This window comes from Streptomyces sp. NBC_00984 (assembly GCF_045162475.1).
Taxonomy (GTDB): Bacteria; Actinomycetota; Actinomycetes; order Streptomycetales; family Streptomycetaceae; genus Streptomyces.
In genome coordinates, this window is record NZ_CP108734.1 from 1,146,548 (window position 1) to 1,261,890 (window position 115,343).

At 71.9% G+C, this 115,343-nt stretch carries 91 protein-coding genes, 2 tRNA genes and 2 pseudogenes (2 of these 95 running past the window's edge); 39 read left to right on the top strand and 56 right to left on the bottom strand.

Annotation, left to right across the window (positions count from 1 at the left end; all coding sequences use genetic code 11):
- From OG520_RS04865 to OG520_RS04875, 3 genes are all read right to left on the bottom strand, one after another.
- On the bottom strand, positions 1–9,248 hold the 5' portion of the coding sequence (locus OG520_RS04865) for a hypothetical protein (RefSeq protein ID WP_406012307.1). Its footprint begins 8,068 nt before the window's first position; the window shows 9,248 of its 17,316 coding nt (coding positions 1–9,248); the start codon lies at positions 9,246–9,248; its stop codon lies off the left edge, out of view.
- An 86-nt stretch (positions 9,249–9,334) separates the two neighbouring features.
- Complete coding sequence (gene eccCa, locus OG520_RS04870) at positions 9,335–13,483, bottom strand: type VII secretion protein EccCa (protein WP_406012308.1); 4,149 nt, start codon at positions 13,481–13,483, stop codon at positions 9,335–9,337.
- Between the two features lie 131 nt (positions 13,484–13,614).
- On the bottom strand, positions 13,615–14,067 hold the full coding sequence (locus OG520_RS04875; RefSeq protein ID WP_406012309.1) for a WXG100 family type VII secretion target: 453 nt from the start codon (positions 14,065–14,067) through the stop codon (positions 13,615–13,617).
- Positions 14,068–14,238: 171 nt separating this feature from the next.
- On the opposite strand from OG520_RS04875, the gene OG520_RS04880 reads away from it, so the two are divergent.
- Positions 14,239–14,868 carry a hypothetical protein gene (locus OG520_RS04880; protein WP_093545724.1) on the top strand — a complete coding sequence of 210 codons (630 nt, stop codon included), beginning with the start codon at positions 14,239–14,241 and terminating at the stop codon, positions 14,866–14,868.
- Between the two features lie 151 nt (positions 14,869–15,019).
- Here the strand turns inward: OG520_RS04880 and OG520_RS04885 are convergent, their stop codons facing one another.
- The 6 genes from OG520_RS04885 to OG520_RS04910 form a co-directional block, all read right to left on the bottom strand.
- The gene (locus OG520_RS04885) at positions 15,020–15,343 is read right to left on the bottom strand and encodes a WXG100 family type VII secretion target (protein WP_406012310.1); all 324 of its coding nucleotides are present in this window, start codon (positions 15,341–15,343) and stop codon (positions 15,020–15,022) included.
- A 90-nt stretch (positions 15,344–15,433) separates the two neighbouring features.
- Entirely contained in the window at positions 15,434–18,151 is a 2,718-nt protein-coding gene (locus OG520_RS04890) for a right-handed parallel beta-helix repeat-containing protein (RefSeq protein ID WP_406012311.1), read from the bottom strand.
- Between the two features lie 91 nt (positions 18,152–18,242).
- Positions 18,243–19,589, bottom strand: a complete 1,347-nt coding sequence (locus OG520_RS04895) for an EsaB/YukD family protein (protein ID WP_406012312.1) — start codon at positions 19,587–19,589, stop codon at positions 18,243–18,245.
- An 81-nt stretch (positions 19,590–19,670) separates the two neighbouring features.
- On the bottom strand, positions 19,671–19,985 hold the full coding sequence (locus tag OG520_RS04900) for a WXG100 family type VII secretion target (protein ID WP_093545736.1): 315 nt from the start codon (positions 19,983–19,985) through the stop codon (positions 19,671–19,673).
- 82 nt (positions 19,986–20,067) lie between these two features.
- Entirely contained in the window at positions 20,068–20,433 is a 366-nt protein-coding gene (locus tag OG520_RS04905; protein WP_399336293.1) for a WXG100 family type VII secretion target, read from the bottom strand.
- Positions 20,434–20,640: 207 nt separating this feature from the next.
- Positions 20,641–20,883 (bottom strand): hypothetical protein, encoded by a 243-nt coding sequence (locus OG520_RS04910; RefSeq protein WP_406012313.1) that lies wholly within the window; start codon positions 20,881–20,883, stop codon positions 20,641–20,643.
- Positions 20,884–21,724: 841 nt separating this feature from the next.
- On the opposite strand from OG520_RS04910, the gene OG520_RS04915 reads away from it, so the two are divergent.
- A complete protein-coding gene (locus OG520_RS04915) occupies positions 21,725–22,228 on the top strand; it encodes a TIGR03618 family F420-dependent PPOX class oxidoreductase (RefSeq protein ID WP_406012314.1) in 504 nt (167 codons plus the stop codon).
- A gap of 85 nt (positions 22,229–22,313) precedes the next feature.
- On the opposite strand, the gene OG520_RS04920 is transcribed toward OG520_RS04915, so the two are convergent.
- Both OG520_RS04920 and OG520_RS04925 read right to left on the bottom strand, forming a co-directional pair.
- Complete coding sequence (locus OG520_RS04920) at positions 22,314–23,168, bottom strand: hypothetical protein (protein WP_406012315.1); 855 nt, start codon at positions 23,166–23,168, stop codon at positions 22,314–22,316.
- A 153-nt stretch (positions 23,169–23,321) separates the two neighbouring features.
- Positions 23,322–24,002, bottom strand: coding sequence for a Crp/Fnr family transcriptional regulator (locus OG520_RS04925; RefSeq protein WP_406012316.1), 681 nt, complete (start codon positions 24,000–24,002; stop codon positions 23,322–23,324).
- Between the two features lie 300 nt (positions 24,003–24,302).
- On the opposite strand from OG520_RS04925, the gene OG520_RS04930 reads away from it, so the two are divergent.
- The 5 genes from OG520_RS04930 (at position 24,303) to OG520_RS04950 (ending at position 28,887) form a co-directional block, all read left to right on the top strand.
- Positions 24,303–24,686 (top strand): hypothetical protein, encoded by a 384-nt coding sequence (locus OG520_RS04930; RefSeq protein WP_399333243.1) that lies wholly within the window; start codon positions 24,303–24,305, stop codon positions 24,684–24,686.
- Positions 24,676–26,715, top strand: coding sequence for a hypothetical protein (locus OG520_RS04935; protein WP_406012317.1), 2,040 nt, complete (start codon positions 24,676–24,678; stop codon positions 26,713–26,715). The genes OG520_RS04930 and OG520_RS04935 overlap by 11 nt, the downstream gene beginning before the upstream one ends.
- Positions 26,716–26,729: 14 nt before the next feature.
- Entirely contained in the window at positions 26,730–27,452 is a 723-nt protein-coding gene (locus tag OG520_RS04940) for a hypothetical protein (RefSeq protein WP_399333247.1), read from the top strand.
- Positions 27,449–27,721, top strand: a complete 273-nt coding sequence (locus tag OG520_RS04945) for a DNA-binding protein (protein WP_266429997.1) — start codon at positions 27,449–27,451, stop codon at positions 27,719–27,721. The genes OG520_RS04940 and OG520_RS04945 overlap by 4 nt, the downstream gene beginning before the upstream one ends.
- Positions 27,722–27,789: 68 nt before the next feature.
- Positions 27,790–28,887, top strand: a complete 1,098-nt coding sequence (locus OG520_RS04950) for a hypothetical protein (protein ID WP_406012318.1) — start codon at positions 27,790–27,792, stop codon at positions 28,885–28,887.
- 102 nt (positions 28,888–28,989) lie between these two features.
- Here OG520_RS04950 and OG520_RS04955 read toward each other — a convergent pair whose 3' ends face one another.
- Together OG520_RS04955 and OG520_RS04960 are read right to left on the bottom strand one after the other, a co-directional pair.
- Positions 28,990–29,583 carry a dienelactone hydrolase family protein gene (locus OG520_RS04955; protein WP_406012319.1) on the bottom strand — a complete coding sequence of 198 codons (594 nt, stop codon included), beginning with the start codon at positions 29,581–29,583 and terminating at the stop codon, positions 28,990–28,992.
- Between the two features lie 163 nt (positions 29,584–29,746).
- A complete protein-coding gene (locus OG520_RS04960; protein ID WP_406012320.1) occupies positions 29,747–30,190 on the bottom strand; it encodes a hypothetical protein in 444 nt (147 codons plus the stop codon).
- Between the two features lie 326 nt (positions 30,191–30,516).
- Between OG520_RS04960 and OG520_RS04965 the strand changes: the two are divergent.
- Positions 30,517–31,146 (top strand): annotated as a pseudogene (locus OG520_RS04965) (ferredoxin-NADP reductase); the annotation flags it as partial.
- A 184-nt stretch (positions 31,147–31,330) separates the two neighbouring features.
- Positions 31,331–31,579: pseudogene (locus OG520_RS04970) on the top strand (chitobiase/beta-hexosaminidase C-terminal domain-containing protein); the annotation flags it as partial.
- 116 nt (positions 31,580–31,695) lie between these two features.
- On the opposite strand, the gene OG520_RS04975 reads toward OG520_RS04970, so the two are convergent.
- A complete protein-coding gene (locus OG520_RS04975; RefSeq protein WP_399333257.1) occupies positions 31,696–32,223 on the bottom strand; it encodes a DoxX family protein in 528 nt (175 codons plus the stop codon).
- A gap of 239 nt (positions 32,224–32,462) precedes the next feature.
- On the opposite strand from OG520_RS04975, the gene OG520_RS04980 reads away from it, so the two are divergent.
- Together OG520_RS04980 and OG520_RS04985 are read left to right on the top strand one after the other, a co-directional pair.
- Positions 32,463–34,478: an FAD-dependent oxidoreductase gene (locus OG520_RS04980; RefSeq protein ID WP_406012321.1), complete on the top strand. Its 2,016-nt coding sequence runs from the start codon at positions 32,463–32,465 to the stop codon at positions 34,476–34,478.
- A gap of 77 nt (positions 34,479–34,555) precedes the next feature.
- Entirely contained in the window at positions 34,556–35,095 is a 540-nt protein-coding gene (locus OG520_RS04985) for a PadR family transcriptional regulator (protein ID WP_389980525.1), read from the top strand.
- 87 nt (positions 35,096–35,182) lie between these two features.
- On the opposite strand, the gene OG520_RS04990 is transcribed toward OG520_RS04985, so the two are convergent.
- Positions 35,183–36,163: a hypothetical protein gene (locus OG520_RS04990; RefSeq protein ID WP_406012322.1), complete on the bottom strand. Its 981-nt coding sequence runs from the start codon at positions 36,161–36,163 to the stop codon at positions 35,183–35,185.
- The gene (locus OG520_RS04995; RefSeq protein ID WP_406012323.1) at positions 36,160–37,041 is read right to left on the bottom strand and encodes a phosphatase PAP2 family protein; all 882 of its coding nucleotides are present in this window, start codon (positions 37,039–37,041) and stop codon (positions 36,160–36,162) included. The genes OG520_RS04990 and OG520_RS04995 overlap by 4 nt, the downstream gene beginning before the upstream one ends.
- 162 nt (positions 37,042–37,203) lie before the next feature.
- On the opposite strand from OG520_RS04995, the gene OG520_RS05000 reads away from it, so the two are divergent.
- The 6 genes from OG520_RS05000 (at position 37,204) to OG520_RS05025 (ending at position 42,245) form a co-directional block, all read left to right on the top strand.
- Positions 37,204–37,827, top strand: coding sequence for a TetR/AcrR family transcriptional regulator (locus OG520_RS05000; protein ID WP_399333265.1), 624 nt, complete (start codon positions 37,204–37,206; stop codon positions 37,825–37,827).
- Positions 37,828–38,252: 425 nt separating this feature from the next.
- A complete protein-coding gene (locus OG520_RS05005; protein WP_406012324.1) occupies positions 38,253–39,062 on the top strand; it encodes an SDR family oxidoreductase in 810 nt (269 codons plus the stop codon).
- A gap of 90 nt (positions 39,063–39,152) precedes the next feature.
- Entirely contained in the window at positions 39,153–40,166 is a 1,014-nt protein-coding gene (locus OG520_RS05010) for an SPFH domain-containing protein (RefSeq protein WP_406012325.1), read from the top strand.
- On the top strand, positions 40,163–41,062 hold the full coding sequence (locus OG520_RS05015; protein ID WP_399333271.1) for a hypothetical protein: 900 nt from the start codon (positions 40,163–40,165) through the stop codon (positions 41,060–41,062). The genes OG520_RS05010 and OG520_RS05015 overlap by 4 nt, the downstream gene beginning before the upstream one ends.
- 132 nt (positions 41,063–41,194) lie before the next feature.
- Positions 41,195–41,695, top strand: coding sequence for an NUDIX hydrolase (locus OG520_RS05020; protein ID WP_406012326.1), 501 nt, complete (start codon positions 41,195–41,197; stop codon positions 41,693–41,695).
- Between the two features lie 55 nt (positions 41,696–41,750).
- On the top strand, positions 41,751–42,245 hold the full coding sequence (locus tag OG520_RS05025) for an FBP domain-containing protein (RefSeq protein ID WP_406012327.1): 495 nt from the start codon (positions 41,751–41,753) through the stop codon (positions 42,243–42,245).
- A gap of 26 nt (positions 42,246–42,271) precedes the next feature.
- On the opposite strand, the gene OG520_RS05030 is transcribed toward OG520_RS05025, so the two are convergent.
- From OG520_RS05030 to OG520_RS05040, 3 genes are all read right to left on the bottom strand, one after another.
- Positions 42,272–43,498 carry a cytochrome P450 gene (locus OG520_RS05030; protein WP_406012328.1) on the bottom strand — a complete coding sequence of 409 codons (1,227 nt, stop codon included), beginning with the start codon at positions 43,496–43,498 and terminating at the stop codon, positions 42,272–42,274.
- Between the two features lie 123 nt (positions 43,499–43,621).
- On the bottom strand, positions 43,622–43,924 hold the full coding sequence (locus OG520_RS05035; protein ID WP_406012329.1) for a GNAT family N-acetyltransferase: 303 nt from the start codon (positions 43,922–43,924) through the stop codon (positions 43,622–43,624).
- A gap of 514 nt (positions 43,925–44,438) precedes the next feature.
- On the bottom strand, positions 44,439–45,836 hold the full coding sequence (locus tag OG520_RS05040) for an IS1380 family transposase (protein ID WP_406012330.1): 1,398 nt from the start codon (positions 45,834–45,836) through the stop codon (positions 44,439–44,441).
- 855 nt (positions 45,837–46,691) lie between these two features.
- Between OG520_RS05040 and OG520_RS05045 the strand changes: the two genes are divergently transcribed.
- A complete protein-coding gene (locus OG520_RS05045) occupies positions 46,692–46,931 on the top strand; it encodes a ferredoxin (protein WP_266921430.1) in 240 nt (79 codons plus the stop codon).
- Between the two features lie 54 nt (positions 46,932–46,985).
- Positions 46,986–48,197 carry a cytochrome P450 gene (locus tag OG520_RS05050; protein WP_406012331.1) on the top strand — a complete coding sequence of 404 codons (1,212 nt, stop codon included), beginning with the start codon at positions 46,986–46,988 and terminating at the stop codon, positions 48,195–48,197.
- Positions 48,198–48,381: 184 nt separating this feature from the next.
- Here OG520_RS05050 and OG520_RS05055 read toward each other — a convergent pair whose 3' ends face one another.
- The 9 genes from OG520_RS05055 to OG520_RS05095 all read right to left on the bottom strand — a co-directional run bounded on the left by OG520_RS05055 (position 48,382) and on the right by OG520_RS05095 (position 57,969).
- Positions 48,382–49,416, bottom strand: coding sequence for an alpha-ketoacid dehydrogenase subunit beta (locus OG520_RS05055; RefSeq protein ID WP_406012332.1), 1,035 nt, complete (start codon positions 49,414–49,416; stop codon positions 48,382–48,384).
- A 4-nt stretch (positions 49,417–49,420) separates the two neighbouring features.
- Complete coding sequence (locus tag OG520_RS05060) at positions 49,421–50,422, bottom strand: thiamine pyrophosphate-dependent dehydrogenase E1 component subunit alpha (protein ID WP_266921426.1); 1,002 nt, start codon at positions 50,420–50,422, stop codon at positions 49,421–49,423.
- 17 nt (positions 50,423–50,439) lie between these two features.
- A complete protein-coding gene (locus OG520_RS05065) occupies positions 50,440–50,661 on the bottom strand; it encodes an acyl-CoA carboxylase epsilon subunit (protein WP_406012333.1) in 222 nt (73 codons plus the stop codon).
- Positions 50,658–52,319, bottom strand: a complete 1,662-nt coding sequence (locus OG520_RS05070) for an acyl-CoA carboxylase subunit beta (RefSeq protein WP_406012334.1) — start codon at positions 52,317–52,319, stop codon at positions 50,658–50,660. Before OG520_RS05070 ends, OG520_RS05065 begins: the two co-directional genes overlap by 4 nt.
- Entirely contained in the window at positions 52,316–53,428 is a 1,113-nt protein-coding gene (locus OG520_RS05075) for a Gfo/Idh/MocA family protein (protein ID WP_406012335.1), read from the bottom strand. The genes OG520_RS05070 and OG520_RS05075 overlap by 4 nt, the downstream gene beginning before the upstream one ends.
- Positions 53,421–54,338, bottom strand: a complete 918-nt coding sequence (locus OG520_RS05080; protein ID WP_406016421.1) for an NDP-hexose 2,3-dehydratase family protein — start codon at positions 54,336–54,338, stop codon at positions 53,421–53,423. The genes OG520_RS05075 and OG520_RS05080 overlap by 8 nt, the downstream gene beginning before the upstream one ends.
- 52 nt (positions 54,339–54,390) lie before the next feature.
- Complete coding sequence (locus OG520_RS05085; RefSeq protein ID WP_406012336.1) at positions 54,391–55,368, bottom strand: zinc-binding alcohol dehydrogenase family protein; 978 nt, start codon at positions 55,366–55,368, stop codon at positions 54,391–54,393.
- A 207-nt stretch (positions 55,369–55,575) separates the two neighbouring features.
- Positions 55,576–56,460 (bottom strand): mycothiol conjugate amidase Mca, encoded by an 885-nt coding sequence (gene mca, locus OG520_RS05090; RefSeq protein ID WP_406012337.1) that lies wholly within the window; start codon positions 56,458–56,460, stop codon positions 55,576–55,578.
- A 69-nt stretch (positions 56,461–56,529) separates the two neighbouring features.
- Positions 56,530–57,969: an MDR family MFS transporter gene (locus OG520_RS05095; RefSeq protein WP_406012338.1), complete on the bottom strand. Its 1,440-nt coding sequence runs from the start codon at positions 57,967–57,969 to the stop codon at positions 56,530–56,532.
- 113 nt (positions 57,970–58,082) lie between these two features.
- Between OG520_RS05095 and OG520_RS05100 the strand changes: the two genes are divergently transcribed.
- The 3 genes from OG520_RS05100 (at position 58,083) to OG520_RS05110 (ending at position 60,639) form a co-directional block, all read left to right on the top strand.
- On the top strand, positions 58,083–58,748 hold the full coding sequence (locus OG520_RS05100; protein WP_266921400.1) for a TetR/AcrR family transcriptional regulator: 666 nt from the start codon (positions 58,083–58,085) through the stop codon (positions 58,746–58,748).
- An 87-nt stretch (positions 58,749–58,835) separates the two neighbouring features.
- Positions 58,836–59,564 carry a hemerythrin domain-containing protein gene (locus OG520_RS05105; RefSeq protein ID WP_406012339.1) on the top strand — a complete coding sequence of 243 codons (729 nt, stop codon included), beginning with the start codon at positions 58,836–58,838 and terminating at the stop codon, positions 59,562–59,564.
- Between the two features lie 52 nt (positions 59,565–59,616).
- Positions 59,617–60,639, top strand: coding sequence for an NAD-dependent epimerase/dehydratase family protein (locus OG520_RS05110; RefSeq protein WP_406012340.1), 1,023 nt, complete (start codon positions 59,617–59,619; stop codon positions 60,637–60,639).
- A 126-nt stretch (positions 60,640–60,765) separates the two neighbouring features.
- Here the strand turns inward: OG520_RS05110 and OG520_RS05115 are convergent, their stop codons facing one another.
- From OG520_RS05115 to OG520_RS05130, 4 genes are all read right to left on the bottom strand, one after another.
- Positions 60,766–61,380 (bottom strand): 4'-phosphopantetheinyl transferase family protein, encoded by a 615-nt coding sequence (locus tag OG520_RS05115; RefSeq protein WP_406012341.1) that lies wholly within the window; start codon positions 61,378–61,380, stop codon positions 60,766–60,768.
- Between the two features lie 238 nt (positions 61,381–61,618).
- On the bottom strand, positions 61,619–63,355 hold the full coding sequence (locus OG520_RS05120; RefSeq protein WP_406012342.1) for an acyl-CoA dehydrogenase: 1,737 nt from the start codon (positions 63,353–63,355) through the stop codon (positions 61,619–61,621).
- A gap of 148 nt (positions 63,356–63,503) precedes the next feature.
- Positions 63,504–64,901, bottom strand: coding sequence for an IS1380 family transposase (locus OG520_RS05125; protein ID WP_406012343.1), 1,398 nt, complete (start codon positions 64,899–64,901; stop codon positions 63,504–63,506).
- A gap of 187 nt (positions 64,902–65,088) precedes the next feature.
- Positions 65,089–65,322 (bottom strand): DUF6059 family protein, encoded by a 234-nt coding sequence (locus tag OG520_RS05130; protein WP_266921361.1) that lies wholly within the window; start codon positions 65,320–65,322, stop codon positions 65,089–65,091.
- 1,454 nt (positions 65,323–66,776) lie between these two features.
- On the opposite strand from OG520_RS05130, the gene OG520_RS05135 reads away from it, so the two are divergent.
- On the top strand, positions 66,777–67,994 hold the full coding sequence (locus OG520_RS05135; RefSeq protein WP_406012344.1) for a tyrosine-type recombinase/integrase: 1,218 nt from the start codon (positions 66,777–66,779) through the stop codon (positions 67,992–67,994).
- Between the two features lie 110 nt (positions 67,995–68,104).
- Here OG520_RS05135 and OG520_RS05140 read toward each other — a convergent pair.
- Both OG520_RS05140 and OG520_RS05145 read right to left on the bottom strand, forming a co-directional pair.
- Positions 68,105–68,178: transfer RNA gene (locus tag OG520_RS05140), tRNA-Pro, on the bottom strand.
- Positions 68,179–68,227: 49 nt separating this feature from the next.
- Positions 68,228–70,861 carry an ATP-binding protein gene (locus tag OG520_RS05145; RefSeq protein ID WP_399333281.1) on the bottom strand — a complete coding sequence of 878 codons (2,634 nt, stop codon included), beginning with the start codon at positions 70,859–70,861 and terminating at the stop codon, positions 68,228–68,230.
- Between the two features lie 108 nt (positions 70,862–70,969).
- Between OG520_RS05145 and OG520_RS05150 the strand changes: the two genes are divergently transcribed.
- Positions 70,970–71,506: a DUF309 domain-containing protein gene (locus OG520_RS05150; protein WP_266429937.1), complete on the top strand. Its 537-nt coding sequence runs from the start codon at positions 70,970–70,972 to the stop codon at positions 71,504–71,506.
- Between the two features lie 133 nt (positions 71,507–71,639).
- Positions 71,640–72,008: a hypothetical protein gene (locus OG520_RS05155; RefSeq protein ID WP_406012345.1), complete on the top strand. Its 369-nt coding sequence runs from the start codon at positions 71,640–71,642 to the stop codon at positions 72,006–72,008.
- A gap of 7 nt (positions 72,009–72,015) precedes the next feature.
- Here the strand turns inward: OG520_RS05155 and OG520_RS05160 are convergent, their stop codons facing one another.
- From OG520_RS05160 to OG520_RS05170, 3 genes are read right to left on the bottom strand one after another with little or no spacing between them, the layout of a single operon-like run.
- Positions 72,016–73,248 carry an FAD-dependent oxidoreductase gene (locus tag OG520_RS05160; protein WP_406012346.1) on the bottom strand — a complete coding sequence of 411 codons (1,233 nt, stop codon included), beginning with the start codon at positions 73,246–73,248 and terminating at the stop codon, positions 72,016–72,018.
- On the bottom strand, positions 73,245–74,693 hold the full coding sequence (locus OG520_RS05165; RefSeq protein ID WP_406012347.1) for an NAD(P)/FAD-dependent oxidoreductase: 1,449 nt from the start codon (positions 74,691–74,693) through the stop codon (positions 73,245–73,247). Before OG520_RS05165 ends, OG520_RS05160 begins: the two co-directional genes overlap by 4 nt.
- A gap of 19 nt (positions 74,694–74,712) precedes the next feature.
- Positions 74,713–76,146 (bottom strand): FGGY family carbohydrate kinase, encoded by a 1,434-nt coding sequence (locus OG520_RS05170; RefSeq protein ID WP_406012348.1) that lies wholly within the window; start codon positions 76,144–76,146, stop codon positions 74,713–74,715.
- A 445-nt stretch (positions 76,147–76,591) separates the two neighbouring features.
- On the opposite strand from OG520_RS05170, the gene OG520_RS05175 reads away from it, so the two are divergent.
- Both OG520_RS05175 and OG520_RS05180 read left to right on the top strand, forming a co-directional pair.
- On the top strand, positions 76,592–77,599 hold the full coding sequence (locus OG520_RS05175; RefSeq protein WP_406012349.1) for a hypothetical protein: 1,008 nt from the start codon (positions 76,592–76,594) through the stop codon (positions 77,597–77,599).
- Positions 77,600–77,685: 86 nt separating this feature from the next.
- Entirely contained in the window at positions 77,686–79,215 is a 1,530-nt protein-coding gene (locus OG520_RS05180) for an amino acid permease (RefSeq protein ID WP_399333289.1), read from the top strand.
- A 90-nt stretch (positions 79,216–79,305) separates the two neighbouring features.
- On the opposite strand, the gene OG520_RS05185 is transcribed toward OG520_RS05180, so the two are convergent.
- From OG520_RS05185 to OG520_RS05195, 3 genes are read right to left on the bottom strand one after another with little or no spacing between them, the layout of a single operon-like run.
- Complete coding sequence (locus OG520_RS05185; protein WP_406012350.1) at positions 79,306–80,571, bottom strand: MFS transporter; 1,266 nt, start codon at positions 80,569–80,571, stop codon at positions 79,306–79,308.
- 5 nt (positions 80,572–80,576) lie between these two features.
- On the bottom strand, positions 80,577–81,182 hold the full coding sequence (locus tag OG520_RS05190; RefSeq protein ID WP_406012351.1) for a DUF5825 family protein: 606 nt from the start codon (positions 81,180–81,182) through the stop codon (positions 80,577–80,579).
- Positions 81,179–83,104: a RiPP maturation radical SAM C-methyltransferase gene (locus OG520_RS05195; RefSeq protein ID WP_406012352.1), complete on the bottom strand. Its 1,926-nt coding sequence runs from the start codon at positions 83,102–83,104 to the stop codon at positions 81,179–81,181. Before OG520_RS05195 ends, OG520_RS05190 begins: the two co-directional genes overlap by 4 nt.
- 425 nt (positions 83,105–83,529) lie before the next feature.
- Between OG520_RS05195 and OG520_RS05200 the strand changes: the two genes are divergently transcribed.
- The 3 genes from OG520_RS05200 to OG520_RS05210 all read left to right on the top strand — a co-directional run bounded on the left by OG520_RS05200 (position 83,530) and on the right by OG520_RS05210 (position 87,997).
- A complete protein-coding gene (locus tag OG520_RS05200; protein WP_406012353.1) occupies positions 83,530–84,666 on the top strand; it encodes a substrate-binding domain-containing protein in 1,137 nt (378 codons plus the stop codon).
- Between the two features lie 392 nt (positions 84,667–85,058).
- Complete coding sequence (locus OG520_RS05205; RefSeq protein ID WP_406012354.1) at positions 85,059–86,099, top strand: hydroxyacid dehydrogenase; 1,041 nt, start codon at positions 85,059–85,061, stop codon at positions 86,097–86,099.
- Positions 86,096–87,997 (top strand): DUF2264 domain-containing protein, encoded by a 1,902-nt coding sequence (locus tag OG520_RS05210; protein ID WP_406012355.1) that lies wholly within the window; start codon positions 86,096–86,098, stop codon positions 87,995–87,997. Before OG520_RS05205 ends, OG520_RS05210 begins: the two co-directional genes overlap by 4 nt.
- 51 nt (positions 87,998–88,048) lie before the next feature.
- Here OG520_RS05210 and OG520_RS05215 read toward each other — a convergent pair whose 3' ends face one another.
- The 6 genes from OG520_RS05215 to OG520_RS05240 all read right to left on the bottom strand — a co-directional run bounded on the left by OG520_RS05215 (position 88,049) and on the right by OG520_RS05240 (position 93,937).
- On the bottom strand, positions 88,049–88,681 hold the full coding sequence (locus OG520_RS05215) for a lactate utilization protein C (protein WP_399333303.1): 633 nt from the start codon (positions 88,679–88,681) through the stop codon (positions 88,049–88,051).
- Entirely contained in the window at positions 88,678–90,225 is a 1,548-nt protein-coding gene (locus OG520_RS05220) for a lactate utilization protein B (RefSeq protein ID WP_406012356.1), read from the bottom strand. The genes OG520_RS05215 and OG520_RS05220 overlap by 4 nt, the downstream gene beginning before the upstream one ends.
- Positions 90,222–90,989 carry a (Fe-S)-binding protein gene (locus OG520_RS05225; RefSeq protein WP_399333307.1) on the bottom strand — a complete coding sequence of 256 codons (768 nt, stop codon included), beginning with the start codon at positions 90,987–90,989 and terminating at the stop codon, positions 90,222–90,224. Before OG520_RS05225 ends, OG520_RS05220 begins: the two co-directional genes overlap by 4 nt.
- A gap of 171 nt (positions 90,990–91,160) precedes the next feature.
- The gene (locus tag OG520_RS05230) at positions 91,161–91,907 is read right to left on the bottom strand and encodes a FadR/GntR family transcriptional regulator (protein ID WP_406012357.1); all 747 of its coding nucleotides are present in this window, start codon (positions 91,905–91,907) and stop codon (positions 91,161–91,163) included.
- Between the two features lie 119 nt (positions 91,908–92,026).
- Positions 92,027–93,073, bottom strand: a complete 1,047-nt coding sequence (locus OG520_RS05235) for a S66 peptidase family protein (protein WP_406012358.1) — start codon at positions 93,071–93,073, stop codon at positions 92,027–92,029.
- An 84-nt stretch (positions 93,074–93,157) separates the two neighbouring features.
- Positions 93,158–93,937 carry a crotonase/enoyl-CoA hydratase family protein gene (locus OG520_RS05240; RefSeq protein ID WP_399333313.1) on the bottom strand — a complete coding sequence of 260 codons (780 nt, stop codon included), beginning with the start codon at positions 93,935–93,937 and terminating at the stop codon, positions 93,158–93,160.
- Between the two features lie 108 nt (positions 93,938–94,045).
- Between OG520_RS05240 and OG520_RS05245 the strand changes: the two genes are divergently transcribed.
- Positions 94,046–94,927, top strand: coding sequence for a DUF2510 domain-containing protein (locus tag OG520_RS05245; protein ID WP_406016422.1), 882 nt, complete (start codon positions 94,046–94,048; stop codon positions 94,925–94,927).
- 121 nt (positions 94,928–95,048) lie between these two features.
- Positions 95,049–95,375, top strand: coding sequence for a hypothetical protein (locus tag OG520_RS05250; RefSeq protein ID WP_385338096.1), 327 nt, complete (start codon positions 95,049–95,051; stop codon positions 95,373–95,375).
- A gap of 19 nt (positions 95,376–95,394) precedes the next feature.
- Here OG520_RS05250 and OG520_RS05255 read toward each other — a convergent pair whose 3' ends face one another.
- Positions 95,395–96,027 (bottom strand): class I SAM-dependent methyltransferase, encoded by a 633-nt coding sequence (locus tag OG520_RS05255; protein ID WP_406012359.1) that lies wholly within the window; start codon positions 96,025–96,027, stop codon positions 95,395–95,397.
- A 532-nt stretch (positions 96,028–96,559) separates the two neighbouring features.
- Here OG520_RS05255 and fusA point away from each other — a divergent pair.
- The gene (gene fusA, locus OG520_RS05260) at positions 96,560–98,665 is read left to right on the top strand and encodes an elongation factor G (protein ID WP_406012360.1); all 2,106 of its coding nucleotides are present in this window, start codon (positions 96,560–96,562) and stop codon (positions 98,663–98,665) included.
- A 356-nt stretch (positions 98,666–99,021) separates the two neighbouring features.
- Here the strand turns inward: fusA and OG520_RS05265 are convergent, their stop codons facing one another.
- The 4 genes from OG520_RS05265 to OG520_RS05280 form a co-directional block, all read right to left on the bottom strand.
- Positions 99,022–99,258 carry a hypothetical protein gene (locus OG520_RS05265; protein ID WP_406012361.1) on the bottom strand — a complete coding sequence of 79 codons (237 nt, stop codon included), beginning with the start codon at positions 99,256–99,258 and terminating at the stop codon, positions 99,022–99,024.
- Complete coding sequence (locus OG520_RS05270; protein WP_406012362.1) at positions 99,255–99,677, bottom strand: ATP-binding protein; 423 nt, start codon at positions 99,675–99,677, stop codon at positions 99,255–99,257. Before OG520_RS05270 ends, OG520_RS05265 begins: the two co-directional genes overlap by 4 nt.
- Before the next feature lie 125 nt (positions 99,678–99,802).
- Entirely contained in the window at positions 99,803–101,017 is a 1,215-nt protein-coding gene (locus tag OG520_RS05275; RefSeq protein ID WP_406016423.1) for a helix-turn-helix domain-containing protein, read from the bottom strand.
- Between the two features lie 450 nt (positions 101,018–101,467).
- Positions 101,468–101,544, bottom strand: a tRNA-Pro gene (locus OG520_RS05280).
- 126 nt (positions 101,545–101,670) lie between these two features.
- Between OG520_RS05280 and OG520_RS05285 the strand changes: the two genes are divergently transcribed.
- Both OG520_RS05285 and OG520_RS05290 read left to right on the top strand, forming a co-directional pair.
- Positions 101,671–102,372 (top strand): transketolase, encoded by a 702-nt coding sequence (locus OG520_RS05285; protein WP_406012363.1) that lies wholly within the window; start codon positions 101,671–101,673, stop codon positions 102,370–102,372.
- Positions 102,373–102,438: 66 nt separating this feature from the next.
- Positions 102,439–103,341 carry a transketolase family protein gene (locus OG520_RS05290; protein WP_406012364.1) on the top strand — a complete coding sequence of 301 codons (903 nt, stop codon included), beginning with the start codon at positions 102,439–102,441 and terminating at the stop codon, positions 103,339–103,341.
- Between the two features lie 105 nt (positions 103,342–103,446).
- On the opposite strand, the gene OG520_RS05295 is transcribed toward OG520_RS05290, so the two are convergent.
- The 5 genes from OG520_RS05295 to OG520_RS05315 all read right to left on the bottom strand — a co-directional run bounded on the left by OG520_RS05295 (position 103,447) and on the right by OG520_RS05315 (position 110,805).
- Positions 103,447–105,663 carry a right-handed parallel beta-helix repeat-containing protein gene (locus OG520_RS05295; RefSeq protein ID WP_406012365.1) on the bottom strand — a complete coding sequence of 739 codons (2,217 nt, stop codon included), beginning with the start codon at positions 105,661–105,663 and terminating at the stop codon, positions 103,447–103,449.
- Entirely contained in the window at positions 105,660–107,126 is a 1,467-nt protein-coding gene (locus OG520_RS05300) for a M1 family metallopeptidase (protein WP_406012366.1), read from the bottom strand. The genes OG520_RS05295 and OG520_RS05300 overlap by 4 nt, the downstream gene beginning before the upstream one ends.
- On the bottom strand, positions 107,123–108,796 hold the full coding sequence (locus OG520_RS05305) for an extracellular solute-binding protein (protein ID WP_406012367.1): 1,674 nt from the start codon (positions 108,794–108,796) through the stop codon (positions 107,123–107,125). The genes OG520_RS05300 and OG520_RS05305 overlap by 4 nt, the downstream gene beginning before the upstream one ends.
- Before the next feature lie 52 nt (positions 108,797–108,848).
- Positions 108,849–109,709, bottom strand: coding sequence for a carbohydrate ABC transporter permease (locus OG520_RS05310; RefSeq protein ID WP_266431402.1), 861 nt, complete (start codon positions 109,707–109,709; stop codon positions 108,849–108,851).
- Between the two features lie 82 nt (positions 109,710–109,791).
- Complete coding sequence (locus tag OG520_RS05315) at positions 109,792–110,805, bottom strand: ABC transporter permease (RefSeq protein ID WP_406012368.1); 1,014 nt, start codon at positions 110,803–110,805, stop codon at positions 109,792–109,794.
- A 339-nt stretch (positions 110,806–111,144) separates the two neighbouring features.
- Between OG520_RS05315 and OG520_RS05320 the strand changes: the two genes are divergently transcribed.
- The 4 genes from OG520_RS05320 to OG520_RS05335 form a co-directional block, all read left to right on the top strand.
- Positions 111,145–112,131 carry a hydroxyacid dehydrogenase gene (locus OG520_RS05320; RefSeq protein WP_406012369.1) on the top strand — a complete coding sequence of 329 codons (987 nt, stop codon included), beginning with the start codon at positions 111,145–111,147 and terminating at the stop codon, positions 112,129–112,131.
- A gap of 247 nt (positions 112,132–112,378) precedes the next feature.
- Positions 112,379–113,473 carry a LacI family DNA-binding transcriptional regulator gene (locus tag OG520_RS05325; protein WP_406012370.1) on the top strand — a complete coding sequence of 365 codons (1,095 nt, stop codon included), beginning with the start codon at positions 112,379–112,381 and terminating at the stop codon, positions 113,471–113,473.
- A gap of 153 nt (positions 113,474–113,626) precedes the next feature.
- Positions 113,627–115,027, top strand: coding sequence for a M60 family metallopeptidase (locus OG520_RS05330; protein ID WP_406012371.1), 1,401 nt, complete (start codon positions 113,627–113,629; stop codon positions 115,025–115,027).
- Between the two features lie 23 nt (positions 115,028–115,050).
- Positions 115,051–115,343, top strand: partial view of a polysaccharide lyase 8 family protein gene (locus tag OG520_RS05335; RefSeq protein WP_406012372.1) — the 5' portion only. It continues 2,140 nt past the right edge of the window; the window shows 293 of its 2,433 coding nt (coding positions 1–293); its start codon is at positions 115,051–115,053; its stop codon lies off the right edge, out of view.

Sequence of the window (115,343 nt, forward strand, 5' to 3'; positions counted from 1 at the left end):
GGCAGCCCGGCGTGGTCGGCGAGCGCGATGAGGCGGTCCACGAGGGGTTCCGGCAGGAACTGGTGCCAGTCGTACCGGGGCCGGTCGGGGTCGTCGGTCTTGATGAGCCCCGGGGGGTGCTGCTCGTCGCCCTCGTCGAGCGCGACCAGCGCGTCGGAGGCCACTACGTGGCGCCGGGTCTGGTTGGAGACCTCCTGCGCCGCCGCCGGGCGGACGAGCGGGTCCGAGCCGGGCCGCACCATGGCGATCTCGCACCACAGGAGCCACAGCGGCACGTCCGGGCGCAGCCGCTGCACGCTGGGGCGGCGGCGGAGCTCGCGGCCCAGTTCCGTGGGCGCGACCTGGTGGTTGCGCCCGGTGCTGTGCATCGGCAGGACGACCCGGCCGCCCTCGCCGTGCCCGAGGGAGACGTACGCGTCCGCGAGTCCGCGCGGCAGCAGCATCAACGGGCCCCGCCGGGCGGTGGAGAGGCCGGGAATCGCCTCGCTCTCGTTGTAGTAGTGCATCATCTCGGAGACCATCCGCAGCGCCTCCTCTCGGCGGGCGATGTCGGCCTCGTCGAGAAAGGCCCGGCCGGTGAGCTCCTGGCCGTCCGAGGTCACGATGGGGTACGAGCGCACGTCCGAGTCGGGGTACGTGGAGCCGTCGCTCGCCGTCACCCGTCCCTCGGGCCCGGCCGGTACGAGGCCCGGGTCGCTCGGGAACCACGAGCCGACCGGTACGGGCTGCTCGTCCGGCTCGGGCGGCGGGAAGGCGAAGGCGCGGGCCCCGTCGGGCACCGGCTGGAGCCGGAAGGGGCGGGTGACGCCCCAGGCGCGGGTGGCCGTGCCGTCCGCGATCAGCCGGGACAGACTCTCCGACGTGCCGCCCTGACGGGGCCCGACACCCACGGCGACGGGTGCCTCGGGGGAACGGTCGGGGTCCTCGGCGACGAGCGCGGCGAACTCCTCCTCGTCGAGCGGGACCGTCCCGCCCCCGTTGACGGCCACCAGGACGCGGCCCGTCTCCTCCTCGCGCTCGGCGACGACGACGTGCGGGTGCTCCCCGGACCAAGGCGCTGGGGCGGAACGCAGGTTGCCGTCCGCGCCGGGGCTCAGGACCTGGCCGACGTCGAGCGTCAGCCCGGCGTGGCCGGTGAGGTTGCGGCCGAGGAAGTTGCCGGAGGCGTCGGTGAGGACCGAGGCGGGGCCCAGCGCGCCCATCCGCCGCACGCGGTAGGCGACGAGCCCGGGGAGCCCGCCCGCCCAACCGCCCCGGGCGGCGCTGGAGATCGTCTGGAACAGCTCCATGCGCCGCTGCGGGGTGATGTTCTCGGCCGGGTCCGTCCGCAGGACGTGACGGGTCACGGTGTCCAGGTCGAACGGGACGCCGCTGAAGCGCGAGGTGGCCCCGTACGCCCCGACGAGCGTGTGCAGGGCGCCGTACAGCCCGGAAAACTGCCCGGTCTGCTCGATGCCGGGACCGAAGGCACGTCGCAGCACACCCACGAGCCGGGGGTCGAAGGCGGGGCGCGTCGCGGTGCCCTCCCCGGCGGGCGGGGCTAGCCGCTGCCCGGGGGTGCCGGGCGCGGTCCGCCGCCCGGGGGTGTTCTGCCCGGCGCCTCCCGGCGCCCCGTCCCGGCGTACGTCCGCCGCGCCGTCCTCGCGCGACGCGGCGGCGGGCTGCCCGGCGAGGGGCGTGGAGGAGGTGTCCGCGGTGCCTTCCACGCGGCCCCAGAAGGCCCGGAAGTTGTTGAGCACGACGGGGTTGTCGAGCCCGTCGCCCGCGGCCGGGCGCCCCGGCCCGTAGACCCGCTGGAGCAGCGGCAGCAGCGCCGGGTCGTGCTGTTCCACCCAGTCCGCGCCGTTGTTGCGCCGGGAGCCGGACAGCTCGTCCACCCCGGCGTTCGCGGCGTGGTAGGCCGTCGTGAGCTGCGCGAAGTACTCGTGCGCGTCGGAGGAGGAGTAGTTGGGGAAGCGGCCGTCGGGCCAGTGCACGGTCTCGCCGGCCGCCTCGGCGGCCCGCTTCGCCTCGTAGACGTCCTTGATCCACTGTTGGTCCGCCGGGTCGAGCACGGACTCGACGGCGTGCGCCCACTCGTGGCGGGCGCTGGAGTAGCCGTCCGCGTAGGTGCCCGCGCCGTGGACGGCGGCGGGCTCGCCGAGCAGGTTCTCCTCGGGCACGCCCGCGTAGCCCCTGGCGAAGCCGCCGCGCGCGGTGCCGAGGGAACGGCCGGGGGCGCCCTGAAGGCCGTGGAAGGCCTCAAGGCCGGTGAACGGGACGTCACGGGGCACCACGAGGAGCTGCCGGCCCCCGGTGAGGAGCGCCTCGGCGACGTCGGGGTCGGCGGTCATCTCCCCGACGAGGCGCTCGGCCTCGGCCCGCGAGTCGGCGGGCTCGTGGACGCCCTCGGGCACGACGACGAGCCACTCGGCCGCCAGCTCCCGGAACTCCTCGCCGGTCAGCGCCTCGCGCATCTCCCGTACGAGACCGGGGTCGGCGACGAGCGCGGCGCGCTCGCCCGGCGAGAGCGCGGCCACCCGCGCGGAGCGTTCCGCGGCGGGGAGGCGGGGCAGCTCCGCCGAGAGCGTGGCGAGCTCGGGCGGCAGCCCGGCGCCCGGCGCGGGCACGGCGGGCCGGGGCCGGGCGGGCGCGTGGCGCGGCGCGGTGACCGGGGCGGTACCGGCGGGCGTGGCGGCGGCCGGGGCGGGCCGGTCGAGGACCGGGGCGGGCGGCGCGGGGCGGACGGCGGGGCCGACGGGTGGCAGGCCACGCCGGACGCGCGCCTCGTTGTACGTGGTCAGGGAGACCTCGGCGAGCGCGTCTGACTGGGTGAGGACATCGACGTCCCGCGAATCGACCGGCGCGTAGGACCGCACCTCGACGCGGACCACTGACGGCACGATGCGCGGCCGTCCGTCCTCGTCCGGGTTGCTGTCCAGCGCGTCGAAGTTGGAACGGACGACGAGTGCCTCGTACTGGTCCACGACGCGGTCGGGGTGCTCAAGGAGCAGGTTGTCGAGGTACTCCCCGACCGTGGCGCTCTGTCCCCTGCCGACGTCCCGCAGCCGCTGCTCCAGCGGGTTGCCGTCGAAGGGGACGGCCGCGACGAAGTCCTGCGCGAGGACGTCCGCCTGGTCCTCCAGGAAGGCGCGGGGCACGGGGCCGAGCCCGGCGCGGACGGCGGCGAGGGAGTCGCGCGAGGTGGCGGCCGTCCAGTCCTTCGGGTAGTTCGCGCCAGGGGCGCGGCCCCGCAGCGCCGCTACGACCTGGGCGAAGCCGAGGGTGAGCACGCCGACGAGGTCCGGCGCGTCGAAGGCGGTGACCTGCGCGCGCTGTGCGGGGTGCGCGTCGATCCAGCGCGCGAATCGCTCGCCGCCCCTCTCCCCGTACGCGATCGCCCGGTCGCTGTCCGCGTGCGCGGCGCCGAGCGTCTCACCGGCGGCGGGGCGCATCCGGCCCCGCACGTGGCGGAGGAGGGGCACGAAGCCGGAGAGCGGGACGGCCACCGTGTGGTGCACGAGGATCTGCGCGGACGGGGACGGGTTCTCCTGGAGCCACAGCTCCGCCGCGTCGTCGTCGACGACGTACCCGTGGGACGCGGGGAAGACGCCCGGGAGGCGTGTGCTGCCGACGGCGTGCGTGATGCGGTGGAGCGAGTCGAGAAAGGCGTTGGCCACCGCCTCGGGCTCGGCCCGCCCGTCGGGCGCGCCGTGGACCAGGGAGCGGGTGGGGGCCGAGACGATCTCCAGGACCGGCCGGCCGCCCGCACTGTCGAGGGTGATGTCGAGCAGGCCGGGGACGTTCACGATCTGTTCGTACGTCTGGTGGCTTTCCCCCCGGGGCAGTCGCACCCGCATGAGGTGGACCTCCACCTCGAACCCCCGGGCGGGGCCGTAGCCCTCGGCCTCCTGCTGGTGCGGCGGTACCGGCACCAGCGGCCGGGGGCTTTGCCGGCCCATGTCCCGAATCGAGCGCCGGGTCGCGGGGGCGGCGGCGGTCAGCGCCGTGCCCCGGTCCACGACCGCCTGGCCGAGGCGCGCGATCGCCTCGTCCCGCGCGCTCCTGCCGCTCTTGGAGTCCTTCCACGCCGTGATCGCCTGGAGCACCCGCGTGCGGTGCGTGGCCTCCTGCTCGCCGCCCCAGCCGTTGACGAGGGCCCGTACGGCCAGATCCACCGCCTGGAGCGGTTCGGAGCGGCGGGAGCTGCCGGACTGCCGCACCCAGCCGGTGATGATCTCGGGCGGCGTCTGCCCGGCGGCCACCGCCGGTCGCGCGTTGATCACCGGGCCGAACGGGCCGGCGTCGCCCAAGGACGCCTGCCCGGGAGCGAGCGGCGCGAACCGCACCTCCTCCGAAGCCGGCGGCACGGAACGCGTCCCACGGGACGACTGTGCGGGGGTGTCGGGGGCGGGGGTGGTCATGGTGGGGGGCTGCTCCACCGGGTCGGGGGTCTGCTCCACCGGGGCAGGGATCTGCCCGGAATCGCCGGGAATCGGCTTCAGGGCGCCCGGAACGGGCCTTCCCGTCCCGGGCGTCGGCTCCACCACATCGCCCACCGGCTTGCCCACCTCAGACGTCGGCTCCACACCACCCGCAACCGGCCTGCCCGTCACAGGCGTCGGCTCCACCGTGTCCGGGGTGGTCCTGCCCTCCTCGGGTGCCGGTTTCGGGGACACCTGTCCCCCGGTGCCCGGTTCGTCGCGTACGGGGCCGCTGTTCGTGGCGTGGTCCGACGGCGCGGCCCGCTTGGCCGCCTGGATCTCCTCAAGACGCTCCTGGAACTTCCCGTGGAACGCGCCACGGTCGCCACCCGGACTCCAGGCGGCCTCCGCCCGCTTGCCCCAGTCGGCGGCCTCCTCCGGGGACATCCCGGAATCCCGGCCGATGTCCCGCACGCCCTGCCCCCACTGCTCCGGGGTCCGTTGTGCCACGCGCTGGTCGATCTCACGGTCCAGGAGACGGCTCGCCACCCCGTCCTCGACGCGGCTCCATCCGTTCTCGTCCCCGTGCATACGCGCCTCGCGGTACGCCTGGCCCCACTGGGCCGCCTCGCGCGGGCTCAAGCCCTGACCCCGGGCGAAGCGCTCCATCGCCTCGCCCCACTCGTCCGGCGTCACCTGCGCGACGCGGTCGCGCTGCGGGCTCGTGGTCTCGGAGCGGAGGTTCCCCTCGGGGGAGAACTCGTGGACCCCGTGGCGGTTCCAGCGGGGCACGCCCTGGCTCTCGCCGAGAAGGCCCTGCCCCTGCAACAGCCCCTCGTAGACCTGGTGTCCGGACGGGGCCTGCGGCGTCTCCGTCCCCTTCCCGGGCTGGGGAGCGGGCGCCGGGGCGTCCTCCGCCACGGCCGGTGCGGGCCTGCCGCCCTCGGTACGGTCACCACCCGCCTCGCGCTCCGGGACGGGAGGCGCGGCGGCGGTGTCGCCGTCCTTCCTCACCGGGACCGGGGCGGTGTCGTCGCCGTCCTTCGTTCCCGGGACCGGGGCCGCGTCGTCGCCCGTACGGGCGGGCGGTGCCGTGTCCGCCGGGCCGGTCTCCCGGGCCGGGGCGGGGCCGCCGTCCGCGTCAACGCCCTTGTGCTCGTTGATCGCGTCCCACAGGTCGCCGCGCCCCTTGTCGTTGATGGCGCTCCACAGGTCCGGACGGCGCGACGGCTCGGGGTACGCGGTCGCGACCTGTACGTTCTTCGGCTGCTCGGGGACGAGACCGTCGTCCCCGCCCAGGAAGCGCCAGGAGCCGTCCCCCAGCTCGTCCTGGTCCGAGTCGCGCCCCGCGCGCCTGTCGCGGAAGTCGTCCTCGCCACCCCCACTCCCCGCGCGCCTGTCCCGGAAGTCGTCCTCGCCACCCCCACTCCCCGCGCGCCTGTCCCGCGAGCCGTCCTCGCCGCCGCCACGCCCCGTACGCGTGTCCCGCGAACCGTCACCGCCGCCCCGCGTGCCGCCGGGGCGGTCCCCCGGGGTCGTCGCCACGCCGTCCGACACCTCGCCGCCGGTTTTCGGGCCGCTCGTGACGTCCGGGCCCGCCGAGGCGGAGGTGTCGAGGTCATGCGGCACGTACGCCGAGTGGTCCAGTTCGTCGAGGCGCGCGTCGAGGTCGTGCTCGACGCGGGCCAGGGCGTCCTTGTCGCCCGAGGACTCCGCCTCCTCGAAGCGGTCGAACCAGTTCTTCCGTTCGCCGGGCGTCATGCGGACGCGGTCGCCGCTGCCGACCCCGGTCTTGGCCCGGTCCTTGTTCCAGGCGTCGATCCACTGGTCGCGGCGCGCGTCCGTGACGGCCTCGTTCCAGTCCGAGCCCGCCTTCGCGCGCGCCCCCGGGTCGCCGGAGGCCGCGGCCTTCGCCCACTGGTCGGAGAGCTGCTTCGCGTCCTCGCCCGGTACGCCCTGGTCCCGCGCGTACTTCTCCATGGCGTCCGCGCGCCTGTCGATCCACTCGGGGCTGTCCGGGACCGGTCCGCGCGCCGCCTCGTCCAGTTCGTCGAGGCGCTTGCCGTAGTCGTGCTCCGCCTGGGTCACGGCGTCCTTGTCGCCGGAGTCCTCCGCACCGGCGAAGCGCTTCTGCCAGTCCTTCAGCTCCTCGCGCGGCATCTTCCCGCGGCCTCCGTCGGCGCCCTTCCCGCGCCCGGCCCGGTCCCCGATCCACTCCTTGAACTGCTGGTCGCGGCGGGCGTCCCCCACGGCCTCGTTGTACTTGTCGACCGCCTTCTGGCGGGCCCCCGGGTCGCCCGACAGGCTGTCCTTCGCGTACTGGTCGGAGAGCTGCTTCGCCTCGGGCGCGGGTACGCCGTGGTCGCGGGCGTACTTCTCCATCGCGTCCGCGGTCTTCGCGATGCCCTCGGGGCTGTTCGGGGACGGCTTGCTCTTGACGCCCTCCAGTTCGTCCATACGCGCGTCGTACGCGTCCTCGACGCGACGCTGTGCCTGCTCGTCGCCCGAGGCATCCGCGTCCGCGAAACGCTTCTGCCAGTCCTTCAGCTCCTCGCGCGGCACCGGGGTGCGGCCACCGCCGCCCTTCCCGGCCGTCTTGGAACCGTCGGCGCCGTCCGCGCCGGAGCCGTCCTGGCGCCGCCCGCCGCCCGCCGGGGGCGGGGCCGAGTGCGTCTCGTGCCCGCCGCCGGGGCGGGGGGTGGTGGACCCGGGCTCCTCACCCGGCGGGGTCGTCCGCGGGTGCTCGTCCGTCCCGGGGCGCTGCCCGGGGGCGGGCGTCTCCGCCGGATCGTGCGATCCGGGCCGCTGTCCGGGTACGGGCGCCTCCGCGTGATCGCCCTGCCCGGGACGGGCACCGGGGCGCGCCCCGTCCCGCGTGCCGGGTCCGTCCGTGGCGCGCCCGCCGCCGCCCGGCGGTACCGCGCCCTGCTGCTCGCCGCCGCGCGGGGTACCGCCGGGCGCGGCGGGCTGCCGCGCCGGGTCGCCCGTGGTGGCGTGGTCGCCACCGGAACGCCCGGCGGGGGGCGGCGCGACGTGATCCGTGCCGGACCCGGGCCGTACGCCACCGGTCACGCCCTCGGCCGGATTCCCGCTCGCGGGCGGCCGTCCCGTCCCCTGGATCCCGTCGCCGCCACGGCTCCCCGTGTCGGTGACACGCGAACCGGGCCCCTCGGACCGTTCCCCCACGGGGGGCGGCACGGAACCGCCCGTCTCCGTACGCCTTCCGCCGTCGCCGTGCGGAACGGGACCGCCCGCGTCCGTCCCCTCGGACCGCCCGGGCCCCGGCCGCGCGGGCGTGCCGGCGTGCGGTGTCTGGTCGGGAGCCTCGCCACGGGGAACCGGCGTGGACCGCGAACCCTGGTCCCGCACAGGCGGATTCGGCGCCGCCGATTCGCCACGCGGCCCCTGCGACTCCGCACGATCCCCGCCAGGACCCCCCGGAACCGGCCGACCCGGCGTCTCCGAACCACCCACCACATGCGGCTTCCCCGACTCCGGGGCGGGCGGCGGCACCGACCGCGAACCCTGGTCCCGCACAGGCGGGTTCGGCGCGGCCTCCGTACGCGGGCCCTCGCCCCGTACCGGCGGGTTGGGTGTCGCTGAGCCGGTGCGGGAGCCCTCCCCGCGCGGGGGTGCGTCCGAACCGGCGCGATCGCCGCCGCCCTGCGCGCCCGGGACGGGCTTGCCGGGGGTCTCGCCCGCCGTGACGGTGTGAGGCTTTCCCGGCTGCGGGGCCGGGGTGGGCGGCGGGGCCGTACGAGAACCCTCGCCACCGGCGGGTCGGTCGGACGGCGTGGGGTGCGAGCCGCCCTGCGGGTTCGGCCTGCCGCTGAGCGGGACCGGGGCCCCGGTGGGGGTGTGGGTGCTGGAGCCCTCGCCGCGCGCGGGCGGCGGCGGCATACCGACGTCGCCCGGACGGCCGCCCGCCGGGCCACTGCTCGTGGGGTGGTTCTCCTTGGCGGAGACGCCGCCCGTGACGGGGGGCGCGCCCTCGCCCTTCCCCGGGCCGCCGGGGACGGGCACGGTGTGGTCGCCGCCGTGGCGGGTCTGGGCGGGCGGCGGCGTGAAGGTGTTCTTGCCGCCGCTCCCACCGATGGGCGCGAACCCGTCCGAGCCGCCCGGCTTCGTCACCGGCGGCGAGTGCGGCGGCGGGCTGCCCGCCTTCGGTACCCCGTCGGGCGTGATGCCCTTCGGGACGCCGTGGTAACCGCCGAGCCCTCCGGCGATGCCGCCGAAACCGCCGCCGATGCCGAGGGTCAGCGCCTCGGCGCCCCAGTCGATGTCGTAGTCCGTGTGCGCGATGGCCGCGCCCGCCGCGCCGATGCCGAGGTCGAAGGCGAGGCCCGAGGCGGAGCCGATGACGGCCCCGCCGATCGAGCCGACCACCGCGCTGCCGATGGGGCCGAGCCGCCCCACCATCGAGGCGATCACCGGGATGAGCCGGGCGATGAGCTGCCCGATCATGGCGAGCAGACCTTCGAGGAGCGGCCCGAGGTAGAAGAAGACGGCGCTGAAGATCGCGCCGAGGATGTCCGCCCACATCATGGCGTTGAGCTTCTTCGCGTACTCCTCCGCCGCCTCGTGGAGCTTGTCCGCGTACCGGTTGATCGACTGGCCGATGGTCCAGGCGGTCTCGATCGCGTCGTCGAGGTTCTTGGCGGCCGCGTCGGACCAGGCGAGACGGGCCGCGTTGCCCGCCGCGCCCTTCCACTCGATGCCCTCCACGTGCCCGTTGACGGCGACCCGGCGCTCGTGGAGCTCGTCTCCGAGCTGAATCCAGGCGTTGCCCAGGGCGTAGATGTCCTCAAGCTTGATGGTGTTGAGTACGGATTCCGCGGAAGCCATGGGAGCGCCCTCCTCGGGCGTACTGCTGGGGATCGGACGTCGGGGCGAGGACGGTCGCGGGGCCGGCGGCCCCGCGACCGGCGCGGTCAGCTGCGGGCGGCGACGGGTTCGTGGTGCGGCGGGCCGTCCTCCCGGGGGGCGGCGGCCGGGTCCCCGGCGGCCTCCTCCGGCAGGTCGCGCTCGTCGAGGGCTATCTGGACGACGGTGGGGCCCTGGTCCCGGCGGACGAGGAGACCGCGTCCCGGCTCGCCGCGCCGGGCGCGCTGCTCACCGATGAGGACGCCCTCGCGGTGGTCGCCGGAAAGCAGCAGCCCGCTCGTGCCGTTCTCCTTGAGCTTGCTCAGCAGCGGGTCGGAGAGGAGGGCACGCCCCGCGCCGCCGACCCTGCGGGCCAGGACGAGGTGGAAGCCAAGCTCCTCGGCCTGCGGGATGAACGGGGCGAGCGGGGCCAGCGGGCCCTGTCCCATGCCGCCGGCTGCGAGGTCGTAGTCGTCGGCGACGACGTACAGTTCGGGCCCCTGCCACCAGGTGCGCCCGGCCAGTTCGGCGGCCGTGACGTCCGGCGGGGGCATCCGGTTGCGCAGGGTCTCCGCGAGGGCCTGGGCCTGCCCGGCGACGAGGTCGGCGTTGCCGCCGCGCGCGCCGATGTACTCGGGCGGGACGACGTCGAGGAGGCTGTGCCGGTAGTCGACCACCATGAAGCGGGCGTCGCGCGCGGAGTGGCGGGCGGCGAGGCCGCGCATCCAGGCGCGCAGGAAGGCGGTCTTGCCGGAGCCGGAGTCACCGAGGACCACGAAGTGCGGCTCGCCGGAGGTGAGATCGAGGCCGACGGGGGTGAGGTCGGACTCGCGCAGCCCGATGGGCACCTCGCGGCCGGTGAGGGCCGGGCCATGGCCCTCCCAGTGGTCGGCGGGCACGGGCACGGCGGCGGCCAGTTCACGGACGGTGACCCGCTGCGGCAGGACGCGCAGCGCCGGGGCCGAGGGCCGCTTCCAGCTCGCGGCGATCCGGGCGACGAGCGCGCGTTCCGCCTCCGCGAGTCCGTCCACGGAGTCGACGCCGTCGAGACGGGGCAGCGCGACGTGGTGGGTGAGGCCGGGCGGCAGGATGCCCCGGCCCGGGACGCTCTGGCCGAGCGCGCGGGCGGCCTGGCGGTTGATCTCGGACTCGGCGGGGTCGTTGAGGCGCAGTTCGAGGCGGCCGGGGATGCTGTCGCGCAGCCCGACACGGATCTCGGCCCAGCGGTTCGCGGTGAGCCACAGATGGACGCCGACGCCGAGACCGCGCGCGGCGATGTCGGTGAGCGTGGCGGCGGCCTCATCCTCCGCGGCGTGCAGCGCGGCCCAGTTGTCGACCACGAGGACGACGTCGGCGGCCCGTACGCCCTCGGGCAGTTCGCCGCTCACGCGGCGGGCGCGCAGGTCGGCGGCGGACTGGATGCGCAGGTCGCGGAACATCGTCTCGCGGGCGGTGACGATCCGGCCGACCTCGGCGAGCACCCGGCGTACGCGTTCCTCGTCGCGGCGTCCGGCGATGCCCGCGACGTGCGGGGCGTCGGCGAGCCCGTGAAGAGTGCCGCCGCCCATGTCGATTGCGTAGAACTGGAGTTCGTCGGGGGTGTGGGTGAGCATCGCGCTCAGCATCGCGGTGCGCAGGAAGGTGGACTTCCCGCTCTGCGGGGCGCCGACGAGGGCGAGGTGCCCCTGGCGGCCCGTGAGGTCGATGCCGATGGGGCGCTGTTCCTGGCGTGCCGGTACGTCGATGACACCGGCCGGGAACTTGAGGCTCCCCGGGAGCGGCCACAGCGGGCCGACGAGCCCGCGCTCCGGGTCCTCCTCGGGCTCACCGAGCAGCGGCAGCAGACCGAAGTGCGCGGGGAGCGGGGGCAGCCACACCTGGTGGCCGGGGGTGTCCTTGGTGAGCACGCGCTCGACGGCGAGGGCGAGTTCGGTCGTACCGCCCGTCCCGGTCCACTCCCAGGCGGGCTTCTCCTCCTCCTCGGGCGCGAGCGGCGCGAGTTCGCCGTGCACGGCGAAGGGCACCGGGGCGAGGGCCGCGGGGGACGCGTCGGGGTCGAAGCCCCGGTAGGGCGCGGAGACGTGGGCGACGCGGAAACGCTCGTACACCGTCTCGTCCACCTTGAGGTAGGCCGAGCCGGGGATGGCGGGCAGGCTGTAGGCGTCCGGGGTGCCGAGGACGGCCCGGGACTCGGCGGCGCTGAAGGTGCGCAGTCCGATCCGGTACGAGAGGTGGGACTCAAGGCCCCGCAGGCGCCCCTCCTCCAGGCGCTGGGTGGCGAGCAGCAGGTGCATACCGAGCGAGCGGCCCACGCGCCCGATCTGGACGAACAGGTCGATGAAGTCGGGTCGCTGGGAGAGGAGTTCACCGAACTCGTCGACGACGATCAGCAGGTGCGGCAGCGGTTCGAGCGGCCTGCCCTCGGAGTCGGTGCCGCCCGCCGCCTGGCGCAGCTGGTACTCGCGCACCGAGTCGGCGTTCCCGGCCTCGCGCAGCATCCGCTGGCGGCGCTGCTGTTCGCCCTGGAGCGCCTGGCGCATCCGGTCCACGAGGGCGAGGTCGTCGGCGAGGTTGGTGATGAGACCGGAGACGTGCGGGAGTTCGGTGACCCCGGCGAAGGTCGCGCCGCCCTTGAAATCGACCAGGACGAAGGCGAGGTGTTCCGGGGAGTGCACCAGCGCGAGCCCCGTGACGAGGGTGCGCAGCAGTTCGCTCTTGCCGGAGCCGGTGGCGCCGACGACGAGGCCGTGCGGCCCGACACCGCCCTGCGCGGACTCCTTGACGTCCAGGACGAGGGGTTCGCCGGTGCCGGTGACGCCGATGGGGACGCTGAGCAGGTCCCGGTCGTCGGGGGCCCGGCGCCGGTCGGCCGGGTCGAAGGAGGCGATGTCGGGGATGCCGAGCATTCCGGAGAGGGAGACGTGCGCGGAGAGGACCTGCTCGCGCTCGCCGGAGAGCTGGAGGGGTGCGAGGGCGCGGGCGGCGGCCTCCAGGACGCCGGGGGCGATCTCGTCGGCGCTCGCCTTCTCGACGCTCGCGTGCAGGGCCGGGTCCCGGCCCTGCAGGACGAGTCCGCCCCGCGCGTTCGTACGGGCGCGGACGTCGACGCGGCCCGGCTCCGAGCCTTCCTCGTCCACGAGGCACACGAGGTGCAGGCCGATCTCGGGTCCGGCCTCGGTGAGGAGTTCGTTGAGGAGCACGGAGCGGGCCCAGACGGCCTCGGGCTCGTAGTCGTCGATGAAGACGACGAGGTGCCGTCGCGCGGCGGCACCGCGCTGGGTGAGCAGCCGGTTGCCGCGCTCGGCGCGGGCCGTGACGGCCTGGTCGAGGACGGCGCGGAGGTGGTCGTTGAGTCCGGTGAGGTCGTCGGCGAGCATCGGCACGACCTCCTGCTCGCGCGCCCCGCCCTCCTGCTCGGCCGGTTGCGCGTGCGGCAGCCACTTCGCCCAGTCCCAGGCGGAGTGCCCGCCGGTGACGACGGCGACGCGTACGTCGTCGGGGGCGTGCAGCACGGAGAGTTGGAGCAGGAGTGCCTGGGCGAGTTCCCGGCCCCGGGCGCGGGGGCCGAGGAGGCTGACGACGCCGGAGTTGCCGAGGTCGAGCCAGGCGGCCTGGTCGTCGACGGCGGCGTGCTGGCCGACGAGTTCGACGGCGGCGTGGCGGCAGGCGGTGTCGAGCTCGACGGTCGGGTCGCTCTGCTCGGGCAGGCGCAGCGGCGCGGCGGGCGGCACGGTGCCGGTGCCGAGGCGCAGGCGGAGGAAGTCGTCGTCGCCGGGGCGGCGTTCCCACACCCGGCGGCGGCGCGTTGCCAGCGCCCACAGCCGGTCGGGGTGCGGGTGCCGCCAGGCGTCGGCGGCGCGCTGCTCGGCGCGCGAGTGCAGCGCCTGCTTGCGCATCCCCGACAGGTACTCCATGTACCGCTCGCGCTGGCGGAACTGGTTGCGGCGGCGGCTGCCGCGCAACTGCATCCGGACGCCGATGGTGATGCCGATGGAGACCACGACGAAGGCCATGCCGAGCAGGATCATCCAGGCCCGCCCGTAGGCGACCATGTAGGCCGCCATGCTGACGCTGGAGAGCAGCGGCAGCAGGAGCATGAGCCAGCCCGCCGCGCCCTGCGGCTGGGGTCGCTGGGGCGGGGCGGCGAGGGTCGTCCCGCCCTCCGGCACGGGGGGCGGCGTCATACGGACGGGGCGGTGGAAGGGGATTCGACTCACGGTGGCTGCCTAGCGGGCTGTCGGCGGACGGAGCGGGGCGCGGGCACGGGTGCGGCCCTGGCGGGGGCACGGGTGCGCGCGGGGGCGGACGCGGGGCGCCCGCGCGGTCGTGGGGGCGCGGGGGCCGCGGCTCAGTGGGGGAAGGTCATGGTGATCGCCGTCTTGTTGGTGTCGGTCTCCGCGCCGGGCGGGGTGTCCTTGGGGTCCTCCCCGTCCCCGCCGCCGGTCAGCGCGTCGTGGAACTTGCCGAAGGCGCCGGTGATGCCGTCCTCGGCGAGGCTGTAGTTGTGCTCGGCGCTCCCGACACCGTCGGCGAGGGTGGGCAGGACGGCGGGCGTCGGGTCGTCCTTGAAGCCGAACAGCTCGCGCATCACGCGGTTCCACTCGTCCACGACGGCCTGGGCGTCGGCGGCTGCCTTGCCCTCCCAGCGCAGGCGCAGCCCGAAGATCCGGTCGCCGATGGCCTGGGTGGTCTGCGAGACCTCCTTGCTCAGGTCGAGGAGCCGCTTGGCCGAGGACGCCATCCCCTGGGGGGAGACGTCCAGGAGGGAGGTGTCGTAGTCGGTCTTGCCGTTATCGGCCATGACGCACCTTTCCGGCGAAACCCGGTGCCCGGTACGGGACTTGTTCCCGTACTCGCCACCGCGTCCGCACTGACAATTCCGCACACAAGTGATAAACCTGGCAGAGTTCCCGGGGATCGGTCCCCGGCCGGCGTGCCACCGGGACGGTGCCGGACAGACGAGGGAGAGACCGTGAGCGGCCCGATAGATTCCAAGTACGACACGACGCCCCTGCCCGAGCCGGAGGAACCGGCCGACGGCAAGGACCCGGAGCCGAGTGCCGACAACGGCAAGGACCTCAGCGGCCTGGTCCCGGAGGACAAGGTCGCCTGGGACACCCCGCCCTCCTTCAATCTCGACCCGAAGGACGTCAACAGCAGCGGCTCCAATCCCCCCGAGCCGAAGCCGGGACCGCCCTCCGGAAACCTGCGCGTGGACCTCGCCTCGCTGCGCACGGCGGAGAAGTCCATGCTCGTCGAGGCGCGCGAGGCGGTCGCGAAGTACGAGGAGGTGCGCGCGCACGTCGCCTCGGTCAAGGACACCGTCTTCGGCCAGACCGCGAAGGACAAGGCCGACACCGGTGAGGGGCACACGAGCCTGGCCAGCGGCTACAAGCCGCCGCAAGAGGACTCGGACAACCCCTTCGCCCCGGCCGCCCGGGAGTTCGCCGCCGAGATGAACCCGGCGATGGAGCGCGCGCTGCTTCAGGTGGGCTCGGCGCTGGAGAAGTTCGGCGAGTACATCGCCCTGCTCAACCACTCCGGGCAGGTGTACGCGCACACCGACCGCGAGTCGCGCTTCCCGCCGCCGCCCGCCGGTTGAGCGGGGCGCGTGCCCGGCCCCGCCCCGCCCCGCGTGCCGCGCGGGGCGGCGGCGCGGCACGGCGCCCGCTCGCGGCCGTACGGGCAGCGGCGCCCCGGGCGCGGCGAGCGCCCCGCGCGGCACGGCCGTACCGGCGGCGCGGTGCGAGCGCTCAGCCATGGGAGCCCCCGCCGTGCAGGTTCTTCTCGTTCTGTTCCTCGGCGGCGTGGTAGTTGTCGTAGCTCGTCTGCATCTTGACGACGATGTCGGCGAGGACCCGCTCCAGGTCGTGCTGGCACTTGTGGAACCAGGACTCGATCTCGTCGAAGGTCCCGTAGGCCGGGGTGTTCCAGTGCTCGCCGACGCCCTTCATGGCGTGGTCGATCTCCTGCATGAGTCCGGTGACCAGCCCGGACGCCTTGCGCACGTAGCCGAGCGTGTCCCTCAGTTCGGCGAGGTCCGCCTTGAACTCCTCGAACGTGATCTCCTCAGCCATCCGTGGCACACCTGCCTCTCCCCCGGTCCTCCGGGGTCTGCGGTCGCGGCGCGGCGTACGGGACGCGCGCGGGGGGAAGCGGCGCGCCGGTCACAGCGCGCCCTCGGGCGGGAGGTCGGCCGTCCGCAGCGTCGTGAGCAGGTCGGGCTCGGCGGCGGCCAGTCCGGCGGGGCTGAGATCGAGTTCCGCGACGCGCGCGGCGTGCCGCTCGGTCATCCGCTGGAAGACCTGCCGAGCGCTGCGCCCGTTGCCGAAGCGCTCGCCGCGCGGCAGGGTCTCGAAGTAGTCGTGCAACGCTTCCACGGTCTCGGGCGCGCAGGTGTACTCGTGCCGCGCGGCCTGGTACTGCACGATGCGCACCAGTTCGGGCGGGGAGTAGTCGTCGAAGTGGAGGGTGCGGGTGAAGCGCGAGGCGAGGCCCGCGTTGGAACCGAGGAGCCGGTCCATCTCGCTCGGGTAGCCCGCGACGATGACGACGACCTCGTCCCTGTGGTCCTCCATGAGCTTGACGAGCGTCGCGACGGCCTCGGAGCCGAAGTCCGTCATCTGCCCCTGCGGGACGAGGGAGTACGCCTCGTCGATGAAGAGGACCCCGCCGAGGGCGCGCTTGAAGACGGCGGTCGTACGGGGCGCCGTGTGGCCCACGTACTCGCCGACGAGGTCGCCGCGGTCGGTCTCCACGAGGTGACCGCGGCTGAGCAGGCCGAGGGCGGCGAGGAAGCCGCCGTAGAGCCGGGCGACGGTGGTCTTGCCGGTACCGGCGTTCCCCGCGAAGACGAGGTGGCGGCTGAGCGGCGGCGGGGCGAGCCCGGCGTCCTGGCGCACCTTGACCATCTGCATGAGCCTGGTCAGCGTCAGCACCTCGCGCTTGACGCCGTCGAGCCCGACCAGGCGGTCGAGTTCGGCGTGGAGTCCGGCGAGTTTGGCCGCGGCCTCCTCGGGGTCGCGAGCGCCCTCCTCGTCCTCGCCCGGCCCGGTCCTCGCGGGGGCGCGGTGCGCGGGCACGGCCGTGAGGACGGCGCGCGCCTCGCCCGGCGACGCGAGCGAGGGCAGCAGCGGCTCCGCGACGTCCTCGACGTGGCAGTCCTCGGCGCGCACCTCGGCGTCCTCGGCGCGCAGCAGGTCGGTCTCGGTGCCGGTGACGGTGCAGCGGCGCAGCAGGACGCGGGAGCGGGCGGCGGCGTAGACGGCGGGGAAGCGGCTGCCGGTGAGCCGGCAGTCCTCGTAGCGGCCCGCGCCGCCCTCGTCGACGTAGAGCGCGTTCTTCGCCGCCCCCTCGACGGTGAGGCCGCGCACCTCGGCCTTGGCACCGGCGCGGACGACGACGCCGCTGCCGCCGGGGGCGTCCACGGTGCCGTCCTCGATCACGGCCGTGCTGTCCTCCTCGACGAGCAGGCCCGCGCCGCCGCTGCCGGTGACGGTCACGTTCTCCAGCCGGGCACCGGTCCCCGGGCCGACCCTGACGCCCGTCTCGGCGCTGCCCTCGATCGCGCACCGCGCGAGCAGCGGGCGGTGGCTGGTGCGCAGCCGGACACCGTCCCGGCCGCCGGAGACTCGGCAGTCGCGCAGGGCGGCGTCGCCGTCCTCGACCACCACCCCGGCGAGTTCGGCGCCGCTCACCTCGCAGCCCGTCGCGAGGAGTTCGGCGCGCGCGGTGACCCGCAGACCGTACTCGGGGGTGCCGGTGACGGTGCAGTCGCCGGCGCTCAGGCGTGCCGAGCCGCCCAGGTGGACGGCCGTGTAGGCAGTGTCGCGCACGGTGCAGCCGGTCAGTGCGAGGTCCGGCTCGCCCACCGCGTAGACGCCGTTGGCGCCGGTACGGGCGAAGGTGCAGTCCCGCGCGGTAACCTGCCCGGCGGCGCTCACGACGAGGGCGCTGTCGGCGCAGTCGACGGCCCGTACGGAGACGAGTTCGCCACCGGCCTCGCCCGTGACGAGCACGGCGGCGCCCTCGGTGTGGTGCACGTGGCAGCCGTGGAGGCGGACCGCGCTGCCGTCCTCCGCGAGGACCCCGGCACCGGCGGTGCGGAAGATCTCGCAGTCCCGCAGCCGCACCCCGTGGCCCGGGTCCCCGGCCTCGTGCGCGGCGCCCTCTGCCGCGGGGGCGCGACGGCCCGCCGTGCCGCGCGTCCACAGGCCCTGGCCGCCCGCCCCGTGGAGGCGGCACTCGTCGAGGCTCGCGGTGGCGTGGCCGCCGACGAGGACGGCCGACTCGCCGCTGGCGCGCACCTCGCAGCGGCTCAGGCGTACGTGCGCCCCGCCGCTCACCAGGACACCGTGCCCGGTGACTCCGTCGATCAGGGAGTCGGAGACCTCGGCCCGTGCCTCGTCCTCCACGCGCAGGCCCTCACCGGTGCACCCGGCGAGCGTCACGTCCTCCAGGACGGCGTGGCCGGTGCCGGTCAGGCGGACCGCCGCCGCCCCGGCGCGCCGCACGGTGCAGCCGCCGAGCCGGGCGGTCGTCGTCCCGGCGATCTCGACGCGCCCGCCGGTGATCTCGCAGTCGCGCAGCACCGGCTCGCCGCCGCGCAGCAGGACGACGGGGTCCCGGGGAACGTCGGATTCGAGGGCGAAGCCCCGCACCTCGGCGCGGCCCGCGTGCACGGTGAGGGCGGGCCCCCGGGCGGCGACGAGCCGCACGGTGCCCTTGGCGACGAGGCTGACGTCCTTGTCGAGCACCAGGCTCTCGGTGTAGGTACCGGCCTGGACGGTGATCACGGCGCCGGGCTTCGCCGCCCGTACCGCCGCCCCGATCGTGCGGTGGCCGCCCCAGCTCCCGGGCGCCACGCGCTCCGCGGCGAGCCTCACCGCGCCTGCCTCCGCCGGGCCCCCGTCCGGTGGCCGCCGGACGGGGCGGCTGACGGGGAAGGTACGGGAAAGCCGTGCCCCTGACGGCCCGTCACAGGCCGCTCCCGAGGTTGGCCAGCTTGTCGAAGAGGCCGAAGACCCCGGCGGCGAGCGGCACGCAGACGACCGCGAGGAAGGTCGCGAGGCCGCCCGGCCAGCTCGGGCGCTCCTGCTCGACGGGGCGCAGGGCCGCGCCGAAGGCGAGGAAGAGACCGCAGGCGAGCAGGACGAGCCCGGCGAGGAAGGCGGCCAGCGGCCCGGCCGTCCGCGAGTCGAGGGCGTACTCGGGGACGCGCACGGCGAGCGCCAGCAGTCCCACGACACCGGCCGCGAGCTGGGGGGCGACGGCGCTGAGCACCCGGACGGTCCCAGCGTGGAGAAGCAGGCCGAGGCTCACACAAGCGGCGAGCGCGAGGCCGTAGACGTCGTCGTGTGCGGCGAGGACGAGCAGCGCGGCGGCCAGACCGGCGGCGGACACGGCGCTGAGCGTGGTCAGCAGCCGGTTGCCGCGGCGGACGATGTCCGCGACGTCGGTGGAGTCGATCACGGCGGCGCCGGTGTCCCGCCCCGAGGGGACGAGCACCGCGATCTGGCTGGTGACCCGGGGCAGGAGCCCGGCGAGCAGGAACAGCACCGTCGCGACCACGGCGGCGGAACCGGCGAGACCGGCGTGCAGGACGGTCAGCGGGACCACGAACGCCGCGGCGACGAGCGTGAACAGCTGGAGCAGCACGGTGGCGGCCGAGGGCAGCGCGAGGAGCCCGGCGAGCGCGCCGATCACGGCCGTACCCGCGACGAGCACGGGTGTCGCGACGGGCCCGTGCACCGGGGCGCCGAGCCCCGCGCAGGCCATCAACGGGCAGGCGGCGAGCGCGACGAGCCGCCGCACGGCGAGCGGCAGCGGCCAGTTCTTGCGGGTGGCGTACCAGGCGAGGAGCGCGCTGCCCAGCGCCGCGACCGCGACGAGGGCGGCGGAGGCGCCGGAGAGCCGGTACGCGCCGAGCCACACCGCCGAGGCGAACATGACGAACAGCCCGGCGAGCACGACGCTCTGGGCACGGCGGCGGGCGCTCCACAGCGAGCCGTCCCCCCGGGCCTCCGCGACCTGCTCGTCGAGGTCGGTGACGCTCAACTCCTCGCGTTCGGAGGCGCGCTGGTCGCGCAGGTAGAGCACGGCGCCGTCGAGGATGCCCGCCGCCGCCAGCGAGACGCCAGGGGCGAGGGGCAGGCCGCCCGACTCGGCGAGCGACCAGACCGGAGCCAGGTCCTCGGGCTCGGGCTGGCCGCACAGGGTGGCGAGCCGGGGGGTGTACTCGGCGATGGGGGCCTGCGCGGGAAGCGCGAGGTCGACGCGCCTGCGCTCGCCGACCACGGTAACCCGGCAGCGTTCATCGGGCACGGACGTTTCCTTCGGTGTGGGGCGTACGAGGCCGCCTCGGTGTGGGCGTACGAGGCCACCGGCCCGCGGGCCGCGGTGGGTTCAGTGCCGCCAGGTCGACATGTTCGACCACTCGGCGTCACTGTAGTTGTTCCAGTTGACATGCATGGCCTGCGCGATGCGGCCGAGCACGCCGTCGGGCCCGAAGAGGCCGTCGGCGGCCAGGTCCCACTCGTTCTGGAGATCCTGGTAGTACGTCGCGGCCTGGCTCTCGCGCCAGGCGTCGGCGAGCGGCGCGAGCTGCGACTTGAGCGCCTGGAGTTCACCGGAGATCTCCCCGGCCCTGGCGTTGAGCGTGCCGCCCGCGGCGGCGAGTCCCTCACCGACGTAGATCGGTGTGCCGTCGATATCGGCCATGGCTCCTCCTCGGATGCGCCCGGCCCGGTGGCCGCGCGCGGACCGCCGGGGGCGGTGTGCGCGAACCGGCCGGGGCGGCAAATCAGTTGAAGTTGGTCCCTGACGGGATCTTCGGCACGTCCTGGCCGAGCGCGGCGAGGTTGTTGAGGTTCTGCTGCTCGGATTCCTTGTAGTTCACGTAGTTGCCCTGGAGGCCCTTGGAGATGCCCTCCAGCGCGTCGTGGAGCATCCGCGCGTAGACGTCGTACTCGGCCATGAGGGTCTGGAACTGGGTGTGGGCGATGCCCTGCCAGTTCGCCTCCAGGCTCGTCACGTACGCCTTGAGCTCCGCGAGTTGCCCCGCGATCTCGGTCGCAGTGCGGGCCGTGTTACTGGAGGCGTTGGCCAAGTACTCGGGAGTCACCCGGTACGTGACGCCGCCGACGCTCACAGCGGGCTGTTCAGCCATGGGAATCCGCCCTTCTCGCCTGCTACCTGATGTAGTCAAACATCGCACAGGCCCCCTCCGCCCCTGGTGGACGCCACTGAGCAGCCCCTGGACAAGCCCTGAGCAAACGCGGCACACGCGCGCCACCGCGTGCCCCGAGCGGAGGTGGGGGGACGGACGGGCCCGATCGGCTCACCCGCCCCCCGGGGCCACGCCTCACACCGCCCTCTACGGTTCCCTCTCCGCTATCTCCCCCACGAGCGCGAGTTGTCGGCGCTGGGCGCGTGTGGAGAGCTCCGTGAGCCGTTGGGCGTGCTCGGCCGTGGGGCACCACAGGAGCTGGGCAAGGAGGAAGCGACCACGGTCGGGGACCGCGACCAGGTCGGGCCACAGCTCGCCGGCCTCCTTCACGCGGCGGGCGACGTCGTCGTGGTGGTCCAGAGGTAGGACGAGATCGGGGGTCCTCGCCATGTCCGGGTACCACTCGGCCGTGTCCGCGAGACAGGAGCGGCGGAACTCCTCGTCGTGCGCCCCGCTGCGCAGCCGGAGCAGGGCCGCGTGGGCCCGGCGGGCGTCGTCGCCGCGACCGTCTGCTGACCGAGTACCCGGCGTGCCTCTGCAACGGACGGCGCCGTCTTCTTCTTCTCCGCGTAGATCTGCGTAAGGCGCTCGATCGCGTCGTCCTGCGTCCCAAAACCAGCCTGCTCACGCCGCTTGCCAATAGCGTCCCGGAACCGAATCGTGTACGGGTGCGGGCAACGGGTCGGCCTGGAGCAACCGCACTCCTTGAAGAAGGACCCCATCCCGCGGGCGAGCTGTCGAGCCACGTATTAAGGCTTCCGAGCAGGGCGTTGGGCTGGGCAGCAGGTCCCGGTCGCGGGTGCAGGTCAGCAAGCCGGACACCGTCCAGCCCGATGCTGACCGTTTGCTGACCCCGGGGCGGCGATCAGGGCTATGACCTGCGGAAACACCCAAACGCTAGATCTTGGACTTGAACATGGTGCGCAGCATTCGGCACTCCCAGACGGTTGGCTCCCTGCCTGCTCTTGCAGGTCAAGGGCGTTTCTCGCTCTGCATCGACACGGTTTTCCCAACGGGATGCCGACCACTCGGGATGCCGACCACTGTCAAGGACTTCCTGAAGCACCGTGGCCCTGCCCGAGAGGGAGCACCGATGAGTCGGGCGAACGTGCACTGTCGACGGATGTCCCGGGAATCACAACGCTCCGATCGCAGGCGGACAGGAACGAGGCTCGGCGAAGCCCACGACTTCCGAAGCCGTCCCGTCGATCACGGTTGGTAGCCTCCAAGGATGACTGCGACTTTCGACGAAGCCGTCCGCGCGCGACTGCAGGGCGCCCATATCTGGTACATCGGCACCGTGTTCGCTGACGGATCGCCGCAGGTCAGCCCAATGTGGGTGGATCTGGAGGGCGAGAGCGAGCTGACATTCAACACCTCAGTGGGCCGGGTGAAGGAGGAGAACCTCCGCCGCGACCCCCGCGTCTATCTCTCGCACGCGGACGCCGCCGACCCCTTCGACCGAGTGCAGATCAGTGGCGAGGTGACCCGCTTCATCGAGGGCGAGGAGGCCCATGACCGGATGGACCGGCTGGCCCGGAAGTATCTGGGCGTTGAACGGTTCGAGTGGATCATGCCGGAGGAGCAGCGGGTCGCTGTGATCGTGCGCCCGGTCAAGGTCCGACACATCGTCGGGGTGGAGCGGTTCCGGCCCGGAGGTCCCACCCCGACTCCCTGCGATGGGACGAGGGATCACGGAGGACCCCACCGCTCAGCAGCGGGGCCCTCCGTCTGACCTGACGGGCGAGTGCGGAGGATACGAGATCCGAACTCGTGAGCGAGGTACGAAGGAACGGCCGCCTCGGCGGAATGATCAAGCGTCAGGCGTCTGTTCCGCGCCGGGTCACCGTCACACGCTGACCGCCGTGCACCGTACCGGTGTTGATGTTTCCGTTCGGGGCCCTGTTCGTCACCCGAATGCCTTCGGATGCATCGCGCCTTCCCGTTCCCTCCTGGTCACCGTCCGTGCCATGCCCCTCGCCCGCGGCGTCGCCGGGCATGTGCAGGTCGTTCAGTGGTCCGGAAGGGAGCGGCACATGGATCCAGGCCCGTTGGGCGAACCGCTTGCCCTCGACCGTTGCCGGCACCTCGATGAAGTGGTCCGGATGACGTCCCGTGTACCCGCTGGCGACCGCGTCCTGGTAGCAGCGGTCCGACAGAATGGCCGCCACCTGAGTGACGTTCTCCTTGGAGGACGCCAACACGGCTTTGACCGGACGGGAGTCGAGCAGGCGGTGGGTGTCGTTGCGCACCGTCCCATTGCCTCCGAACTCGTCGCCGGTGTCCGGCAGGGGACCGATGTGCAGGCTGACACGGAGCCTGATCGGCAGGGCCCCGAGAGCATGGATATTGAACTCGGTCAGCACTTCCTGAAGCGTGAACAGCCAGGGATGGATGACGAAGGGCATCAACGACGGGTCGAATCCCAGGACGTATCCGTCGCCGGTGGAGGCGGGGAACTTCCGGTCGTTCCACAGCTCCGCCAGACCTGCCCGGTCCAATGAGGTCCCGATCAGGTCGGGCACCGTACGGCTGACGACCTCGTGCTCGATGGCGGGGAGGCCGGTGAAGTCCTTGGCGTCCACGGCGATGATTCCCCGGTACGGGGGCAGCGGGCGGCTGCGGGTGTAGGGCGCTGCGGTGGCCCGGGGCAGTCCGTTGTCCTGTTCGTGCATCGTCGCTCCTCTTCGAGGTTCCACCGGGGCTCGTGCCGGCGGGGGCGGGAATGTGGTGGTGCGTCGTCTCCGCGCCCCGTGAGCTTCACCGAGCGACGGGGAGCGTTCCGCTCCCGCGGTGCAGACGACCGGTGATCCACGCCATATCCCCGTTCAGGTGGCGGCTCGACGGTTGAGCAAACGACTCAGGTGCACCTCGTCGAGGACTTCGATACGTGTCCTACCGAAACGCACCCGGTGGGATCCGAACCGCTCCAGCGCCTTGGTGACGGAATTCCGGCCGACTCCGAGGTGTTGCGCCAACTCGTCCCTGGTGAGGGAGAACGAACGCGCTCCGGAGATCTCGATCAGACGGAGCAGCGTCGCCGCGAGCCGCTGATCGATGTCGCCCTCGCACGACTGGGTCTGCTCGCGCAGTCGGCTCACCGCATGCAGAGCGAGCTGAAATGCCAGGTCGTGCTGAGTCACGAAGGCACGGAAGGCAGCTGCGGGGATCACAGATACTTCACACCTGCTAAGAGTCCGGACATGAGCAAGTCTGACTCCACCGTCCTGCACCGCCACCTCCCCCAGCACTTCTCCCGGCCCGCGGAAGGCGAGCAGCCGCTCCCTGCCGTCGCGATCCCCGCGCACCACCTTCACGATGCCGCGGAGCAGTGCAAGGACATGCGATCCGGACTCCCCCTGATGCAGCAGGACCGCGCCCGCCGGATGCGGCCGCCGCGGAAAGCCCGCCAGCCCTTCCCATGCCGATGCGGGCACGAGCTCCCGCAGTACCCGTGCCGGAGAAATGTGAGTCTGTTCGCTCATGCGATCACGGTAGACGGCCCCCATTCCCTTCCGGAGCGGAATGAGAAATTCCTCTTTTTATTGAATCGGCCATGTGAAAGCGCAGTTGCTTTTCGACCCTGGATTACCTGTGACATTCCGGACTTTCTTTGTCGCACAAAGGCTCTCGCTCGCCGCTCCGGGACATGCAACCGCCACCAAAAGATCGAATGTTCGGAATGTGACGACCGACATATTCCTTCTGCACTGCGAGAGCGGAGAGCGGCTCGACGGCGCGGAATTCTCGAATCGCCAGGAAAACCGCCGGCGGCCATTCGGCTCGACCGGCCCTCTCCCGGAGGAGCCATGCGAGAACACGACAAGTACGTGGGTGGCACCCATCGCGCACCGCGAGCCGATGTGCCGGCGGACTTCGGTCTCGCCCACCCGCTGCCCGGCCGGACCGGCGATCCGGAGCGGGACGACCACGGAGAAGAAGCGGTCCTCGATGCGCTGCACCGCGCCGGATACACGCCCGCCCCGGAGGAGCTCGGACGGCTGAGCGATCTGCTCCGGTCCCTTCGACGTGCCGGGTCCACCACCGATGGGCCGGCGGCTCCCGCGAGGTCGTACACCGCGCTGAACGCCCCGCGGGGCATCATCAACACCGGTCTCGTCCACGGCGGACAGCACGTGACCGACACCGCGGTGTCCGGTGACTACGTCCGGGGAGCCGACGATGACCTCTGACACGAGCTCCGTCGACGGTGCCCTCAAGGCCGTGCTCCCCGAACTGGAGCAAAATCAGCGGATGTTGGTGCTGGCTCCGCACAGCACGGTCAACACCGGTGTGGTGCAGGGCGATCAGCGCAATATGTCCAGCTCCTCGGTGGCCGGCGGCGGTCCCGTGGTACCGGTACGTCAGGGGCCCGTGCGGGCGAAGGACCTCCAGGTCGCCCGGCGCCGCTTCGTCCCGCCCCCGGCCTTCGAGGCGGGTCTCGCCGCGCTCGAATCGGGCATCCTGTTCCTGGTCGGCGAGCCGGGTACGGGCCGTCTGACGCTGGCCCTCAATCTGCTCGCCCATCCATGCGACGACCCGGCACTCGTCCAGATCGACGGGGCGGAGGACCTGACGCGCTGGCGTCCCCGGCCACAAGGGGTGCATGGCTACCTGGTGATGGAGCCGGGCGCCCCCTTCGCGCTCAGGCCCTGGGACCTGTCCAACCTGGAGGCGGCCCTGGCGGAAGCGGAGGCGCGCCTGGTCATCGTGCTTCCGGACGTTCCGGGGCTGACCCGGTTCCTGGAGAGGGACTTCGGTGCCCAGGTGGTGCGCCACCGGCCGCCCGACCCGGCCGAGGTCTTCGCCGCCCATCTCGCGGACATCTGCCCCGACACGCGGGACCGCGCCCGCATGCTGGAGCCGCTCGGACCGGACTTCCTTCCCTCGGTCCTGCCCTCCGGGCTGCCACCCGGGTACGCGGCGCGGGCGGCGGAAACCGTGGGCCGGCTCGGCGCCGGGGGCGAGGTGCACCGTGCCGAGGTGCTGGCCCGGCTCGCCTCGGTGGAGGCCCAGGAACTTCTGGCCCGTGCGGAGCACGATCCGGAGCTCCTGAGTCACCTGTTCTCGGTCTCCGTGTACGGAGGACTCGACCGCGGCATCGTCGTCGAGCGGGCCGCAGATCTGCTGGCCACGGCAAGTCCCGGGCCGGAACCCGGGCCCGCAGGTCACGGTCTCCGGGAGCCGATGGGCAACCAGGGGTTCGGCCTGGTCCGTCAACGCCCCCTCGGGGACATCCTGCGCGGCGTCGGGGCGAACTGTGCACCCGGTCTCGGCGTCGACGGTCCGCAGCCCGTCGCGTTCTTCTGGCCGGCGGTCGGCGACGCCGTGTGGGAGGTGGTGTGTCACGAACACGCCGATCTGCTGCCGCCGCTGCACCACTGGCTGGGCAGGACGGGGTCCACAGCGACGGAGATCGAGCGCGCCGGTCGTGCGATGGCCGGGATGGCCGTGCGCACCGGAGGGCGCACGCTCGGACTCGTCCGTGAGCTCGCCCTGACCGCCGGCCACGCGGGTTTCGAGGTCGCCGCCCGGTGTCTGGGAACGGCAGCGCTCGATCCCGTGGTCGCCGACAAGGTCCGCGACCTGCTCCAGGAATGGAGCGACGCACCCGAAACGGTGTTGCGCAGCGCCGTCGCGTACGCCTGTCGCTCCGACGTGGGCGGGGTCGAGGCCGAACACGCGCTGATGTTGCTGCACGGTGTGGCGAACAGGGGAGGCGACACTCCCGAGGACACCTCGGTGGCCCTGTCCGCCGCGGAGACGCTGATACAGCGGTTCGCGGCGGGGGACTCGGAGACCAGGGAAACGATCACGCGTCACCTGGTCGTCTGGACACGGGTCGAGGACACGGCGGCCCTGGTGGCCTCTCTCACCTTTCCCGTCCTGGTCGACTTCGACCACATCTGGTTCAGCGGCCGGATGCTCGCCGGGCCGACGACGGCCTCGGACATCGCGGAACTCGTCCAGCGGGCGCTCAACGAGGCCGCGTCGTACCCGCCGATGAGGGACGCGCTGCTCGCCTGGTGCCATGGCCCGGACGAGGCGCCGGATCCGGCCGTCGAGGAGCTGTTCGCACGGCTCGTCGACTCCCGGCAGCACGGGTTCCTGCGCCTGCTCCTGCTGATCGAACGGGGCGGCGATGCCATGCCGGGCAAGGCTCTCGCGGAACGCTGCCTTGCCGAGTGGCGCAGCAGGAACCAGCCCCAGCGGACCGACTGATCAGGAGGACGACCATGGCATCACTCTCTGGACCCGGACTGTTCGACTCCATCGAGAGGGAGTTCACGAGCAGGGAACCGGCATCCGGATTGCTGCTCGAAGACGGCTCCATCACCGCGGCGGTCCCGCTCTCCCCGGCGGAGGCGCGCCCGATCCTGTACGACCGCTCGGCGGACCCCGCCGTACGAACGTCGCTGTGGCGGCAGGCGGTTGCTCTGGCACAGGCCGACGCCGACCGTTCCGGCTGGCCGCTGTGCGCGGTGTGGCTGGCCGTGCCCGGACTGCGCCGCACGGCGTTCCGGATCGCGGACCGCTTCGGCACCGCTCGCGAGGATGTCGAGGCCGAGCTGGCCACGGCCTGCCTCGAAGCGCTTCGGGAGATGGGACCGGACACCGCCGATCCCGGGTCCGTGCTGCTGCGCTCCGCGTGCACGCGAGCCTGGAACGCAGCACGCAGGGCCCGTTCCGAGACGGCGGTGGAGAACATCGACGCGGTCGCCGGGGCGCGCCAAGGCACGGACGGCCACTGGCAGGTGGAGTTCGAACGTGCCGAAAGGCCCGCAGGCCTCTGCGCACCCCTGCGGATCACCGTTCCGGCCGACCGGGCCGAGGGCGTCCGGGTCGGGGCCCTGGCGCAGGAATGGGGCCTGGCCGACACCGTCGGCGACACCCGCCGCCTCCGGCGGGGGCGCCGGGTCGGAACCCTGTCCCTGCGCGGCCCGGGGAGGCGCGGATGAACGAGCGTGACCGGACACCCCTGACCTTCCGGGAGATCTTCGACCTTCCGGTGAGCGTCGACCTCGGAACGGCTGCACGGGCATTCGGCATGTGCATGAGTACCGCGTACCGGCTGGTCGGCCTCGGCACCTTCCCGTGCGAGACCGTCCGTGTCGGCCACCGCCACCGGGTCGTCACCGTGGATCTCATGCGGGCCCTGGGCATCGACGAGCGGCCCGTCTACGCCGACGACCTCGCGGACGGCGTGGCGCTGACGCTCTTCGACTGACGCGGCTCCACCGGGCCGGCCGGCCCTCGACATTCCGGCAGTTCCAGAACCCCTGGAGGACATCCACCGTGCCCACATGCTTCGTGATCGGCCCGAACGGCAACACCCGTGCCGCCGCCGACGGCACAGCCCACGACATCCAGCAGCGCTCCGCCGTCTTCTACGAGGAGGTCGTGCGGCCCGTCTGCGAGCGGTTCGGCATGACCCTGGTCCGGGCCGACGACGTGGCCGGCGCAGGCCCGTTGTCCGACCGGTCGATCCGCCACCTCATCGACGACGACATCGTCATCGCCGACCTCACCGGGGGCAGTCCCGAGGTCGTCTACGGCCTCGGAATCCGGCACACCACCGGGCGGCGCACCGTGCACCTCTGTGAGGCCGGCAGGGCGCCCTTCGTGGCCGGTACGCTCCCGACCATCGAGTACCCGGCCCTTCCACTCGGCTCGGCCGAGGCACGACAGGCACTGATGACCACACTCTCCGAAGGACTCCCCGGAGAAGGGATTCCCGGGGGAAGTCCCCTTCTGCCGGCCGCGCGCGTCCCGTTCCCCGGCGCAACGGGCGCGGCTGCCGTCGAAGGCCCGACCCCCGCCCCGGCCGCAGTGGAGGAGGACGATCCGGGGCTCTGGGACCGGGTGGCCGCCGCCGATACGGCCATGGAGGCGATCGTGGACGACATGGCCGATGTGGACGCGGCGCTCGTGGACCTCGCGGCCATGGGCGAGCTGCTCAATGAGGACATGGTCCGGGCCGGTCTGCCGGGAACCCCGATGAGCGCCCGGCAGGTTGTCATCAACCGCTTCGCCAAGGCCATCGAGGGCCCGGCCGATGACTTGGAGGCGGCTTCGGGGCGCTTCGTCGAGCGGATGAACATCGCCGCCGATGCCCTGAGCGCGTTCCTCCAGTGGGCGCGGGACACCCCTCGCGACGAGTGGCCGGACGAGGTGGACGAACTGCTCGGCCAGGTCATCGGGACGGCCCGGGATGTCCGGGAGTCGGCGGACAGCGTGCAGGAGGTCGAGCCCTTGATCAAGATGCTCGGCATGACCAGTCGGCAGCTGCGCAGGCCGAGCCGGAAGATCGGCGCCTCCCTACGGGCCATGTTCACGAGTCTGGCCATGTTCGAGACGTGGGAGAGCACGGCCCGTGAGCTGAAGCGGAACTGAGCGACGCGGGGCCGTGCGGACGGCCCGGGACCACGGACGTGGTCCCGGGCCGTCATCCGCCGGACAGGCCCTGGTGCTCCCGCCGGAACGGAGGGCGCCGCGTCAGGCCTCGCGGTGGTCCGCGTCCCGGGAACGGAGGAACGCCAGCGTGCGGTCGAGCAGCAGCGCGGCGGCCTCGGCGTCGTAGGACGGCAGCGAGTTGTCGGCGAACAGGTGCTGATCGCCGGGGTAGAGGTGCAGTTCGGCGTCGGCGGCCTCGTCGACGAGGGCGCGGGCGGCGTCCGCGTCGCCCTCGTCGGTGAACAGACGGTCGGCCTCCATGGCGTGGATACGGACCGGGAGCCGCGACGGCCACGCTCCGAAGGCCGAGCTCGGGACGCAGGAGTGGACGAACACGGCGCCGAGCGCCCCCGGCCGGGTCTGAGCCAGCTTCTGGGCCGGCAGCACGCCGAGGGAGAACCCGATGTGGACCAGCTCCTCCGGTGAGTCCGCCGCCGCCCGGACGCCGCGGTCGAGCAGTTCGTCGAAGCCGGTCTTCTCCGCGTACGCCAGCCCCGCTTCCAGGGTGTCGAAGGTGCGGCCCTCGTACAGGTCGGGGGTGTGCACGGTGTGCCCTTCGCCGCGCAGCGCGTCGGCGAAAGCGATCACCCCGGGGGTCAGGCCCTGGGCGTGATGAAACAGGAATACTTCGGCCACCGTGAGCCTCCAACAGCTTTTCGGAGAGGGATTGATCCATGAATCCAGAAGGTCCGGGCGCGTTGACCGACCGCGGCGTCCCGGGCCACGGAAGGTTCCGTTGGACGACGGCGGCGTCCCGGGCCACGGCCCCGACGACCGGGCTGCGCGGCCGACCGCCTCCTCACTCCTCGGGCGGCGGCCCCAGAAGCACCGGCCAGCCCTGATCGGCGTCGAGCATGCGATCCGGAGCCCCGGTGAACACCGCGGTCGCGGGCGCCGCCCGCGCGTACAGTTCCGGGTCCGTCTCGGTCTCCGCCCGGAGGACCAGCAGCGCCTCCGGGTCGGCGGCCGAGCGGCCGGGGAACGCCGCAAGGTCCGTACCCGTCCGCCCGAGCGCGGACGGGTACACGGCGATGTCGACTGTCAGGCGGCGGCCGTCGAGGGTGTGTTCGGCCCAGCCGTCGGTCCCCGCCAGGAACAGGACGCCGTCGCCCTCGTAGCAGTGGTCACCGAGCCGGGCGACGGCGCGCTCGCCGGGTGAGCCCTCCGGGTCGACGCAGAGCGTCACGACGGGCACATCGGGCTCGTCGGGGTTGACGCCGGGACGGATGTGGAGCCGTGCCATGGGCGGCCTCCGGTAACGGTGACGGGTGGGGCAGGTGGGGGACCAGTACAGCACGACGGCCCCGGCGTCCGGACCGCGGGCGGCCCCGGATGTCCGCCGGTCCGTCCGCCCACGCGGACGGGCCCAACACCGCTGCGTCCGAGCCGTGTTCACCTGGGCGGACGGCCGACGGTCCCGGCCGGTCCGGCCCGTCGCACCGAAGATCGATCGAGCGGATTCGCCACGAGGGATAGGCCCGCGCGGCACTCTTGCCATACGTTCCGCCCAACAGCTTGCTGGACGTCGCGTCTAACAAGCGAGGGAGGCGCTCGGCAGCCATGGATCCCATCGAGCAGGCACGGGATGGGGTCACGGCCGGCCGGCTGCGGAGCGTGACCCGCGAGACGGTGGACTGGTCGCGCACACCGGCGCCGGGACGGCGTATCGCCTTCCGGTTCCACTCCGCACCTGTCCGGGTGCTCGGCGACGACAGCGTGCGGGCCATGCGTGTGACGGGAGATCCGGGCGAGCTGGACCTTGCGGCCGGCACGCTCCTGCGGGCGGTCGGCTACCGCGGCGTGCCCGTCGCGGGGCTGCCCTTCGACGAGGCCACCGGCACCGTCCTGCACGAGGGCGGCCACGTGACGGGGATGCCGGGGACGTACGTCGTCGGCTGGATCCAGCGCGGGCCCTCGGGCGGCATCGGGGCCAACCGCGCCTGCGCCGCCGAGACCGTCGGCACGCTCCTGAACGATGCCGTCGCAGGCGCCCTGCCCTCACCGGCGCCCGCGCCCAAGGCGTTCCGCCGTCTGGCCCGGAGCCGCAGCCGCCATGTCGTCGACGCCAAGGGGCTGGCCGCCATCGACCGGGCCGAGCCGGCGCGTGGCCGCGACGGCGGACGCCCGCGGGTCAAATTCGGCACGGTGCCGGAGCTGGTGGCGGCGGCGAAGGGCGGCCGCTGGAAACTGTCGAGCTGAAACACCCGGACGGGGCCGGGCAGGCCCCGTCCGCAGGCCCCGGTGGCCCCGGTGACCCCGTCAGATATTCATGATCGCTTCACCCGGAAGTCGGCCGGGCCGCACCGCGACCTGGCGCGCGACACCCAATGCCCCTGATCAGACCGGTTATCCATCCGTTGTGCAACCAGGCCTGGATTCCGGCATGGACTTCCCGGACCGGAGAACAGGGACACCCGTGAGACTCACCCCTCTCGTGATCGCCGCGACGTCCGTCGCGCTCGTCGCGCCGACCGCCGCGCAGGCCGACTCCCCCGGCACACGCACCCCGGCCGCACCCGGTGTCAGCGTCCCGGGCGGACGGTACGAGCACTCGGTCGAGCTGAAGTTCCGGGCCGAGCGCGGTACCACCGTCCGCTACACGCTGGACGGTACGACCCCGACCCGCGACAGTCGCGTCCACTCCCCCGGCCGCTTCGCTGACCTTCCGCAAGTAACGGAGCGGGACCGGGTTCGGGACCGGGCGGCTCCCTCCCTGGGGTGCCGCCCGGTCCCTGTCCTGCCGGGCGGTCAGGTCGCGTCGGGGTCGACCGCGACCCGGCCCTTGGCGCGCCTGCCGACCACGGCCGCCGCCGCGACCGCGCTGCCCGCGAAGGCCAGGGCGACCATCCACGGCTGGTTGAAGAGATGCCGGGTGGCATGGTCGACGGAGTAGCGGCCGGGCCCGGTCAGACCGATCGCCGCGGCGGTGAAGCCGAGGAACGCCGGGTACTCGTAGCCACCGCCCTGCGCGAAGAATCCGGCGGGCGCGTGGACGGCCACGGCGCCCGCCATCGCCCCGGCCGCGGCGGCGCCGGCCACCGGGGTGGCGAGGCCGAGGGCCAGCAGCGCTCCGCCACCCGCCTCGCCGAGCCCGGCGGCGACCGCGCTGTGCTTCGGCGGGTGGAAGCCCATCGCCTCCATCGCGGCGGTGGTTCCCTGGATGCCACCGCCGCCGAACCAGCCGGCCAGCTTCTGGGTGCCGTGCGCGGCCAGTACCGCGCCGGTGCCGACGCGCAGGACGAGCAGGCCGAGGTCACGCCGATCGAGGCAGGCCATGGGGTGTCTCCGCAGGGGTTCGGGGGTGGTCGGGGTGTGAGGGGGCAGCCGCGCCGCGTCGGTCGGATGCCGCAGTTCCACTTTCCTTGGCGCGGGGCGCCGACGGGTCCTGGTGTTAGGCCGTCCGGGGGACGGCCCCGTGCGTGGTGCTGAGACGCACGCCATTATGCAACTTGTTGCACAATGGCGTTTCGGTGGTCTACAACTGGCGCAGACGACACTGCGCGAGGAGCCGCCGCATGAGCCCGTACCCGAATCTGCTGAGCCCCCTGGACCTGGGGTTCACCACGCTCCCCAACCGGGTGCTGATGGGTTCGATGCACATCGGTCTCGAAGAGGTCGAGCGCGGCTTCGCGCGGATGGCCGTCTTCTACGCGGAGCGCGCCCGGGGCGGCGTCGGCCTGATGGTCACCGGTGGCATCGCCCCCAGCGCCCGGGGCTGCTCCTTCCCCGGCGGGGCCAAGATGACCACCGAGGCGGAGGCCGAGCAGCATGCGCGGGTCACCGCGGCCGTACACGAGGCCGGCGGCCGGATCGCCATGCAGATCCTGCATTTCGGCCGGTACGCGCACCACCCCGACCTGGTGGCGCCGAGCGCGATCCAGGCACCGATCAGCGCCTTCGCCCCGCACGCCCTCACCGAGGACGAGGTCGAGGAGACCATCGAGGACTTCGTCAGGGCGGCCGGGCTCGCGCGCCGCGCCGGGTACGACGGGGTCGAGATCATGGGCTCCGAGGGCTATCTGATCAATGAGTTCATCGCCGCCGCCACCAATCACCGCACCGACCGCTGGGGCGGCTCGTACGAGAACCGCATCCGGTTCCCCGTCGAGATCGTGCGCCGGGTCCGTGAGCGGGTCGGCAGCGACTTCATCCTGATCTACCGGCTGTCGATGCTGGACCTGGTGCCGGGCGGTTCCTCGCTGGAGGAGGTCGTGCGGCTCGCCCGCGAGATCGAGTCGGCCGGCGCGACGATCATCAACACGGGGATCGGTTGGCACGAGGCCCGTATCCCCACCATCGCCACCTCGGTGCCGCGCGGCGCCTACACCTGGGTCACGGAGAAGGTGCGCGGGGCCGTCTCCGTGCCGCTGGTGACGAGCAACCGCATCAACACGCCCGAGGTCGCCGAGGAGATCCTCGCCTCGGGCCGGGCGGACATGGTGTCGATGGCCCGGCCGTTCCTCGCCGACCCCGACTTCGTCGCCAAGGCGGCCGAGGGCCGCGCCGACGCGATCAACACCTGCATCGGCTGCAACCAGGCCTGCCTGGACCACATCTTCAGCGGCAAGGTCACCTCCTGCCTGGTCAATCCGCGTGCCTGCCACGAGACCGAGCTCGCCCTGTCGCCGACCCGCACCGTGAAGCGGGTGGCGGTCGTGGGCGCCGGGCCCGCCGGTCTCGCCTGCGCCGTCTCGGCGTCCGAGCGCGGGCACGAGGTGACGCTGTTCGACGCGGCCGAGGAGATCGGCGGCCAGCTGAACGTGGCGCGCAGGGTCCCCGGCAAGGAGGAGTTCGACGAGACGCTGCGCTACTTCCGTACCCGGCTCCGGGAGGAGAAGGTCGAGCTCCGGCTCGGTACGCGGGTCACGGCCGGCGCGCTCGACGGTTTCGACGAGGTCGTCCTCGCCACCGGTGTCACCCCGCGCTCCCCCGCGATCCCGGGCCAGGACCACCCCAGCGTGGTCGGCTACCTCGATGTCCTGCGCGACGGGGCACAGGTCGGCGAACGGGTCGCGATCATCGGGGCGGGCGGGATCGGCTTCGACGTCGCCGAGTTCCTGACCGACTCGGGCGACGCGGCGAGCCGCGACCCCGAGGTGTTCTTCCGGCAGTGGGGCGTCGACACCGACTACCGCGACCGCGGCGGTCTCCGCGCCCCGGAGCGTCCGAGGACCCCCCGGACCGTCCACCTGATCCAGCGCAGGACCGGCAAGGTCGGCGCGGGGCTGGGGAAGACGACCGGCTGGATCCACCGCACCGAGCTGCGGCACCGCGGCGTCACGACGATCGCGGGCGCCGCCTACGACCGGATCGACGACGACGGCCTGCACCTCACGGTCGACGGCGAGCAGCACCTCCTGCCCGTCGACACGATCGTGCTCTGCGCGGGCCAGGAGCCGCGCCGAGACCTGTACGAGAAGTTGCTCGCCTCGGGCCGTACGGCGCACCTCATCGGCGGCGCCGACGTGGCGGCCGAGCTGGATGCCAAGCGGGCGATCCGCCAGGGCACGGAGCTCGCGGCTTCGCTGTGACCGACGGCCTCGTGGCGCAGGGGCCGCGGGGCCGCTGCGTCGTCGGGCCACGGCCGGCCGTCCATAGGATGCACCCCATGTCTCTCCCGCACGCGATTCTCACCGCCCTGCTCGAGAAGCCGTCCTCGGGACTGGAGCTGACCCGCAGGTTCGACCGGTCGATCGGCTACTTCTGGTCCGCTACGCACCAGCAGATCTACCGCGAGCTGGGCAAGCTGGAGCAGGCCGGGCAGATCCGGGCGCTGCCCTCGGAGCAGCCCGCGCGTGGGCAGAAGAAGGAGTACGAGGTGCTGCCGGCGGGCCGCGAGGCGCTCTCCGCCTGGGTGGCCCGCTCCGAGGACCCCAAGCAGGTCCGGGATCCGCTGCTGCTGCGCATGCGGGCCGCCGCAGTCGTCGGGGCACCTGGTCTGGACGCGGAACTCCGTCGCCACCTGGGGCTGCATCGCCGGCAGCTGGCGGAGTACCTGGAGATCGAGGAGCGGGACTTCCCGCCCGAGCGGAACTCCGAGGAGGACCGGCTGCGTCATCTGGTCCTGCGCGGCGGCATCGATCTGGAGAACTTCTGGATCGGCTGGCTGACACGGGCACTGGATCAGGACGAGAAGCCGGGTCCGTAGATGGGTTGTTCTTGAACGTGACAGCTGGGCGGGCAGATGTCACGTCCCCGCGACGCACCACCGGCCGACAGGCATCGCTTCCGCGCGCTACGAACCGCCCACCGGTGCCCGGCCCAGTTCCGGTCGCAACGCCGGCTGGTCCTGCGGCCCCCGGCTCGCGATGACGACACGTGACGGCGATCCGGCCCCGGGCTTCGGCTCGCCCCCCGCCGTACCGGCGACGACCGGACCGGCGAAGGCCGGGGTCTCCGCCTGGGCACGGCTGAGCAGGATCACGCCCCGTACCGCCGCCGCCGTCCCGAGCAGCGCCAGGAACAGACTGGTCGTCCCGCCCTGGAGGCGTTCGCCGAGCAGGGCCAGGCCGATGGCCGCCGCGGCCACCGGATTGGCGAGCGTGACGACCGCCAGCGGTGCGCCCAGGCCGCCTCGGTAGGCGGTCTGGGAGAGCAGCAGCCCGCTCATCGCGAACGCGGAGACCAGCAGCGCGACGACGACCAGACGCCAGCTGAACAGCGGACCGGTGTGGTCGGTGACGGTGACGGTCAGGGTCTGGGTGAGCGCGGACGCGACCCCGGACGTGATGCCGGACGCGGCGGCGTGCCGCAGGCCGGGGCGTGCTCCGGGCCTGCTGAGTCCGGCGACGACGGCCATCGTCCCCGCCCCGACGGCCAGGGCCTCGGGCAGGCTGAGCGTTTCGTGCGGGGCGGCGCCGCCCGCGGTCATCAGCAGGGCACCGAGACCGAGCAGGGTGAGGATCGTGCCGCGCCATTCGATCCTGGTGACCCGGCGTCCGGCGGCCCTGGCACCCAGCGGGACGGCGGCGACCAGGGTGAGGGCGCCGAGCGGCTGGACGAGGGTGAGCGGTCCGTACTTGAGCGCCGCGACATGCAGCAGCGCGCCACCGGCGTTCAGCGCTACCGCCGACCACCAGGCTCCTCGCCCGAGCAGCCGCAGCACCCCGGCGTCCGGTTCGGTCCGCCCGGCGAGCCGGGCCTGCGCCACCGCGGCCGAGGCGTAGGCGGCGGCGGAGACCAGGGACAGCGCGACGGCCATCACGGTGGCGTTCAACGCCGGGCCCCGGTCGAGGCGTACGGGGACGCGGAGTACGTCTGCGATCCGGCGTACGCGGCCGGAACGGTGGGTTCGGCGGCGTGCGGCACGGCGGACGGCGCGGGTCCGCCCGCCGTGGCCGGCCAGGGGAGAGGTGCCCGCACCGGATCCGTGCGCGGCAGCCGCAGTGCCGCGAAGGCCACCGCGAGCAGTGCGGAGACCACGATCGAGTCGAGCCAGTAGTGGTTGGCCGTGCCGACTATCACCAGCAGGGTGACGAGCGGATGCAGCAGCCACAGCCAGCGCCACCGCGTCCGGGTCGCGACGATCAGCCCGACGGCGACCATCACCGACCAGCCGAAGTGCAGCGAGGGCATCGCGGCGAACTGGTTCGCCATCGAGTCGGTCGCCGGCGTCGCCCCGTACACCGTCGGTCCGTACACCTGGCCGGTGTCGACCAGCCCGGCGGCGGCCAGCAGCCGCGGCGGGGCGAGCGGGAAGAGCAGATGGAGGGCGAGCGCGGCGCCGGTGAGCGCAGCGAGGATGCGGCGCGACCAGACGTAGTGGCGCGGGCGGCGCCAGTAGAGCCACCCGAGGAAGAGCAGCGTGGCCGGGAAGTGCACGGTCGCGTAGTAGGTGTTCGCGAGGTGGATCAGCGTCTCGTCATGCAGCAGCAGGCTCTGCACGGCGCCCTCGCCGGGCAGGTGCACGGAGCGCTCGAAGTCCCAGACGTGTCCGGCGTTGCGATACGCCTCGTCGACATGACCGTTCGCGGCCTGCCGGCCGAGCTTGTAGATCGCGAAGAGTCCCACGACCAGAAGCAGCTCGCGGACGAGGGGCGGTCGGGCAGAACTGTCCGGCTCCCGGTCTGCTGGCTCGCTACCGGCGTACATCACCCGGTGCCCCTTTGCTGACGAAGCGGTGTTACGGCGGCATGGTCCGGTCCATGCCGTATCGATACGCCAGTGTACCGATACGCGAACGTATCGGTACACGCGCGTATCGGTACACTGGCGTATCGAAGGACCTCGTCGCAGCTTCGCCGAGAGGGAAGACACATGTCGCCGCAGGACGTCGCACAGGAACCGGCACACACGCCGCGCCGCTCGAAGATCACGCCGGAGCGGGCGCAGGAGTTCTACGCGGCCGTGCTCGACATGCTGAGGGAGTCCGGTTACGAGGCACTCACCATGGAGGGGGTCGCCTCGCGGACCCGCTGCGGCAAGTCCACGCTCTACCGGCAGTGGGGCTCCAAGCCCGAACTGGTCGTGGCCGCACTGCACGGCACCCGGCAGGCACTGCTTCCGCACATCGACACCGGCACGCTCGCGGGGGACCTTCGCGAGGCGGCGCGGGCGATCGGCGAGGGCTCGGGACGCGACACTCCACTGATGCACGCGCTCAGCCATGCCGCGCTGCAGAGCCCCGAGCTGCTGTGCGCACTGCGCGAGGCGCTGATCCTGCCCGGACTGGCGTCGATCGACGCCATGGTCCGGCGCGGTGCGGAGCGCGGCGAGATCCCGGCGGACAACCCGGCGGCGGAGTTCGTCTCCGCACAGCTCCTGGGCGTGGTGCGCGCCCGGCCGCTGCTGGAGGGAAAGAACGCGGACGAGGCGTACCTCACCCGCTTCGTGGAGAACGCGATTCTTCCCTCACTCGGACTGGGCGCGTCCGCGCCCTAGGGCCTGTCCGGCGGATCAGGGCCGGACAGGGCGCGGCGGCTGGTGCGGTGCATCGCAAGACGCCGGAGCGTCCTAATAGCGGAGCTATTCGGACGTTTCGGCAACGCTGCGAGGTGCCGTGTCAGCCGCCGCGACCCCGGCCATGATCCGCCGGACAGGCCCTAGTCCCGACAGACGTGGGCCGTTGTCCGAGCGGATGACGACGACCCGCCGGCGCCGCACCGTGGGGACGGGGGCGGCGCACCATCCGGGCGGCCGGTGACCCCTCGGGGAGTCACCGGCCGCCCGCGGTTGCACCTCCTCGCGCCGCATCCCGCCCGGCAGCAGCGGCGACTATCCCACCAAACAAACAGTTGGTAGATTTACTGACCGATCGGCACGGACTTCGACTGCACGCGCGTTCCGGAAAACGGCGGGGGCGGACCATGGACATCGGCAATCCCATCGACTTCACGGGGCGGGCCGTGATCGTCACCGGCGGCACGAAGGGCATCGGCGCCGTGATCGCCGAGGCGTTCCTCGCCGCCGGCGCGGAGGTACTGGTCTGCGGTCGCGGCGAACCGCCGGAGCTGCCCGGGAGCGGCACCCGCCGGGCACACTTCCGGCGGACCGACGTACGCGACCCGGCCGAGGCGGCTGCCCTGGTCGACGTGGCGGTGGAACGCTTCGGACGGCTGGACGTGCTCGTCAACAACGCGGGAGGCTCCCCCGACGCCGACGCGGCCACCGTGTCACCGCGTTTCGTCGAGCGGATCGTCGCCCTCAACCTGCTGGCCCCGTTCTATGTGTCACAGGCCGCCAACCGGGTCATGCAGGGGCAGGGCGACGGGGGTTCGGTCGTCAACATCGGCAGCGTCTCCGCGCACACCCCGCAGCCGGGCACGGCCGCGTACACGGCGGCGAAGGCCGGACTGCTGGCGCTGACCCGGGCACTGGCCCTGGAATGGGCGCCGAAGGTACGCGTCAACCACATCACGACCGGACTCGTCCGCACACAGAGCGCGGCATCGGTCTACGGCGAGGACGGTGGCGCCGCGGTGGCCGGGGTCGTCCCGATGCGACGGATGGCGGCGCCGGACGACGTGGCGCGCGCCTGCCTGTACCTGGCGGGCGGCCTGGCCTCCTACGTCAACGGCGCCGATCTGGCGGTGCACGGCGGGGGCGAGGTGCCGGCCAGATTCCTCGCGGCGAAGGGCGACCGGCCGGAGACGGTCCGACCGCAGGAGCCGCGCTGACCGAAGCGGGCAGCCGACCTTTCTCGTCCTCTTGACGATAATCAGCAATCCCCGTTATCGTCCCCACGACGAGAACAAAGGGGGGCCGACATGGCCGACATCACCAGGCGCTTCGGCTGGCGCCATCTGCGCTCCGCGCCCACCGCGCACATCCGCCACCACAAACGCGGCCGGCTCGCCCACGACGGGCCGGGGCTGAGCTTCTGGTACCGCTCGCTCACTGCCGCGCTCTCGGAAGTCCCGGTGAACGACCGGGAGTTGGCGATGGCGTTCCACGCCCGTACGTCCGACTTCCAGGACGTCACCGTGCAGGCCACCGTGACGTACCGGATCAGCGACCCGGCCGAGGCCGCCGCCCGGCTGGACTTCTCGGTCGACCCGGACACCGGGGTCTGGCGCGGCGCGCCGCTGGAGCAGATCGCCACCCTGCTCACCGAGACCGCCCAGCAGCACACCCTGGACGTACTGGCCAGGACGGCGCTGGCCGTGGCACTGGTCGACGGTGTCGCCTCGGTGCGCGACCGGGTCGCCGCGGGGCTCGCCGCCGAACCGCGGCTGCCCGCCACCGGAATCGACGTGGTCGCGGTACGGGTGGTGGCGATCCGCCCCGAGGCCGAGGTGGAGCGCGCCCTGCGCACCCCCGCCCGCGAGCAGATCCAGCAGGAGGCCGACCGGGCCACCTACGAACGCCGCGCCGTGGCCGTGGAACGGGAACGGGCCATCGCCGAGAACGAGCTCGCCAGCCAGATCGAACTGGCACGCAGGGAAGAGCAGTTGGTCGAGCAGCGCGGCACCAACACCCGCCGCGAGGCGGAGGAGCACGCGGCGGCCGACGGGGTGCGCGCCGAGGCAGAGGCCGCCCGCACGGTGCGGCTGGCCCGCGCCGAGGCCGAAGCCGCCCGTGAGGTCGGCGCCGCGCGGGCCGAGTCCCAGGCGGCCTGGCTACGGGTGCACGGCGAGGTGGACACCGCGACCCTGCACGCCCTGGCGGCGACCAGTCTCGCCGAGAACCTGCCGCACATCGACAGCCTCACCCTCTCCCCCGACGTGCTCACCGGCCTGCTCAGCAAGCTCGGCAACGCCGGCCCGGAGACCCGGGCATGAGCCTCGCCCCGCGCGCGGTACTGGTCCACCGCACCACCGAGTACGAGGAGTTGCTGGCCCGGCACGGCACGCACGGGCAGGCCGCCTTCTTCCTCTCCAGCCGCGGCCGGTCCATCGACGAGGTGGCGCGGCGGCACCGGCGGACCCAGCAGGCGCTCGCCGATGTGGCGGCGGCCGTGCCGCTCCAGTGGCGTCAGTCGCGGGTGGAGCGTGCGGACCTCGACCGTTTCCTGTTCGGGCCGGAGGACGTGGTGGTCGTCGTCGGTCAGGACGGGCTGGTCGCCAACGCCGCCAAGTACCTCTCCGGCCAGCCCGTCGTGGGCATCGACACCGAACCCGGACGCAATCCGGGCGTGCTCGTCCGCCACCGGCCCCGCGACGCGGCCGCCCTGCTCCGGGCGGCCGGGTCCCCCGGCGGCGCGGCGGACGAACTCACCATGGTCGAGGCGGTGGCCGACGACACCCAGCGTCTCCTCGCCCTCAACGAGATCTACCTCGGCCCGCCCGGCCATCAGACCGCCCGCTACCGGCTCGGCCCGGACGCCCCCGACGCCGCCGCCGAGTTGCAGGCCTCCTCCGGCGTCCTCGTCGGCACCGGCACCGGCGCCACGGGCTGGCTCCGCTCACTGTGGCAGGAGCGCCGCAGCAAGCTGCACCTCCCGGCGCCCACCGACCCCCGACTCCTCTGGTTCGTCCGCGAGGCCTGGCCGTCCCCCGCGACCGGCACCTCGCTGGTCGCGGGCGAACTGGGGCGCGGGCAGGGGCTGAGGCTCACCGTCGAGTCGGACCGGGTGGTGGTCTTCGGCGACGGGATGGAGACGGACGCACTGGAGCTGACATGGGGTCAGACGGTACGGCTCGGCATCTCGGGGACATCGCTGCGGCTGGCCGTCTGAGGCGATGCCCCGGGCGGTGCGGCCCGCGCGAGAGGCGGCGCCGCGGTTGTCCGTAGGCTGCCCCCGTACGACCGGAGTGCCGGGCCCCGCGTCCATGGCACTCCGCCACCTGCGAGGAGCACAGGGAGCACCATGAAGACCACGCCCGCGGACACCTCTTCCCGCAACACCCGTCCACCGCAGGCGCAGGCGGCGCTCGGCGTGGGGGTGATCGTGCAGGACGAACGGGGGCGGGTACTCCTCGGCAGGCACCACGGCGGGACCTGGGAGCTGCCGGGCGGCAAGGTCGACCCGACCCACGAGTCCATCGCCGAGGCGGCCGCCCGTGAGCTCCGGGAGGAGACGGGTCTGGAGGTCGACGCGGAGGACGTACGCGTATTCGCCATGCTCCACGACGTGGTCGGGGGGATCAACCGCGTGTCGATGGGCGCCGTGGTGACCGTGCGGTCGGGAAGCCCGCAGGTGACCGAACCCCATCTCATCAGCACCTGGCAGTGGACCGCACTCGAAGCCCTGCCGGAACCGTTGTTCGGTCCCTCCGCCCAAGTGCTGGCGGCCTGGCGCCCCGATCTCCCGATCGAACATCCGCCCGCGCACCGGCTGACCGTCACGGACGCCGTGGGCGGCGCATAACCTTGCCTCATTAATCATTTGCCTAGTGATCGTAGGCAGAGTTAGCGTCCCTCGCATGAAGGCCGTGAGTGAGCAGGACATCCGCGCATCGTTCATCAACTGCTCCAAGGGGGAGGCCAAACGTCTGCCGCTGCCCCGCGACCTCGACGAGCAGCCCTGGGACGATCTGGACTTTCTGGGGTGGCGGGATCTCTCCGCCCCCGGACGCAGCTACATCGTCACCGAACGCGACGGCGAACTCATCGGCGTGACGCTCCGCTTCCCCTCCCAGCAACGCGGCTTCCTCCACCGGAGCATGTGCTCCCTGTGTCTCACCACACACCCGGGGAGCGGCGTCTCGCTGATGACCGCCCGGAAGACCGGCGCCGCGGGGCGCGAGGGCAATTCGGTCGGCCTGTACATCTGCACCGATCTCGCCTGCTCGCTGTATGTCCGGGGCAGGAAGACCCCGGCGCCCGGCAGTCGTTTCAAGGAGACCCTGACAATGGAGGAGCAGGTGGAGCGGACCAGGGCCAACCTCGACGCGTTCCTGGGCAAGCTCTTCGGCTGAGCCGGCGGGCGGCGCGGCGCACGCCTTCAGACCGGGGCGTCGGCGGTGAAGGTGACGGGCAGTCGCTCGGGGCCGCGCAGCCCTCCCGGTCGCCACCGCAGTTCTTCGGTCGGCACGGCCAGGGCGAGGCGGGGCAGGCGGCGCAGTACGGTGCCGATGGCGATCTGCCCCTCCAGCCGGGCCAGCGGCGCCCCGAGGCAGTAGTGGATGCCGTGGCCGAACGCGAGGTGGGCGTTGTCCTGCCGTGAGATGTCCAGGCGGTCGGGTTCGGGGAAGTGGTCCGGGTCGCGGTCGGCGATGGCCGATGCGACGAGCACGGTCGCGCCGCGCGGGATGTCCACGCCCGCGATGGTGACGTCCTCGCGCGCGAACCGGGCGATGCCGGGGTTGACCGGTCCGTCGTAGCGCAGGAATTCCTCGATCGCGCCCGGCAGCAGCGCCGGGTCGTCCCGCAGCATCCGAAGCTGGTCGGGGTGGGCGAGCAGCGCCGCGATCCCGCTGCCTATCAGGTTGACCGTGGTGATGTATCCCGCCGCCAACAGCAGGAAGGCCATGGCGATCAGCTCGTCCTCGTCCAGGCTCCGCTTCTCGTCCCGGGCGGTCACCAGCGCGCTGAGCAGGTCGTCTCCGGGGCGGGCCCGCTTCGCCCCGATGAGCCCGGTCAGATACCCGCGCAGGTGCCGCCATGCCTCTTCGGTCCTGGCCGGGTCCGGTGGCTCGGCCCCCTGCAGGACCATGTCGTCGGTCCACCGCTGGAAATCGTGCCGGTCGGTCACGGGCACGCCGAGCAGTTCGCCGATCACGGTGACCGGGAGCGGCAGCGCGTAGCTCCCGACGAGGTCGGCACGGCCGCGCGGCCCGATCTCGTCGAGCAGTCGGTCGGCGATCTCCTGGACGCGGGGCCGCAGCCGGGCCACGCGGTGCGCGGTGAACGCCCTGGACACCAGGCGGCGCAGCCGGGTGTGGTCGGGGGGATCGGTACGGAGCATGTTGCGCAGTACGGACTCGCGGTCCGTGGCGGGCAGCCGCTCGATGAGCCGGGGGTCCGACGCATCGCGGACGTCGCTGCTCAGCCGCGGGTCGGACAGGGCCTCGAGGCCGTCCTCGTACCGTGTGACCAGCCATGCCTCCAGGCCACCGGCGATGATGGCGCGCCGTACCGGGCCGTCCTCGCGCAGTTGTCGGTAGACCGGGAAGGGGTCGGCGACGAAGGCCGGATCGGCGTAGGGAAGAAGGACTGGCTGCCGGCTCATCATGCCTCCCGAAGGGCACCGCACCTCTGCGCACGGATTGTCCGCTCTGAACCATGTGGGCGCTCTTCATCCCAGCGTAGTGGGCGCGAGGCGCCCCGGGCCGCGGGTGCGGTGCCGCGCCGGTCAGGACACCGGTTCGCCGTTCCGGTGGCACCAGGTCTCCAGCAGTACCCGCCGTCCTTTCGCCTCCCGCTGGACGGGCTCGTCCGCGGTGGGCCGGAATCCGGCCGATCGCGCCACGGCGGCACTCGGGGCGTTGCCGGCTTCGATCCGGAGCAGCACCCGCCTCGCGCCGAGGCGGTGAACGGCGTATTCAGTGGTGACCGCGACCGCTTCGGAGGCCAGTCCGCGACGCCGGTACCGGGGCCCGACGCCGTAGGCGAGCTCGACGTCCCATTCATCCAGCTCGTCCTGGAAGAGCAGCACCTGCGACCCCTTGACCCCCAGGAGTGAGGGTCACCTGGATTATCCGCACATATGGGAATTCATCTAGGTGCATGTCATGCAAGGAAGTCTCTGCCGTTCGCTATGACGCACGCCGTGTGGTCCCCAACTGGTCCCCAGACAGGGGCACCAAACTCCACGAGGGCCGATGACGGGGGACGGCAGGGATCGGTGCCTGCGGCGGTCACCCGTAGGTTCCGCCGTCGGCAGCGTGTTGGCGTCGATGTGCTGGGCGTAGTCGAGGCGGTGCCCGCGTTGCCGAGGAGGTGGCTGATCAAGATCTGGTGCAGACGCAATTGGCTGGGGCCGAAGAAAGCGCTGACGCCCGGTGCCTTAGCCTCGATTCACCGACGTGGTTTCGAAATGATCTGCGAGGGTTTTTGGGGCGGGGCCTCGGACTGTCAGCTGAGTGCGGACAGGGTGTATCCGCTGGTCTGCCCAGCTTTTCCACGATTCGGCTTGGGTCGGGCCCTGGCGGGCGGGGTGGGGAGTGGCGTCAGGGTGTCTCGGGCGGCGCGTGGACGGTGGCAAACAGTTGTGCCCACGCGTCTTGCCAGGGCCATCGCTGCGGTAGGTGCAGGGTGAGGCGCCGGGCGGAGCGGGCGATCCGGGCGGGAACGTGGACCAGGTGAGCACGCAGGGTGGCGGTGGTGGCCTTGGCGTGGAAGGCGCCGGGCAGAGCGCCTGCGGCGCGCAGCAGGTTGTAGGCCATCGCCCACAGGGTCAGCCAGGCGGCGTTGGCGTGGAAGTGTGCCGAGGGCAGGTGGGCCAGGGCGGAGGCTTTGCTGTCGGCGATGACCTGCTCGACGACGGCGTGGTGGCGGTGTTCCCGCTCGGCCTGGAGGGTTGGGGCGGGGTTGTCGGTGAAGAACGGGTGGTAGCGCCAGATGGGGAACAGCTCGCCCTGCTCGCCGGTGGTGGGCGGTTTGGCCAGGTCGCGTACCCGGCGCACGATCAGCCGGGCCGTTACCTGCTCGCTCTTCTTGCGCCCGGTGAACGCGGTGTATGCGGGGATCTCGGCGACTTCGGCGTCGGAGATGAGTTCTCCGGTCTCTGGGTCGGGGACTGCGGTGGGGTAGGTGATCTGCTGCCACGTGGTGTCGGGGATGCTGTGGATGGCCCGCTTGATGGAGGGGTTCATGCCCGTGGTGATCGAGAAGTGGGCGCCGTTGCGGCGGCAGGCGGCGATGACCCCGGCGTTGTAGAACTGGGAGTCCGCGCGCAGGACGCGTAGGCCGGTGCAGCCGGCCTCGGCCGCGGTGGCCAGGGCCTCGGCGGCGAATTTCGGGGCGCCGCGGGAGTCGGCTGCCTTGCCGCGGCGCATCCGCACGGTGGCGATCACCGGCCGCGAGGTAGGGGTGCAGATCGTGGAGAGCAGGGGGTGCAGGGTGCGGATGCCCTTGAACCGGCCGTACTCGGCGCCCTGCTTGGTGCGGCCGTAGACCCGTTTGTGGGTGGAGTCGACGTCGATGAACGCCTTCTCGCCCGAGCCGGGCAGCAGCGGGGTGTGCGCGGCCAGTTCGCCGAGGAACCTGCGGTGCACCGCGTGCAGTTGGAGGGCTTGACCGTGGGTGAACGCGCGGAGGAACGTGCCCAGTGTGGACGGGGCACGGACCTCTCGGAACACGGTCGGCATCGCACCGTGGCGCAGCATGTCCAGGTCATCGATGCTGTCGGCTCCTGCGGCCATGCCTGCCACGATGCCGGTGACCTTGGCGTCGGCTGCTGCACCCGCACCGTTTGCCGCCCCGGTCAGCATCACCTTCTCCGACACCAGGCGCGAAAGCCCGCACCGTTCGGCCAGCCGCATCACCGGGACCAGCCCGGCATCCGCGATGAGATTCTGATCGTCGAACGCGGCCGACACCGCCGACGCGGCATGGGAAGATTGCATCTCGCGGGTGCTCTCTTGCTCTGTGGATATGGAACCGTAGGAAGTCCCATCGTCCCAGCTCAGAGGGCATCCGCGCCTTCATGTCCAAGCCCTGGACCGGCTGTTCATCGGTGGATCAAGGCTAAGGGCTCCTCGTTCCACCCGTCCGCTCCGCATTCGCAGGGGTGCTCCGGACGCACCCTGCCCGGCCTGCACCTGCTTCGTGTACGCGGAGGTACTCCGATTCCGGGGGGACAGATCGAGGGGCGGACCCTGTCGCCCGCTCCGCGTACGCGGAGATATTCCGTGGGCCAGCTCGACCGCGCTCGCGCGGCCACCGGTTCGCTCCGCGTACGCGGAGGTGCTCCGTCCATAAGGTTGTCGAAGACCATCACCTCCGTGTTCGCTCCGCGTACGCGGAGGTGCTCCGTCCATAAGGTTGTCGAAGACCATCACCTCCGTGTTCGCTCCGCGTACGTGGAGATGCTCCGACACCGACGGCCCAGCTCGCCGTGAACGGGGGGTCCGCTCCGCGTACGCGGAGGTGTTCCGAAGGTGGGGCCGCTTCCCCTCGGTGTCTGCTATGTCCGCTCCGCGTACGCGGAGATGCTCCGACCGGGATCGTGGACTCGACCAACCTGGTTGTGCCCGCTCCGCGTATGTGGAGATGTTCCGTACCGGACAAAAGTTCAGCACACAGATCCTGGGTCCGCTCCGCTTGCGCGGAGATGCTCCGCCGATCAGGATGCCGCGCTTCCTCACGTCGGTTTTCGTGCGCACGGGCAGGCGCCGCTCGATCGGTGCGCGAGTGGCTTCCGGTTCGATGCGACTGCCGTATGGCGCGACCGAACCCCCACTCCTCCGGAGGTGCCCGATATGCAGGTGAGCGTCGACAAGGACCGGTGCTGCGGCGCCGGCCAGTGCGTCATGGCAGCTCCCGACGTCTTCGACCAGAGCGAGGACGACGGCCTGGTCCTGCTGCGGCCGGGCGCCGCCGGACAGGCCTCCCGCGCCGACCTTGAGCTGGCCGCCGGCCTGTGCCCGGCCGGCGCCATCACCGTGCACGAGGACCCGCGCACCGGGTCCGGGGACACCGACGGCTCCGTCGGTGCCTGACCGCCTCGCCCAGCCCCGTTCGTCTCACCTTCGTCCGTGCAAGGAGCCCGTCGTATGACTCCCGCCCCCAGTGCCGTCGCCGACCAGGAACTGACTCTGCCCGTCCCTCGGGGCGCCTGTCCCTTCGCCCCGCCGCCCGCCTATCCCGAGGCCCATCGTGCCGCCCCGCTCACCAAGGTGAGTCTGTGGGACGGCGAGCCCTGCTGGTTGGTGACAGGCCATCAGCAGATGCGTACGATCCTGCAGGACAAGCGGTTCAGCGCCGACGCGCGGGTCCCGGGTTTCCCCTTCCTCTCCCCCGGCCGCCGCCAGCTGCTCACCAAGGCCCAGCCCAGCTTCCTGCGGCTGGACGACCCCGAGCACGCACGGCTGCGCCGGATGCTCACCAGCGACTTCATCGTCAAGCGTGCCGAGGCCCAGCGCCCGCAACTGCAGAAGATCGTCGACGAGGCCCTGGACCGCCTGATCGCCAAGGGTTCGCCCGCGGACCTGGTCCGGGACTTCGCGCTGCCGGTGCCCTCCCGCGTGATCTGCCTGCTGCTCGGCGTCCCGTACGCCGACCACGAGTTCTTCGAGGGCCAGACCAGCATGCTGGTGGACCTGAGCACCCCGCCGGAGCAGATCAAGGCGGCCATGGGCACGCTGAACGGGTATCTGACCGAACTGGCCGAGCGCAAGCGGCGCGAGCCGGACGACAGCCTGCTGAGCCGGCTGGTCGCGCGCGGTGAGCTGAACGAGGCCGAGTGCGCGGCCATGGGCCTGGTGCTGCTGGTGGCGGGCCACGAGACCACCGCCAACATGATCTCTTTCGGCACGCTGGCGCTGCTGCGCAACCCGGCCCAGCTCGCGAGGCTGCGGGCCGAGCCGGAGCTGATCAAGGAAGCAGTCGAGGAGCTGCTGCGCTATCTGTCCGTCGTGCACTTCGGGCTGCCGCGCGCGGCACTGGAGGATGTCGAGATCGACGGCACGCAGATCCGGGCGGGCGAGGGCGTGCTGTGCATGCCGTCCGCGGCCAATCGGGACGAGCTGGTGTTCTCCGGCAGCGACGACCTCGACATCACCCGTGACGCCCGCCGTCACCTCGCCTTCGGTTTTGGTGTGCACCAGTGCGTCGGTCAGCCGCTGGCCCGCGCCGAGCTGCAGATCGCGCTGGGCACGCTGCTGCGCCGGCTGCCGGACCTGCGCCTGGCGGTGCCGTACGAGGAGCTGGAGTACCGCACGGACAAGGCGGTCTACGGTGTGCGCTCGCTGCCCGTGACCTGGTGAGTCTCGGCGGCGGCACCGGGTGGTACGGCGTGGGGCCGGCGGAGACACTCCGCCGGCCCCACGCCGTACCACCGCTTTCCCGTCGGGCGCGCCCCGGTCGGACGATGCCGCGCGGACGGAGTACGCCCCTCGGGCCCAGCTTCCGGGAGGGGGCTGGGCTCGAGGGGCGTACGGGTGGCGCGGCTCAGTAGGGGCCGATGAAGCCCGCTGTGACGTCCGCCAATTTGCGCACCTGGGACGGGCCGCCGTCGACCAACTCCAGGCAGGCCGCCGCGATCCGGTCCGCGGTGGGGTGGAACGCGTCCTCCAGCGGGTGCGACACCGGTGCCGGGCAGTCCGGCGGGGTGACCCGGCGCACCGGCCGACGCAGCGCGTCGAACGCGTTCTCGGCGACGACGGCCGCGACCTCGGCGGCCAGGCCGTACCGGGCCCAGCTGGTATCCGCGACCACCAGTCGGCCCGTGCGCGCGACCGAGGCGCAGATCAGCTCCTCGTCCAGCGGGCGGATGCTGCGTACGTCGACGACCTCCACGCTGATGCCCTGTTCGGCCAGCAGGTCGGCGGCGCGCTCTGTCTCGTGCACCATCAGCGAGGCGGCGACCACGGTCACGTCCGTGCCGCTCCGGGCGATGCGGCCGCGTCCGAAGGGGACGGCCACCGCTTCCTCGGGCACCTCGCCCGCCATGCGGTACAGGCCGCGGTTCTCCAGCAGCAGGGTCGGTGTCTGTGCACGCAGGGCCTGGACGAGCAGGCCCTTGGCGTCGGCGGGGGAGGCAGGCATCGCGACGTGCAGTCCGGGGAAGTGCCCGAAGACGGACTGCAGGCTCTGGGAGTGGGTGGCGCCCTGGCCCCAGCCGCGGCCGACGACGGCGCGGGTGACCACGGGGACGCCGCCCTGGTCGCCGTACATGTAGCGCCACTTGGCGGCGAGGTTCACCAGCGCGTCCATCGCGAGGAACAGGAAGTCCGCGCGGGAGTGCACCATCAGCGGGCGGCGGCCCATGGCGGCGGCCCCGACAGCGATGCCGGCGGTGGCGTTCTCGGAGTTGGGCACGTCGATGACCCGGGTGGGGCCGAACCGTTCGAACGCCGCGCGGGTCGTGCCGTGGATGCCCTTGTCGTCGTCGACGCCCTCGCCCGCGACGAAGACAGCCGGGTCCTCGGCCATGCACTGTACGGTGGCCTCGCTGATGGCCTGCCAGTAGGTCAGCTTGCGCATCGGTTCAGTTCCTCCCGGTGGGAGCGGCGAGCGGCTGCGGCTCATAGGCGCCGGAGAGCAGGTCGGCCACGTCGGGGAAGGCGCTGGCGCGCGCGAAGTCCACCGCTCGGGCGACCTCCTCGGCGCACTCGGCCCGCCAGGTGTCGATACGGGCGTCGATGTCGGGGTCCTCGGCGCGCAGCGCGGCGGCGGCAGCGCGGATCGGGCAGCGCTCCATCCAGGACGCCACCTCGGCGCGAGTGCGGTAGGCGCCGTCCTCGTCCCAGTGGGGGCCGACGTGCTCCCGCCAGCGGTAGGTGTCCAGCTCCAGCAGGTGCGGGCCGTGCCCGGCACGGGCGGCCTCGACGGCACCGCGGGCCGCCTCGTGGACGGCGAAGACGTCGTTGCCGTCGATCCGGCTCGCCGTCATGCCGTAGCCGAGGGCCCGCTGCCAGATGCTGGTGCCCGCGGGCTGCCGGGCGGTGAGCGGCGAGGCGATGGAGTACTGGTTGTTCTCGCACACGAAGACCACCGGCAGCCGGTGCAGCGCGGCAAAGTTCAGCGACTCGTGGAAGACGCCCTCCTCCGAGGCGCCGTCCCCGAAGAAGGTCAGTGCCACGCGCGGCGCGCCCTCCATCGCGAACGCCCAGGCCGCGCCGACCGCGACCGGGATCATCTCGCCGAGGATGGCCGCCGATCCGCCGAAGCCCGCGGCGTGGTCCACCAGGTGCACCGAGCCACCGCGCCCGCCCGCGCAGCCGGTCGCCTTGCCGTACAGCTCGGCGACCAGGGCCAGCAGGTCGCCGCCCTTGGCGAGGTAGGGCGCGTGCGAGCGGTGGGCGCTGTAGACCACGTCGGTGCGCCGGGTCGCCGCGCAGACCCCGACCGCGGTGGCCTCCTGGCCGATGGAGAAGTGCGTGGGGGTGCGCATCAGCTGTTCATCGCGGTACAGGTCCGCGAGCGTCTCCTCGGCACAGCGGATGCGCACCATGTCGCGTACCAGCCGCAGCCGGTCGAAGGTCGTCATTGCGCTCTGTCTTCCTTTCAGGGGGAGCACCAGCCGGGCCGGGCGCATCCCGCCCAAAGCCCGGCAGCGGGTGCGGGATCGGCGCCGCGCGGCCAGCGCGGCCGGGCGGCGGTCTGCTCGCCCACGGGCGGTGCGCCCTGGTGGGAGACCGCGAGCAGGGCGAGGGTGAGGACGGCGACTTCCTCGGGCGTCGAGTTGCCGCGCAGGACGCGCAGCGCCTGGGAGTCCTGGCTGGTCACTGGGGCTGGTTCCCGTGCTTGCGGCTGGGCACCGCGCTGTACTTGGCGCGCAGCATCTTCAGCGCGGCGATCAGCTTGCTACGGCTCTCGCCGGGGTGGATGACGTCGTCGACGAGTCCGTGCTCGGCCGCGTAGTAGGGGTGCATCAGCTTGCTCTGGTACTCCTCGATCAACCGGGCGCGGGTGCCCTCGGGGTCGTCGGAGGCGGCGATCTCGCGGCGGAAGATGACGTTGGCCGCGCCCTCGGCGCCCATGACGGCGATCTCGTTGGTAGGCCAGGCCAGCGTCAGGTCGGCGCCGATGGACTGGGAGTCCATGACGATGTACGCGCCGCCGTACGCCTTGCGCAGGACGACGGAGATGCGGGGCACGGTGGCGTTGCAGTACGCGTACAGCAGCTTGGCGCCGTGCCGGATGACGCCGCCGTGCTCCTGGTCGACGCCCGGCAGGAAGCCCGGCACGTCGACGAGGGTGACCAGCGGGATGTTGAACGCGTCGCAGAACTGCACGAAGCGTGCGGTCTTCTCCGAGGAGGAGATGTCGAGCACGCCCGCGAGGTCGCTCGGCTGGTTGGCGACGATGCCGACGACCTGGCCGCCCATCCGGGCCAGCGCGCAGATGATGTTGCCGGCCCAGCGTTCGTGCACCTCGAAGTACTCACCGTCGTCGGCGATCTCCTCGATGACCCGGCGCATGTCGTAGGAGCGGCCGCGTTCGGCGGGCACCAGGTCCACGAGGGAGTCGGTGCGCCGGTCCTCGGGGTCGTCCGCCGCGGTGCGGGGCGGCAGTTCGCGGTTGTTGGCGGGCAGCAGCGACAGCAGGTAGCGCACCTCCTGGAGGCACTCCTCCTCGGTGTCGTAGGCGAACTGGGCGACTCCGGAGACGCCGGTGTGGACATCGGCGCCGCCCAGCTCGTTCTGGGTGATCCGCTCGCCGGTGACGGCCTGGACCACGTCGGGTCCGGTGATGAACATCTGCGAGGTCTCCCGCACCATGAACACGAAGTCGGTGAGCGCCGGGGAGTAGGCGGCGCCGCCCGCGCACGGGCCCATGATGATGCTGATCTGCGGGATCACCCCGGAGTTGCGGACGTTGCGCTGGAAGATGCCGCCGTATCCGGCGAGCGCGGTGACGCCCTCCTGGATGCGGGCGCCGGCCCCGTCGCACAGGCCGACGATGGGCGCGCCGGCCGCCGTCGCCATGTCCATGATTTTGTGGATCTTGGTGGCGTGAGCCTCGCCGAGGGCCCCGCCGAAGATCCTGAAGTCATGGGCGTAGACGAAGACCTCACGACCGTCGACCTGGCCCCAGCCGGTGATCACCCCGTCGGAGTGCGGCCGCTTGGTCTCCAAGCCGAAGCCGGTCGCCCGGTGCCGGCGCAACCCTTCCACCTCGGTGAAAGTGCCCTTGTCGAAGAGCAGGTCGATGCGTTCCCGGGCGGTCAGCTTGCCCTTGGCGTGCTGGGCCTCGGTGGCCTTGGCGCCGGGACCGCGCACCACGTTCTCCTGGAGTTCCACCAGGTCCGCGACGCGGTCCGCGGTGGACCTGACCGGTTTGTCGCCAGTGGGGTAGGGCGGGGCGGCGGGGGCCGGGGCGGACCGGTCTGCGGTCACGTCCGGTGTCCGCTGCGCGACCGGGGTGTCCTCGACGATGATCATCTGCGTCCTTCCGCTGCGTATGGTGTGGGGTCGTCGACTGCGGCCTGCGCAGCGGTGCCGGGCCGCCGCCGCACCCCTGCCGAGCGGCGCACCGCGTCCAGGAGGTCGGCCTGCCGCAGGCAGGCGCGCGCGTCGGGGAGACCGGCCGGGGCGGCGCTCGGGGCGGCCGCGGGCCGATGGGTGTCCGGGGCGGCCGCGGAGCGGCAGGCGGTCTCGAAGGCTCGTACGGTCAGGGCGACCTGGTCGGCCGGCGGCAGCTCGATCCGCTCGGTGGCTCCGCGACGCTCCAGGTGGATCACCGGGCGGTGGCCGGGCGGCGGGGTGAAGGCGCGGTCCAGGGTGATCCGCCCGTCGCTGCCCCACAGTTCGTAGGCCGACCGGTAGGCGTGGTCCATGCCGAAGGTCAGCTGGGCGCTGACGCCGTGCTGGTCGCGCAGCAGGGCGGCGCCCGCGGTCTCCACCGCGCTGCCAGGACCCGTGTGCAGGCTCGCGGCGACAGTGTGCAGCCCGTCGCCAAGGAAGTGCACGGCAGCCCTGACCGGGTAGACGCCGATGTCGAGCAGCGCGCCGCCGCCGAGTTCGGGCACGTGCCGGATGTCGCCGGCGGGCAGACGGGGCACGGCGAACGCGGCGCTGAAGGAGCGCAGTTCGCCGATCGCCCCCTCGTCGATCAGGGCGCGCACGGCCTGGTGCTGGGGGTGATGGACGAACATGACGTTCTCCATCAACGCCAGCGAACGCTCCCGGGCCAGCGCCAGCAGCGCGCGTGTCCGCGCGGGCTCACAGGTCAGCGGCTTCTCGGCGAGGACGTGCTTGCCGGCCAGCAGCGCCGCTTCCACCCAGGTGGCGCGCAGCGCGGCGGGCAGCGGTATGTACACCGCGTCCACGTCGTCCCTGCCGAGCAGGTGCGCATAGCCGGTGACGGGACGGCAGCCGTACCGCCCCGCGACGTCGGCGGCCCGTGCCGCGTCGCGGCTGGCGACCGCGGTGATCTCGATGCCGTCGGCGGCCGCGAAGGCGGGCAGCATCCGCCGTCTGGCGATGTCTGCGCACCCCAGCACCCCTATGCGCAGAGGATGTCGGGAGGGAGCGCGTACGGGCTCAGCCATGGTCGCCCAGCTCCGCCGCCGCCAGGCAGGCCGCCAGGGTACGGGCCTGGACGTTGACGCAGTGCCCATGCTGGATGAACCGCGACAGCTGACCTGGCGTCACCCATCGGTAGCCGGTCGGTTCTTCCAGCGGCGCCTGTCTCTCGTCGGCGTCGATCAGCAGGTAGCGGCTTGTGGCGTCGAGGAAGCGCCCGCCCTCCTCGGAGTGCAGCGCCTCGTAGCGGATGCGGGATGGGTCGGCCCGCAGCGCCAGGTCCAGGAACGGGGGCCGGTCGTGGGCGGCCAGGCCCGCGTAGTTGTCCGGTGTGCACATCACGGTCGGCGACAGCTCGACGGTCTCCCGCAGCCCGCCCTCCCTCCTGGCGTGCGCGAGTAGGTGTGGCACACCGTCGATACGGCGGGTCAGCATGGCGGCGATGCCCTCCCCGCGCGGGCGGAACAGCGGCTGGGTCCAGTGGGCGACCTCGCGGCTGCCCGCTTCCACGGACGCGGCCACCACGTCGAAGTAGCGGCCGTGGACCTGGTGGATGGTGCGCGCGTCGCGCTCCCAGCCCGGCAGCCCGGCGAGCGGCACCCGGTCGGTGCGGACGTCGTGCCGGGAGCGTGGCCCAGCCGCTGATCGGGGCGACCAGCGCGAAGGCGAGCAGGTAGCCGGTGCTGATCCACTGCACCGTGGCCAGGGAGCTGCCGAAGTCGCTGCGGATGGCCTCGATGCCGACGTTGACGATGGTGGAGTCGAGCACGGCGAGGATCGTGCCGAGCACCAGGACGATGCCGAGTTTGAGCACTGCGGGGTCGAGACGGTCGCCCGGTTGTGCCGCCGCGGCCCGCACGGTCGTGGACATGACTGTGTTCCCTTGGGTAGATGGGAAGAAGGAGCTGCGACCCGCCGGGGGACAACGGGTCGCAGCGGCTCAGGGGGTGGGGCGGCCGAGCGGGGCCGCCGCCGGGGGGCGCGGGGCTCAGGGGACGAGGACGACCCGGCCCAGCTGCGCGCGGTCCTCCATCAGCTGGTGGGCCTTGGCGGCCTCCTCCAGCGGCAGTTCGGTGTGCACAACGGGGCGCACCTTGCCGCTGAGCACCATCTCGCACACCTCCTCGACGATCTTGTCGAAGTTGTCGACCTGGCTGTCCATGACGCCCATGGAGAAGTGCGTGATGCACTTCCCCGCCAAGTCCTCCAGCGGGATGCGGGGCAGCTCGAGACCGCCGCCGGCCGAGCCGTAGAAGACCAGCCGGCCGAACGGCTTGAGCAGGCCGATGCTCTTGGGGGTGATGTCGGCGCCGACGCTGTCGAGGACGACGTCGACCCCGGCGCCGCCGGTGAGCGCGCGGACCTGCTCCTCCCAGCCCTCCTGGCTGTAATCGACGGCGTGGTCCGCGCCCAGCTCCTTGGCGAACGCGAGCTTGGCAGGGTCCTTGGCGGTGGCGATGACCGTGCCCGCGCCCAGCGCCTTGACCATCTGGACCACGAGGTGGCCGATGGCTCCCGCCGCAGCGTGCACCAGGACGCTCTCCCCCTCCTTCAGGTGGGCGGCCTGGATGACTTCAAGGCCGACCTGGGCGGGCGAGCTGAGCATGGTGGCCTGGGCGGCGTCCATCTCCGCGGGGATGCGGACCAGGTCCTTGACGCGGGCCAGGGAGTACTCGGCGAAGGCGTCCTGGAAGATGACGCTGGCCACCCGCTCGCCGACCTGCCAGCCCTCGACGCCGGGGCCGAGGGCGTCGACGAAACCGACGGCGTCGCCACCGGGGCAGGCGGGCAGCTGGAGGCGTTCACCGTAGTAGAAGTCTCCGGCGCGCTCCTGGATCCCGGCGAAGTTGACGCCGACGACCTCGGCCCGGATCCGTGCCTGGCCTGGGCCCGGCTCGGGCTTGGCTACCTCGTCGACCTGCAGTACCTCCGGCGTTCCGTGCTGGTGGTAGCGGACGATGCGCATGGGTCTCTCTTTCTGTAGCTCCAAGGACCGCGGCTGCCGGCTCCCGTGGGGGCGGGCTCCCGGGCCCGGCCGCGGGCACGGGGGAGCTGGCCCGCGGCCGGTGAGGGAAACCGCGCCGCTCATCGCGGTGTCGGTGCGCCCAGCCTCGCGCCGGCCGCTGGAGTCCGCTCGGAGCGCCGGTTGACCCTTCGCAGCTCGCCGCCGGGCTCAGATATCGGGGGTGACGCCCGCGAACAGGTCGTCCTCGGGCAGGGCGGTGTCGACGAGGCCGCGCGCGAGGTGGTAGTCCTCGGTGGGCCACGCCCGCTGCTCGATCTCCAACGGGCAGGAGCGCTCGGGGCCGTTGGGGTTGATCTGGGTCTCGTGGGCGAGCAGTGCCCGCAGCCGGGTCGGGAACCACTCGGCGCACCGCACCCGGGTGGTGATCTCCCACTTCTCCTCCATCCCTTCGAGCTCCTTGAGCACCTCGCCGTGCGGCGAGTCGAGCCCGGCGGCCGTCATGGCCTCGTAGATGGCCTTGAAGTAGGCCTTGCTGAAGGCGCGCGTGTAGTAGAGCTTCAGCGGCTGCCAGGGCTCGCCCGTGCCGGGGTAGCGGTCGGGGTCGCCGGCCGCGTCGAAGGCCTCCACCGAGACCTGGTGGGTCTTGATGTGGTCGGGGTGCGGGTAGCCGCCGTTCTCGTCGTAGGTGACGACGACGTGCGGGCGGAAGGTGCGCATCGCGGCGACCAGCGGTCGGGCGGCGGTCCGCAACGGCTGCACGGCGAAGCAGTCCTCGGGCAGCGGCTCGCCGTTCTTGGGCATGCCGGAGTCGGTGAAGCCGAGGAACTCCTGCCGCACGCCCAGGATCTCGCGGGCCCGCTCCATCTCCAGGCGGCGCAGCCGGGGCAGGTCGGCCCAGACCTCGGGGCGGTCCATGGCCGGGTTCAAGACGTCGCCGCGCTCACCCCCGGTCATGGTGGCGACCAGGACGTCCGCGCCCTCGGCCTGGTAGCGGGCGAGGGTGGCCGCCCCCTTGCTCGACTCGTCGTCCGGGTGGGCGTGGACGGCCATCAGGCGCAGTCCGGTGCGCGGGAGTGAGGTGGACTTGGTCATGGGCATCTCCTCGACGGCTGGATGGTGAGGGGGACTGAGGGGTGGTGGTACGGGGCGGCGGGGCGGGTGTCACCCCTTACCGGGCGCACGCCGGGGGTACAGGACCGCGGGCACAAGGGTCAGCGCGCCAAAGACCAGGGCCCAGCGGAACGTGTGGGCGTAGGCGCTCGCGGCACCGGCGCCGTGTGCCGCGGCGTCGGCGAGGGCGCTCTGCAGGATGACGGCGAGCAGGGCGGTGCCCACGGATCCGCCGACGCGGTTGAGGACGGTACGGGCACTGGTGGCGGTCGGCGCCTGGCTGCGGTCGACGGAGGTGTAGGTGGCGGCCACGTTGGGCGGGACCACGGCCCCGAGTCCGACGCCGCGCACGAACAGGGCCGCCGTCAGCAGAAGCGTGCCGGGGGCGCTGCCGTCCAGGGCGAAGGGGAGGGTGCCGAGGACGGTGAGCGCGATGCCGGCGAGGACGACGTTGCGCGGCCCGTGCCGGTCGGTGAGCCTGCCCGCGAGCGGGGTGACCAGGGCGCTGCCGAGCGCCTGGGGGGCGAGCATCAGGCCGGCCTGGAGCGCGCTCACGCCCCGGACCTGCATGAAGTACAGCGGCAGCAGCAGCATCGACGAGTACAGGGCGGCGCCCAGCAGGAAGGTGTTGATACCGGCCAGGGTGAAGCCGCGGCCCGCGAACAGCCGCAGGTCGAGCAGCGGGGCGCGGCTGGTGCGCAAGGCGTGCACGACATATCCGGCCAGGAGGGCGACGCCGGCGACGAGGGCCAGGCCCGGGGTGGGGCCGGAGTCGCCGCCCTGCCCGTACTGGGCCAGGCCGTAGACGAGGGCGGCAAGTCCGGTGGGCAGCAGGGTCAGGCCGATGCCGTCGGGTCGTACGGCGGTGTCGCGTTCGCCGGTGTCGGACGGGACGACGCGGGCCGCGAGGGCCAGCGCGATCAGCCCGACGGGGACGTTGACGAGGAAGAGCCAGCGCCAGCCCGCCCACTGGACGAGGACGCCGCCGAGAACGGGGCCGAGGATCGGCGCGACGGAGACCGGCACGGTGATGATGCCGACCAGCCGTCCGATGCGCTGCGGGCCCGCGTGCCGGGCGACCAGGGACTGGCCGACCGGCTGCATCAGCCCGCCGCCGACGCCCTGCAGCAGCCGGAAAGCGATGAGTGAGCCCCCGGACCAGGCCAGGCCGCTGAGCGCGGAGGCGGCGATGAACAGGGCGACCGAGGCGAGCCAGACGCGCTTGCCGCCGTACCTCTTCTGCAGCCAGCCGGAGAGCGGGGCCACGAAGGCGACGGTGAGCAGGTATCCGGCACTCACCCACTGCACGGCCGCCATGGAGGTGTCCAGGCCGTCGGCCATCGGGCCGAGGCCGACGTTGACGATCGTCGCGTCGAGCTGGGCGAGCACGGCGCCCAGGATCAGCACCGAGCCGAGCCGGATCAGGGCTGGGTCCAAAGGCTCCGGCTGCGGGTGGGACGCGGTGTCGCGGCGGGCGACCGTGGGGTCCAAGGGGCCTCCTGAGCGAGGGGTGTTCTTCTGGACGGACATGAATTTAGGTCTCACCAAATTTTTTGTCAATCCAATCTTTATGATGGCCAAATCGAACGGGTACGATGAGGACCATGACTGAGGTGAGAACGGCCCAGGCGGCCGCCCCGGAAGAGGGCCGGCGAGGGCGCAAGAAGCGCGAGACCCGCGAACGGCTGGCCCATGTCGCGACGCTGATGTTCATCGAGCGCGGCTTCGAGAACGTGACGATCGCCGAGATCGCCGAAGCCGCCGACGTCTCCAAGATGACGGTCAGCAACTACTTCCCGCTCAAGGAGGACCTCGTCTTCGACGCCCACGAGGGCGTCGTGGACAGCCTCGCCCGGGTGGTGCGCGAACGCGCGGTGGGAGAGTCCGCGCTGCACGCCCTGCACCGTGTCCACGTTTCCTCCCTCGACCGGCCGCACCCGGTCAACGGGCGCTGCACGCCCGGCTTCGCCCGGCTCGTGTACGACAGCCCACGGCTGCGCGCCCGCGAGCGCGAGATCGACGAGCAGCGCGAAGCGGCACTCGCGGCGGCCCTGGCGGACGCGGCACAGACCGCTCCCGACGATCCCGTGGCGCACTTGAGCGCGGCTCAACTCGCGGGTGCCCACCGTGTGCTGTGCCGTCGCGTACGGGCCCTGTGCCGCGCCGCGGCCCCCGCGGCGCAACTGCGCGAGGAGATCACCGAGCTGGCCAGAACCGCCTTCGGCATGCTGGAGCCCGCCCTCGGCGACTACTGCGTACGGGACCGGTAGTCGAGCCGGACTCCACCGCTGCGCGGCAGGCTCGCTGCCACGAGCGCCTGCCGGGCGTACCGGCGGCCGGCACGAGAGGAGTGGGCGTTGTCCGCGACCACCGACACCACACAGCCCGGCAGCACGCCGGCTCCCCCGGCCGGGGCCACAGCCCCCGGCCCGGGCAACAACCTCACCGGGTTCACCATCACGCACGACCTGATCCGCCGGGTGATCCCGGAGCTGGGCCGGCGGCTGGCCGGCGCCGCGGCGGGCGGCGCTCTGGACGCCGCCACGGTACGGCGGCTGACCACCTGGTGGCAGATGTTCACCACCATCCTCGAAGGGCACCACACCAGCGAGGACTCGCACGTGTGGCCGGTCGTCCTGGAGACCGAGCCGGGCCTGGCCGGGGTGGCGCGCACGCTGGAGGAACAGCACGCGTCGCTGGACGACCACCTCGTCGGCATCGACGAGGGCCTGCGCGGGCTCGCCGTCGGCACCGGCGAGCGCGAGGTGGTGCTCACCTGCCTGCTGTCCCGCATCGCCGAGTTCGACGCCCTGATGCACGACCACCTCAGGCTCGAGGAGCGCACCATGGTGCCGGTCCTGCGGGAGAGGGTGACCGCCGAGGCGTACCGGGCCATGCTCGCCTCCCTCGCCCTGGGACACGACCCCATGGACTTCGCGCCGACCATGCCGCTGCTGCTGGAGCAGGCCGCATCCGAGGCCAGGCAGTTCATGCTCGGCGGCATGCCCCCGACGCTCCGCGCCCGCTACGACGCCGAGTTCGAGCCCGCCTACCGGGCCCTGGTGGGATCCCTGCCCGCCGGCTGACCCCCGGCACGGCTTTCCGTACAGCTCTCCGACACGAAACGGTGTATCTGGCATGAGACTTCTGGTCATCGGTGGAACGGTCTTCCTGGGCAAGGCCTTCGTGGCCGACGCCCTCGCCCGCGGCTGGGAGGTCACCACCTTCCACCGCGGCCGCTCCGGCGCCGACCTGCCCGGCGTCGAGACGATCACGGGCGACCGCGAGAACGAGGCCGACCTCGCGCGGCTGGCCGCGGCGGGCCCCTGGGACGCGGTGGTCGACGTGTGCGGCTATGTCCCCCGCGTGGTCGGCGCCTCGGCCCGGGCGCTGAGCCGGCAGGCCGGCACCTATCTGTACATCTCCTCCATCAACGCCCTGGAGCCCTGGCCGGCGGCGCCCGTGGACGAGTCCTCGCCGCGCTTCGCGTGCTCCCCCGACGCCGGGCCCGACGACGGCCAGTACCCCGCGCTGAAGGCCGGCTGCGAGCGCACCGTCGAGCGGGACTTCGAGGGCCGGGCGCTGGTGCTGCGCCCCGGGGTTGTCATCGGGCCCGGCGACCGCATGCGGCGCATCCCCTACTGGCTGCGGCGGGCCGCGCAAGGCGGCCGTATGCTCGCCGCGGGCTCCCCCGGCCGCACGATGCAGCTGATCGACGCCCGGGACATCGCGGCCTTCGGACTTGACCGCGTCGCGGCGGGCGGCTTCGGCACCTACCTCACCACCGGCGAGCCCGCGAACGCCACCTGGGGTGAACTCATCGAGCAGGTCATGTCGTTGACGGGCGCGGACGCCCAGCCGGTGTGGGTGGAGGACACGTTCCTCGCCACCCAGCAGATCCCGCCGTTCGTGACCGTGCCGTTCTGGGCGCCGCCCATGGAGCAGCTCGCCGGTGTCTGGGACTTCTCCTCGAAGAAGGCGCTGGAGGACGGGCTGCGCTGCCGCCCCTTCGCCGAGTCCGTGCGCGACACCTGGACCTGGATGACACAACAGGGCGGCATGGCGGAGGCCTTCGCGCAGTACCGCTACCCGGACCAGACGCTGACCCGCGAGCGGGAGGCGCAGATCCTGGCGGCCTGGGACACGCGCGAGTCCGGCTGACCGCGGGCAAGGACCCACCGCTTGCGAGGACGTGACGAAGAGACGCCGTGGGGCGCCGGGCGAAGGAACTCTTATTCACCCATGCGGCGCCTCGCACCGCGCGTACCGCTCAACGGGCCTTAACGGTCAGGCTCCTTGTCTGCCCAGCAGATCCACCACCTGCCCCAGGAAACCCTCGTCCAGCATCGTCCCGACCGAGGTGTCCTCCTCCCCTCCATGGCCCGCGTCCTGGCACGCGATGCTCACCAGATAGCGATCGGTGGCGGTGCGCCCGCCGTTCAGCTCCAGCCCGAAGGTGCCGAAGGACCACTCCCCGTGCGAGGCGGCACCCCCGTCCGGCGTCTGCAGTTCCCGCCCCCCGGGGCTGAAGCCGAACTGGGTGAACCCCAGCCGCATGCCCTGCCCCAGCGCCTTGGTGTACGCCTCCTTCAGCGTCCACGTCCGCAGCAGCTCCGCCTCCTGCTCCGGCCCGGGCAGATCAGCGAGCCTCGCGTGCTCGGCCGACGTGCACATCTGCCGGTGCACCTCGGAGAACCGCAGCCTGCGCCCCGCCAGCTCGGTGTCCACCCCGATCCGGCCGAGCCGGTTGAGGCCCACCACGACCAGGTCCAGGGTGTGACTGAGGCTGACGTCGATCTGGTCGCAACCCCGCAGATACGGCCTCCCGCCGGGCTTGTACGCCAGCTCCACCGCGTCCGGCAGCACGTCCAGCGCGGCGCTCGCGGCATGCCGTGCGAGCACCCGGGAGACCGCGAACCGGTATCGGACCTCGGGTTTGGCCAGGGCGTTGAAGCGCTGCCATCACGGTTGCCCAGCAGCGAGCGCAGTTCGGGTCCGGCGGCCACCACGGACTGCCACTGCTGCCAGTTCGCGTACACCACCGCGTTGCCGAAGAACGCCACGGATTCGCGCACGCGCAGCCAGGGGCTGTGCGGGCCGTCCATCAGGATCGGTGCGGTGACCGAGCCGCGCCCCGCCATCAGGCGGCCCTCGCTGTCCGTGCGTGGCCGTCCGGCGCCCCGCCGGACCCGTCGATCGCCGTGCCGTGCAGGTCGTAGCCGCGACCGGTGCGCAGGCGGGCCACCGCCTCGCCGTACACCCGCTCCACGCAGTCGGGCGGTGCGTCGGGGAGCCTGAGGCCCAGCCGTCCGGCGAGCCTGCCGAGGGAGAGAACCAGCCACGCCGGGTCGGCGAGAAAGGGGTGCGTGTCCTCCTCCAGGCGCACCCAGTGGCCCAGCGCCGCCCCGGCGGCGGCCACCATGGTGTATCGGTCCATCAGCGCGGCCCACTGCGCGCTGGCCGCGAGCGTGGGGCTGTCCAGGACCGCGGCACGGAACGAGTCGCGCAACTCGGCCAGTTCGGCCGCGAACGCCTCGGCGATGGTGCACAGTAACGCACGGGTCCCGTTGTTCGCCTGGCCCGGGTGCGGACCGCCGCCGTCCCTCAGTCGGCGCACCGCGCCGAGCAGCGCCGCGACGAGCCGGTCCTCGCCCCCGGCCACCGCCAGCGACTCCAACGCGAGCGGCGCCAGCGACTGCCGGCTGGCGAACAGCAGGTCCGGCGGGTCCTCCGTCACCCCCCACGACCGCCGCGCGAGGAGCGGCAGCTGCGGGATGAGCACCGCCTGGCAGGCCGCCGTGCCCATGTGCCCGAGCCCGGCGGCGGGCAGATCGCGCAGCAGCTTCTGCAGGAATCCGTGCACGCTGTCCCGGCGGTAGCCCGAGGCGCCGAGCACGGTGCCCAGCTCCTCCAGGTCCTCCCGGACGAGATCGGGCACCAGGTACTTGACCGCGGCGGCCCCCAGGTGGGCGCTGTCCGGGAACAGGTGCAGGGAGCGCAGCACCGCGCTCGCCATCGTGTCGCACAGCAGCAGGTCGGCGAAGACCGCGGCCAGCACGGACCGTTGGCGCCTGCCCGCGCCGCCCTCGCGGCCGGTCAGCACGGTGCGGACGGCCGCCCTCAGTACGGTGTCGGCAGCGCCGAGCAGCACGGAGGAGACCAGCGAGCGGTTGAGCTGGAAGGTCCGCAGCGCCAGTTGCATCCCCTGGCCTGGCTCCCCCACCAGGGCGTCGGCCGGCACGGGGCAGTCGGCGAACTCCATTCCGGCGAACCGGCATCCGCGCATCCCGGTGCTCGGCTGCCTGGGCAGGACACGCAGCGCCTCCCCGGTCACCGCGTCGGGTTCCAGCAGCAGTACGGAGTGACTGGCCGGCCCCCGTCCCTGCCCGGTCCGGGCGTACAGCACGAAGGCCCCGGCCCTCTCCGCGTTGACCACGCCGTCCTTGCGGCCGCTGACCACGAATCCGCGCGCATCGGGGCGGGCGACCAGTTCGCCCTGCCACATCGTGTTGCCGTGCGCGAGGCTGTGGTGCACAATCCCCGTCCTGCCGCCGGCGCACATCAGGTCCGCGAGCCGCGCCCGCTGCCCCGGCGAACCGCCGGCCCAGACCGCCGACGCGGCGAACAGCGAGGTGATCCCGTATCCGAATCCCAGCGCCACATCGCGGCGGAACACCGGGCGCAGGACCCGGGCGAGCACATCGGCGCGCGCCAGCCGCCCGCCGAGCGCCACGGGCACGAACTCGGCACCGAACCCGATCGCGTCCAGTCGCCGTTCGGCCCCGGCCGACAGCTCCAACCTCTCGTCCGCCGCCAGCAGGGCGGCGAACCCGACCGGATTCGCGGCGTCGTCCGGGTCCCCTAAGCCTCGATTCACCGACGTGGTTTCGAAATGATCTGCGAGGGTTTTTGGGGCGGGGCCTCGGACTGTCAGCTGAGTGCGGACAGGGTGTATCCGCTGGTCTGCCCAGCTTTTCCACGATTCGGCTTGGGTCGGGCCCTGGCGGGCGGGGTGGGGAGTGGCGTCAGGGTGTCTCGGGCGGCGCGTGGACGGTGGCAAACAGTTGTGCCCACGCGTCTTGCCAGGGCCATCGCTGCGGTAGGTGCAGGGTGAGGCGCCGGGCGGAGCGGGCGATCCGGGCGGGAACGTGGACCAGGTGAGCACGCAGGGTGGCGGTGGTGGCCTTGGCGTGGAAGGCGCCGGCCAGAGCGCCTGCGGCGCGCAGCAGGTTGTAGGCCATCGCCCACAGGGTCAGCCAGGCGGCGTTGGCGTGGAAGTGTGCCGAGGGCAGGTGGGCCAGGGCGGAGGCTTTGCTGTCGGCGATGACCTGCTCGACGACGGCGTGGTGGCGGTGTTCCCGCTCGGCCTGGAGGGTTGGGGCGGGGTTGTCGGTGAAGAACGGGTGGTAGCGCCAGATGGGGAACAGCTCGCCCTGCTCGCCGGTGGTGGGCGGTTTGGCCAGGTCGCGTACCCGGCGCACGATCAGCCGGGCCGTTACCTGCTCGCTCTTCTTGCGCCCGGTGAACGCGGTGTATGCGGGGATCTCGGCGACTTCGGCGTCGGAGATGAGTTCTCCGGTCTCTGGGTCGGGGACTGCGGTGGGGTAGGTGATCTGCTGCCACGTGGTGTCGGGGATGCTGTGGATGGCCCGCTTGATGGAGGGGTTCATGCCCGTGGTGATCGAGAAGTGGGCGCCGTTGCGGCGGCAGGCGGCGATGACCCCGGCGTTGTAGAACTGGGAGTCCGCGCGCAGGACGCGTAGGCCGGTGCAGCCGGCCTCGGCCGCGGTGGCCAGGGCCTCGGCGGCGAATTTCGGGGCGCCGCGGGAGTCGGCTGCCTTGCCGCGGCGCATCCGCACGGTGGCGATCACCGGCCGCGAGGTAGGGGTGCAGATCGTGGAGAGCAGGGGGTGCAGGGTGCGGATGCCCTTGAACCGGCCGTACTCGGCGCCCTGCTTGGTGCGGCCGTAGACCCGTTTGTGGGTGGAGTCGACGTCGATGAACGCCTTCTCGCCCGAGCCGGGCAGCAGCGGGGTGTGCGCGGCCAGTTCGCCGAGGAACCTGCGGTGCACCGCGTGCAGTTGGAGGGCGTGACCGTGAGTGAACGCGCGGAGGAACGTGCCCAGTGTGGACGGGGCACGGACCTCTCGGAACACGGTCGGCATCGCACCGTGGCGCAGCATGTCCAGGTCATCGATGCTGTCGGCTCCTGCGGCCATGCCTGCCACGATGCTGGTGACCTTGGCGTCGGCTGCTGCACCCGCACCGTTTGCCGCCCCGGTCAGCATCACCTTCTCCGACACCAGGCGCGAAAGCCCGCACCGTTCGGCCAGCCGCATCACCGGGACCAGCCCGGCATCCGCGATGAGATTCTGATCGTCGAACGCGGCCGACACCGCCGACGCGGCATGGGAAGATTGCATCTCGCGGGTGCTCTCTTGCTCTGTGGATATCGAACCGTAGGAAGTCCCATCGTCCCAGCTCAGAGGGCATCCGCGCCTTCATGTCCAAGCCCTGGACCGGCTGTTCATCGGTGGATCAAGGCTAAGACGTTCTCCACTTCCGTGATCCGGCGCCGCACCCCGGCCTCGGCTTCCGTCGCTGCCTCGCTCACCAGAAACTCCTCGTCGGAAGCCAGTCGCGCAGCTTCGCCAATTCCCTCGCGATTTCCCGCTCGACCGCGCTCAGCGGGATGTCGGGCCGCATCCGCTCCGGATGCCCGGGCAGCGGTCCGGCGAGCGGCTCCTGCCCGTCGCCCGGGGGAAAGCCGCCCAGCAGCCCCTCGCCGAACGCCACCAGCCCATGCCAGACGTCCTTCGTCCCGCGTACGACCCACAGCGCCACCCATCGCGCAACACATCGGAAAGCCAACCGACTCACCCCCATCCGTCTACAGACCCCGTCACCCTGCCGTCGCGCGCTATAACCCCGCTCAAATACGGGATTCGGCCCACTCGTACGGGACCGGGACCGCTCGCGGCAGCCGGGGGACGACGGAAACCTGTGGAGCGGCTCGCCAGGATCGTCGGGACAGCAGTTCCGCACGCGTTTCGCCGTCACGGCGGTAGAATTCGGCGGCCCTCCATCACCGGCGAACGCCACAATGAGCAGCACTGTCCGGCTTCTGTCAGTGTCGGCACTGCTGTCTTGACCGCTCGTGGTCCGTGTGGCCGTGCCACACCGTCGCCCACAGCCCACTGCCGCGGCTACGGTCAGGGGGCACGATCACAAACACCGCCAGCCAGAACAGAGGTGGTTCGGGCTTGGAGATCCCGGCGGCGCGTGCTCGTGCGACTGACGGGGGCGAGGGCATGGCCGGTACGGCGCGGGCGATGTTGCACCGAAATTTCGCCGCGTCGGGGGCTCGGCGATCGATGGGCTCCATCCGTAGGACGCCCTGGCCCAGTCGCCCCCGCCCGCCTCTACGCACGGACCGTGCCCCCTGGCACTGCCCCTCACGCGACCTGACGTTCCATCAGATCCAACGTCACGGGAGCGTCAGAACTGCCCTGCGAAGAATCGGGGCACCGCGCCCGTCTCCCCCGTCACCGGTCGAACCGCGGGTCAGGGGCGTAGGTCCGGCATGCGGCCTGCTCCACGTCACGCACCCATGGAAACAGGCCGGCAGTACCGGACCGATGCCCGAAATCCCAGAGAATGGGCAGGTCAGAGCCCCTACTTCCGGCTCCAGAATCGCCACGCACTCCACATGATGGGTCATCGAGAAACATTAATCGGCACAGTACGTGATGCTCACCGCGTCGCAAATGAGGGCAACATAGCCGAACATCGCCGGTTAGCCAAACCGGCGCTTCTGCAGACGATTGTTGTCCACCGTTTGCCCAGAGCACCACTGCGGATCAGTTCCATCAGAAGGGACTCACCGCTTCTGTGCATGCAGAACCCCATGGTTCTCCACCTGCGGGCCGCGTCGCTTGTCGCCGACCGCCTTCTTCGGTACCCCTTTGGTGCTCCATACCCCCCGGAGATCCACCGCCCTTGCCCACCGAACCGATAGCAGACTACACAGACCGTCAGACGCACACGAAGAATGAGGGCGGTGCCCCTTTCGTCCGAGATGACAGCGGGTCGTCTCTCCTGGCCAATGCCTGGTATTCGACGCGCGACCTCGCCGCCTGCCTGCGTGTGAACACCTCGGCTCTGCGCCGTTGGCGCACCGCTCGGCCACCCCAGGGCCCGCCGTTCGTCTCAGTTTCGGAACGCGTCATCATGTACAGCGCGGTCGACGTTGAAGAATGGCTGCGTCGCCACCGGACCGTCCCGCGCCGAGTCGCATGATGACCGACAAGGCCATTGTGCCGGTCGGTGTCCGACTCACCACCGACATCGAGTACCGGCCTGATCGCCCCAACCCGTACCGCGCGCGAGTCCGCTGGTTCGATCCGGCTACGAAGCGGCGTCTGTCCCTGTCGGAGGGGAAGGCGGACGAGGATGAAGCGCAGGAGTGGCTCCAGTCCATCATCGAAGCGGCTGAGGCAGGGCTGTCCCCGTCGCTCGCCACCATGAAGCTCGCCGAATACGGCAACGCGAACATGGACCTCGCCCTGCGCGGCCTGGAGCAGAAAACACTCGACCCCTACCTGTCAGGCTGGCGAATGCGTGTCGTGCCCGCCCTGGGCCACGTCGCGGTCCGGATGATCACCAACGGCGCTGTCGACCGCACCGTGCAGAACTGGATCGCCGACGAGCTCAGCCGCTCAACGGTCAAGAACACCATCGCCGTCCTGGTCCGCGTCATGGAGCAGGCAGTCCGCGACGGCATCATCAAGGTGAACCCCGCCCGGGTGACCGGCTGGCAGAAGCTCTACAAGCAGGCCGAGGACGAACTCCTCGACCCACGCGCACTCGCCCTGCCCGACTGGGAAACACTCGTCGCACTGGCCGACGCACTCGTGGCCGCCTCCCACGACGAGTACCGCGGCTGGGGAGACGTGGTCATCTTCGCCGCGTGCACCGCCGCACGGATCGGAGAGATCTCAGGCTGCCGCGTCGGAGACATCGACACCACCCAGTGGATCTGGACCGTGCGGCGTCAGACCACACCCGCGCCCGGCGGGCTGACCGACAAGGGCACCAAGGGCAAGCGGGCCCGCAAGGTTCCCATCGTCGAGGAGATCCGCCCCCTCGTCGCCCAGCGCATCCTGTCCGCCGGCCCCAATCCGGACGGCCGCCTGTTCACGGGCCCGCGAGGCGGACGTATCTCCACCGCCGTCCTGCGCGACGCCACACACTGGGACGACGTGGTCACCGAGCTAGGCTACGAGCATCTGCGCCGCCACGACCTCCGGCACACCGGACTGACCTGGTTCGCCGACGCCGGGGTCCAAGTACACGTGCTCCGCAGAATCGCCGGCCACGGTTCACTGACCACCACCCAGCGCTACCTTCACCCGGACGTCCACAAGATCACGGCCGCCGGGGCGGCGCTCTCGGCCCACTTCAACGTGCTGCGCGCACCGCGCTCGCTGCCGAGCCCCATCGTCATGACCCGCTGACCCGGTCAAGGACGCCGGACCTCCAGCTGGTCCCCAACTGGTCCCCAAAAATGATCAAGGGCCGGTTTCGGATTGCTCCGAAACCGGCCCTGATCTGCGACTGTCTCCAGTCGGGACGACAGGATTTGAACCTGCGACCCCTTGACCCCCAGTCAAGTGCGCTACCAAGCTGCGCCACGTCCCGATGCGATTCCCCCGGTGCTGCCGGGCGGCTTCGCAGGACAAACATTACCTCACTCGGAGGCCCGGATCGACGCCCGTGCCTGGTGGGCGCGGTTTGCCAGGGATTCCGCGCCGCATGCGGTGGCCAGTTTGTGAGCTCTGGCGAGTTCGCGCGGTGAGCGGATCGCGATGCCGTAGTCGACGAGGGCCAGCGCGTGTTCGTACGCGGACGGGGATGCCTCCAGGTGGCGGACCGACTCGGCCAGCAGGTGGACGGCGTCCTCGGGGCGGGCGAAGAGGGAGACACAGCGCAGGGCCTCGCCGATCGCGGTGTCCGTGCCGAAGCGTTCGGCGTGCACCCGGGCCGAGGTGGCGAGTTGGGCGGCGCGCGCCGGGTCCTCCTCGGCCAGGGCGCGGGCGAGGTCGCCGGCCCAGGGAGCCCACACTCCGTTGAACCTGCCGCGGGGTTCGAGGGCCTGGCCCGCCGCTTCGAGTTCGACGATCGCTTCCTTCGTACGGCCTTCGGCCAGCAGCAGCCGACCGCGTACGCACGGCCCGTCGGGCAGCACCATCGCGCTGGGGTAGGGCGCGCCGAAGGAGTAGCGGTCGGCGATCTCGCGGGCCTCGGTGACACGGCCGCGGGCGACCAGGGTGTCGATGAGCAGACAGGCCGCGTCCCAGTGGACCGGAAGTCCGCTGCCGACGCGGTCGGCGAGGCGCAGCCCTTCGCGCAGGAAGCCCTCGGCCTCGGCCAGCCGTCCGCGACGGCGGTGGACCAGTCCGAGCAGGGTGTGCGCGAACGCGAGGTGCGCGCCGCTCCAGCCGGAGATCTCGAAGGCGCGGACGGCCTCGCCGAAGAGTTCCTCGGCCCGGTCGAGCTGGTCGGTGAAGGCGTAGGTGATGCCGACGAGGGTCGGCAGTTCGAAGCCCCACTCCGTATCGGTCCAGCCGAGCCCCCGGGCGGGGTGGCCGTCGACCAGGGCGCGTTCGCAGAGGTCGACGACGAGCTGGGCGTTCTCGCCGCGCAGCATGGCGTCGAAGGCGCGGAGCGTGAGCAGGGCGCGTTCGGCGTTGTCGCGGCCGTGCAGATGGTCGGCGTTGCGTGCGAGCCGGCCGGAGCGCCCGGGGCCGTCCTCCTCGCCGGCCTGCATGCCCTCCCAGAGGAAGTGGGCGGCCTGGAGCCGCATGAGGCCGGGGCCGGGCGCGGTGCGTGCAGCCTCCGCCGCGAGGGCGTTCGCCGCTTCCTTGAGCTGGTTGTTGTGCGAATGCGCGGCCGCGAGCCGGTAGGTGGCGTCGACCCGCTGGTCGTCGTCGAGTCCGGGCATCTCAAGGGCTGCGCGCAGGTGCTGGACGGTGGTGGCCGGGGAGCTGAGCAGTGTGGCGCAGCCCAGTTCGTACAGCAGGGTGGCCTTCACGCGCTGGCGCGGTGGTTCCTGCAGGGCGCGTTCGAGGCAGCGGCGGGCGGCCTCCGGGGCGCCGACGGCGAGGTGTTGTTTGGCCGCTTCGCGGAGTTGCTCGACCAGTTCCTGGTCGTCGTCGGGGTGCACTTCGAGCAGGTGCCGGGAGGCCGCCGCGGGGCCGAGTCCGGCCCGGGTGATCGCCCAGGCGGCCCGGCCGTGCATGGCGGTGCGGGTGGCCGGCGGGATGGACCGGTAGACCGCGCTCGCGATGAGCGGATGGACGAACTCCAGCGGGTCGAAGCCGGTGACGATACGGGCTTCGCGCAGTCGTGCCGTGCAGTCGGCGGCCTCGGCCGGGCTCATTCCGGCCAGCGTGGCGGCGAGGTCCTGGGAGATGTCCGTGCCGAGGACCGCGGCGGCCCAGGCGAACCTGTTGGCATTGGTACCGAGCCGTTCGAGCCGGGCGACGAGTCCGCTGCCGCGGGCCGAGGCGCCGAGTTCGCGCAGCAGCCCGGCCGACTCCTCCAGCGGGGCCAGTTCACGGTCCTGCACCTTGGCGACGAGCTCGACCGCCTCGTAGGGGTTGCCGCCGGTGACGGCCCACACCTCGCGGCAGAACGGGTCGTCGGCGTGTTCGCCGAGGGCCGCGCGGACCAGCTCCGCGGTGGCGTCCGGGGTGAGCGCGCGCAGCGCGACGCGTACCTGGGACGGGTGGGCACTGCCCGGTCCGCTCTCCTTCTGGCGCGCGGCCAGCTCTTCCGGGCGGTGCGCCTGGACGACCAGGACGGGAAGTTCGCCGAGGCGGGCGGTGAACGAGGCGAGCCAGGCGAGGGATTCGCCGTCCGCCCAGTGCGCGTCGTCGATGATGAGCAGCAGCGGGCGGTGGCTCAGCCGGGACGCGAGCCGGGCGACGACGAAGTCGAGGCCGTCCCGCACACCTTGCGGGTCCGGCTGCGGACCGGTCGGCTCGGCCAGCCCGAGGGCCGGCGCGGCAATCTCGAACCACGACCCGAACAGGGCCCGCACCTCGTCGGGCGGGAATCGGTCGAGTGCGGGCTGCAGCAGTTGGCGTACGACGTGGAACGGCACGGATGTGACCGTTTCGCCGCCTCGTGCGGACCAGACCGTGCAGCGGTCGGCGGCGATCGTCCGGATCTCGCCGAGCAGTGCTGTCTTGCCGATGCCTGCCTCGCCGCTGAAGATCAGCAGCCCGCCGGCGGCCTGGGCGCCGCAAAGGGCGTCCACGGCTTGTGCGGCGGCGGCGAGTTCCGGTTCGCGCTCGTACAGCGGCCGGGACGGCTTCATGCCTACCCTCCCCAGGGTGGTACGGATGGCTTTCGACACTAGTCGTGTCCGGGGGTCCACGGACAGTGGTTCGGACAGTTCGCCGCAGGTGCGGGGCACAATCGTGGAGTGGACGAGACACGCAGGGACCGTGACACCGAGGGCAGGGCGCGCAACGCACGCCCGCGTGACGGGCTGGGGCGCCCCCTTCCGTACGGGGCGCCGGGAGTCGAACGGCAACCGGAAGGGGTGGTCCGCACCCCCGAGGAAACGGTGCGGGAGGCACAGCGCTTGCTGGACGCGGGGATGCCGTTCCATGCGCACGAGGTGTTCGAGGACGCGTGGAAGTCCGGCCCGGTGGCCGAGCGGGAGTTGTGGCGCGGGCTCGCACAGCTGGCCGTGGGGCTGACCCATGCGGCCCGGGGCAATTCGACGGGCGGGGCACGGCTGTTGCGGCGCGGCGCGGCGGCGCTCGCGGAGTTCGCCGCGGTCCGGCCGTACGGGATCGGCGTCGACGGGCTGATCGGCTGGGCCGAGGAGCTGGCCGGACGGGTGGCGGCGGGGACGGCCGCGGACGGCGGGGGCACGGCAGGCGGACGGGCGGCGCGTGCCGAGCCCGTCGACGCGGCCGCCGAGGCACCGCATCTGCGGCCCCCGGGCCCGTAGCCCGGACCGGGCCCGGGTCGTACCGGTGCGAGGGGCGGTAAGTGGCCGGGCAGGCATCGGACCTGCCTCATATTCGCCGCCCATCGCCCGGAGCGGTGAACAGGGCGGCCCGCAGCCATTACGATCGCGCGTCATGAGCACTTCTGACCAGGACCAGGCCGTGGACACCCCGATACCCGTCCCGGAGGCCGACCCCGAGGCCGTCGCGGAGACGGCCTCCGAGGAGGCCGACGGGACCGGGGACCGGAAGCTGACACCACGCCAGGCGAGACGGCTGCGCATGGTCCTCTCGTCGGTCGGCATGGCCGCGATGGCGGTGGTCCTCGCGCTGCGGATCGCCAGCCGGTCGTCCGTCCTGGTGGTCGGGGTGTACGGGCTCGCGCTGATCCTGTGCGGGATCGTGATCGAGCTCAGCCGCAACGGCCGTACCCGGCTGGGCAGTTGGCTGCTGGCCGTCGGCCTGGTCGCGGCGATCGGATCGGACTGGCTGCTCATTCCCTGACGTACGGTCAACGCACCGCGATCCGTACGGTCCCGCCGTGCGGATCGACCCGGTCGAGCCAGTCGGCGCGCAGATGGAACGCACGGTCCGGGACGGCGGGCAGCAGCAGCCGCTGCCGGTGGAGCTCCCGGCCGTCCTGGTGGACGACGAGCAGCGGCGAGGCGAGTCTCCCGGTGGTGCGCAGGGTGAAGCGGCCGCGGAGCGGGAGGCCGCCGTCGGGGCCGATGAGGTTCGGTGCGATCCACCGCAGCGGGGCGTCGACCGCGAGGGGCGTCCGTCCGGTGGGCCACGCGCCCGTGGTCAGGTGGCGCAGTACAGGCGCCGCGGCGGCCCGGCCCTCGGCGAGGGCGAAGCCCGCGCTCTCCACGCCGTGCAGCAGATTGCCGACGGCGAAGATCCCGGTCCCGGTCGTGCGGTGGGCGGCGTCGTACGCGGGGCCGCGGGTGCCGGGGTCGAGGGCGAGCTCGCCGCGCCGGGCCAGTTCGTGGTCGGGGATCCAGTCGCCGGTGAAGACGACGGTGTCGCAGCGCAGGGTCGTGGTCCGGCCGTCGTGGTGGCGCACCGCGACGCCGGTGAGGCGTTCCCGGCCGGTCAGCGCGGTGACGGTGGTGCGGCCGAGGACCGGGGTGCGGTCGCCGGGCCGGGTCAGGGCGGCGAGCCGGGAGGACGGCTGGTCGGTGACCATGGCGACGACGTCCAGGCCGGCGACGCGCAGGGTGTCGGCCGCGGCACGGCCGACCGGTTCGTTGCCGATGACGACGGCGCGGCTGCCGATCCGCTGCCGGTGCAGATGGACGGCCTGCTGGAGTTCGCCGGTGGTGTAGACGCCGGGTGGGCGGCTGCCGGGGACCAGGCGGGCGCTGCGGGGGCGCTCGCGGGCGCCGGTGGCGAGGACGATCGCGCGGGCGGTGATCCGTTCGAGGCCGGTGGGTGCGGTGGTGTCCACGGTCAGCGGTCCGGCCCAGCCGGTGACGGTGACACCGGTGCGCAGGGTGGCCCCGGCGCGCACGGCGGCGGCCACGCAGCCGCGGGCGTACGCGGGTCCGGTCGTCCCTCCCTCGATGGCGTGGCCGCCGAATCCGCCGTGGTGGCAGTGGCGGGGAATGCCGCCCGCGGTCTGTTCGCGTTCCAGGATCTCGACCCGGCCCGCTCCGGACGCGGCGAGTTCGGCCCCGGCGCCGAGGCCGGCCGGGCCGCCCCCGACGATCAGCACGTCGACGGTCCGCTCGCGCCTGGTCATGTCCGGGCCCCTTCGAACAGTGCGCGGACCGCGGCCCCGCAGTAAAAACCCTGGCACCTGCCGTTCCCGGCTCGCGTCCTGCGCCGCAGGCCGTCCGGGGAGTGCGGCGGCACCGTACCGGTCAGGGCGTCCCTGATCTCGCCCGCGGAGACCCGTTCGCAGTGGCAGACCAGCGTGCCGTACGCGGGGTCCGCCGCGATGAGTCCGGCGTCCTGGTACGGGCGCGGGAAGGCCTCGCCGAGGTTGGGCATGGTGACGGGCGGCAGTTCGGACGGTGTCCCGGGATCGAGGCCCGAGTCGCCGAGCAGTTCCATGACATGGGCCGCGATGGCCATGGAGGCGGTGAGCCCGGTGGAGCGGATGCCGCCGACGGCGATGTACCGCCGGTCCGGCCGGGACCGGATGCGGTAGTCCTCCTGGCCGGTCGCGGCGCGCAGTCCGGCGTAGACGGCGGTGACTTCCTCGTCGAGCAGTTCCGGCAGGATGCGGCGGCCCTTCTCCCGCAGCATGGTGATCGCGTCGGCGGTCGATCCGGTGGCGGTCTTGTCGTCGAGGTCCTCGGCGGTGGGGCCGAGCAGCACATTGCCGAAGACGGTCGGTGCGACCAGCACGCCCTTGCCGGCGGCGGTGGGCACCGGGAGCAGGATGTGGCCGACGAGACCGCGGGCGAGCTTGTCGAAGACGATGAGCTGGCCGCGGCGCGGGGTGACGGTGAAGTCGTCGTGGCCGAGTTCCCGGTCGAGTTCGTCGGCGTGGAGTCCGGCGGCGTTGATCAGATGGCGGGTGTGCAGCGTTCCCCGGGTGGTGGTGAGGGTGTGGACGTCGTCGCCGCTGTCGATGTGCCGCACCCGGCAGTTGAGGTGCAGATGGACTCCGGCGCGCACGGCCTGGGTGGCGTAGGCGAGCGGCGTCGTCCAGGGGCAGATGATGCTCTCGTCGGGGATTTCGAGTGCGCCGAGGGCGCCGGGGCCCAGATGGGGTTCGCGGGCGCGCAGTTCACCGGCGTCCAGGAGCCGCCCCGCGTGGTAGTCGTTCCGTTCCGCCTTGGCCAACAGGGCGGGCAGCGCGGCGAGTTGTTCCTCGTCCCAGGCGACGAGCAGGGCTCCGACGCGTTCGACGGGGATGCCGGTCTCGGCCGCGTACGCGCGGAGTCTCTGCTGCCCCTCGCGGACGAGCCGGGCCTCCAGTGAGCCGGGTACGGCGTCGAAACCGGTGTGCAGGATGGCGGTGTTGGCCTTCGACGTTCCGTTGCCGATGTCGTCGGAGGCGTCGAGGAGCGCGGTGCGCAGCCGGTAGCGGGCCAGTTCCCGGGCGATGGCGGCGCCGACGACGCCCGCGCCGACGACGGTCACGTCGTAGACCGGGGCACCCTGCCCGCCGTCCGGCCGGGTACCGGGCAGGTCGTCGGCCGTCAGTTCTCCGGCGGTGGTGATCGTGGGGCTCATCGTGTGACTCTCGTACGTCTCAGGCATGGTCCAGCAGGGCCTGCACGGCGGTCCGGAAGCCGGCGAGCCGTTCGGCCGCCTCGTCGGCGCCGATCCGGGGTTCGTACACGGCGGCGGGCTTCCAGTCGGGCACGGCCCGGCGGAGCGGGAGGCCCGGGTCGAGGCCGAGCCGGGCGACCGCTCCGACGCCGAGGGCGGTGACGTCGGGCAGGGCGGACACCTCGACGGGCCGTTGCAGCAGGTCCGCCTGGGTCTGCATGAGCAGCTCGGAGCGGGTCAGACCACCGTCGACGCGGAGCGAGGTCAGTGGCGAGCCGAGGTCGGTCGCGGCCGCCTCGGTGAGCTCGACGACCTGCGCCGCGATGCCTTCGCACAGCGCGCGCACCAGATGGCCCGCGGTGGTGCCGAGGCCGAGGCCGGTCACCGATCCGCGCAGATCACCGCGCCACCAGGGGGCGGCGAGCCCGGCGAGTGCCGGTACGAAGGTGACGCCGCCGGAGTCGGGGACGGTCGTGCCGACGGGGTCGAGGTCGGCCGCGCCGGAGATCACCCCCAGGCCGGAGAGCCAGTCGACGGCGGACGCGGCGGTGTAGACCTGCCCGTCGAGGCAGTAGTTCGTACGGCCACCGAGTCGCCATGCGACACAGCTGACCAGTCCGGTGGAGCCGCGGCGCGGGGCGGGCCCGGTCTGGGCGAGCAGGAAGGCGCCCGTCCCGTAGGTGCATTTGGCGTTGCCCGGGTCCAGGGCGTTCTGGGCGAGCAGGGCGGCCTGCTGGTCCACGAGCAGGCCGGTCAGCGGAAGTTCACCGCCGAAGGCGGTGGTCGTACCGACGGTGCTGTCGCAGTCGACGACGTCCGGCAGTCGTTCGTCGCCGAGCCCGAAGATGTCCAGGGCCCGGGGTGACCAGCCGACCCGGTCGAGGTCGAGCAGCTGGGTGCGCCCGGCCGTCGCCGCGTCCGTGACGAACGCTCCGGTCAGCTGGTGGACGAGCCAGGAGTCGGTGGTGGTGACGACGCCCTCCCGGGTCAGTTCCCGGCGGATCCAGGCCAGCTTCGGTGCGGCGAAGTACGGATCGAGGGGAAGCCCGGTGAGATGCGTCAACTCTTCGTCGTACGGGGAGAGTTCGTCGCAGATCGCGGCGGAGCGCCGGTCCTGCCAGACGATCGCGTCGGTGAGCGGCCGCCCCGTTTCCGGATCCCAGGCGAGCACCGTCTCGCCCTGGTTGGCGAGGCCGACCGCCGAAACCGGTTCGGCAGCTTCCCGCAACGCCCGGCGACCCGCTTCGACGACCGAGCCGAGCAGTTCGGCGGGATCCGCCTCGACCACTCCCCCGGCGCCGTGCCGGGGCCTCACCGGAACGGAAGCGGAACCGATCACGCCGCGCTCGGGACAGATCACCAGAGCCTTCGTCCCCGACGTGCCCTGGTCCACGGCGAGTACCGGGCCTGTCATCGACTCTCCAGCGGTGCGGAAGCTCTGCGGCTTGAACGGAAGCGTGATCACTGAACTCGCCGCCCAGAGTGGTGCAGACCACCGCGTACGTCAAGAGCCGCCCCCAGGTCACGACCGGAAGAACCGGTACATCTTTCAACGTCCTGGAGAATCAGCTGACTTGAGTAAGATCCGCGAATCGGTCCGGAGTTCGGAGTGACTGGCCTTACACTCACCGCCGAGCAACAACCGGACGCTTTCGAGCAGTTCGTTTTTCAACAGACTGCTTCACCCCCCACGTCCTTGAGGATTGATGAGACCGACACCCTGTACCGAACCCCGATTCACCGGTTCCCCGGCCTTTCGCATCTGCACGGGTTCCATGCCACCGCCGGGTTGCGTGACGTGCTGAGGAGATCTTCCGACCGTCGCATGCCGGCCCGTCGTACGGGGGCAGGGCGAGTCCATGGCCAACAGTGATTTCCGGCCGGTCTACCACCCGGCCGGCCATGACAACGATCTGCGCGTCGCGTTACAGGATTTGCGCACCGGCCGCTGGATGTCCATGCGGAGCCTGCTGGAGAGTACGCCGGACTGGACCCTGTGGACCCAACGCACCCAGGTGCTCGGAGCGGTCGCCGCCGGCTCGGACGCGGTACAGGCCTGGCTGGCCGAGGATCCCCGGAGTGTCGCCGCCGCGGTGATGCAGGCGCGGGTCGTCGTCGAGCGTGCCGTGCGCGCCCACCGCGAGGGCCACCACCGGGCCCAGGAGCTGTGGGCGGAGGCCTGGCAGGCCTGCCGGACGGCCGCGAACGCCTCGCCCGCGGACCCGGTGCCATGGGTGTGCCTGCTGGCCCTGTCCCAGCTGGACGAGCGGCAGCAGCTGGAGGAGCACCGGCTGCATCCGCCGGGACCGATGCTCTTTCCCGGTCCGTGGGGGCTGCTGGCGGAGGCTGACAAACGCGATCCGTGCAACCGCGAGGCCTACCACCGGATGCTCCAGTTCGTATACGCGCGAAAGGCCGGCGGTTCCCTCTCGGAGGCGGTCAACTTCGTCCAGTGGGCGGCCTCTTCGGCACCCGACGGCTCCGCGCTGCACGTGCTGCCCCTGTATGTGCGGGTCGAGCGCTACCGCCGCGAGCAGGGCCACGAGAAGGCCCTGGACCTGCACTGGGTCACCGAGGACGCGGAACGGGACGCGGCCCGTGCGCTGGAGCTCTGGTTCCGCCGTACGGCACCGATCTCCCACTCCCTGCTCGACCTCAACCATCTGGCCCACGCCCTGTGGGGAGCCCTCCAATTCGCCGAGGCCGCAGCGGTGTTCGAGGAGCTGGGCCCCTATTTCACCTCGGTTCCCTGGGCGTACCGCACGCGTGGCCGCAAGGGCCCGGGAGACGCCGAGGATGTCTTCCTGCGCGCCCGCAGCCGCTGTCTCGCGGCGCCCCGTACCCCCGGGCGGGGGCCCCAGCGCTGACCGGAGGCGCCGCGACGCCGTGCCTCCTGCCCGCCCCGAACCGATCCTGTCCGTCCCTTTCCATCCCGCTCATGGAGGTTTTCCCGATGTCCATATCCACCCCGACCCAGTCGGGTGCGGAGGCAACCCCGCCGAAGGACGAGGAGGAGCGACTGCGCGAACTCGGCTACCAGCCGGTGCTCGCCCGCCGTATGGGAGGCTTCGGCAACTTCGCCATCAGCTTCTCCGTCATCTCGATCCTCTCCGGCTGCATGACCCTGTACGGCTTCGGCATGTCGACCGGTGGACCGGCCGTGATGCTCTGGGGCTGGGCCGGTGTCGGACTTTTCGTGCTCTGCGTCGGCATGGCGCTCGCCGAGGTCACCAGCGCCTACCCGACCTCGGGGGCGCTGTACTACATGGCCGACCGGCTCGGCGGCCGCAAGTGGGGCTGGTACACCGGCTGGCTGAATCTGCTGGGTCTGCTGGGCGCGATCGCGGGCATCGACTATGGTGCGGCGCTGTTCACCGGTGCGCTGATGAATCTGCAGTGGGGCTTCACCCCCACACCGGGCAAGACAATGATCATCTTTGTCTGCATCCTGCTCCTGCACGCCGTGCTGAACCTTTTCGGCGTCCGCCTCGTCAGCGTGCTCAACTCCATCAGTGTGTGGTGGCATCTCGCCGGTGTCGCGGTGATCGTCACCGTGCTCGCGGTCGTGCCCTCGCACCACCAGTCCCCGTCGTTCGTCTTCACCGAGTTCGTCAATGACACGGGCTGGCACAACCCGTTGTACGTGGCGGCGATCGGCCTGCTCCTCGCGCAGTACACCTTCTGCGGCTACGACGCCTCGGCCCACCTGTCGGAGGAGACGTCGAACGCCTCCGTGACGGCCGCCAAGGGCATCGTCCGCGCGATCTGGGTCTCCTGGGTCGCCGGTTTCGTACTGCTCGCCGGGCTGACCTTCGCCATTCAGGACTACGCGGGCACCCAGAAGAGCGCCACCGGTGTGCCGCCGGCGCAGATCCTGATCGACGCGCTGGGCACCTCCGGGGCCACCGCCATGCTGCTGATCGTGATCGCGGCACAGCTGTTCTGCGGCAACGCCGAGGTCGCCGCCGCGAGCCGGATGGTGTTCGCGTTCAGCCGCGACAACGCCCTGCCGGGCTCGGCGCTGTGGCACAAGGTGAGCGCGCGCACCCAGACGCCCGTCAACGCGGTGTGGCTGTCGGTCGTCGTGGCCGGAGTGCTCGCGCTGCCGTCGCTGTACTCCGCCACCGCGTACGGTGCGGTCACCGCGATCAACGTCATCGGCATCACGCCCGCCTATGCGATCCCGATCTTCCTGAAGCTGCGCTCCGGCAGCCGGTTCGAGCGCGGACCGTGGCACCTGGGCCGCTGGAGCAAGCCGATCGGCTGGATCGCCGTCGTGTGGGTCGCCATCGTGACCGTGCTTTTCCTGCTCCCGCAGTCCTCCCCGGTGACGGTCGACTCGATGAACTACGCGTCGATCGCGCTGGTCGCGGTGCTGGTCCTGGCCACCGTGTGGTGGTTCGTCGCCCGCCGTTCGTACAGCACCCCGTCGGCGTACGGGAACGCCCGCGAGCAGGCGGAGATCGAGGAAGGCATCGTCTGAGCCGGCTCTTCCCCGGCCCTCCCGGAACAGCCCCGACCGCAGGGGGCGCGCCGGGAGGGCCGAGTGCGTGGTGGACCCCCGCGGCCCCGGCTATCGCAACCAGAGACAGGCGGCGGCCAGGAGCGACACCGTCGCCCCGCCGGTGAGCACCGGGACGTTGCCCAGCCAGGCGGCGAGCGCACCGCCGCCGAGCGCGCCGATCGGCACCGTGCCGATGAGTGCGGCCTGCAGGACCCCGGCGACCCGGCCCTGGAGCTCGGGCGGTGTGATCAGTTGCTGGGTGGTGGTCATGGAGATGGCCCAGACCGTGGCCGCGAGGCCGAAGAGGAACTGGTACGCGAGCAGCGCCGGAAAGCCGGGTCCCAGGGAGGCGCCCGGGATCAGGAAGATCGCGAGGGCGGCCACCACCGCGCAGATCCGGGTGGCCCTGGCCAGCCCGATGGTGGCGGCGAACCGGCCCGCCAGCAGCACACCGAGGACGGTGGCGACGCTGAACGCGGCGTAGACCGTCCCCAACTGCCAGGCGGGCAGGCCGAGATCGCGGGTGGCGTAGAGCACGAAGAGCGCGTCGGCGGCCCCGCTGCCGAGGTTGAATCCGGCCCCCGCGAGCACCTGCCGGCGCAGCAGCCGTTCGCCGCGCACGACTTCGAGTCCCGTGCGCAGCGCGGCGGTTCGGGATTCCGACGCACGATTGCCTTGCTGTGCAGGGGTGTTGAGTGCGGCGGGGAGCGCGAGCAGCAGCAGTGCCTCGACGCCGTACGCCACGCAGGCGGCCAGCAGTGCCGTCGGGGCCCCGGTCAGTCCCACCAGCACGCCGCCGAGCGCGGGGCCGCCGATCTGCCCGGTGGTCCGGGCGCCGGTCAGCGCCGAGTTGGCGGACAGCAGCTGCTCGGGGTGCACGACCCGGGGCAGGGCAGCCTGGAGGGCGACGGCGAGCATGGAGGTCAGCGCGCCCGACACGGTGGCCACCACGTACAGCTGGGGCAGTCCGAGCCGACCCAGGGCGGCCGTCAGGGGGACGGTACCGACGACGAGCATCTGAAGAACGGTGAGGAGCACGGTCAGGCCGCGCAGCCGTGCCCGGTCGACCAGCACACCGGCGAACGGGCTGAGCAGCGCGCCCGGCAGATAGCTCAGCGCCATCAGCGCGGAGGCGCCGAACGGTCCGGCGTCCAGCAGGGTCACGGCGAGCAGCGCGAGAGCCAGGGTGGTGACCTGACGCCCGACGGAGCTGGCGATCTGTTCCCCGCACAGCAGCGCGAACGGTCGGTGGCGCAGCAGGGTGCGTCCGGGACGATCGGTCCCGGCGGTGTGTGCGCGGGCGGAGGACGGAGTCGGGTCCGGCAGCTGCTCCATCCGGCTCAGATGTCGGTGCAGGGGACGGGCCACCGGCGGATGCGGGGTGGCAGGGCCACCACCCAGCCGTCGGTCACCCAGGCGAGGCGTTCCGCCGCCAGCAGCTCCACCGCTTCCTGCCCGATGGTGCTCAGTGCGGCGACGGCGGTGGCGTCCTGGACGGTGCGGAACGTGGCGAGCAGGTCGGGGTCGTCGATCGTGAAGCGGGCCGCGGCCGACGGCTCCCGGCGGTCCATGACGGTGACGAAGTCCGGTCCGCGCCGGTGGTAGAGCTGTCCGTAGGCATGGCGGTCCCGCCATGTGGTGAGTTCCGGCGGTTCGCCGGGCAGCGGGCCGGGGGCGGGCAGGTGGCGCAGCAGTCCGGCCGTCCCGGACACCTCGTGCGCGGGCCCGGCGAACAGCGGGTCGTCGGTCGCCGGGAGCCAGCGCACGACGAGATCGTGGCTCTGGCACTCGCGCAGGAACTGGACCGCCGCCGTCGCCGCTCTGCCGCCCGCGCCCAGCCGCAGGGGTTCGTCCACCGTCACCAGCCGTCCTCGGATCCGGTGCGGCACCTGTCCGGCCGGCAGGGCGGGTGCGGTACGGGTCGGGGGTGCGGGCAGGGGGCTCATCCGGCGGCCTTCTCTCCATTGTCCGGCGTGCCCGATGGCCCGTCGGTCGTCCCGTCCGGGCCCCGGGTGCGCTCGACCGACCGGACCGGGACGTGCCAGGTCGGCAGCGACACGTACGACCGCCCGTCGTCGAAGAGGAGCCCCAGAGCGACCGCGTCGCCGAGCCAGGTGCCCAGTTCCTCGGCGGACGGCGGGTTTCCGTCGGCCGTGAGCAGCCGGTGCAGCGCCGACCGGGTGCGGCCCGCCTCCAGATGGCGGAGGGCGGCGGCCCGCCAGCCGGTCAGGCGGTGGGTGCGGTGCGGCCAGCCGTGCCGTCGGTCGTGGACGAGGAGTACTTCCTCGCCGTCCGTGCCGTCGGGCTGTTCCAGGACCAGGGTCGAGGAGGGGTGGCCGGTGTACCAGTCGCGGGCGGCGGCCTTCAGCCGCGCCTCGGTCTCGCCGCCGATCCCGGCGGGCGGGGTGTCGAAGAGATAGACCAGGTCGGCCAGCTGTTCCTCGGGCAGGTCGTAGACGTGGCGGTACATCTCGGCGGGCTGCCGTCGGTGGAAGCCCAGCGCGGGGTTGGCGAAGTTGGGGCTGAACCGCTCCAGTTGGATGCGGTGGGCGCCACCGGGCGGCTGGAGGTGGACGAGCGCGGGCATCTGGTCGATGACGGGGGCGTAGTCCTCGGCGCGCTCTCCCGGGAACCCGTAGAGATAGTTCCAGGAGCAGGTGAGCGAGTGGTTCTCGCACTCGCGGAGCGTACGGATGTTGCGGGCCGCGCTGACCCCCTTGTCCATCAGCTCCAGGGTCTTGTTGTCGAGGCTCTCGATGCCGGGCTGGATATGGACCGAACCGGCGCGGGCGAGCAGTTCCAGCTGCTCCGGAGTGAGATTGGACTTGACCTCGTAGTGCATGCGCAGGTCCCAGCCGCTGTCGGCGGCGAGCGGGAGGAAGTCCTTGAAGTACGCCATGTCGATGATGTTGTCGACGGTGACGATGTCCAGGATGCGGTGGCGCCGGACCAGGCGGTCGACCTCGTCCCAGAGCCGCTCTCCGGTCTTGGCACGGAAGGTCATCGCCGATCCGTTGAGTCCGCAGAAGGTGCAGTGGTGTTTCTCGCCCCACCAGCAGCCGCGGGCCCCCTCCACCACCAGTTTCGGATGGACGTACTCCGCGAGCGGGGAGGCGTCGATGGCCGCCTGCCAGAGGTCGTAGTCGGGAGAGGGGATGTCGCCGGGCGCGACGGTGCGCCGGGACTCCTCGTTGGCACGCGACTCGGGTCCGTCCCACCAGCAGAGTCCGGGCACATCGGCCGGTGCGGTGCCCGCTTCGACGTGGGCGAGCAGGGCGGGCAGGGCGTACTCCCCCTCCCCGCGCACCACATGGTCGACAAAGCGGTGGTTGCGGTGCAGCGCGTGGCCCATCGGGCCGTCGCAATTGCTGCCGCCGAACACGACGGTCAGCCCGGGGCGGCGTCGTTTCAGCTCCGCCGCGAGCGCCAGCGAGGAGATGTTCTGCATGAACGTGGAGGTGAATCCCACGACATCGGGTGCGTCGTCGACTATCGCGCTCGCGCTCTCGTCGATGAACTCCGCCGCGTGGACCCGCATCGCGGTCGCGGTGGATATGTCGGTCCCGCGCCGGGTGGCGTACTCCTTGAGCTGTGCCACACCCCATTCGGGATCGTTGTACAGGACGCCGGAGAAGACCCAGTCCCCGAGGCCGTCGAAGATGGATTCGCTCCCGACCGCGACATGGTCGCCGGGCCGCAGCGCCCCCCGCGAGCGTTCCAGCAGGAATTCCGCCCAGCGCAGGGAGCCGTGGAACTCGCGCACCTCGTCGTCCGGCCGGGTACGGTCCAGCAGCGAATGCAGCAGCCCCACCTGGAGCGAGGGAAGCTCGATCGGCTGCCACGGCATGGTCACCAGGTGTATGCGCACTGCGTCTCCCACGGCACGGGGGCGGACGCCGGGTCGTGCCCGGCGTCCGCCCTTTTCGTCACTGTCCGGCCGCGGCGCGCCGTCCCGGCGGGTCGGTCGCGTCCTGTGCCGGCTGCACCGGAACACCCCGGTTCAGCGCGTCGGGCGTTTCTCGATCGTCTGCCGTTCGCGGTTCTTCGCCTCTTCCTCGCGGACCACTACCTTCTTGATCTCCATGTGCCCCTCCCCTCGGCGGTCGGCCCCAAGTCCGTTGACGTTAGGCGTCGTTGTGCGAGAGCCGCAAGAGCCCCCCTGGGGCTGGTGGGGCGTACGGGACGGTCCGCACCCGTGGACACCCGAGGGCTGATCGCTATGCTGCGACCCGAACGCTCACAGGAAGCGTTCAAACGAACAAGGCGCGGCGGAACGGCGAGGGGGCCAGCAGCATGCGGGAGCCGGTTGAACTCAGGCGTCAGCGAATCCTTTCGGTGGTGGAATCGCGCGGCGCCGTCAAGGTCGGCGTGCTCGCGGCCGAACTGGACGTCTCGGTGGTCACGGTCCGGCGGGACGTCGAGGAGCTGGCCCGGGTCGGGCGGCTGCGCCGCGGCCACGGGGTGGCCCGGCCGGTGCGGGAGCCGGTGCCGACCGCCGCGGTCCCGGCGGCCCGGGGCGAGGAGCCGGCCGGGGACGCCGGGGCGGTCGCCCTGGTCGTCCCGGAGCGGCATACGTACCTGTACGAGACCCTGCACGGCGCCCGGTCCGCCCTGGAGGAGTCCGGGATACGGATCGCCCTGCACATCGCACCCCCGTCGGCCGGTGCCGAACGCCCTCTGGTGGAGCGGGCGCTGGCGGACGGGGCGCGCGGGCTGCTGATCGCGCCGCGCTGGCCCAGCGCCCGCTCGGAGGAGCTGGACTACGGCTGGCTCGCGGACGTGGGGGTGCCGACCGTGCTGATGGAGCGGCGGCCCCGGCCGGGCAGCGCGCTGCACGCCCTGGACTCCGTGTGTTCCGATCACTGGTACGGGACGCATCTCGCCGTGGAGCACCTGGTGTCGCTGGGGCATCGCCGTATCGTGCTGGCCGCCCGTGACGACAGTCCGACGGCGCGCAGCATCCGTGCGGCGTTCGCCGAGATCGCGGCGGCGCGCCCGGAGGTGGAGGACTGGTCGGTGGTGCTGAGCTCCCCGGGGGCCGCGGCGGAGCCCCGCGGATCCGCGCCGGCGGCCGATGGCCGGGCCGCTCTCGACCTCGCGGCGCTGCTGCGGGAACGGCGCGCCACGGGGGCCGTGCTGCACGGCGACGTGGATGCGCTGATGCTGGTGCAGCGGCTGGCGGAGAGCGGTGTCGAGGTGCCGCGGGACTGCTCGGTGGTGGCGTACGACGATGTGGTCGCGGCCCTCGGCAGCACGCCGTTGACGGCGGTGGCACCGCCGAAGGCGGAGATCGGCCGGGCCGCCGCCGAGCTGCTGCTCCACCGGCTGTCCGGGGCCGTCGGGGCGACAGGTCCGGTGCGCCGGACGGAGCTGCTGCCCACTCTTGAGGTGCGCGGATCGGCACAGGAACCGCCGCTTTCCATGAAGTGAGCGTTTGACCGCTTTGATTTTGTTCTGAGCGATCTATTGACCAGTATCGATCAGCCGATCAGGATTCCCCGTGAGCCGTTTCAGAAGCCGCGGGAGGCGCACATGCCCGGTCGACAGAGCCGTCGATCCGTGCTTGCCACGATCGTCGCCCTGCCCCTGGCAGGTGCGCTCGGCGCCTGAGGCGGCGCCGACGGGTCGTCCGGACCGGTCGGCACCGGCACCCGGGGCAACCGGGGCGGGAAGCGCGCCACCCGCATCACCTTCTGGTCCGCGCTGCGCGGGTCCGGTCCGTACCGCGCTCCAGGTCAAGACTCCACTGGTGCGTCTGTCGATCGTGATGGTCACGATGTTCACCCTGACCTGCCATCACCCCGCCCCCTACCAGGAGAAAGATGCCCACCACTGCCTCTGGCACCCCGGTCGCCCGCAGCCGTCCACGCGCCGCAGTCGCCATGAAGCCGGCCGCCGCGGCCGCGCTCCTCGATGCCCGCTCCCTGGCCGCGCTCGACGAGGTGTGCGACCTCTCGCCCCTGCCCGTTCTCGACGACTTCGGCACCGACCGGGCCCGCGCCGTGCTGGCCGACGTCGAGATCCTGGTCACCGGCTGGGGCTGTCCACCGCTCGACGCGGCCGCCCTGGACGCGGCACCACGCCTGCGCGCGGTCGTCCACACCGCGGGCAGCGTCCGCGGACACATCACCGAGGCCTGCTGGGAACGCGGCATCGAGGTGTCGTCGGCAGCCGCCGCCAACGCCCTGCCGGTGGCCGAGTACACCGTCGCGATGATCCTGCTCTCCGGCAAACGAGTCCTGGAACGGGCCCGCGACTACCGGGCGGACCGCAACCGCGACAACTGGCTCGCCACCCCCGCCCGGGTCGGGAACTACGGCCGCACCGTGGGCATTCTGTCCGCCTCGCTGATCGGCCGACGCGTCGTCGACCTGCTGCGGCCCTACGACCTGCCCGTCCTGCTGCACGATCCGTACGTCTCCGACGCGGAGGCCGCCGCGCTCGGCGTCCGGCCCGTCGGCCTGGCCGAACTGTTCGCACAGAGCGATGTGGTGAGCGTCCACACCCCGCTGCTGCCGGCCACCCGCGGGCTCGTCAGCCGTGAACTGCTCACCTCGATGCGCCCGGACGGCGTGCTCATCAACACCGCGCGGGGCGCCGTCGTCGACCAGGACGCGCTCACCGACGTACTGCGGCAGAACCGGATCCGGGCGATCCTCGACGTCACGGAACCCGACACGCTGCCCGCCACGCACCCCCTCTGGGAGTGCGACAACGCTCTGATCACCCCGCACCTCGCCGGCTCGCAGGGCAACGAGTGGCGGCGACTGGTCGATCTGGCGGCGGCCGAGGCCGGCCGCTGGGCCGCGGGCGACGGCTTCGCCCATCCCGTACGACGCGAAAGGCTGGCATTTCTCGCATGACCGCTCCCCACCCGACCTCTCCCATCGAACTCCCCGCCGAGGACCGGGCGTCGAGCCCGTACACCGGCTACACCCGCGCACACTGGGAGGCCGCTGCGGACGGGCTGGTCCGGGCCGCCTGGCAATGGGCCACGCCGGGCGGCGCGCTGCTGGATCTGCCGGGAAGGCCGTCCGCGTCCGGAGTGCGCTCCGACGGTCTGGAGGGTTACGCGCGCACCTTCCTCGCCGCCGCCTTCCGGGTCGCGGGCGCGGACGGCAAGGACCCGCACGGCTGGCTCGGCCGGTACGCGGACGGGCTCGCGGCCGGTACCCGTACCCCCGGCCGTGAGGATGCCGAATCCTGGCCGCTGATCCGCGACCACACCGTCTTCGGCCAGCCCATGGTCGAGTCCGCCTCGGTCGCCATCGGCCTGCGGCTGACCCGGCCGTGGCTCTGGGACCGGCTGGACGCCGGGGTCCAGGACCGGACCGCGGAGTGGCTGCGCGACGCACTGCGGCACGTCCCCTCCCCCAACAACTGGTATCTGTTCCCCTACTCCGTGGCCGGCTTCCTGGAGTCCGTGGGCCGTGGTGACGCCCGGACGGCACGGGCGAAGCAGCGTGCCCTCGATCTGCTGGAGGGCTGGTACCGGGGAGACGGCTGGTACGCGGACGGCGACGGCCGGGCCTTCGACCACTACAACGGCTGGGCGCTGCACCTCTACCCCGTGCTGGACGCGTATCTGTCGGGCGACGCGGAGCTGTCCGCGCACTACGGCGCCCGGCTGCGCGAGCACCTGGAGGGCTTCTCGCTGCTGTTCGGCGGCGACGGTGCGCCGATCCACTTCGGCCGCTCGCTGACCTACCGTTTCGCGGCCGCCTCCTCCGTCGCGCTCGGCGCCGTCAGCGGGCACACCCCGCTCACGCCCGGCGCCTCGCGGCGGGTGATCAGCGGATCGTTGCGCTACTTCCTGGACCGGGGCGCGACCGGCACGGACGGGCTGCTGAACCTGGGCTGGCACGGCCCGCACGAGGCGTCGCTGCAGAACTACTCGGCGCCCGCGTCGCCGTACTGGGCGTCCAAGGCATTCGTCGCGCTGCTCGCGCCGGACGGCCATCCGCTGTGGGCCGCGACCGAGGAGCCCGCACCGAGCGAGGGCCCCGACCGGGTGCTCGCGCTGCCGGCGCCGGGGCTGCTCGTCCAGTCGACCCGCGCGGACGGGATCGTGCGGCTGCACAACCACGGCAGCGACCATGTCCGCCCGCACGAGGGCGAGTCGGGTGTGCAGGACGATCCGCTGTACAGCCGCCAGTCGTACTCCACGGTGACCGGCCCCACGTCGAGGGCGAACACGGCGGACAACCATCTTGCGGTGGTCGTCGCCGGGGCGCGCAGCGGTCGCCGCGTCATCCGCGCGCTGGGCGCCGGAGGGGGCGACGGCTGGGGCTGGGCCGCCTCCTGGCACCGTCCGGTCTTCACCTCGGGCTCGCCGATGGTGCCGGGGATGCGGGTGGAGAGCGTCACCGTGGTGCGCGGCCGGTACGAACTGCGGGTGCACCGGGTGCTGGGCGCGCCGGACGGGGCCCGGGTGGAGCAGACGGGCTGGGCGACCGGCCGCGACGACGCCCTGACCTCCGCCCTGCACGGCCTGTACGGCTGGGAGTCCCGGGACGGGGTACGGGCTCCGCAGGGCACCGCGTACACCCCCTGGGCCGTGGTGCCCCGGCTGTCCGCGCCCGCCGAGGGCACGGTGGTGCTGGTCGCGCTCGCCTCGCTGACCGCGGAGGCCGACGCGACGCCGCTCGACGCGGTGGTGAGCGGTGTGACGGTGGACGGGGACGTGGTGGAGGTCGGCTGGGCGGAGGATGCGGCGACGACCCGTATCGGCTTCGAGCCGGTGACGGTCACGCACGGCTGAGCGCCGGGGTGCGCGGCCTTCGCGCCGCGCACCCCGTCCGCCGGCAAGGATCTACCTGTCCGTCCTGATCACCACGGCCAGGGTGCGCGGACCGTGCACGCCCTCCACCCGCTCCAGCTCGATGTCGGACGTGGCCGAGGGCCCGCTGATCAGCGTCGTCGGCCGCTGCGGCACCAGCCGCGCCACCGCCTCCGGCACACCGGCCTCGACCGTCGACAGATCGACGACGCAGACATGCAGGTCGGGGACGAGGGACAGCGCCCGCCGCCCCTGGTCGGGCGAGCCGTCCAGGAAGATCGTGCCCGTCTCGGCACAGCTGACGGCCGAGGCGGTGACGACCCCGTCCAGGGCGTCGAGCCGGGGCGCCGGGATGTCGCCGGAGTCCTGCTGGACCTCGCCGTCGTACCCGTCGAGCCACTGCGGGTCGAGTCCGGCCGGCACACCGATCCGCCGCGCCCCGCGCTCCCGCAGCACCTCGGCGACGACCTGGGCCGTGCGGTCGGCGGTGCAGGTGTGCACCGTCGCCTTGTAGTCGACGAGCCGGCCGGTGAAGAGGGCCAGGCGTTCGTCGTCGGGGAGGGTGCGGCCGGTGCGGTAGGCGCGCGGGACGGGGGTGTCCGGGACGGGGGCGAGAGCGAGGGCGTCCTTGATCCGGCCCAGCACCGTTTCGCGAGCGGTCGTCACTTCTCCTCCTCCTTGTGCTGCTTCCGGTTCTTCTCGTACTCGCCCGCGGCGGCTCGCATCGTCGCGGCGCCCTCGGCCGATGCGAGCCAGGAGCGGAAGGTCTGCTTCGGCGGCGCCGCGGTGTCCCGGCTCTCGCTCCAGCCGTCGAACGGCGGGGGCAGATGCGAGATCTTGCCGTCCCGCCCGCCGATGACGCGGCCGATGCCCGCGCCCTTCTGCGCGGCGGTGAAGAGCTTCGGGTGCTTCATGACGGTGGCCGCGGCCTTCATGGCCAGCTTCTCCGCCGTCATGCCGGACTGTTCGGTGTTCTGGTGGCGCAGTTCGACCAGGAGCGACGGAATGTCGATCTTGACCGGGCAGGCGTCGAAGCAGGCGCCGCAGAGGCTGGAGGCGTACGGCAGCGAGCTGTTGGGGTCGTCCTTGGCCGCGTGCATCCCGGCGAGCTGCGGGGTGAGGACCGCGCCGATCGGTCCGGGGTACGTCGAGCCGTACGCATGGCCGCCGGCCCGTTCGTACACCGGGCAGACGTTGAGGCAGGCCGAGCAGCGGATGCAGTTGAGGGCCTCGCGTCCGATCCGGTCGGCGAGCGCCGCGGTGCGTCCGTTGTCGAGCAGGACCAGGTGGAAGTCCTGCGGTCCGTCGCCCGGGGTGACCCCGGTCCACATCGAGGTGTACGGGTTCATCCGCTCGCCGGTGGAGGAGCGCGGCAGCAGCTGAAGGAAGACTTCGAGGTCCTGGTGGCGCGGCAGCACCTTCTCGATGCCCATGACGGTGATCAGGGTGTCGGGCATCGTCAGACACATGCGGCCGTTGCCCTCGGACTCCACGACGGCGAGGGTCCCGGTCTCGGCGATGCCGAAGTTGGCGCCGGAAACCGCCACCTTGGTCGACATGAACTTCTCGCGCAGATAGGCGCGGGCGGTGGCGGCGAGATGCGCGGGTACGTTGTCCAGGCCCGGGTCGACGCCCGGGATCTCCTTGAGGAAGATCTGCCGGATCTCGTCGCGGTTGCGGTGGATCGCGGGGACCAGGATGTGCGACGGCTTGTCGTGCGCGAGCTGGACGATCAGTTCGGCGAGGTCCGTCTCGTACGGGGTGATGCCGACCGATTCGAGGTGTTCGTTGAGGCCGATCTCCTGCGTGGCCATCGACTTGACCTTGATGACGTCGCTGCTGCCCGTCGCCTTGACCAGCCGGGTGACGATCTCGTTGGCCTCGACGCCGTCGCGCGCCCAGTGGACGGTGCCGCCGCGCTCGGTGACGTTCCGCTCCAGCTGTTCCAGGAGTTCGGGGAGCCGGTTCATGGTGTCGGTCTTGATGGCCGAACCGGCGTCGCGCAGTGCTTCCCAGTCGGGCAGCTCGCCGGTGACGTCGAGGCGTTTGGCGCGGATGGTGCGGGTGGCCCGGCCGAGGTTGCGGCGCAGTTGTTCGTTGCGCAGTTCGTCGTGGGCGGCCTCGGGGAACTTCCGGTCGCCGCGCAGATTGCCCGTTCCGTACGGGGAACGGGGCGGGGTCGCGGGCATGCCGAGGAAGGTGCTGCTCATCGGACGGCCTCCGTGGGGACGTACGGCGAGGTGCGGGTGGCGGAGAGGATCTGCGCGAGGTGCAGGGTGCGGGTGCCCGACCTGATCCGGGAGAGTCCGCCGCCGATGTGCATCAGGCAGGACGAGTCACCCGCGGTGCAGACCTCGGCCCCGGTGGTGGCGATGTTACGCATCTTGTCCTGGAGCATCGCGGTCGACGTCTCGGCGTTCTTGACGGCGAAGGTGCCGCCGAACCCGCAGCAGGAATCGGCTTCGGGGAGCTCGACGAGATCGATGGAGTCGACGGCACGGAGCAGCTTCAGGGGCTTGTCACCGACGCGGAGCATGCGCAGGGAGTGACAGGTGGGGTGGTACGTCACCCGGTGCGGGAAGTACGCGCCGACGTCCTCGGCGTCCAGGACGTCCACGAGGAACTCCGACAGCTCGTACGTCTTGGCCTTGACGGTGGCGACGCCCGCGCGCAGCGCCGCGTCCCCGTACCGCTCGGCGACGATCTCGTGCTGATGACGGACCGAGCCCGCGCACGATCCGGACGGCATGACGACGGCGTCGATCGAGGCGTCGCCGAACTGGTCGGCGAAGTTCCGCACCAGGGGCACGGGTTCGCGCTGATAGCCGGTGTTGACATGCATCTGACCGCAGCAGGTCTGCCCCGGCGGGAACACCACGTCGTGGCCCAGGCGGGCGAGCAGGACCGCGGTCGATTTCACCGCCTCGGGGAAGAGCGTGTCTCCCAGACAGGTGGCGAAGAGTCCGATGCGCATGGGGTCTCTCCGATCGTTCGCTTCTTCATTTTATGGTCCGACCATACTAGCCTCGGTCCGGAACGTGAAGGCTGCGACGCCACGAGCCGATGGTGATTTACATGCACCTGACAAGCCCTGAACCCGCGCGCACCGGCTCCGGCCCACCCGGCCGGAGCTCGCGTCCATGCGTCAGGAATCCCGTCGCGCCCGGTCGGAGTTCTCGTCGACCAGCGTGCCGTGGAGACTGCGGATGTGCCGCTCGACCAGGCCGGCGGCCTTCGCGCCCTTGCCCGCGCGCACCAGCCCCAGCAACTCGGCGTGCTCCGCGTTGAGCGCGGCGGCCGTGGCCGGCCAGTCCTCGGCCTCCTCCAGCGCCCGCAGGATCAGCGGGCGCACCGACTCACGGACGGCGGAGGTGAGCGTGGAGGTCAGTTCGTTGCCAGAGCTGCGGGCGATGTGCACATGGAACCGGGTGTCCAGATCGTTGAACTCCGGCACCGCGACATCCGGCTCCCCCATGCGCACGACCAGCGCCTCCGCCTCGTCGAGGTCCTCCGGGGAGGCATGCCGCGCGGCCGCCTCGAAACTGGACCTCTCCAGCACGACGCGCGCCTCCAGGACATCCTCCAGGCTGTAGCTGCCCAGTGCGAAGTGGAGTCGCAGCAGCCGCCCGAGCGCGTCATCGGGGTTGCGTACGATCCGTGCCCCGGCATCCGGCCCCCGGCCCGGCTGCGCGACCAGCACACCGATGGTCTCCAGCACCCTCAGCGCCTCGCGCAGCGCGGACCGGCTGACCCCGAGCACCGGCGCGAGCTCACGCTCGGGCGGCAACCGGTCGCCCGCCCGGAGTTCGCCGGCGAACACCCGCTCCTCGATGCTCTGGAGCACGAGCTCATGCGTACGGGACTGCCGTACGGGTTGCCATTCGACAGACATCCGTCACCCCCTGCCTCGGCCGGAATCGTCCGGTTGCCGTCGCTTCTGCTGCCCGATCTTCAACTATGTCACACACCACATATGGTCGGACCAAAGATCGGACCGCGCTTCGGCCCGGCTCAGTAGGTGACGACGATGCGGCGCCCCACGCCGTCCACCTCGATCTGTCCGCCGAACGGTATGACCAGCTGGGGGTCGGTGTGACCGAGGTCCACGTCGAGGACGGCCAAAGTCTCGGGGGCGTACTCGCTCAACGCCCGCAGAACCGCCTGCCGCTGCTTCTCGCGGAACCGCTCCCCGGCCTCGGCGTCGAGCGGCTGCTCGAACGACCAGTTCTTGGCCCGGCCCATGAGGAGAGCGGGGAACTGAGCGAGCAGACCCCGCTCCCCCATGTTCCGCAGAATCCGGTAGACCTCCTCCGCCGAAGGCATCTCCTCGCACGTTTCGAGGAACAGCACCCGTCCCGCGTAACTCTCCACCGGCCGGATCTCACGGTCGGCCATCAGCATCCAGGACAGGATCTCCAGACTTCCGCCCCAGCTCTCGCCCTTCACGGTCCGGCCGTCGGCGTTGTGCCATATCCAGCCGTTGCAGGGCCGCATCTCGGGTTCCGAGTCGAAGGTACGCGGCTCCTCCCACCGGCCGTTCGCCCCGTTGGTCTCCTTGGACGGGGTGAGTTCGTAGGCACCGCGGGTGAAGAGCGCGGCCCGCAGGGAGTCGGCGGTCAGCGGGTGGATCGCGCCGGGACGCCCCATCTCGACCATCACCGTGCCACCGTGGTAGCCGACGATGCCCAGGTTTTCGAGGAACACCAGCAGGTTGGTGTTGTCGCTGTACCCGAAGAAGGGCTTGGGGTTGGCGCGCAACAGGTCGCGGTCCAGGTGCGGCAGCACGGTGATCTGGTCGTCTCCGCCGATGCTGGAGATCACGGCCTTGATGTCCGGGTCGGCGAACGCCGCGTGGATGTCGGCGGCCCGTTCCTGCGGGGTGGAGCCCATCTTCCGCGTCGTCGGGTACTCCACGGGTTCGAGCCCGAATTCCTCACGGAGCCTGCACAGTCCCAGTTCATGGGGCAGGGGCAGGATGCCGGGGAGGCCGGAGGAGGGGGACAGCACGGCGACACGGTCACCGGGCCGGGGCTTGGCGGGGTACTGGTTGGTCGACATCCGATGAGCGTAGGCGGCTCGCGAGGCGGCGTCGTCGAAATTCTCGGTCCGGCCGACGGCGGCGCGGCAGGGCCCCGCCGCCGGTCACTCGTCGAAGGATCCGTGGCGGCCCGCACCGCCCCCGAACCGTTCGGCCCCGGCCTGCGTCTCCCCCGCGGTCAGCGGCACCAGACCGTGCCGGTACTCCGCGGCCAGCGCCTCCGGCTCGCTCAGACCGTGCTGCTCGCGCACCGACAGCCGGTCGTGGCGCAGGCACAGTTGCGGGAACGCGGCGATCTCCCGGGCCAGCCGCTCCGCCGCGCCGCGTGCCTCGCCGGGTGGCACGATCCGGTTGGCGAGCCCCATGGCATACGCCTCGGCGGCCGGGACGGGCCGCCCGGTGAGGATCATGTCCATGGCCCGGCTCTCACCGATCAGCCGCGGCAGCCGTACCGTTCCGCCGTCCACCAGCGGCACACCCCAGCGGCGGCAGAACACCCCGAACACCGCGTCCTCCTCGGCCACCCGGAGGTCGCACCAGAGGGCCAGCTCCAGGCCCCCGGCCACCGCATGACCGGAGACCGCCGCGATGACGGGCTTGCTCAGCCTCATCCGGGTCGGCCCCATCGGCCCGTCGCCGTCGGCCAGAACCTTGTTGCCCCGCTCCGTACCGATGCCCTTCAGGTCTGCGCCCGCGCAGAACGTTCCGCCCTCGCCCCACAGCACGGCGACAGACGCGTCCGGATCCTCGTCGAACTCCCGGAAGGCGTCGGCCAGTCGGCTCGCGGTCGGCCCGTCCACGGCGTTGCGGACCTCGGGCCGGCTCAGGATCACCGTGAACACGGCGCCGTCGCGCTCGATCCGCACGGCTGGTTGTTCGCTCATCGTTCGGCCTCCCACAGTGGCTGACGCGGGGACGGCGGAGGACCCCGCCGGCACAGCTGATTCATGCGATTCTCACGCAACCGTTCTACGGTGGGGCGCGTGACCCAGATGAGCCCTCCCGGCTGGCACCCAGACCCCGGGTATACAGGAATCGGCCCCATCCACGAGCGCTGGTGGGACGGCACCCGGTGGACCGACCAGCTCCGCGTGCCGCCCGCCGTGGTCCGGCGCCGCCGGACGCGCACCGGACTGGGCATCACCGCCGGTGTGGTGGTCCTCGCCGCCATCGGGGGCGGCGTCTTCCTGCTGTCGGACAAGTCCGGCGACACGGACGAACACGCGGCCCCGACCCCGTCCACCGCACCGTCGGAGGCTCCCGGCCGCGGGCCGGGCGCGCCGGGCGGAGGCGGCGGTGAGAGCAGGGGCCCCGAGCAGCAGAGGCCACAGACCGAGGACGGCTACGCCACGGACCTGACCAGCGGGATCAGTCTGCCGGTGCCCGACGGCTGGAAGGGCAGCTCCGGGATCGCCGGCGCGGGAGTGACCACGGGTGATTACCCCTGTCCCGGCGACACGTCCGAGCAGTGCGTGCGCGGCGGGGTGTTCTCCATGCCCGCGAAGGGCCTGAAGCTCGACACCACGACGGCGAAGGCCACGGCGGTGAAGGACATCTCCGCCAATGCCACGGAGTCGTACGGCGAGAAGATCTACGGCGGCATCACCTCGCATCAGGAACTCACGTCCGAACCGGTCACCGTGGCCGGTGAGCAGGGCTACGTGGTGCGCTGGAAGGTGGTGACGAAGAGCGGTGACGACGGGTACGTCCAGTCGCTGGCCTTCCCGTCGCCCCGTTCCAAGGACATGCTGATCGTGGTCCGGTCCGGCTTCGACATCAATGCCAAGGCCCCCGCGCTCTCCGTCATGGACGACATCACCAAGGGGATCAAGGCCGCCTCGGGAACGGGTTCCGGTCCCGGCACCAACGCGTAGGGCCCGTCACCGGACGGGCACGGTGGCCCGCCCTCGTACATCCGGGCGTGAGTACGAGGGCGGGTCGAGCTGAGTACGTCGTCCGATCCGGCGGCGGGCGGTCGCTGGTCGAATGACGGTCATGCTTCCTGACGCACCGCTCCGCCCCCGCATCCAGCAGGTCACCACAGCCGGCACGACCCTGGCGCTGTCCCTGGCCCCGCTGGTGATCGGCGTGCTGCTCGCCAAGACCATGGCGACCGATCCGATGACTCCGGTGAACGCGCTGGCCACGCGGGGCGGACAGGCCGTACCCGTCTCGCCCGCGCAGTGGCGTGGGTGCGGCAGGCAGGCACTGCGGCACTGGAAGGGCCCGCTGCGGTCGGGCGGGCGCCCCGGCGCCCTTGTCCGGCGGTGTCCCGGAGTCCGGCGCGCGCGTCGCCCGGAACGGCTGCCGGTCGAGCGTTGAAAAGCCGCCGGAACCGGTGTCAGGCCCGTCGGCAGTGCAGGAACAACTGGGGCTCGGCCACCGCCGCTTCGTATTCCGGCGTGAAGAGGGTGCTCTGCTCCCACAGCACCGAGAAGCCGGCCTCGGCGACCAGCTCGGTGAACTCCTCCGGACCGAAGCTCGTGGCCCGTACCTCCTGCCCCATGAAGACGACGTCGAAGTCCTCGACGTCCAGCGGCACCGTGGCCACGACCAGATGGCCGCCGGGAACCAGCAGCCGCCCGAGTTTCCGCAGGAGCCGGGACTGGTCCTCGCGGGACATCTGAAGCAATGAGAAGTACGCGCAGACGGCGTCGAAACTACCCTCTTCCAGAGGGAGTTCGTGGATGTCGGCGCACTCGAAGGCCGCGCCGGGAACCTGCCGGGCCGCCAGTTCGACCATGACCGGCGAGACATCGACTCCCAGCACATCGTGCCCGGCCTCGACCAGGGTCCGTGCGGTCGGCCGCCCCGTTCCGCTGCCGACGTCCAGGACCCGGCTGTGCGGTGCGAGATCGCCCAACAGCCGGTGCAAAGAGGCGCGGTGGGCGGCGGATCCGCCGAATGCCCGCTCGTAGTCGGTGCCCAGTGCGTCGAACACCGTGGCGGCGGCGAGGCCGTGATCCTCGTCCATCGATGCGGTTCCTTCCCTTGCCCCCTGCGGTCCACCGGATCGTTTCATCATTCGCCGCAGCCTTCAACGTCCGTCCCTGGCAAGGCACATGAGGAACGGGCCGATACACGCATCGGCGGAGCGGGAGCGCAGCAAGCCCGCTCCCCCGGCAGCGGCGGCCTCGAAATCCGGTTCCCTGCCCGCACCGGGGTTCCCTACACTCGCCACGAATCGCACGCCGCGACAACACTGCGGCGCGCACCGTGACGAGTGAGGGGAGACCGGCCGTGCGCTACCGCACCGCTGTCGTCGTTCCCCCGTCGCGGTACGAGGTGATCCTGGTGTCTTCGTGCGCCCGGTGCGGGCTGCGCGGCCCGTACCGGTCCCCCGGTACGAACAACTGACCCAGCACTGCCCGGTGTTGATACGAACGGGCGGCAGCAAACCGGTGTGACGCACCGTCTCAGGGGTCTTCGCCCGGCCTGATCACAGGCCGGTTCGTCCGGGAATCGCGCGCCATCCCATTCCGGATCATTCCGAAAGGCCATGGGCCGTGCGTACCGAACTCCACCGTCAACCCACCAGTCCGCTGACCGCCGTCCGCAATCTGGGCATCCTCGCCCACGTCGACGCGGGCAAGACCACCGTCACCGAGCGGATCCTCTACCTCACCGGCGCCGTCCACAAACGGGGCGAGGTCCACGACGGGACGACCGTCACCGACTTCGACTCCCAGGAACGCGACCGCGGGATCACCATCTTCGCCGCCGCGGTGAGTTGCGACTGGGACGGTCACCGGATCAACCTGATCGACACCCCGGGCCACGTCGACTTCTCCGACGAGGTGGAACGTTCGCTGCGGGTGCTGGACGGCGCGATCACGGTGTTCGACGCCGTCGCGGGCGTCGAGCCGCAGAGCGAGTCGGTGTGGCGGCAGGCCGACCGGCACGGGGTGCCGCGGATCGCGTTCGTCAACAAGCTCGACCGCGCCGGGGCCGACCTCGACACGGCGGTCGCGTCGATCAGGGACCGGCTGAGCACGGTCCCGCTGGTGGTCCAGCTGCCGATCGGAGCCGAGGACGGATTCACCGGGGTGGTCGATCTGCTGCGCATGCGTGCGCTGGTCTGGGCCGACGGCCGCGACACCTACGAGGAGGGACAGGTGCCTGACGGGCTGCGCGAAGAGGCGCGGCACCGCAGGCGGCTGCTCGAAGAGACGGTGGCGGAGCTCCATCCGGCCGCGCTGGAAGAGTTCTGCGCGGAGTCGTCGGTCTCCGAGCGGACTCTGACGGCCGCGCTGCGCGACCTGACCCGTACCGGTGAGGGTGTCGTGGTGCTGTGCGGCTCGGCCTACCGCAACCGGGGGATCGAGCCGCTGCTGGAGGCCGTCGTGGCCTATCTGCCCTCGCCGCTGGACGTGCCGCCGGTACGCGGCACCCTGGACGGCGCGGTGCAGGAGCGGGCCGCCGATCCGGCGGCGTCGTTCGCCGCGCTGGTGTTCAAGGTGAACTCGACGGCCACGGGACGGCTGACCTTTCTGCGGGTGTACTCGGGAACGATCGGGAAGGGGGACACGGTGCTGGACACGGGGACGCGGCGCCGTGAGCGCATCGGGCGGATCCTGCGGGTGCAGGCCGGCCGGCACTCGGACGTGGACAAGGCGGTGGCCGGGGACATCGTCGCGGTGATCGGGCTGAAGGCGGCCCGCACCGGGGCCACACTGTGCGCTCCCTCGGCGCCCCTGGTCCTCGAACCGCCGACCTCGGCCGACCCGGTCGTCTCCGTGGCGGTGGAGGCCCGCCGGAGCACCGACACCGAACGGCTGGTGACGGCGCTGGCGCGGCTCGTCGAGGAGGACCCTTCGCTGACGGTCCGTACCGACCCCGAGACCGGGCAGACGGTGCTTTCGGGAATGGGGGAACTGCATCTGGAGGTCGCCGTGGAGAAGATCCGGCGTGCTCATGAGCTGGAGATCGGTGTCGGCAGGCCGCAGGTGGCGTACCGGGAGACGGTCGCCCGCGGCGTGTCCGGGCTGGTGTACCGGCATGTGAAGCAGGACGGGGGCGCCGGCCAGTTCGCCCATGTCGTCCTCGACGCGGAGCCGCTGGAGGCCGGCGGTGACCTGGACGCCGACAACGGCGGCGATGCCGGTTTCGTGTTCCGGTCGACCGTCGTCGGTGGACGGGTGCCGCAGGAGTACGTCAGGGCGGTGGAGGCCGGGTGCCGGGACGCACTGGCCGAGGGCCCTCTCGGCGGACACCCGGTGACCGGGCTGCGGGTCACGCTGACCGACGGAGCCACCCACTCCAAGGACTCCTCGGAGATGGCGTTCCGCACGGCCGGCCGGTTCGCGCTCCGTGAGGCCTTGCGCGCGAGCGCGATGGTGCTGCTGGAGCCGGTGGCGGAGGTCACCGTCACCGTGCCCGACGACGCCGTGGGCGGGGTCCTCGGCGATCTGGCGGCGCGGCGCGGCCGGGTCTCGGGCTCGATCGCACGGGCGGGCACGGCGGTGATCACGGCGACCGTGCCGCTGGCGGAGCTGTTCGGCTACGCGACCCGGTTGCGCAGCCGGACCCAGGGGCGGGGAACGTTCACCACCCGCCCCACCGGCTACGCCCCGGCGCCGAATCCGGTGTCCCCGGGGACACCGGCCCGGTAACGACCGTGCCGGCCCCTCCCGTTCGCGGGCGGGGCCGGCGCGGCCGGGCCGTCGCCGCGGCCTCCCGTTCCCGCGCGCCGGGCTACGGGTGCGCCGGGATCACGCAGTCGTCCTCCCGTGCGGGGGCGTGCCCGGTCGGCCAGGCCACCCCCTCGAACGTCAGCCGTTTCGAGCCGGGTTCGAGATGGACCACGGACAGGGCCCCACCGCACGACAGGCGCCTCGGGTACTCAATGCCTGGTACGCAGGCACCGGCCGGACGTCCTGCCGACCGGTTGAGACAGACGTGCGACGGCGGAGCCCCGGCTCGGTGGAGTTCACCGGCCGGGGCGTCGCCATGCCAGTGGGCGGTCGGCTCACCCATGCGCCACGTACGCCAGGGTCGCGTGATCCGCTCCCGGAAGGTGTGGTGGGACGGGTTCTTGCCCGCAGTGTTTCGGCGCCCAGGACTGCACGTCGGTGAACTCCTCGGTGGCGTCCGAAGCCCTCCCGCACACCGCACACTCCATCGCGTACGTCGTCGGCTCGGTGTCCGGCTCACGATCGGGCTCCAGGGTCCACGTCACATACCCGATCACAGCCGGCATGCTCATCCTCGTACCTCCCCACCCAACTGCGCCCACACCTGCTTGCCCCACGGCAGCGGATCCGTGCCCCAGTCGCTCGCCAGCGCCTCCACAAGAGCCAAACCGCGCCCATGCTCGTTCCCGGTGTTCGTCTCCCTGTGCACAGGGGGCACCTTCGAAAAGTCCACGACGCCGATGCGCACGCATGCTGATGCGGGGCGGTCGATGACTACTCGGATGGTTTCTCTCCGCCCGTGCTGAACGGCGTTGGACACCAGCTCAGAGATGATCACGGCTCCACCCTCGACCAGGTCGTCCAGATTCCAGACGGATAGGGCGATTCGCACCAGGCGCCGGGCGGTGGCGGCGCTCTCGGGCTCGCGCGGCAGGGTCTCGCTGTACCCAGGGGGCCCGGTCGGGCGGGCCCGGGTTGTAGGTTGCGGCATGTCGCTCTGCTTCCTCGGATCGGCCAAGCCCCGGGGCCGGTCGCACGGCCGCCGGGGCGCTGTCCGCTCATGCAAGCCCGTTACCGGCAACGCTGACAGGGGCGCAACGTCCCACTTTCACCGCGCTATTCGCCAACCCCCAAGAAATCCGCCAACGGCCGGAGCCCTGGTGGCTTGTTGGGGAGGACCCACAGGTCGCGCACGATGGCCACGGCCAAGGTGTGGTGCTGCATCCACGCCGGCGCCACCCGGCGCAGGGACTCCAGTGTCTTCACCGCCCCGGCCGCGTCCCCGGTGTCCGCGTGGGCTCGGGCCACATCCAGCAGAAGCCATGTCCGCCAGGACGGCGGAGTGTCCTTACTCAGCCGCATCCCCTTGGCCAGCGCCAAGGCGTCCTGCGGGTGCCCATACTGGACTGCGAGCCGGACGCGTTCGATACGGACCGACGACGGACTGAAGACACTGACCATGCGGTTGTCGCCCTCATCAGGCAGCCTGGAGACACGGGTGGCCTCCTTCTCTGCCCGCTCCATCATCGTCGCCGCGCGCTCGTAGTCGCCGCTCCGGGCGGCCGACGTAGCGGCGCTCATGGTCAGCGCGCCCCATACCTTCAGGCCGTCGGCCGTCTCGTCACGGCCTGCTTCCACCATGCCGTCGGCGGCGCGGAGCGCGATGCTCAACGCGTCCTCCAGGCGCCCCTGCCGCTGATAGGTCCACGCCGTGGAGTTGACGATCATCGGCACGAGCAGCGGATCGGAGGACTGTCCCGCAGCGTCTATGGCACGTTCCAGGCCCGTCAGGGCAAGGTCGGTCTTGCCCATCCGCACGGCAACGTGTCCGGCGAGCTGAAGCGCCTTGCCCAGAGCTGCGTAACCGGCCCTGCGGTCGTCGTCGTTGCCCGAGGCCGTTGCGGTGCGAGCATCTGAGAGCAAGTCCGGCAGCGCCTTCATCACCGTGTCGAACTCGGCGGCGTGGTACTGCGTCCAGCCGTCCGCGATCTGCTCGCGGAGACGGTCCATCGAGAAGTCAGGCTCTGGCGGCTCCGGCTCCGGCCCCCAGAGCACGGGCATGATGGCGCGGCGTACGGCCACGAAGCGTGGTCCGTCGTTCTCGCCTGTGGACGAGACCGCAGGCGGGTCACCCAGGAGCGTAGTCAGTTCCACACCGAGACCGTTGGCCAGTGCGTGGAGTGTGGGCAGTCGCGCCGAGTGCTTCCGCCCCTGTTCGAGCTGGCGGATCACATCGACGGATACGCCGGAGCGCTCGACGAGCTCTTCTTGTGTCAGGGAGGCCAGGCGGCGCATGCGGCGCAGAGTCCGTCCCAGGTCTTCGTTTGCCACGCTGCCACGGTACGCCGCCGCTCTGCCGTGTTCCTTCGCCTGCACGGAGCCGCAGCCAAGCCTCCCGTCACTCGGAGACGCAGGACTTGTGGTGGTGCTCGGCGCCGAAACTGCGGGAACGGTCACCTCGCCAGGATCTTTCCTCACCCGCCGTCAGACACCGATTCCTAATGCCGTTTGTCAAGCCGTTCTGGTTGTCGATCACCCCCTCACCACGGTCGCGCGAGCCGCTGGCCGCCCGCCCCAGCTCGCATGGCTGCGACCATCACGCGACCCCGTCCACCGCCTACGCGAAGCCCTCCACGAACTCCCCTCCCGCGCGCCACCTGCCTCCAGGGCCCTGACGAACCATCCCTGGTCCGGGCATGCGACCGCACTACCACGACCCCAGACGCACGAAAGGCCGCCCTCCCACGAATGAGAGAACGGCCTCCGACCTGCGTTTCCGCATGGTCGGGACGACAGGATTTGAACCTGCGACCCCTTGACCCCCAGTCAAGTGCGCTACCAAGCTGCGCCACGTCCCGATGCCCGTCTGACCTGGGGTTTCCCCCTGGCTGAACGTGCATGAGAACAATACCGCACTCGGGCGGGTGGTCACGAACGCCTTTACCGCTTGACCTCAACCTAGCTTGATGTTCAACGCTTGTGCCATGACGAAAACCACCGCCGCACCGAAGCGCGACTACCGCGACATGAACCGTCTGATGAGCCTGATGACCGGGGACGAGAAGCACGGCCCCGCAGCGACATCCACCCTGGACGCCCTGTGGGTGCTGTACGACCGGGTGCTGCGGGTGACACCCGACACCGTCGACGCGCCCGGCCGCGACCGGTTCCTGCTGTCCAAGGGGCACGGGCCGATGGCGTACTACGCGGTCCTGGCCGCGCACGGTTTCTTCGGCGAGGAGCTGCTGCCGGGGTTCGGGGCGTACGACTCACCGCTCGGGCACCATCCGGACCGGATGCTGGTGCCGGGGGTCGAGATCGGCAGCGGGTCACTGGGGCACGGGCTGCCGCTGGCCGTGGGGAGCGTGCTCGGGTTGCGGGCGCAGGGGCTCACCGATCCGCGCGTGTGGGTGCTGATCGGGGACGCCGAGCTGGACGAGGGCAGCAATCACGAGGCGCTGGCCTATGCGGGCCCGGCCGGGCTGGAGCAGCTGCACACCGTGGTGATCGACAACGCGTCGTCCTCGTACGCCCGGCCCGGCGGGATCGCGGCCCGGTTCGAGGCGGCGGGCTGGTCGGTCGGCTCCGTCGACGGACGGGACCACGAGGCGCTGTACGCGGCCTTCACCGCGCCGCACCCCGGACAGCCGCGGGCCGTGGTCGCGCGCGTCGACCCGAAGGACTGAACGCACCGCGCGAAGACCGGGGACCCGAGTACGCCGAGCCTGCACGACACGAGAGGGACACTTCACATGGACACGATGCGTGACCGCTTCATCGCCACCACGTCACAGCTGCTGGACGAGGATCCGCGCCTCGCCCTGGTCCTGGCCGAGATCAGCCGGGACGGCTTCGGCGGGGCGGCGCGGGCCCATCCGGACCGGGTCATCAATGTGGGAATCAGGGAGCAGCTGCTGGTCGGCGCGGGCGCCGGGATGGCGCTGACCGGGCTGCGGCCGATCGTGCACACCTTCGCCAGCTTTCTGGTGGAGCGGCCGTTCGAGCAGGTCAAGCTGGACTTCGGCCACCAGGGAGTGGGCGGTGTGCTGGTCAGCGCCGGAGCTTCGTACGACTGGCCGGCCGGCGGGTTCACCCATATGTCGCCGGGCGATGTCGCGCTCCTGGACACCCTGGACGGCTGGACCGTTCATGTGCCGGGCCACCCGGACGAGGCCGAGGTGCTGCTGCGGGAGGCCGCGGCCGGGGACGGCCGGGTCTACGTGCGCCTGTCGGTGCAGTCCAACGACCAGGCACGGCCGGTCGGCGCGGGGACCGGGTTCACCGCGGTTCGGGAGGGGACGGGCGGGGTGGTGATCGCCGTCGGACCGATGCTCGACAACGTGCTCGCCGCGACCGACGGGCTCGATGTGACGGTGCTGTACGCGACGACGGTGCGCCCGTTCGACGGGGACGGGCTGCGGCGGGCGGTCGGTGCTCACGGGGTCGCCGATGTGGTGATCGTCGAGCCGTATCTGGCGGGCACGTCCACTGCTGCCGCCAACGACGCTCTCGCCGAGCTGCCGCACCGCGTGCTGGGCCTCGGAGTGGGGCGGGCCGAGCTGCGCAAGTACGGGGAGATGGACGAGCACCTGGCCGCGCACGGCCTGGACGCGAGGGGGCTGCGGGAGCGGATCGGCGCCTTCCTCCACCGCTGACCGGGCCGGAGCCGCCGGTCGGATGACCGGCGGCGTCCCGGTGCCGGTGTCGCCCTCCCCCCTCCGGGCGGGCTCGATGCCGCCCGGAGGGGGGAGAGAGAACCGCTACGGGTGGACGAGCAGCTGGGACAGTGCCACGCGTCCGGTGCCGGACGTCACGATCTTCACCGTGCGGGTGCGGCTGTCCAGGTCCAGGACCGTCGGGCGCAGCGCCTTCCCGCTGACGTGGACCGTTCCGTCGTCCGTGACCACGTCGAAGTCGGCGGTCGTGGCGGAGGAGTTGTTCCAGATCTCGATCTGACGGACGCGCTGCTCGGCGCCCAGGTCGACCTGCCACCAGGCGCCCGCCTCGGAGAGCGTGCGGGTGTCCGTGTTGGTGTCGCCGTCCAGGGCGAGCGCCGCGCCCGCCGTTCCCTCGGTGGAGGACTGGGTGGCCGTGCCGGTACGGGCCAGGTCGGTGCGCAGTTGCTCGACCGGACCGCCGTGGGCGCCCGCCCGGCGTGCGACGGCGAGGGCCTCGGCCGGCAGCCGGTCCAGGCCGGTGAGGTTGTCCGTCATGACCGAGCCCGTGCCACCGAGGGCGGGCGCGGCGGTGTCGGTCCAGTTGCCCCGGGCGGTGTTCCGGATGCCGTAGTCCGCCCAGTTCGAGACCCACTTGTAGCCGATGCGGGTGATGACGTTCTTCTCGACGACGATGTGCGAGGACTGTTCGTCGAGGTAGATGCCGTTGCCGTCGCGCTCGGTGTTCCCGAAGGCGGAGCGGTTGATGTAGTTGCCGGAGACGACCGTGCCCGGCTGTGCGCCCTGGGTGTAGATCGCCCCGCCGTCGTGCTGCTCCTGGGCGACCTCCATGACGTGGGTGATCCGGTTGTTCGTCACCTTGTTGTCGCGCAGGACGGACTTCTGGGACTCGGGCTGGTTCCAGCCCCAGCCGACCGAGATCCCGGAGTACGGGAGGTGGTCCAGGCTGTTGTGGTCGACGGTCAGCCCGGCCTCGTACCCGGCCCAGATGCCCACCGAGTCGGTGAACTCGACGCCGGAGCGGGTGATGGTGTTGTGCGCGACGGTGTTCCGCTCCCCCGCGAGCGCCGCCGACGGCATCGGCTCGGTGTCGCCCACGTAGACGGCGCCCGAGGAAAGGTCGGTGAAGGAGGAGCGGGTCACCGAGCTGTCCTTGGTGCCCGCTTCGAGGATCGCGCCCGCCCCGCCGAGCCGGCTGAACCGGGCGTTGTCGATGCTGACGCGCTGTCCGCCGCGAACGGTCACCGCGGCGGACGGCTTGGTGTAGAAGCGGCCCGCGTGGTCGACGGGGCCGGTGGCGCCGGTCAGGGTGAGACCGGCCTGCATGCCCGCGTAGCCCTCGTCGGTGCCGGGCCGGCGGTACGCCGCGTACGCGAAGCCGATCCCGCTGACGGTGACGTCGTGGGCACCGTCGACGACGAGCAGCTGTTCGGTGTGCGGGGTGACGGCCCGCGCATGGCGCATGTTCTCGCCCTTGCGCGGCAGGTAGGTGACGGTGCGGTCCTTCGAGTTCCACACGAACTCGCCCGGCTGGTCGAGGAGTTCGGGTGCGTTCTCGAAGTAGGCGACGCCGCTGTAGCGGGTGGAGTCGACCGTGGTGGAGTCCCAGGCGGGTCCGGTGCGGTCGGTACCGCTCGACGAGTTGGTCCAGCAGGGCTGGGCGAAGGTCATGGCATCGCCGTTCACGCCCGTGATCCGGCAGTGGTAGTTGCGCCAGCGGACCCGGATGACGGCTTCGGCGTCGGTGGGGCGCTGCCACTGGGCGATGCCCGTGGCGACCGCGCCGGTCATCCCGGTCTTCGTGGCGTCGCAGGTGCTCGCCGCACAGGCCTCGCCGCGGGCGCGGGTCGCGCGCCTGCCGTCGACGAAGAGCTGGCGGGGGTCGACGCCGGCCGGGACGTCGGCGGCCCAGGTGCCGTCGGCGTTCTGCCGCCAGCCGGTGATGTCCTGTCCGCCGGAGAGGACGGGGCGGGCGCCGGGGGCCGCGGTCCAGGTGACCGTGCGGCCGTTCTTCCCGGAGTCGGCGGGACCGAGCTTCAGTGGCTGGTCGAGCTTGTACGTGCCGTCCTTCAGGAGTACGCGCACGTCGCGGCCGGTCTCGGTGCGTGCCTGGTCGCGGGCGCCTTCCGGGGTGCAGGGGCGGGCGACCGTGCAGGAGGTGCCGTGTCCGTCCGGGGCCGCGTACAGGGTGCGGGTACCGGGGGCGGCCTGGGCGGCCGGGGCCGCCAGGAGCGCGGCCAGGACGGCGGCGGAGGCGGCAGCGGCGGTTCCTCGTACGACGTTCGGGGAGCGGCGGTTCACGCGGAGGCCTTCCAGTCGGGGTGGCCGGGCATGGGCGGGTTCACGGCTCCGAAGAGCCAGTCGCGCAGGAACGGGTCGAGGGACTTGTCGCCGGTGACGTCGACGGTGTGCCGGATGAAGGCCTCGCTGGTGTACGTGGAGTCCTTGAAGCGCTTCACCCACTCGCGCATGACCCGGTCGAACTTCCGCCGGCCGATCCGGAGGCCGAGGGCGTACAGGACGAGGGCGCCGCCGTCGTAGATGTTGGTGCCGCCGAGCGCCTTGGGCAGTCCGGGCGGCCCGTCGGCGGCGCGGACCGCGTCGAGCTTCTCGTACGTCGCCTTCATCTTGTCCTCGAAGACCGACCAGCCGCGCTCCTCGCCGTACAGACCGGCGTAGTACACGGCGGGGCCCTCGTTGAGCCAGGCCTGCTGCCAGTCGTTCGGGGTGACGGAGTCGCCGAACCACTGGTGGACGAGCTCGTGGACCATGGTGGTCTCGTAGCCGGGCTGTCCGTCGGCGTTGAGCTTGAACCAGTTGGTGGAGAACAGGGAGAGGGTCTGGTTCTCCAGGGCGTCGGTGTAGCCGTCGTAGATGTGGACGCCGTAGACGGAGAACGGGTAGCGGCCGAACTTCGCCTCCAGCCAGGCCAGATGGTCTGCCGTGCGGGCCACGATCGGGCCGTACTTGTCCTCCTGGCCCTGCGGGACGATGTGCCGCAGCGGCAGTCCGCGGTGGCTGGTGCCGTACAGATAGGTGCCCTTGACGACAGCGATGCCGATGAGTTCGGTCGCCATGGGCTCGCGCAGGGCGAAGTGCCAGACGGTGGAGCCGTCGGCGCGCGGGGTCCTGTGGAGCAGTTCGCCGTTGGCGGCGGCGACATAGCCCTGCGGGGCGCTGATGTGGAAGGTCCACGTCGCCTTGTCGGACGGGGTGTCGTTGCAGGGCAGAAAGGTGTCGGCGCGGGAGGACTGGGCGGCGGAGGCGAAACCGCCGTCGGTGCCGAACTTCCAGCCGGTCAGGCCGAGTCGGGGCGCCTTGCCGTTGCCCCGGTAGCGGACCTCGGCGGTGAACGCCTGCCCGTTGTGGAGCGGGCGGGCGGGGGTGACGGTGAGCTCCTGGCCGCTCTTGCCGGGCGAGAGCGCCCAGGTGGCGGGGCGGCCGGCGACGGTGACGGCGTCAATGGTGTGGCCGTCGGTGTCCAGGTTGAACGCGGAGAGGTCCTGGGTGGCCTTGGCGTTGATCCGCACCACGGCGGTGAAGTCGTAGGTGACCGGTGTGAAGTCGAAGGTCAGGTCGTAGTGGACGACCTGGTAGCCACCGTTCCCGAGGGTCGGGAAGAGCGGGTCGCCGACGCCGTCCGAGCCCGGCTTCGGGTCGAAGCCGTGCGACCGGGCGGAGGCGGGCGAGCCGAGGGCGGGTACGGCGACGGCCGCGGCCACCGCCGCGCCGCCGAGTTTCAGGGCCGAGCGTCGGGTCGTCACTTCTTCCCCTTCTGGAAGGCGTCCTCGAACTCGCCTCGGGCCTGCTCGCCGCCCTTGGCCAGGTAGTCCTTGACGAGCTGGTCGTAGGCGGACATGGGCTTGCGACCGGAGATGATGTCCTTCAGCGCGTCGCCCTTGAGCGTGTTGAGGCTGCCGGAACCCTTGGAGTCCCAGGTGGGCGAGGAGTACTGGAGCGTCGGGTCCGGCACCATCATGGGGATCATCCGGGTGAAGGCGTCGTGGACGTGGCGGACGCCCTGCTCCGAGTCGGCGCTGAAGATCGCCGGGACGGCGGAGGCCATGAACTTCCACGGCACGGTGACGTCCTGGGTGCCCTGCTTGGTGAGCGCCGGGTTGCCCTTGGCGTCCCGGGTGAAGTCCTTGCCCTCGACCCCGTAGTTGATGAGGGTGTACTCCTGGCTGCCGAACGGGGACGCGGCGAAGTCGGCGAGGGCCAGGATCTCCTTGACGCGGTCTCCGGACGCCTTCTTGATGTGGGTGTTCTGGAGCGAGATGTTGTCCATCCAGGCGACGGCGTCCTTGCCGACCGGCACGAGCGGGCGCGGGTCGTACTTCTTGTCGATCGCCTTCATCGAGGCGATGTAGCCGACGCCGGGCGCCAGGTAGGTGGGCATGCCGTCGTAGACGTAGGCGCCCTTGCCGTTCTTGAACATGTCCGTGTACTGGGCCTTCTGCGCCCCGGACATCTGGAGGGTGCCCGGGTAGTAGCAGCCGGCCTTGTACAGCAGCCGCGCCGTCTCGACGGCCTTGCGGTGCTCCGGGGTCTCCAGGTCGACGGTGAACTTGCCGGTCTTCTCGTCCAGCCGCCAGAAGCTGGGCGCGCCCGCGGACATGGCGAGCATGCTGGTGGCGCCCGCGATGATGGCGTACTGGTCCTGCTTGGGCCGGGTCAGCTCCTTGCAGACCTCGACGAACCGGTCGAGGTCGGTGATCTGGTCGAGGCTGGTGACGCCGACCTCCTCGAACAGGTCGTGGCGGTAGACGCCCGCGCCACCGGTGCCGGTCCGGGCGATCGGGATGCCGTAGAGCTTCCCGCCGAAGATGGCGGACTGCCAGGCGCCCTTCGGGATCGCGGCCAGGTTCGGGTAGTCCTTGGCCTTGTCACCGGCGAGGTACGGGGTCAGGTCGGCGCACTTGGCCTGGAGGAAGGCGGCCTTGTTGTCGACGCCACCGCTCTCCGGGTACATGAAGAGGTCGGGCAGGCTGTCGCTGGCGACCATGGTGGAGAACTTGGTGCCGTAGTCGTCCGCGGGCACGGCCGTGATGTTCACCTGGCCGCCGAGGAGCTTCTCGATCTCCTGCCAGGCGGCGTTGCTGCCGCGTGCGGGCGGCGGCGGCGAGAAGGTCTCCATCGTCGCGCTGATCGGCTTCGCCCCCTTGAGCGGGGTGTTCTTCGTGGCGCGCAGCGGCTTGGCCGGGTAGCTGAAGAAGCCCTGCGGAACGCCCGCCGCGGTGCCCGCCAGGTCGGGCTTGAGGCCGATGTTGCGGACCGCGGTGTTGGGCAGCAGCGAGGCGCTCTTGGCCTCTGCCTTCGCGGTCGTGCCGCCGTCGCCGCAGGCGGCGAGCAGCGGGGCGGCGGCCAGTCCCAGACCGACGCCCGCACCCATGCGGAACAGTGCTCTGCGATTGATGGGGGTGGAGCTCGACACCTGAATCTCCTTGAGAGAGGGGAAAGGAAGGAGTGGGGGGCGGTGGCTGCGCTCAGCCCTTGACGGCGCCCGTGAGCACGCCCTTGGTGAAGTAGCGCTGGAGGAACGGGTAGACGCAGAGGATCGGTACGACGGCGATCACCAGGACCGCCATCTGAACGGCCTGCTGCGGGGCGAGCACCTCGCCGGCCGAGGCGGCGTTCAGGCTCTGGCCCTGGAGCACGTAGGTGCGCAGCACCATCGGCAGCGGCCACTTGTCGGAGTCGTTGAGGTAAAGGAGCGAGTTGAAGAAGGCGTTCCAGTACGTCACCGCGTAGAAGAGGCTGATCACGGCGAGGACGGCCTTGGACAGCGGCAGGACGATCCGCACCAGGATGCGGAAGTCTCCGGCTCCGTCGACCTTCGCGGCGTCGTACAGCTCCTCGGGCAGGTTCATGAAGAAGGACCGCAGGACGACCAGGTTGAAGGCGCTGACCAGGGTGGGCATGACGAGCGCCGCGTAGGTGTCGTACAGACCGAGGCCCTTGACCAGCAGGAAGTTCGGGATGATGCCCGCGTTGAAGAGCATCGTGAACAGGGCCGTCATCAGGATGAAGCGGGAGCCCGTGACATCGCGGCGGGAGAGCCCGTACGCCATGCCGACGGTGACGAGGAGGCTGGCGAGGGTGCCGAAGACCGTGATGCCCAGGGAGACGATCAGCGCCCGGGTGACGACTCCGCCGGTGAAGATGGTGCGGTAGGCGTCCAGGGTGGGGTGGTCCGGCCACAGGACGAGGCCGGAGCTCTTGATGATGTCGGTCTGCGAGGCGAAGCTCGTGCCGATGACGCCGACCAGCGGGTAGGCGACGGCGAGGACGACCACGACGATGGCGATCGCCTTGGCGATCTGTCCGATGCGGGTCGGCCGCTCCATCCACGGGGGACGGCCGTCGGACTTCCGGGCGGGGGCGGGGCGGGGCGCCGGTGCGGTGGATTCCGTCGTGGCGCGCGTCTTCTCAGCGGTCAGCACCGCGGTACACCCCTTCGTGGCCGAGTCGGTGGGCGAACTTGTTCGCGCCCAGGACGAGTGCGGTGCCGATGACCGCCTTGACGAGTCCGACGGCGGCGGCGACGCCCCAGTCGTTGTCCTTGATGCCGTGGTAGTAGACGTAGGTGTCGAGGACTTCACCGGCGTCCGGGCCGACCGCGTCCCGCTGGAGCAGGATCTGCTCGAAGCCGACGGAGAGGATCTGCCCGAGGTTGAGGATCAGCAGCAGGATGAGTACGGGGGCGATGCCCGGCAGGGTCACGTGCCACAGGCGGCGTCGCGGCCCCGCACCGTCGATGGCGGCGGCCTCGTACTGCTGCTTGTCGATGTTCAGCAGCGCGGCGAGGATGATGATCGTGCCCCAGCCGGCGTCCTTCCAGGCGACCTGGAGGGTCAGCAGCCAGGGGAAGGCGTCGGGGTCGCTCATCATGTCGTAGCGCGGCAGCCCCAGGCCGCCGAGGACGTCGGGCAGGAGCCCGGCACCGCCCAGGATCTGCTGGAAGATCGAGACGATGATGACCCAGCCGATGAAGTGCGGCAGGTAGACGACACTCTGCACGAAGCGCCTGATCCGGTCGCTGGCGATGCTGTTGAGCAGCAGGGCCAGGGCGATCGGGACCGGGAAGAAGAACACCAGCTGGACGAGGGCGATCTCCAGGGTGTTGAACGTCGCGGACCAGAAGGCCGGCTCGCCGAACGCCGCGGAGAAGTTGGCGAACCCCACCCAGACGCTGTGCATGTAGCCGAGGTACGGCTGGTAGTCCTGGAACGCCACGACGTAGCCGAGCAGCGGTACGTAGTGGAAGACGACGAAGTACAGCAGGCCGGGCAGGGTGAGCAACAGCATCACCCGGTCCCGCTTGATCCGCTGCCAGAGGCTCAGCCGCTGCTGTGCGACTACGGCCCCGGCGGCTGGCGGGGAGGGTGTTTCAGCCTTCCGTCGCCGCTTTTCCCGCGGCAACGGGGGTGCTGTTTCAGCCATGGTGCGTCCTGTTCGGCTGGGTGGCGCGTGGTGGGCCTTCTGGGGCCGCAAGTTAGTAAGCGGTTAACCCAAGCGTCAAGAGATCCGGGCAAAAGTCATTGAGCCGCGATGCTCCAGCGGCCGAATCCGGCACATCGAACCAGTAAATATGCTGCTGAACTGGACAGTTGCAGCAGGTCGGAGCTTGACGGTCGGCCATCGCGCTCCTTAGCGTGCCGGTCATTCCATAGAACGCGATTACTGTCCGGAGGCAGGGTGCGAACCACCGAAGAGGCACCGGCACATTCCGGTAGCGATGCCGCGGCACCGTCCCCGCGACGGCCGCGCACGCTCCTGGTCATGAGCCCCGGACTGCTGGACGACGTCTTTCCGCCACCGGTACGGGCCCGTCTGGAGGAGACCGCCGACGTTCTCGACCCGTCTGTGATCAGCGAGTTCGACTCCCCGCAGGCCGCCGCGGCGCTGAGTGCCGCGGAGGTCCTGCTCACCGGCTGGGGCTGCCCGCCCGTCGACGCCGGGCTGCTGGACCGGGCGCCCGCGCTGCGTGCCGTGATCCACGCGGCCGGCACGGTGAAAACGTTTCTGTCCCCGGTTGCGTTCGATCGCGGGATCGTGGTCTCGTCGGCCGCCGCCGCCAACGCCGTACCGGTCGCCGAGTTCACCCTGGCGGCGATCATCATGGGCGCCAAGCGGGTGTTCCCGCTGGCCGGGCTCTTCCGCACCCGACGCACCCATCGCACCGGCGCCGACCTCGACCGGCAGCACTGGCTCGGCACGCACGGGCTGACCATCGGTGTGGTCGGGGCCTCCCGGATCGGCCGCCGGGTCATCGAGCTCCTCCGGGTCCTCGACGCGGAGGTGCTGCTCTACGACCCCTACGTCGGTGCGGCCGAGGCGGAACTGCTCGGCGTCACCCCGACCGATCTCGACACCCTGGTGGCGACCAGCGACGTGGTGACCGTCCACGCCCCCGACACACCGGAGACCCGCGGGATCATCGACGCCCGGCGGATCGGCCTGATGCGCCCCGGCACCCTGCTCGTCAACACCGCGCGCGGCCGCCTGGTGGACACCGAGGCACTGACCGGGCACCTGGTCAGCGGGCGGCTGGACGCGGTCCTCGACGTGACATCCCCCGAGCCGCTGCCGCACGGCCACCCCTTGTGGGACCTGCCGAACGTCTTCCTCACCCCGCACCTGGCGGGCGCCCAGGGCAACGAGGTGGGGCGGCTCGGGGCGCTCGCGGTCGGCGAGCTGGCGCGGTACGCGCGGGGCATTCCGTTCGAGCACCCGGTGCACCGGGCCGACCTGGGGAGGATCGCGTGAGCCCCTGGCCGGCGCAGGCGCGTGCCGTGACCGTCGATGTCCGCCCGGAAGGAGCGTCGCCCGGTGTGTGCGACCGCAAGGCGGCCGGTGCCTGCGACCGCAAGGCGCCCGGAAGCCCTCGCACCGGAGCCACCAGGGCATTTGGCCGACGTCGCGAGCGCGTGTGATGACCGGCGCGACGGGGCGGAGCCTGCCGGGAGGGGCACTAGGCTCGGCGTCACACAACAGCCACCAGGGGGTGAGCCGGATGCGCCGGCAGAGCACAGCCGCGGACGGACAACGGAGGGCGACGGTCACCGACGTCGCGCGGCTCGCAGGTGTCTCGACGGCCACCGTCTCCCGCGTACTGAACCGCAACTACCCGGTCGCCGAGGCCACCCGGGAGCGGGTCGAGTCCGCGATGCGCGAGCTGGGCTATGTCGTCAACGCCCACGCCCGCGCACTGGCCGGCGTCTCCAACCGCACCGTCGGAATCATCGTCAACGAGGTCATCGACCCGTTCTACGCGTACATCGCGCGCGGTGTGGAACGGGAGGCGGCACTGGGCGGACGACTCTGTCTGGTCTGCTGCACCCAGGGCGATCCGCAGCGGGAGCTGGCCTTCATCGATCTGATGCACGAGCGCCGGGCGGACGCGGTGGTCGTGGTCGGCGGCTCCATCGCGGACCGCGGCTACACCACCGAACTGGCCCGCAGGGCGCGCGAACTGGACGCGGGCGGATCGAAGCTGGTGCTGTGCGGCAGGCCGCCGCTGGGCGAGCAGGCACCGACCGTCGCGGTCGAGTACGACAACGAGGGCGGCGCCTTCGCCGTCACCGACCATCTGCTGATGCAGGGGCACGAGCGGATCCTCTATCTCGGCGGCCCGCCCAAGCTCTCCACCACCCGCGACCGGCTCGCCGGTCACCAGCGGGCGCTGCGGCTGCGCGGCATCGCACCGGACCCCGAGCTGGTCCGGCCCGGCGCCTTCAGCCGCAACTTCGGCTACCGGAAGATGGCCGAAGTACTGAAGGAAGGAACGGACTTCACCGCGGTCTTCGCCGCCAACGACATGGTGGCGGCGGGCGCGGCCCAAGCGCTGGAGGAGGCCGGGATCCGGGTACCGAAGGACGTTTCCCTGGTGGGGTACGACGACATCCCGGTGGCCCAGGAACTGCGGCCGCGGCTCACCACCGTCCACGTTCCGCTGGAGGAGATGGGTCGCCAGGCGGTACGGCTGGCCGTCACCGGCGGGGACGAGGACGACTGGCGCGAGCCGACCACGGATGCCCTGCGGCTCGGTACGCACATCGTGGTACGCGACTCCGTTGCGCCGAGGGCCGGCCGTTCCGTCGCGATGTGACCGGTTACTTCCCGCCTGTCCGTAGTTGGCCATAGAAAATAGCAGTAACTTCTTGCCCCCTCTTGCCTCTGGATAGCAACCGCTTACATGCTGGCGCCGAGCAGCACCGTTCCGCACGCTTCCGCCCTCACTCATTTCCGCAGGGAGTTCCGCATGCGCATGCCCACAGACCCCGCCGGCTCCACCACCACTGCTTCCGCCACGTCCTCCCCCGTCGGCCGGCGTTCCGTTCTCACCGCGGCCGCCGGAGTCGGAGCGGCCATCGCACTCGGCGCCGCCACCGGAACGGCTCGGGCCACCACGCCCGGCACCGCCCCCGAGCGCCGGGCCGGCCGCCCGGTCAAGCTGACCGTGACCGCCCGGCCCGCCGCCGAGGCCGAGCGGCTGCGGCTCGGACAGGCCCTGCGCGGCTCGGAGTTCCAGCCCACCGGTCTGCACGTCCCGGCCGGTACCCCCCTCTCCCTCACGGTCCAGCCCTACGACGGTCTGCTGCCCACCCTCTGGATCGGCGCCTGGGACTACTACGGCGAGATCACCGAGCCCCGCAGCTATCCGCTGACCGCGGGGGCGAACACGGTCACGGACCCGCACGGCGGCCCGGTCTACCTCACCCTGACGGGCCGTGGCGAGCGGGCCGGTGTGCTGATCCGCTCCGGTGCCGTGCCCATGCCGGTCTTCACCCTGGGCCGCACCTCGGAGGCCGACTACCAGCGGCAGCTGGACACGCTCACCGCATCGCCGTACGTCGAACTGCACGCGCCGCACACGATCATGACGCTCACTCGCGAGGGTGCGCTGCTGTACCGCGGCGAGGACCATGCCGCGCTGCTCGGGCTGGTCGAGACGATCATCGACTCCCATGCCCGGATCAGCGGTCTGGACGGTTCGAAGCCGGTGCACCGGCGCAAGGCCGGTCCGTACCACTTCACCGAGGTCAGCAAGGTGCCCAGCGGTGTCGGCGCCTACGCCACCCACGGCTACAACGGCTTCCCGCGCGCCTACCTCGACCGGGCCACGACCGTGGAGGGACTGCGCACCAGGGGCTGGGGGCTGTACCACGAACTCGGCCACCTCCACCAGCAGTTCGCCTACAAGCCCGGCGGCCTGACCGAGGTCACGGTCAACATCTACTCGCTGGCCGCGCAGCGCACCCTGAAGCAGCCGTCCAACCTCCTCACCGTCGACCCGAAGACGGGTCTCACCTACTTCCAGTCGGCACAGCAGAAGTTCGGCACGGCCGGGCTGACGTACGAGAAGTCCTTCGGCGCGTACGAGAAGCTCGTCCCGCTGCGCCAGCTGGAGCTGGCGTTCGGCGACGACTTCTGGCCCCGGATGCACAAGCTGGTCCGCGAGGAGAACCCGCAGTCCGAGTACACCGAGACCGACAAGCGCTACCGGGCCCTCGCCACCTTCTCCAGCCGTGTCGCGGGCTACGACCTGACGGACTTCTTCGTGAACACCTGGGCGTTCCCGATCGACGCCACGGGCCGGGCCGAGCTGGCCGCACTGAATCTGCCGAAGCCGCCCGTCGACCCGGCCACGCTGGCCGACTGACCGCGGCGGCAAGGGAGTTCACCGTGAACCTCAGCAGACGAACCCTCCTCACGGCGAGCAGCGCCACCGCCGTCACGGCCGCTGCCGCGCTCATCACCTCGGCCGGCGCGGCACACGCCTCCCCCGTCGCGGACACCACCGCCGGGGCCGCGGCCACCGCCGACTTCGACACCCTGCTCCAGCGGGCCGAATCCCTGCTCACCGGCGGCGGGTTCGACCCGGCCGACACCGACTTCACCGCGGCGGTCGCGGCCCTGGACACCACGGCCAAGGGCCTGTGGGACACCCTCGACCGCAGCGCCGGCCGCACCGCGCT

What these genes read in the sequence shown, in the direction of transcription:
- OG520_RS04875 (WP_406012309.1), bottom strand. Translation starts at nt 14,067, where the DNA reads ATGGCCGATAACGGCAAGACCGACTACGACACCTCCCTCCTGGACGTC.
- OG520_RS04885 (WP_406012310.1), bottom strand. Translation starts at nt 15,343, where the DNA reads ATGGCTGAGGAGATCACGTTCGAGGAGTTCAAGGCGGACCTCGCCGAA.
- OG520_RS04900 (WP_093545736.1), bottom strand. Translation starts at nt 19,985, where the DNA reads ATGGCCGATATCGACGGCACACCGATCTACGTCGGTGAGGGACTCGCC.
- OG520_RS04905 (WP_399336293.1), bottom strand. Translation starts at nt 20,433, where the DNA reads ATGGCTGAACAGCCCGCTGTGAGCGTCGGCGGCGTCACGTACCGGGTG.
- OG520_RS04910 (WP_406012313.1), bottom strand. Translation starts at nt 20,883, where the DNA reads ATGGCGAGGACCCCCGATCTCGTCCTACCTCTGGACCACCACGACGAC.
- OG520_RS04915 (WP_406012314.1), top strand. Translation starts at nt 21,725, where the DNA reads ATGACTGCGACTTTCGACGAAGCCGTCCGCGCGCGACTGCAGGGCGCC.
- OG520_RS04920 (WP_406012315.1), bottom strand. Translation starts at nt 23,168, where the DNA reads ATGCACGAACAGGACAACGGACTGCCCCGGGCCACCGCAGCGCCCTAC.
- OG520_RS04925 (WP_406012316.1), bottom strand. Translation starts at nt 24,002, where the DNA reads ATGGGGGCCGTCTACCGTGATCGCATGAGCGAACAGACTCACATTTCT.
- OG520_RS04930 (WP_399333243.1), top strand. Translation starts at nt 24,303, where the DNA reads ATGCGAGAACACGACAAGTACGTGGGTGGCACCCATCGCGCACCGCGA.
- OG520_RS04935 (WP_406012317.1), top strand. Translation starts at nt 24,676, where the DNA reads ATGACCTCTGACACGAGCTCCGTCGACGGTGCCCTCAAGGCCGTGCTC.
- OG520_RS04940 (WP_399333247.1), top strand. Translation starts at nt 26,730, where the DNA reads ATGGCATCACTCTCTGGACCCGGACTGTTCGACTCCATCGAGAGGGAG.
- OG520_RS04945 (WP_266429997.1), top strand. Translation starts at nt 27,449, where the DNA reads ATGAACGAGCGTGACCGGACACCCCTGACCTTCCGGGAGATCTTCGAC.
- OG520_RS04960 (WP_406012320.1), bottom strand. Translation starts at nt 30,190, where the DNA reads ATGGCACGGCTCCACATCCGTCCCGGCGTCAACCCCGACGAGCCCGAT.
- OG520_RS04975 (WP_399333257.1), bottom strand. Translation starts at nt 32,223, where the DNA reads ATGGCCTGCCTCGATCGGCGTGACCTCGGCCTGCTCGTCCTGCGCGTC.
- OG520_RS04980 (WP_406012321.1), top strand. Translation starts at nt 32,463, where the DNA reads ATGAGCCCGTACCCGAATCTGCTGAGCCCCCTGGACCTGGGGTTCACC.
- OG520_RS04985 (WP_389980525.1), top strand. Translation starts at nt 34,556, where the DNA reads ATGTCTCTCCCGCACGCGATTCTCACCGCCCTGCTCGAGAAGCCGTCC.
- OG520_RS05000 (WP_399333265.1), top strand. Translation starts at nt 37,204, where the DNA reads ATGTCGCCGCAGGACGTCGCACAGGAACCGGCACACACGCCGCGCCGC.
- OG520_RS05005 (WP_406012324.1), top strand. Translation starts at nt 38,253, where the DNA reads ATGGACATCGGCAATCCCATCGACTTCACGGGGCGGGCCGTGATCGTC.
- OG520_RS05010 (WP_406012325.1), top strand. Translation starts at nt 39,153, where the DNA reads ATGGCCGACATCACCAGGCGCTTCGGCTGGCGCCATCTGCGCTCCGCG.
- OG520_RS05015 (WP_399333271.1), top strand. Translation starts at nt 40,163, where the DNA reads ATGAGCCTCGCCCCGCGCGCGGTACTGGTCCACCGCACCACCGAGTAC.
- OG520_RS05020 (WP_406012326.1), top strand. Translation starts at nt 41,195, where the DNA reads ATGAAGACCACGCCCGCGGACACCTCTTCCCGCAACACCCGTCCACCG.
- OG520_RS05025 (WP_406012327.1), top strand. Translation starts at nt 41,751, where the DNA reads ATGAAGGCCGTGAGTGAGCAGGACATCCGCGCATCGTTCATCAACTGC.
- OG520_RS05030 (WP_406012328.1), bottom strand. Translation starts at nt 43,498, where the DNA reads ATGAGCCGGCAGCCAGTCCTTCTTCCCTACGCCGATCCGGCCTTCGTC.
- OG520_RS05040 (WP_406012330.1), bottom strand. Translation starts at nt 45,836, where the DNA reads ATGCAATCTTCCCATGCCGCGTCGGCGGTGTCGGCCGCGTTCGACGAT.
- OG520_RS05045 (WP_266921430.1), top strand. Translation starts at nt 46,692, where the DNA reads ATGCAGGTGAGCGTCGACAAGGACCGGTGCTGCGGCGCCGGCCAGTGC.
- OG520_RS05050 (WP_406012331.1), top strand. Translation starts at nt 46,986, where the DNA reads ATGACTCCCGCCCCCAGTGCCGTCGCCGACCAGGAACTGACTCTGCCC.
- OG520_RS05055 (WP_406012332.1), bottom strand. Translation starts at nt 49,416, where the DNA reads ATGCGCAAGCTGACCTACTGGCAGGCCATCAGCGAGGCCACCGTACAG.
- OG520_RS05060 (WP_266921426.1), bottom strand. Translation starts at nt 50,422, where the DNA reads ATGACGACCTTCGACCGGCTGCGGCTGGTACGCGACATGGTGCGCATC.
- OG520_RS05070 (WP_406012334.1), bottom strand. Translation starts at nt 52,319, where the DNA reads ATGATCATCGTCGAGGACACCCCGGTCGCGCAGCGGACACCGGACGTG.
- OG520_RS05075 (WP_406012335.1), bottom strand. Translation starts at nt 53,428, where the DNA reads ATGGCTGAGCCCGTACGCGCTCCCTCCCGACATCCTCTGCGCATAGGG.
- OG520_RS05085 (WP_406012336.1), bottom strand. Translation starts at nt 55,368, where the DNA reads ATGCGCATCGTCCGCTACCACCAGCACGGAACGCCGGAGGTACTGCAG.
- mca (WP_406012337.1), bottom strand. Translation starts at nt 56,460, where the DNA reads ATGACCAAGTCCACCTCACTCCCGCGCACCGGACTGCGCCTGATGGCC.
- OG520_RS05100 (WP_266921400.1), top strand. Translation starts at nt 58,083, where the DNA reads ATGACTGAGGTGAGAACGGCCCAGGCGGCCGCCCCGGAAGAGGGCCGG.
- OG520_RS05110 (WP_406012340.1), top strand. Translation starts at nt 59,617, where the DNA reads ATGAGACTTCTGGTCATCGGTGGAACGGTCTTCCTGGGCAAGGCCTTC.
- OG520_RS05125 (WP_406012343.1), bottom strand. Translation starts at nt 64,901, where the DNA reads ATGCAATCTTCCCATGCCGCGTCGGCGGTGTCGGCCGCGTTCGACGAT.
- OG520_RS05135 (WP_406012344.1), top strand. Translation starts at nt 66,777, where the DNA reads ATGACCGACAAGGCCATTGTGCCGGTCGGTGTCCGACTCACCACCGAC.
- OG520_RS05145 (WP_399333281.1), bottom strand. Translation starts at nt 70,861, where the DNA reads ATGAAGCCGTCCCGGCCGCTGTACGAGCGCGAACCGGAACTCGCCGCC.
- OG520_RS05155 (WP_406012345.1), top strand. Translation starts at nt 71,640, where the DNA reads ATGAGCACTTCTGACCAGGACCAGGCCGTGGACACCCCGATACCCGTC.
- OG520_RS05160 (WP_406012346.1), bottom strand. Translation starts at nt 73,248, where the DNA reads ATGACCAGGCGCGAGCGGACCGTCGACGTGCTGATCGTCGGGGGCGGC.
- OG520_RS05165 (WP_406012347.1), bottom strand. Translation starts at nt 74,693, where the DNA reads ATGAGCCCCACGATCACCACCGCCGGAGAACTGACGGCCGACGACCTG.
- OG520_RS05170 (WP_406012348.1), bottom strand. Translation starts at nt 76,146, where the DNA reads ATGACAGGCCCGGTACTCGCCGTGGACCAGGGCACGTCGGGGACGAAG.
- OG520_RS05175 (WP_406012349.1), top strand. Translation starts at nt 76,592, where the DNA reads ATGGCCAACAGTGATTTCCGGCCGGTCTACCACCCGGCCGGCCATGAC.
- OG520_RS05180 (WP_399333289.1), top strand. Translation starts at nt 77,686, where the DNA reads ATGTCCATATCCACCCCGACCCAGTCGGGTGCGGAGGCAACCCCGCCG.
- OG520_RS05185 (WP_406012350.1), bottom strand. Translation starts at nt 80,571, where the DNA reads ATGGAGCAGCTGCCGGACCCGACTCCGTCCTCCGCCCGCGCACACACC.
- OG520_RS05190 (WP_406012351.1), bottom strand. Translation starts at nt 81,182, where the DNA reads ATGAGCCCCCTGCCCGCACCCCCGACCCGTACCGCACCCGCCCTGCCG.
- OG520_RS05200 (WP_406012353.1), top strand. Translation starts at nt 83,530, where the DNA reads ATGCGGGAGCCGGTTGAACTCAGGCGTCAGCGAATCCTTTCGGTGGTG.
- OG520_RS05205 (WP_406012354.1), top strand. Translation starts at nt 85,059, where the DNA reads ATGCCCACCACTGCCTCTGGCACCCCGGTCGCCCGCAGCCGTCCACGC.
- OG520_RS05210 (WP_406012355.1), top strand. Translation starts at nt 86,096, where the DNA reads ATGACCGCTCCCCACCCGACCTCTCCCATCGAACTCCCCGCCGAGGAC.
- OG520_RS05220 (WP_406012356.1), bottom strand. Translation starts at nt 90,225, where the DNA reads ATGAGCAGCACCTTCCTCGGCATGCCCGCGACCCCGCCCCGTTCCCCG.
- OG520_RS05225 (WP_399333307.1), bottom strand. Translation starts at nt 90,989, where the DNA reads ATGCGCATCGGACTCTTCGCCACCTGTCTGGGAGACACGCTCTTCCCC.
- OG520_RS05230 (WP_406012357.1), bottom strand. Translation starts at nt 91,907, where the DNA reads ATGTCTGTCGAATGGCAACCCGTACGGCAGTCCCGTACGCATGAGCTC.
- OG520_RS05235 (WP_406012358.1), bottom strand. Translation starts at nt 93,073, where the DNA reads ATGTCGACCAACCAGTACCCCGCCAAGCCCCGGCCCGGTGACCGTGTC.
- OG520_RS05240 (WP_399333313.1), bottom strand. Translation starts at nt 93,937, where the DNA reads ATGAGCGAACAACCAGCCGTGCGGATCGAGCGCGACGGCGCCGTGTTC.
- OG520_RS05245 (WP_406016422.1), top strand. Translation starts at nt 94,046, where the DNA reads ATGAGCCCTCCCGGCTGGCACCCAGACCCCGGGTATACAGGAATCGGC.
- OG520_RS05250 (WP_385338096.1), top strand. Translation starts at nt 95,049, where the DNA reads ATGCTTCCTGACGCACCGCTCCGCCCCCGCATCCAGCAGGTCACCACA.
- OG520_RS05255 (WP_406012359.1), bottom strand. Translation starts at nt 96,027, where the DNA reads ATGGACGAGGATCACGGCCTCGCCGCCGCCACGGTGTTCGACGCACTG.
- OG520_RS05265 (WP_406012361.1), bottom strand. Translation starts at nt 99,258, where the DNA reads ATGAGCATGCCGGCTGTGATCGGGTATGTGACGTGGACCCTGGAGCCC.
- OG520_RS05270 (WP_406012362.1), bottom strand. Translation starts at nt 99,677, where the DNA reads ATGCCGCAACCTACAACCCGGGCCCGCCCGACCGGGCCCCCTGGGTAC.
- OG520_RS05285 (WP_406012363.1), top strand. Translation starts at nt 101,671, where the DNA reads ATGACGAAAACCACCGCCGCACCGAAGCGCGACTACCGCGACATGAAC.
- OG520_RS05290 (WP_406012364.1), top strand. Translation starts at nt 102,439, where the DNA reads ATGGACACGATGCGTGACCGCTTCATCGCCACCACGTCACAGCTGCTG.
- OG520_RS05310 (WP_266431402.1), bottom strand. Translation starts at nt 109,709, where the DNA reads ATGGAGCGGCCGACCCGCATCGGACAGATCGCCAAGGCGATCGCCATC.
- OG520_RS05315 (WP_406012368.1), bottom strand. Translation starts at nt 110,805, where the DNA reads ATGGCTGAAACAGCACCCCCGTTGCCGCGGGAAAAGCGGCGACGGAAG.
- OG520_RS05320 (WP_406012369.1), top strand. Translation starts at nt 111,145, where the DNA reads ATGAGCCCCGGACTGCTGGACGACGTCTTTCCGCCACCGGTACGGGCC.
- OG520_RS05325 (WP_406012370.1), top strand. Translation starts at nt 112,379, where the DNA reads ATGCGCCGGCAGAGCACAGCCGCGGACGGACAACGGAGGGCGACGGTC.
- OG520_RS05330 (WP_406012371.1), top strand. Translation starts at nt 113,627, where the DNA reads ATGCGCATGCCCACAGACCCCGCCGGCTCCACCACCACTGCTTCCGCC.